This is a genomic window from Geomonas sp. (assembly GCF_056994735.1).
Genome location: NZ_JBXKJL010000428.1, coordinates 1 through 93109 on the forward strand (window position 1 = coordinate 1; position 93109 = coordinate 93109).

At 61.6% G+C, this 93109-nt stretch carries 80 protein-coding genes and 2 tRNA genes; 26 read left to right on the top strand and 56 right to left on the bottom strand.

Annotated features, from left to right (window positions below):
• Positions 1-891: 891 nt before the first annotated feature.
• A complete protein-coding gene (locus tag AC11W3_RS18305) occupies positions 892-1569 on the bottom strand; it encodes a hypothetical protein (RefSeq protein ID WP_484093511.1) in 678 nt (225 codons plus the stop codon).
• Positions 1570-2652: 1083 nt separating this feature from the next.
• Between AC11W3_RS18305 and AC11W3_RS18310 the strand changes: the two genes are divergently transcribed.
• Complete coding sequence (locus AC11W3_RS18310) at positions 2653-2979, top strand: hypothetical protein (RefSeq protein ID WP_484093512.1); 327 nt, start codon at positions 2653-2655, stop codon at positions 2977-2979.
• 73 nt (positions 2980-3052) lie between these two features.
• A complete protein-coding gene (locus AC11W3_RS18315; protein ID WP_484093513.1) occupies positions 3053-3982 on the top strand; it encodes a calcium/sodium antiporter in 930 nt (309 codons plus the stop codon).
• A gap of 181 nt (positions 3983-4163) precedes the next feature.
• Here AC11W3_RS18315 and AC11W3_RS18320 read toward each other — a convergent pair.
• The 9 genes from AC11W3_RS18320 to AC11W3_RS18360 form a co-directional block, all read right to left on the bottom strand.
• Positions 4164-4241, bottom strand: a tRNA-Glu gene (locus tag AC11W3_RS18320).
• 2 nt (positions 4242-4243) lie between these two features.
• A tRNA-Lys gene (locus tag AC11W3_RS18325) sits at positions 4244-4319 on the bottom strand.
• A 208-nt stretch (positions 4320-4527) separates the two neighbouring features.
• Positions 4528-5826, bottom strand: coding sequence for an adenylosuccinate synthase (locus AC11W3_RS18330; protein ID WP_484091284.1), 1299 nt, complete (start codon positions 5824-5826; stop codon positions 4528-4530).
• Positions 5819-7141 carry an ATP phosphoribosyltransferase regulatory subunit gene (locus AC11W3_RS18335; protein WP_484093514.1) on the bottom strand — a complete coding sequence of 441 codons (1323 nt, stop codon included), beginning with the start codon at positions 7139-7141 and terminating at the stop codon, positions 5819-5821. Before AC11W3_RS18335 ends, AC11W3_RS18330 begins: the two co-directional genes overlap by 8 nt.
• 105 nt (positions 7142-7246) lie before the next feature.
• Positions 7247-8671 carry a hypothetical protein gene (locus AC11W3_RS18340; protein ID WP_484093515.1) on the bottom strand — a complete coding sequence of 475 codons (1425 nt, stop codon included), beginning with the start codon at positions 8669-8671 and terminating at the stop codon, positions 7247-7249.
• Between the two features lie 341 nt (positions 8672-9012).
• The gene (locus AC11W3_RS18345) at positions 9013-9291 is read right to left on the bottom strand and encodes a hypothetical protein (protein ID WP_484091281.1); all 279 of its coding nucleotides are present in this window, start codon (positions 9289-9291) and stop codon (positions 9013-9015) included.
• 399 nt (positions 9292-9690) lie between these two features.
• Positions 9691-11202 carry a hypothetical protein gene (locus AC11W3_RS18350; RefSeq protein WP_484091280.1) on the bottom strand — a complete coding sequence of 504 codons (1512 nt, stop codon included), beginning with the start codon at positions 11200-11202 and terminating at the stop codon, positions 9691-9693.
• A gap of 369 nt (positions 11203-11571) precedes the next feature.
• Entirely contained in the window at positions 11572-11976 is a 405-nt protein-coding gene (gene mce / locus AC11W3_RS18355) for a methylmalonyl-CoA epimerase (protein ID WP_484091279.1), read from the bottom strand.
• A 347-nt stretch (positions 11977-12323) separates the two neighbouring features.
• A complete protein-coding gene (locus tag AC11W3_RS18360; protein ID WP_484091278.1) occupies positions 12324-13976 on the bottom strand; it encodes an acyl-CoA mutase large subunit family protein in 1653 nt (550 codons plus the stop codon).
• Positions 13977-14427: 451 nt separating this feature from the next.
• Between AC11W3_RS18360 and AC11W3_RS18365 the strand changes: the two genes are divergently transcribed.
• On the top strand, positions 14428-14604 hold the full coding sequence (locus AC11W3_RS18365; protein ID WP_484091277.1) for a hypothetical protein: 177 nt from the start codon (positions 14428-14430) through the stop codon (positions 14602-14604).
• 122 nt (positions 14605-14726) lie between these two features.
• On the opposite strand, the gene AC11W3_RS18370 is transcribed toward AC11W3_RS18365, so the two are convergent.
• The 5 genes from AC11W3_RS18370 to AC11W3_RS18390 all read right to left on the bottom strand — a co-directional run bounded on the left by AC11W3_RS18370 (position 14727) and on the right by AC11W3_RS18390 (position 24299).
• Positions 14727-17621 carry an ATP-binding protein gene (locus AC11W3_RS18370; protein ID WP_484091291.1) on the bottom strand — a complete coding sequence of 965 codons (2895 nt, stop codon included), beginning with the start codon at positions 17619-17621 and terminating at the stop codon, positions 14727-14729.
• Between the two features lie 157 nt (positions 17622-17778).
• Complete coding sequence (locus AC11W3_RS18375) at positions 17779-19503, bottom strand: acyl-CoA carboxylase subunit beta (protein ID WP_484093516.1); 1725 nt, start codon at positions 19501-19503, stop codon at positions 17779-17781.
• 645 nt (positions 19504-20148) lie between these two features.
• A complete protein-coding gene (locus AC11W3_RS18380) occupies positions 20149-21429 on the bottom strand; it encodes a (Fe-S)-binding protein (RefSeq protein ID WP_484090445.1) in 1281 nt (426 codons plus the stop codon).
• A 52-nt stretch (positions 21430-21481) separates the two neighbouring features.
• On the bottom strand, positions 21482-22864 hold the full coding sequence (locus AC11W3_RS18385) for an FAD-binding oxidoreductase (protein WP_484093517.1): 1383 nt from the start codon (positions 22862-22864) through the stop codon (positions 21482-21484).
• Positions 22865-23021: 157 nt separating this feature from the next.
• Positions 23022-24299 carry a lactate racemase domain-containing protein gene (locus AC11W3_RS18390; RefSeq protein ID WP_484090443.1) on the bottom strand — a complete coding sequence of 426 codons (1278 nt, stop codon included), beginning with the start codon at positions 24297-24299 and terminating at the stop codon, positions 23022-23024.
• Positions 24300-24488: 189 nt separating this feature from the next.
• Between AC11W3_RS18390 and AC11W3_RS18395 the strand changes: the two genes are divergently transcribed.
• Entirely contained in the window at positions 24489-26531 is a 2043-nt protein-coding gene (locus AC11W3_RS18395; RefSeq protein ID WP_484090442.1) for a sodium-translocating pyrophosphatase, read from the top strand.
• Between the two features lie 94 nt (positions 26532-26625).
• On the opposite strand, the gene glgA is transcribed toward AC11W3_RS18395, so the two are convergent.
• The 4 genes from glgA to clpB form a co-directional block, all read right to left on the bottom strand.
• Positions 26626-28200 carry a glycogen synthase GlgA gene (glgA, locus tag AC11W3_RS18400; protein WP_484090441.1) on the bottom strand — a complete coding sequence of 525 codons (1575 nt, stop codon included), beginning with the start codon at positions 28198-28200 and terminating at the stop codon, positions 26626-26628.
• A gap of 113 nt (positions 28201-28313) precedes the next feature.
• A complete protein-coding gene (locus tag AC11W3_RS18405) occupies positions 28314-29606 on the bottom strand; it encodes a M48 family metallopeptidase (RefSeq protein ID WP_484093518.1) in 1293 nt (430 codons plus the stop codon).
• A gap of 189 nt (positions 29607-29795) precedes the next feature.
• Positions 29796-30689: an OB-fold nucleic acid binding domain-containing protein gene (locus AC11W3_RS18410; protein ID WP_484090439.1), complete on the bottom strand. Its 894-nt coding sequence runs from the start codon at positions 30687-30689 to the stop codon at positions 29796-29798.
• A 112-nt stretch (positions 30690-30801) separates the two neighbouring features.
• On the bottom strand, positions 30802-33396 hold the full coding sequence (clpB, locus tag AC11W3_RS18415; RefSeq protein ID WP_484093519.1) for an ATP-dependent chaperone ClpB: 2595 nt from the start codon (positions 33394-33396) through the stop codon (positions 30802-30804).
• Positions 33397-34021: 625 nt separating this feature from the next.
• On the opposite strand from clpB, the gene AC11W3_RS18420 reads away from it, so the two are divergent.
• On the top strand, positions 34022-34675 hold the full coding sequence (locus AC11W3_RS18420) for a fibronectin type III domain-containing protein (protein ID WP_484090437.1): 654 nt from the start codon (positions 34022-34024) through the stop codon (positions 34673-34675).
• A 143-nt stretch (positions 34676-34818) separates the two neighbouring features.
• On the opposite strand, the gene AC11W3_RS18425 is transcribed toward AC11W3_RS18420, so the two are convergent.
• On the bottom strand, positions 34819-35145 hold the full coding sequence (locus AC11W3_RS18425) for a hypothetical protein (RefSeq protein WP_484090436.1): 327 nt from the start codon (positions 35143-35145) through the stop codon (positions 34819-34821).
• Positions 35146-35809: 664 nt separating this feature from the next.
• On the opposite strand from AC11W3_RS18425, the gene AC11W3_RS18430 reads away from it, so the two are divergent.
• From AC11W3_RS18430 to AC11W3_RS18455, 6 genes are all read left to right on the top strand, one after another.
• Positions 35810-37351, top strand: a complete 1542-nt coding sequence (locus AC11W3_RS18430; protein WP_484090435.1) for a cytochrome c3 family protein — start codon at positions 35810-35812, stop codon at positions 37349-37351.
• Between the two features lie 113 nt (positions 37352-37464).
• Positions 37465-39156: a DUF3373 domain-containing protein gene (locus AC11W3_RS18435; RefSeq protein WP_484090434.1), complete on the top strand. Its 1692-nt coding sequence runs from the start codon at positions 37465-37467 to the stop codon at positions 39154-39156.
• Positions 39157-39226: 70 nt separating this feature from the next.
• Positions 39227-39553 (top strand): hypothetical protein, encoded by a 327-nt coding sequence (locus AC11W3_RS18440; protein WP_484090433.1) that lies wholly within the window; start codon positions 39227-39229, stop codon positions 39551-39553.
• Between the two features lie 109 nt (positions 39554-39662).
• Positions 39663-41051, top strand: coding sequence for a cytochrome C (locus AC11W3_RS18445; RefSeq protein WP_484090432.1), 1389 nt, complete (start codon positions 39663-39665; stop codon positions 41049-41051).
• Between the two features lie 116 nt (positions 41052-41167).
• A complete protein-coding gene (locus AC11W3_RS18450) occupies positions 41168-41587 on the top strand; it encodes a hypothetical protein (protein ID WP_484090431.1) in 420 nt (139 codons plus the stop codon).
• Between the two features lie 358 nt (positions 41588-41945).
• Entirely contained in the window at positions 41946-43838 is a 1893-nt protein-coding gene (locus AC11W3_RS18455; RefSeq protein ID WP_484093520.1) for an ATP-binding domain-containing protein, read from the top strand.
• Positions 43839-43876: 38 nt separating this feature from the next.
• Here AC11W3_RS18455 and AC11W3_RS18460 read toward each other — a convergent pair whose 3' ends face one another.
• Positions 43877-44035 (bottom strand): hypothetical protein, encoded by a 159-nt coding sequence (locus AC11W3_RS18460; RefSeq protein ID WP_484090429.1) that lies wholly within the window; start codon positions 44033-44035, stop codon positions 43877-43879.
• A gap of 222 nt (positions 44036-44257) precedes the next feature.
• The gene (locus tag AC11W3_RS18465; RefSeq protein ID WP_484090428.1) at positions 44258-45331 is read right to left on the bottom strand and encodes a branched-chain amino acid aminotransferase; all 1074 of its coding nucleotides are present in this window, start codon (positions 45329-45331) and stop codon (positions 44258-44260) included.
• A 234-nt stretch (positions 45332-45565) separates the two neighbouring features.
• Here AC11W3_RS18465 and rpoH point away from each other — a divergent pair, with 234 nt between their 5' ends.
• The gene (gene rpoH, locus AC11W3_RS18470; RefSeq protein ID WP_484090427.1) at positions 45566-46420 is read left to right on the top strand and encodes an RNA polymerase sigma factor RpoH; all 855 of its coding nucleotides are present in this window, start codon (positions 45566-45568) and stop codon (positions 46418-46420) included.
• Between the two features lie 96 nt (positions 46421-46516).
• On the opposite strand, the gene plsY is transcribed toward rpoH, so the two are convergent.
• The 5 genes from plsY to AC11W3_RS18495 all read right to left on the bottom strand — a co-directional run bounded on the left by plsY (position 46517) and on the right by AC11W3_RS18495 (position 49879).
• Positions 46517-47104, bottom strand: a complete 588-nt coding sequence (gene plsY, locus AC11W3_RS18475; RefSeq protein ID WP_484090454.1) for a glycerol-3-phosphate 1-O-acyltransferase PlsY — start codon at positions 47102-47104, stop codon at positions 46517-46519.
• Between the two features lie 78 nt (positions 47105-47182).
• On the bottom strand, positions 47183-47629 hold the full coding sequence (locus tag AC11W3_RS18480; RefSeq protein ID WP_484090426.1) for a MauE/DoxX family redox-associated membrane protein: 447 nt from the start codon (positions 47627-47629) through the stop codon (positions 47183-47185).
• Positions 47626-48135 carry a rhodanese-like domain-containing protein gene (locus tag AC11W3_RS18485; protein WP_484093521.1) on the bottom strand — a complete coding sequence of 170 codons (510 nt, stop codon included), beginning with the start codon at positions 48133-48135 and terminating at the stop codon, positions 47626-47628. The genes AC11W3_RS18480 and AC11W3_RS18485 overlap by 4 nt, the downstream gene beginning before the upstream one ends.
• 131 nt (positions 48136-48266) lie before the next feature.
• Positions 48267-49319, bottom strand: a complete 1053-nt coding sequence (locus AC11W3_RS18490) for an AI-2E family transporter (RefSeq protein ID WP_484090424.1) — start codon at positions 49317-49319, stop codon at positions 48267-48269.
• 113 nt (positions 49320-49432) lie between these two features.
• Positions 49433-49879: a UPF0158 family protein gene (locus tag AC11W3_RS18495; protein WP_484090423.1), complete on the bottom strand. Its 447-nt coding sequence runs from the start codon at positions 49877-49879 to the stop codon at positions 49433-49435.
• A gap of 112 nt (positions 49880-49991) precedes the next feature.
• On the opposite strand from AC11W3_RS18495, the gene AC11W3_RS18500 reads away from it, so the two are divergent.
• Positions 49992-50705, top strand: coding sequence for a UDP-2,3-diacylglucosamine diphosphatase (locus tag AC11W3_RS18500; RefSeq protein WP_484090422.1), 714 nt, complete (start codon positions 49992-49994; stop codon positions 50703-50705).
• On the opposite strand, the gene AC11W3_RS18505 is transcribed toward AC11W3_RS18500, so the two are convergent.
• The 21 genes from AC11W3_RS18505 to gspC form a co-directional block, all read right to left on the bottom strand.
• Positions 50702-50935, bottom strand: a complete 234-nt coding sequence (locus AC11W3_RS18505; RefSeq protein ID WP_484090421.1) for a CxxCxxCC domain-containing protein — start codon at positions 50933-50935, stop codon at positions 50702-50704. The genes AC11W3_RS18500 and AC11W3_RS18505 overlap by 4 nt on opposite strands.
• Positions 50936-50943: 8 nt before the next feature.
• On the bottom strand, positions 50944-52281 hold the full coding sequence (locus tag AC11W3_RS18510) for a penicillin-binding transpeptidase domain-containing protein (RefSeq protein WP_484090420.1): 1338 nt from the start codon (positions 52279-52281) through the stop codon (positions 50944-50946).
• A 48-nt stretch (positions 52282-52329) separates the two neighbouring features.
• Positions 52330-53652 carry a YhjD/YihY/BrkB family envelope integrity protein gene (locus AC11W3_RS18515; protein WP_484090419.1) on the bottom strand — a complete coding sequence of 441 codons (1323 nt, stop codon included), beginning with the start codon at positions 53650-53652 and terminating at the stop codon, positions 52330-52332.
• Positions 53653-53757: 105 nt separating this feature from the next.
• Complete coding sequence (locus AC11W3_RS18520) at positions 53758-54072, bottom strand: YtxH domain-containing protein (protein WP_484090418.1); 315 nt, start codon at positions 54070-54072, stop codon at positions 53758-53760.
• Between the two features lie 5 nt (positions 54073-54077).
• Positions 54078-54470: a DUF948 domain-containing protein gene (locus tag AC11W3_RS18525; protein ID WP_484090417.1), complete on the bottom strand. Its 393-nt coding sequence runs from the start codon at positions 54468-54470 to the stop codon at positions 54078-54080.
• A 112-nt stretch (positions 54471-54582) separates the two neighbouring features.
• The gene (locus AC11W3_RS18530; RefSeq protein WP_484090416.1) at positions 54583-55473 is read right to left on the bottom strand and encodes a cytochrome c3 family protein; all 891 of its coding nucleotides are present in this window, start codon (positions 55471-55473) and stop codon (positions 54583-54585) included.
• 317 nt (positions 55474-55790) lie between these two features.
• A complete protein-coding gene (locus AC11W3_RS18535) occupies positions 55791-56021 on the bottom strand; it encodes a hypothetical protein (RefSeq protein WP_484090415.1) in 231 nt (76 codons plus the stop codon).
• Between the two features lie 59 nt (positions 56022-56080).
• Positions 56081-56899 carry an ABC transporter substrate-binding protein gene (locus AC11W3_RS18540; protein ID WP_484090414.1) on the bottom strand — a complete coding sequence of 273 codons (819 nt, stop codon included), beginning with the start codon at positions 56897-56899 and terminating at the stop codon, positions 56081-56083.
• A gap of 234 nt (positions 56900-57133) precedes the next feature.
• On the bottom strand, positions 57134-57868 hold the full coding sequence (locus tag AC11W3_RS18545; RefSeq protein WP_484093522.1) for an amino acid ABC transporter ATP-binding protein: 735 nt from the start codon (positions 57866-57868) through the stop codon (positions 57134-57136).
• A gap of 403 nt (positions 57869-58271) precedes the next feature.
• The gene (gene gspN, locus AC11W3_RS18550; RefSeq protein WP_484090412.1) at positions 58272-59111 is read right to left on the bottom strand and encodes a type II secretion system protein GspN; all 840 of its coding nucleotides are present in this window, start codon (positions 59109-59111) and stop codon (positions 58272-58274) included.
• Entirely contained in the window at positions 59108-59653 is a 546-nt protein-coding gene (locus AC11W3_RS18555) for a hypothetical protein (protein ID WP_484090411.1), read from the bottom strand. Before AC11W3_RS18555 ends, gspN begins: the two co-directional genes overlap by 4 nt.
• Positions 59650-60939, bottom strand: a complete 1290-nt coding sequence (gspL, locus tag AC11W3_RS18560; protein ID WP_484090410.1) for a type II secretion system protein GspL — start codon at positions 60937-60939, stop codon at positions 59650-59652. Before gspL ends, AC11W3_RS18555 begins: the two co-directional genes overlap by 4 nt.
• Entirely contained in the window at positions 60939-61877 is a 939-nt protein-coding gene (gene gspK / locus AC11W3_RS18565; RefSeq protein WP_484090409.1) for a type II secretion system minor pseudopilin GspK, read from the bottom strand. Before gspK ends, gspL begins: the two co-directional genes overlap by 1 nt.
• A complete protein-coding gene (locus tag AC11W3_RS18570; RefSeq protein ID WP_484090408.1) occupies positions 61874-62494 on the bottom strand; it encodes a type II secretion system protein GspJ in 621 nt (206 codons plus the stop codon). Before AC11W3_RS18570 ends, gspK begins: the two co-directional genes overlap by 4 nt.
• Positions 62484-62831: a type IV pilus modification PilV family protein gene (locus tag AC11W3_RS18575; RefSeq protein WP_484090407.1), complete on the bottom strand. Its 348-nt coding sequence runs from the start codon at positions 62829-62831 to the stop codon at positions 62484-62486. Before AC11W3_RS18575 ends, AC11W3_RS18570 begins: the two co-directional genes overlap by 11 nt.
• The gene (locus tag AC11W3_RS18580) at positions 62828-63379 is read right to left on the bottom strand and encodes a prepilin-type N-terminal cleavage/methylation domain-containing protein (protein WP_484090453.1); all 552 of its coding nucleotides are present in this window, start codon (positions 63377-63379) and stop codon (positions 62828-62830) included. Before AC11W3_RS18580 ends, AC11W3_RS18575 begins: the two co-directional genes overlap by 4 nt.
• 34 nt (positions 63380-63413) lie before the next feature.
• The gene (gspG, locus tag AC11W3_RS18585; protein ID WP_484090406.1) at positions 63414-63857 is read right to left on the bottom strand and encodes a type II secretion system major pseudopilin GspG; all 444 of its coding nucleotides are present in this window, start codon (positions 63855-63857) and stop codon (positions 63414-63416) included.
• Positions 63858-63961: 104 nt separating this feature from the next.
• Entirely contained in the window at positions 63962-65164 is a 1203-nt protein-coding gene (gene gspF / locus AC11W3_RS18590; protein ID WP_484090405.1) for a type II secretion system inner membrane protein GspF, read from the bottom strand.
• On the bottom strand, positions 65145-66707 hold the full coding sequence (gene gspE, locus AC11W3_RS18595) for a type II secretion system ATPase GspE (RefSeq protein WP_484090404.1): 1563 nt from the start codon (positions 66705-66707) through the stop codon (positions 65145-65147). The genes gspF and gspE overlap by 20 nt, the downstream gene beginning before the upstream one ends.
• A gap of 16 nt (positions 66708-66723) precedes the next feature.
• Entirely contained in the window at positions 66724-68628 is a 1905-nt protein-coding gene (gene gspD, locus AC11W3_RS18600) for a type II secretion system secretin GspD (RefSeq protein WP_484090403.1), read from the bottom strand.
• 38 nt (positions 68629-68666) lie between these two features.
• On the bottom strand, positions 68667-69566 hold the full coding sequence (gene gspC / locus AC11W3_RS18605) for a type II secretion system protein GspC (protein WP_484090402.1): 900 nt from the start codon (positions 69564-69566) through the stop codon (positions 68667-68669).
• 554 nt (positions 69567-70120) lie between these two features.
• On the opposite strand from gspC, the gene mqnB reads away from it, so the two are divergent.
• The 4 genes from mqnB (at position 70121) to AC11W3_RS18625 (ending at position 74859) form a co-directional block, all read left to right on the top strand.
• Positions 70121-70837, top strand: a complete 717-nt coding sequence (mqnB, locus tag AC11W3_RS18610; RefSeq protein WP_484093523.1) for a futalosine hydrolase — start codon at positions 70121-70123, stop codon at positions 70835-70837.
• Between the two features lie 311 nt (positions 70838-71148).
• Positions 71149-72000, top strand: a complete 852-nt coding sequence (locus tag AC11W3_RS18615; RefSeq protein ID WP_484090400.1) for a 1,4-dihydroxy-6-naphtoate synthase — start codon at positions 71149-71151, stop codon at positions 71998-72000.
• Between the two features lie 107 nt (positions 72001-72107).
• Positions 72108-74300 (top strand): PAS domain-containing protein, encoded by a 2193-nt coding sequence (locus tag AC11W3_RS18620; RefSeq protein WP_484093524.1) that lies wholly within the window; start codon positions 72108-72110, stop codon positions 74298-74300.
• Positions 74301-74403: 103 nt separating this feature from the next.
• Complete coding sequence (locus AC11W3_RS18625) at positions 74404-74859, top strand: septal ring lytic transglycosylase RlpA family protein (RefSeq protein ID WP_484090398.1); 456 nt, start codon at positions 74404-74406, stop codon at positions 74857-74859.
• Positions 74860-74945: 86 nt separating this feature from the next.
• On the opposite strand, the gene AC11W3_RS18630 is transcribed toward AC11W3_RS18625, so the two are convergent.
• Together AC11W3_RS18630 and AC11W3_RS18635 are read right to left on the bottom strand one after the other, a co-directional pair.
• Positions 74946-75380 (bottom strand): protease inhibitor I42 family protein, encoded by a 435-nt coding sequence (locus AC11W3_RS18630; RefSeq protein WP_484090397.1) that lies wholly within the window; start codon positions 75378-75380, stop codon positions 74946-74948.
• Positions 75377-75787, bottom strand: a complete 411-nt coding sequence (locus AC11W3_RS18635; RefSeq protein WP_484090396.1) for a hypothetical protein — start codon at positions 75785-75787, stop codon at positions 75377-75379. Before AC11W3_RS18635 ends, AC11W3_RS18630 begins: the two co-directional genes overlap by 4 nt.
• Before the next feature lie 256 nt (positions 75788-76043).
• Between AC11W3_RS18635 and AC11W3_RS18640 the strand changes: the two genes are divergently transcribed.
• Entirely contained in the window at positions 76044-76673 is a 630-nt protein-coding gene (locus AC11W3_RS18640) for a phage holin family protein (RefSeq protein ID WP_484090395.1), read from the top strand.
• 158 nt (positions 76674-76831) lie between these two features.
• On the opposite strand, the gene AC11W3_RS18645 is transcribed toward AC11W3_RS18640, so the two are convergent.
• From AC11W3_RS18645 to AC11W3_RS18655, 3 genes are all read right to left on the bottom strand, one after another.
• A complete protein-coding gene (locus AC11W3_RS18645) occupies positions 76832-77485 on the bottom strand; it encodes an MXAN_2562 family outer membrane beta-barrel protein (RefSeq protein WP_484090394.1) in 654 nt (217 codons plus the stop codon).
• Positions 77482-79350: a right-handed parallel beta-helix repeat-containing protein gene (locus AC11W3_RS18650; protein WP_484090393.1), complete on the bottom strand. Its 1869-nt coding sequence runs from the start codon at positions 79348-79350 to the stop codon at positions 77482-77484. Before AC11W3_RS18650 ends, AC11W3_RS18645 begins: the two co-directional genes overlap by 4 nt.
• 189 nt (positions 79351-79539) lie before the next feature.
• A complete protein-coding gene (locus AC11W3_RS18655) occupies positions 79540-81492 on the bottom strand; it encodes a tetratricopeptide repeat protein (protein WP_484090392.1) in 1953 nt (650 codons plus the stop codon).
• Between the two features lie 288 nt (positions 81493-81780).
• Here AC11W3_RS18655 and AC11W3_RS18660 point away from each other — a divergent pair, with 288 nt between their 5' ends.
• From AC11W3_RS18660 to thiL, 3 genes are read left to right on the top strand one after another with little or no spacing between them, the layout of a single operon-like run.
• On the top strand, positions 81781-82338 hold the full coding sequence (locus AC11W3_RS18660; protein ID WP_484090452.1) for an Hsp20/alpha crystallin family protein: 558 nt from the start codon (positions 81781-81783) through the stop codon (positions 82336-82338).
• Positions 82339-82350: 12 nt separating this feature from the next.
• The gene (gene lon, locus AC11W3_RS18665; RefSeq protein WP_484093525.1) at positions 82351-84816 is read left to right on the top strand and encodes an endopeptidase La; all 2466 of its coding nucleotides are present in this window, start codon (positions 82351-82353) and stop codon (positions 84814-84816) included.
• Positions 84813-85787, top strand: coding sequence for a thiamine-phosphate kinase (gene thiL, locus AC11W3_RS18670; protein ID WP_484090390.1), 975 nt, complete (start codon positions 84813-84815; stop codon positions 85785-85787). Before lon ends, thiL begins: the two co-directional genes overlap by 4 nt.
• 10 nt (positions 85788-85797) lie before the next feature.
• Here thiL and AC11W3_RS18675 read toward each other — a convergent pair whose 3' ends face one another.
• Entirely contained in the window at positions 85798-86196 is a 399-nt protein-coding gene (locus tag AC11W3_RS18675; RefSeq protein WP_484090389.1) for a secondary thiamine-phosphate synthase enzyme YjbQ, read from the bottom strand.
• 110 nt (positions 86197-86306) lie between these two features.
• Positions 86307-86777: a tetratricopeptide repeat protein gene (locus tag AC11W3_RS18680; RefSeq protein WP_484090388.1), complete on the bottom strand. Its 471-nt coding sequence runs from the start codon at positions 86775-86777 to the stop codon at positions 86307-86309.
• Positions 86778-86984: 207 nt separating this feature from the next.
• On the opposite strand from AC11W3_RS18680, the gene folK reads away from it, so the two are divergent.
• Genes folK through fsa form a run of 3 tightly spaced genes read left to right on the top strand, consistent with a single transcriptional unit; the run spans position 86985 to position 88343 of the window.
• On the top strand, positions 86985-87437 hold the full coding sequence (gene folK / locus AC11W3_RS18685) for a 2-amino-4-hydroxy-6-hydroxymethyldihydropteridine diphosphokinase (RefSeq protein ID WP_484090387.1): 453 nt from the start codon (positions 86985-86987) through the stop codon (positions 87435-87437).
• Position 87438: 1 nt separating this feature from the next.
• Positions 87439-87675 carry a YHS domain-containing protein gene (locus AC11W3_RS18690; protein WP_484090386.1) on the top strand — a complete coding sequence of 79 codons (237 nt, stop codon included), beginning with the start codon at positions 87439-87441 and terminating at the stop codon, positions 87673-87675.
• 23 nt (positions 87676-87698) lie between these two features.
• Positions 87699-88343 (top strand): fructose-6-phosphate aldolase, encoded by a 645-nt coding sequence (fsa, locus tag AC11W3_RS18695; RefSeq protein WP_484090385.1) that lies wholly within the window; start codon positions 87699-87701, stop codon positions 88341-88343.
• A 239-nt stretch (positions 88344-88582) separates the two neighbouring features.
• On the opposite strand, the gene AC11W3_RS18700 is transcribed toward fsa, so the two are convergent.
• Positions 88583-89185, bottom strand: a complete 603-nt coding sequence (locus AC11W3_RS18700; RefSeq protein ID WP_484093526.1) for a DedA family protein — start codon at positions 89183-89185, stop codon at positions 88583-88585.
• Positions 89186-89320: 135 nt separating this feature from the next.
• Here AC11W3_RS18700 and AC11W3_RS18705 point away from each other — a divergent pair, with 135 nt between their 5' ends.
• Both AC11W3_RS18705 and AC11W3_RS18710 read left to right on the top strand, forming a co-directional pair.
• Positions 89321-90961 (top strand): putative manganese-dependent inorganic diphosphatase, encoded by a 1641-nt coding sequence (locus tag AC11W3_RS18705; RefSeq protein WP_484090383.1) that lies wholly within the window; start codon positions 89321-89323, stop codon positions 90959-90961.
• On the top strand, positions 90961-92787 hold the full coding sequence (locus AC11W3_RS18710; RefSeq protein WP_484093527.1) for a bifunctional homocysteine S-methyltransferase/methylenetetrahydrofolate reductase: 1827 nt from the start codon (positions 90961-90963) through the stop codon (positions 92785-92787). The genes AC11W3_RS18705 and AC11W3_RS18710 overlap by 1 nt, the downstream gene beginning before the upstream one ends.
• Positions 92788-93109 lie beyond the last annotated feature (322 nt).

Here is a 93109-nt window from a genome sequence, read left to right on the forward strand (position 1 = left end):
GAAATTGCGTTGACCTGTGCCTCTGCCACCGAAATGCTCGCACCGACGACAACCGCCGCCACTGCCAGGAAGAGCACAATCTTGATCGCACGCGTGCTCATCGCTCGACTCCTTTCAAGATTTGTCCCCAAGATCCGCTGCATCGAGGAACTCCCCGGTCCGATCTTCATCACGCCTCCTTCCGCTGAAGAGAAACAACCCCTCGAGCAACTCAGGAAGCGATCAATCCCCTGTTGGCGGGGGATGAAACAATCTTTAGAAATAAGATAATGCTGGAAGTTCGTCCCAGACTGTTTGCGAAAGAAAGAACTTGTCAATGGCCATCAAGCTGCTTCCGACCGAATGGGCAGGACCAGCCGCCGAGAAACTCTTTCCCCGAGGCTATATGGACGGGATTTTAAAGAAGCGTCCGTCGGGATCGGCCAGGATGGAATTGAGCCCTCGCACCTCAAGCTAACGAAGGCGCCGTCAGAGAAGTCCTCACGCACCCCAGTATCGGCTTCCGGGACGGTTCGTATGGGAGAAAATAAGATGGAGCTGCCAGGTCTGCACTAGGGGCAGCACGGGAGGGGAGGCCGGGCAGCGCCGAGCCGAGACAAGGAACGCGACGAGCGAATGCCGAGGCCTGCCTGGCGGCCGTCGCAGGCAGGCGCGAGGAGCGTGACGCAGAAATGCGAAGTCCTGGCGCCGCGAGTGAATGGCGTCCCTCCGCTCTGAGGGATGGAAACAGATTCAGCCTTGGGTGGAGGCTATGCGGGAATTGCAGGCTTCTCTTGAAGGACCGGCCTTCGAAGGCTCTTGATGGAAATGAGTCGTGCCTAGCAGTAGCCGCGCCGCAAGATGGAACACGAGCACCGCAAGCGCCTGCAGATCGCGCCGGGAAGAGGATTTCTAGAGGCGCAGGTCCGCTGACAGGCGGTCGACCACCCGCTGCAGCATGGACCGGGCAGTGTCGTCGGGTCCCTTGCGGGCGGCGAACGGACTCTCCGCGCTGGTCTCCTTGACGTGGGCACGCCAGAGGCGCCGGACGACGGTGAAGCTATCGAGCGCGGCGTAGGACCTCTCGCGCGCGTCGAGGAGGTCAAACGACGCCGCAACCACGGTGACGGTCGCCTTGTCGACCTTCTCCTCGTCGTAGGCCTCGAGGCGGGCCACGAGGATGCACTCGGCGCCGGTGAACTGACCGAGTGTGGTCGCGACGAGCGCGCCGTCGATCGGGTTCTTCGGTTTTGTCTTGAGGCGGAGCGCCTCGCCGGCGCGGGTCATGAAATCGTTCGCCTGGGTCTCCTCCAGGATCACCACACGGTCGAAGCCGCCGCGCATGTGGAGCAGGTCGGCGAGCACGCCGGTCATGGTCGTCTCGACGCCCTTGGACTTGCCGCCGGCCGCTATGTTCTCGAGCGGCCACACGAGCACGCTCTTGATCCGCGGGATCGACTTCGAAGGATCGCCGCCGACGTTCGCGTCTTCAAGGGCGTATGCGTTCAGCACAGGCTTGCTCGCGCCGCAGCCCGCGAGGGGGAGCAAGGCCGCGAACAACGCTGCCATCAGTGTGAGACGTTGTGCCATCGATTTCCTCCCCGAGTCCAGGGCGACTCACTTCCTCTTCACGAGAACAGACCCTGCAGCTGCCCCGGTGGCCGCAGAGTCGGTCGGTTCGACAAGAGAATTTTCGCCACACCGGGGCCGAAGTCAAGGATCGTCTGCCGAGCAGCTTTGCGACCCTCTCCTGCAGCTACTCGCGGCCGCAGTCCGAGGACCGATGGGGCATGCCGGATTTGCCGGTGCCAATCTTTGTAGCGCCGGCCGCCGGAAGACTTCCACCAAGGAGCCGCGCCGGCACAAGGCGGGCGAACACGGGAAACGGGGGGGATAGCGGCCGAAGGCCGCGCGTTCTGAAAGGGGGAGGCAGCGGGAAGGCAGCGCCGGAGGGGGCCTGACCCCCTCTGGAAGCGCCCGCCGAAGGTGTCGCAGTCAACACGAAGCGTCAAGCGGGCGCTGGCGTCCCTCCAGGTTGAGGATTGGAATCGGATTGAACCCTGGCTTCAGAACATGCGTGTATTGCAGGATGCGCTGAGTTACAGGTATAGCAGAACTGTTTCCATATCAACGTGCTGCACAGTTTAAAGCTCCCACCTCAAGTTGGAACACGGAGATCCACAAGCGCTTGCATAACTCGGGGGGAGGGACAGCAGGTGACGGGGTGCAAGTATCCATAGGTTCCATGCTGCTGGGGTTCTCTGAGGACTCTCAAGCAGGTGATGTTCGGGAGCAAGGTCCGGAGGACCGTAGTTGTACGCAGGTTGTTGGCAGTGTGGTTTAACCGGCAACAAAGGGTGGAGCTAGTAAAGATAGGGAGTCACGAAATGTCACAGAACACCACACGCAGGCAAAATGGAGGGGTGCTAGCGCCCAATCGGATAATCGCAATCGAGCGGTTGTTAGCAGGCGACACCATCACGGCGACAGCCCAAGTCGCAGGGGTTCCCAGGGAGACCGTTCACCATATCTGCAACCAGTTGCAGATATCTGTCGGTTATTCTGGCTCTCTGGTATGATCCTACGCAAGGGTGCAGCGCGCATCAGCCGCTGCAGGAGCTTGGGGTAGTCGGGCCGCTATCCAGTGAATGCAATGTTCGCTGGAGGTGTGCCATGGCAGACGGCAGGACTACTGATTCGGTTCTCGGTCTCTTTCTTCGGCTTTACTGGATAATGCTGGGCAACGGAGTGGTGGTGATCGCTGCCGTTTTCCCCCTGGCTTATCCGCAGATGCCCGCAGCGTTACCACTCGCGGGCTTTGGCTTTGGTGTTGCTAGCTTGATCGTCGCCAGGTTCGTTGATATCCGCTACTGTGGCGGGCAGACTGCCGACGGGACCCCGGCTAGTCTCGATGACTGGAAACGATACGTCAGGATTCTTGTCCCGTCGGCGTTGTTGCTGCTCGGCGTTGTTTGGGGGGCGCGGGCCGTTCTGAACTGAAAAGGCTGATGATGCACGCGTTGTGACGCCCGGAGACTGGGCAAGACTCCCCACTGGTGGAAGAGAGCACGAAGTGAACAACTATGCATTCTTGATCTTGGGAGTTGTGGCGGCTGGGGTTGGAGGCGAGCTGTTTGTTCGGGGATCGGTCGGCCTGGATCGCTGGGCGAGGATTTCACCAGGCATAGTCGGCGCGACTGTCGCCGCGTTCGCGACATCGAGCCCGGAACTGTCTGTGTCCATCAATGCAGCGACCGCCGGGACGCCGCAGATTTCACTCGGCGACGTGCTCGGGAGCAACGTGGTGAATGTTGCCTTGATTCTTGGCCTCGCACTGTCGATTTCCGGAATCAAGAGCCCCCGGGGCAGCGTTAGCAGAGATTTCCCGGTCGCGTTATTGGTTCCTGTCGTCACCGGCGTGCTGATGCTGGACGGCGTCGTGTCTCGCATTGACGGCTTCTTGCTCCTCGGCATATTTCTCCTCTGGCTGGGTGCGACAGTGATCGAGGTCAGGAAACAGCGAAGTGCAGCAGAAGAAGTTCTCGGAGAGCACAGGATAGTCCTTGCGGTTCTTTCCTGTGTTGTCGGGCTAACCTTTCTCTTTGTCTCCGGTTACGCCATTGTCCGGGGCGCGAAGGGTGTTGCAGTCGCATACGGCATCGACGCGTTCGTTGTCGGTGCGACAGTAGTTGCGATAGGGACCTCGGTGCCCGAACTGGCGACAACCCTGGTCTCGAAGCTGCGTGGACACGACGAGGTTGGCTTGGGAACGATACTTGGGAGCAATATCTTCAACGGCCTTCTCGTTGTCGCGGTGGCGGCCATCATCTGTCCCATAATCATCAGGTGGCAGGAAGTCGCTATTGCTGTGGTCTGTGGCGTGCTTTCGGTCCTAGCGACCTTTCCCTCCTCGAAAGGACTCATCGAAAGGAAACGCGGCTTTCTTCTCCTCGCCTTGTACGCCGCGTATCTCGTGGCGATCGCACAGACCCGGACGCCCTGAGATAGCCGGGACCGGCATCCCGGCACCGAAGTGGGCGGCGTCAGGACGAAGCAGAGCGGGGTGCGACATCGAACTGCTCGGAGGAGTAACGGCGGGCGAGGGCAGCACCTGAGAGAGGGAACGCCCCCCCATGGAAGAGGAGGCCGATGGGATTGGCCATGCAGCGCCCGTTGTCCGGAGCTGGCGTCCCCAGGGGGATTCGAACCCCCGTTCCCGCCGTGAAAGGGCGGTGTCCTGGGCCGGGCTAGACGATGGGGACAATGGTGAGCCGCGTTGGGATCGAACCAACGACCACCTGATTAAAAGTCAGGTGCTCTACCAACTGAGCTAGCGGCTCATGCTGCTCCGTGAAACAAGAACAACCTTATAGCAAATGCCTTTTCCTGCGTCAATGCTTTTTTAAAATATCAAAGAATTATAACTTTTCTCGTGCTGCTGCGGAGGCTATCTGCAAGGCGCCTATCCCCCTCCAGGTGGTCCCGAAGTGCCCTGGATTCCCGCTTTCGCGGGAATGACGATAGCCGGCTTGGTCTCCGCCCCTGGTTCTATGCCTTCTCGAACGGGTTCCTGAGGATGATGGTCTCGTCGCGGCGCGGACCTACCGAGACCAGCACCACGGGAGCGCCGGAGAGCTCCTCGACCCGCTTGATGTAGAGTTGAGCGTTCTTCGGAAGCTCGCCGAGGCTCTTCGCCTTGGTGATGTCGTCATTCCAGCCGGGGAGCTCTTCGAAGATCGGAGTGCACTGCTCCATGATCTCGAGGCTGGCGGGGATCTCGTCCAGCACGGTTGCCTGGTACTTGTAGCCGATGCAGACCCTGATGGTCTCGAGGCCGGAAAGGACGTCGAGTTTTGTGAGGGCGATGCCGGAGAGGCCGTTGACCCTTACCGCGTAGCGCGCCACGAGAGCGTCATACCACCCGGTGCGGCGCGGCCGCCCGGTGGTGGAGCCGAATTCATTGCCTGCCTGGCGAAGGGCCTCGCCGGTTTCATCCAAAAGCTCGGTCGGGAAGGGACCGCTGCCGACCCTGGTGGCGTAGGCCTTGGAGATGCCGATCACCTCGTGGATCTCCCTGGGACTCACCCCGCTTCCGGTGCAGGCGCCGCCCGCGCAGGTGGAGGAGGAGGTCACGTACGGGTAGGTCCCGTGGTCGACGTCGAGCAGGGTTCCCTGGGCGCCTTCGAAGAGGAGGCTCTTGCCGGCCTTGATGTCCTGGTGCAGGACCAGGGAGGTGTCGGCGGTGTACTTCCTGAGCGTCTCGGCGTAAGGCATGTACTCGTCGTAGATCTCCTCGAAGGTGAAGGGCTTTTCGCCCAGGAACTGCTGCAGGATCAGGTTCTTCTCCTCCAGCACCTCTTTCACCTTGCGGGTGAAGGCCTTCGGGTCCAAAAGGTCCATCAGGCGGATGCCGCGGCGTCCGATCTTGTCCTCGTAGGCCGGTCCGATGCCGCGACCGGTGGTCCCGATCTTCTTCGAGCCGCTCTTGGCTTCGCGGGCGATATCGATCCTCTTGTGATACGGCATGATGATGTGCAGCGCCTCGGAGAGGAGGAGCGCCTTGTCGTCCTGGAGATGGCCGCCCGCCTTGAGCTTGGTGATCTCCCTGATGAAGACCTCCGGATCGAGCACCACGCCGTTTCCGATCACGCATCTCTTGCCGGCGTGGAGAATGCCGGACGGGATCAGGTGCAGGATCACCTTTTCGTCCCCGACCACGAGTGTGTGGCCGGCGTTGTTACCGCCCTGGTAGCGCACCACGTCGTCCGCGAACTCCGTGTAGATGTCGACTACCTTTCCTTTACCCTCGTCACCCCATTGGGCACCGATTACAACGACGTTAGCCATGATTCTCCCCTTGCCGATCGAATTTCAATTCCAATCCTTTATCGAACAACTCGTCCCTGGTAACCACCACGCCCTTTTTGTCGGCGGTCCGTACCAGGTACACTTCGTTTTCGGAGCAATTCTCGGCACCGATAACCAGCAGCATTCTGATGTCCATCTTTCTGGCGTAGCTAAGCGAGCTTTCGAAGTCGCGCTTGATGATGTCCCGGGCGCAGGTGTATCCCAACCCCCTCAGCCGCTGCGCCATCTCCAGTGCCTCGCGGCGCTCGTCCTTCTGGTTGAAGATGAGGAAGTCGCGGCTGCGGCTGGCTTCCACGTCCGGCCGCTTCGAGAGGCTGGAGAGGAGCGCCATGATGTTGAAGGCGAAGCCGGTAGCGGGCGCCGGGAAGCCGTATTTGGCGGTCAGGTCGTCATAGCGCCCGCCGCTGCAGACCGCCTCGCCTACGCCGGGAACGAAGCCTTCGAAGGTGATCCCGGTGTGGTAGTCGAGCCCGCGTATCTCGCCAAGGTCGATGGTGAGGTGGTCGGAAACGCCATGGATGTCGAGGATCTCGAGGGCCTGGGCGAGGTTGTCCAGCGCCTTCTTGGAGCGGTCGTTGCCGGCGATGCGGCTCGCCTCGTCCAGCACCTCGCGTCCCCCGTAGAGCCTGGGGAGGAGCGAGATCTCTTCCTTCGCCCGGTCGGAGATCTTCTCGCTATCGAGCAGGGCCCGTACCGCGGAGACGTCCTTCTTGGCAATGGCATCCTGCAGCGGGCGCTGCCCGGCTGCCGAAATTCCTGCCGCATCCATGATGCCGCGGTAGAAGGCGACCTGCCCGAGGTCGATCTTGAAGCCGGTGAAGCCCAGGTCCTTCAGCACCTCGACCGCCATGGCCACCATCTCGGCGTCGGCCTCAGGGGAGTCAAGCCCGATGAGTTCCACGCCGGACTGGAAGATCTCGCGGCTGCGGCCGGACTGCATGGCGGCCTGGCGCAGCACCCGACCGTTGTAATAGATCCGGAAGGGTAGTGGCAGCCCGTGCATCCTGGTGGCCACGATGCGCGCCACCTGCGGGGTGATGTCGGGGGGGATGGCCAGGAGCCTTCCGGTCTGGCGGTCGTCGAAGCGGAAGGTCTTGCCGCGCAGTTCCTCCCCCATCCCCAGCGCCAGCACGTCCTCGAACTCCAAGAGGGGCGTGATCATCCGCCTGAATCCCCAGAGGTCGAAGACGCGGTGGATGCGCCCGGCTATGAAGGAGATCTTGTCGGCGGTCTCCGGTAGAAAATCGCTCACCCCTTTGGGGAGCGGAGCTTCAATGCATGAGGGGTTTGTCACGGTAGGTCCTGAGAAAGATTTGCAGCCCCTAAAGCGGGGCTCAAAAAAGCAAAACGTAACAGCTGAGCCGCGGGAAGTCAACGATTAATTCCCCCCGCGATCGGGTCATTGGGCGCGTACCACCTGGACGGTGCTTCCCCCCTTGGAGAAGAAGCCTTCCTTCTGCACCACCTCCAGCAGCACCAGCTCGCCCGTCTCCGGCCGGTAGAGGTAATCGGCCAGGTAGTTAGGGTTCTCCTTGGTCTTCCAGAGCTCCTCCAGCGACGATCCATTCCACTGCAGTGCGGTGAAGGAGTGCTTGTCATAGGAGCGGTGGTTCCCCACCACGAAGAGGCCCATGTTCTGGGGGAGGATGATCTCCTTCTTGGCGGTCACCACGATACGCTGGTTGAGGAAGATCCACCTGAACTTCTCGTCGGTTTCCCGAACGGCCTTCTGCGATTCGCGCTGGAAGTAGGTTTCGCTGCCGCCGAACTTGTCCGGGCTCCTCCAGAGCTCCTCTCCCTCAGGCGAGTAAACCAGCAGGTAGCCGTCGTTGCTGAAAGTCAGGAAGTACCTTTTCCCGTCCGAGTCGCTGAAGGCGTTGAAGTTGAAGATGTTGGCGTAGCGCGGCAGCTTGATCGGGTTCTTCGCTTCCACCTTGCCGCCGTTCTGGGAGATCTCGAAGACGTCGCCGTAGAAGTCGTCTTCGCGCCCCATCTGCTGGCCGAAGAGCTTTACCGGGCCCCCGTCGAGTGCCACCGCGCGGAAGAGGTAAGGGAGCTTCTCGGCCACCAGCTTCAACTGGCCCTGCTCGAAGGAGTAGATGCGCGACGCGGGCGCTTCGTTTTCAATGATGGTGACGTAAGCCCGCAGGGATCCGTCCGTTCCCGGTAGCGAATCGACGGCCAGGACCTTGCCGTTTCCCTTGATCTCAGCTTCGGCCACCTTGGTCAGGTTCTTGTCCTGACGGTACAAGGTCAGTTTCTGCGCCTCGGCCACGAAATAGGCCTTGGCTCCCGAAATGTCGGCCGCTGCGATGGAGGTCTGGGCGCCGGCGATCCGCTGGCTTCTCCAGACCGTGCTTCCCGGCGGTGTAGCCGGCGAGGCAGGAGCTGCCTGGGCCGCCGGGACAGCCGGGGCCTGGGAGGCTGTTGTCGCGACGTTCTTCACCGTTTCGGCTTTGATCTTGGCCGAGACCTTTCCCAGCGCGGGGATCACCTGGTCCTGGTCGTCTCCCTGCTCGAAAGCCGTGGCGACGGTCTGGCCCGAGGGGAGCTTGGCGACGGCGTCGAGACTGAAAGTTTTGCCGATCTGGGTGTAGCTTCCGGAGATCACTACTTCGGCCTCGGCCGGCGAGCTGACGGTGGTGATCCCGTCACCGGAGATGCGCGAGGTCAGGAGCCGCTGCAGGGTATCCCTGAGGCCCGAGGCCTCCTGGGGGGTCACCGCGAAGGGCGCTACGAATGCCTTAAGTTGTGCTGCTGACACAGTGAGGGGGGTGAGGAGTGCTCCTGCAACTACGATCGAGGCAAAGACTCTTTTCTTCATGGCGGCTCCTGGTTCAGGTGACGATTGCGTCGCGGATTATCGCAGAGGAGCCTGTTTTAGTCAAAGAGTTTGTAGGGATCTCAAGCCCTCCTGACGGTGCTGATTTCCACTGTAACAGCACTGTCACCGAAAGGTTCATTGGTTGACACTTCATAGTATCGGCAAAGCGCGATGAGCATCTTCAGGGTATGCTGAAACAATCTCATAGCGATCTGTCCATGTCAGCCGTCTGGGCCTCCGTGCCATCTTTCGGGCGCAAAAAAGGCGGACCATGGGGCCCGCCCTTTTTCTGAATATCGATCATTCGGAGCGTTCAGTGGCAGGGTGCACTTCGCGTCTGGTTACTGGCCCTTCCTGGAGGTCATCTCGTCGAGGAGCTCCTGGGTTTCGGTCAGCTTGTCCTGGAGCCTCTTCAGTTCCGCCGGAGTGTAGACCCTGGTGCCCTTTCTGATCTCTCTGTCCAGTTTGTGGATCCTTTTGTAGATGTCATCGACCTGGTTGGCGCAGTTCTTCGAGGCCAGGAGGCACTCGTTCTTCTCGTCAGGAGACATCTGAGAAAAAGCCGGTACTGCAGACAGCATGAAAACAGCTGCAGACAACATCAATGCCATTCTTTTCATGTTGCGCTCCTTTAATGAAGGTAATATTTCGTTATTAGAATTAAATCATGCTATTTTCTCTTGTCAACCGGCTCCCCTAATTCTCTGGCAGAGGTCGAGGCTGTCTCTTGTTCAGGAAAGGATAACGGGGTTCGACATGCTATCAGAGTGACATGAAGGATGGGTAAGGCCTGATCTTTGAAGTAGGAGGAGGGCGCTGTGACTATTCCTGAGTGGCAAAGCTCTTCCCTTTGACATAACAGCCTAGTCTTTACTTCGATGGAGACATTTGGGGGGGCGGGCACTCGGTGGTTCAGTCTAAGATTTGATGCCGGAAAGACAAAAAGGCGAACCAGACGGTTCGCCTTTTTAAGGTGATGCCGATCCGGCCGGCAGGGAGACCCCGCCGGCCGGAAGTTCTCAGAATGCGTAGCTGAGGACCAGACGGGTGGTGTAGGGGTTCATCGGATCCTTGGAGGAAGTGCTGGTGCTGTTGGAAGCGGTTCCCTTGTAGTAGTCGCCGAGGAAGACGTAGGCCGCCTGGACGCTGGCGGTCAGGTTGTCATAGAGTTTGTAGCCGGTCTCGACGTTGATCTCGGTACCGAGGAACTGGCTGCCGTTCCGTCTTTTGGTGGTTGCGGTGCTAGTGGCGTTGTTGATCGGGCCGGAGGCGTTGTTGTAGGAGGTCAGCGCGAAACCGACGTTGCCGCTGGCGTACCATTTCGGGTTGATGTTGGCGTCATAGCCGACGAAGAAAGCGGTCAGACCCTGGTTCTTGTTGTTGGTGGTGGCGTCGATGTTGCGATCGGTGGAGGTTCCTTCGGATGCGGCGTTCCTGTTGAGGAGCATCATGCCGGACTCGTTGTAGGTGTTGAGCGAACCGGCGCCGGCCATGCCATTGTTGTTAAGCCCGGCGCCGCTCTTGACGCCGTTGACATCCTGCTGGAGGCTCTGCCAGGCGTTGTTGTTCGCGCCGGTACCGTTTCTCTTGTCGCCGGAGGTGTAGAGGAAGGCAGCCTTGACGGTGCCGGGGCCTGCCTTGACCTTGGCTGCCACGTTGGCGGCATAACCGTGCAGGTCCTGGGAGACGTGGGTCTGCTTGTTGTCGAGGGTGCCGAGCTGGGCGGCAAGGAAGCCGCTGAGGGCAACCGGGCCCACTTTGCCGTCGGCGTTGGCGGCCAGGGTGTGGTCGATCATGGTGGCGGTGGAATCGCGGTAATCATACAGGCCGTAGTAAGCGCCGCCGACCGCCAGGTCCTTGCTCACGTTGTACTTTGCCTCGAGGATGGCGATGTCTAGGTTGTTGACGCCGCGTTTGGCGCCGCCGGTGTCGCCGGTGATCCCTTCGTAGCCGCGGAAGTAGCCGACGTTCAGCTGGGTGTTGCCGAACTTGCTGCCGGTGTAGATACCGCCTGCGTCGCAGTCGAAGAGGATACCCTTGATGGAGTCCTTGATGGCCTGGGTACCGACCTTCACGTTGGTCGGGGTGTTCGGGATGTCGAAGTCGAGGTGGACCCACTTGGTCTCGAGGTTGACCGCGTCGGTGTCGAGTGCGCCGCCGGAGTTCCTGAAGGCGGTAGTGGTGTTGCCAGAGGTGCCAACGCCGACCTGTGTGGAACCGGCCAGGGTGCCCTGGGACCTGTCACCGAAGACGGAGTCGATCTCGAAGCCGAGCACCAGTTTCAGGTGGTCGTTGGCCTTCGCGTTGTAGATGAGACGCGCGCGCTGCTCGAAGTAGTTCATGGCGGAAACTTTTTCTGCGGTCTTATTCGCGTCGAACGCGCCGGCGCCGCCGTTGTCGAGGTTCGACACAAAGTACTTCATCTTGTAAATGCCGTGGAATTCATTCTCCAGCGCCATTGCCGGTACAGCGGTTGCCGCGCTCAGCGCGCTGACCGCTGCAAATGCGAGGACCTTCTTTTTAAAGCTCATCGTCTACCTCCTGGTTTTGGTGATACACCGTGATTGAATAACAATGGGGACCCGAACTGCTAAACCTGTATGTTTTACCTACCATTACTCACAACGTTGATACCCGTATACGAAAAAAGGCTCTCCTCCTGTCACAGCGAGGAGCGGCGACGGGATCAGAGAGCCCAGAAAAGTCGATATTTTTCATCAACTTGGGTCAGCATTTTTGACTCCCGTCATAGAAGACGCGCTTGGAAGCTACGTTGCCCCACAAAAAGCAAACCGTGTTATATAAAACTGAGGTCAATATATAATTATTCAAACAAATGTCAACAGAAAAATCAGTCTCTCATGAAATTGTGACTGAGCAGCTGACTCCCTATGACAGTGTCAGTGCGCGCTTTGACAGAGCTCGGTTAGCACACCCCCGCTGCTCTTGGGATGGACGAAGGCGATCAGCGCCCCGTGAGCGCCGTGACGCGGCGCCTGGTCGATCATCCTCGTTCCCCCTGCGACAAGTTTGGCAATGGCGGCCGTGATGTCTTCGACTCCATAGGCCACGTGGTGCACCCCCGGGCCGTTCTTTTCCAGGAACTTCGCCACCGGACTCTCGGCGGAGGTGGGCTCGAGCAGTTCTATCTTCGACTCTCCTACCGACAGGAAGGCGACCTTCACCTGCTGGCTCGGGACCTCTTCAGTTCCCTGCAGGGTCATTCCCATGGTGTCACGGTAGAAGGGAACGGCTTCCTCGATTGAGTGGACGGCGACTCCGATATGATTGATTTTGGTAAGCATACAAATTCCTTTGTGATATGGCTGTACCAGCCGAGTGTGAAGGATATCTTAAAATGGAAACTGGTGCAAGCTGATTAAGAGTAAATTTATTAAGTTAGGTGGCTTTTTGGTTCTTGAAACGCGGACGGTGATGCTTCCAGGGAAGGAGCTTCTTGTTTCGGGGCTTGGTTCATGACTGGCTATGTCGGTGCAGGTGGATCTTGTGTCATAGCCTCAGCCTCCGGTATGTGAGGCAACCGTCCACCTGCATGGCGTATGAGAGAGAGACCTCCGACAGATCCAGTGTGATTGTTTTCTGAAGCTTCAGTGTGTCACGCTGGTTCTGCCGGAGGTTTCGTCCTGTCAGTCTAGAGGACCACGGTTTCCCTGTGGGTGCCGAAGACGCCCCGGAAGACGTTGGCTATCTCGCCCAGTGTGGCGTAGCTCTTGACTGCCTCGAGGATGAAGGGCATGAGGTTTTCGCTCCCCCTGGCGGCGATCTCCAGGGCCTTCAGGGTGGACTCCACCCGTGCAGCGTCGCGCTGTGACTTCATCCTGGTCAGTGCGGCCTTCTGGTTGACCTCGACCTCGTCGGTCACCCTCAGGAGGTTTTCCGGCGCGCCCTCCTCGACGGTGAACTTGTTGACGCCGACGATGATGGTTTCATCTTTTTCGATCGAGCGCTGGTAGGCGTAGGCCGAATCCTGGATCTCCTTCTGCTGGAAACCGCGGGAGATGGCCTCGACCGCGCCGCCCAGGGCGTCGATGCGGTCGATGTAGGCCTGGGCCTGCTGCTCGATCTGGTCGGTGAGCGACTCGACCAGGAAGGAACCGGCCAGGGGGTCGACCGAGTCGGCCACGCCTGACTCGTAGGCGATGACCTGCTGGGTGCGCAGCGCGATGCGGACCGAGTCCTCGGTCGGAAGGGCCAGGGCCTCGTCGCGGGAGTTAGTGTGCAGCGACTGGGTCCCCCCCAGCACGGCCGCCAGGGCCTGCAGGGTGACGCGCATGATGTTGTTGTCGGGCTGCTGCGCGGTGAGGGTGCAGCCGGCGGTCTGGGTGTGGAAGCGCAGCATCTGGGAGCGCGGGTCCTTCGCACCGAAGCGCTCCTTCATGATCCTGGCCCACATGCGGCGGGCGGCGCGGAACTTGGCCACCTCCTCAAGGAGGTTGTTGTGGGCGTTGAAGAAGAATGCCAGCCGCGGGGCGAACTCGTCCACGTCGAGGCCGGCCTTGATGGCTGCGTCGACGTAGGCGATGCCGTCGGCCAGGGTGAAGGCGACCTCCTGGACCGCGGAGGCGCCCGCCTCACGGATGTGGTAGCCGGAGATGGAGATGGTGTTCCACTTGGGGACGCTGTCCTTGCAGTAGGCGAAGATGTCGGTGATGATCCTCATCGACTCCTTCGGAGGATAGATATAGGTGCCGCGCGCCATGTACTCCTTGAGGATGTCGTTCTGGATGGTCCCGGAGATCTGGGCGCTGGAAACCCCCTGCTTCTCCGCCACGGCGATGTACATGGCCAGCAGGATGGAGGCTGTCGAGTTGATGGTCATCGAGGTGGAGACCTTGTCGAGCGGGATGCCGTCGAAGAGGATCTCCATGTCGGCCAGCGAGTCGATGGCGACCCCGACCTTGCCGACTTCTCCGCGGCTCATGGCGGCGTCGGAGTCGTAGCCCATCTGGGTCGGCAGGTCGAAGGCGATCGAGAGCCCGGTCTGCCCGGCCCCCAGCAGGTACTTGTAGCGCTCGTTGGACTCCTTGGCGTTGCCGAAGCCTGCGTACTGGCGCATGGTCCAGAACCTGCCGCGGTACATGGTGGGCTGGACGCCGCGGGTGTAGGGGAACTGCCCCGGGAAGCCCAACCGGTCCTCGTAGCCCGGGTACTCGAACTCGGGGGCGTAGCAGCGGTCAAGCTCGAGGTCGGAGCTGTTGCGGAAGGAGCTCCTGCGCTCGGGGGACTTGGCGATGCTCTTCTCTGCCAATTTCTGCCATGCCTGCTTTTTGTCGGAAATGCTCATAGTGCTCTCCTGGCCGTGAAATGAAGTGGCGAAGCTAACGTAAAGGACAAAGACAAGGTATTAAGCCTTCTCTTCAGATGTGACAAGACAAATTTTTTTTCCGGGTCCGGTTTTCGAGTTTGGCCGAAGTGGCGGCCGAAACTGTTCTATTTTTAAAATGACGGTCTAAAGCTGAAAAGACCGCAAAAACAGTATGTTACCTGCGAGCCTTGCCGCTGTCGGTTCCGGGGCTGTTTTATTTTCGCGTATCCGCTGAAATGTCGATTTGGCCAGCAAAACCGTAAAATTCCGTAACATGCTGTTTTGCTGGTTCTTTTGCGAATTTTTTGATTGAAAAAAATATTCAGGCTGCCTATAGTTTTAAAAACTTCAGAGGACGTTCTAGCCCAGAGGCTTGAAAAGGAGAGTCGGCATGCAATGCCCCGTATGTAAAAATCATGAGCACGTAGCGATGGATTTACGCTCCGGCAGCTTTACCGAGGACCTGGTCGAGTGCCATATCTGCGGGACCATGTGGTCCGTCAGTCACGGCGTGATGGCCATCGTCAAGGATCCCATGGCCGATTCGTTCATGGAAGCACTCTCCGCATCGGTCGAGGGTGACAACTTCTGCTTCGCGGCAGCCTGAAAAATCCCCGAAAATAGACCGACCCCAGCTGGTGGCAGTGGGGTCGGTCGGTGAGCCGAGGGCTCCGGATCAACGATCCGGAGCCCTCTTTGCGTCCTGGCGTGGGAACCACGGCAAGGCGACTACAGCACCGCCTTGAGGTATTCCCCGGTTACCCCGCGCTTTTCCTTCTCGACCGCGGTGGCGTCGACCTCGACGAATTTCTCGTCCGGGGAGACCTTGAAGAGCGGCTGCCCCTTGGAGACGATGGTGCCGTCGGCCGAGGTCATCAGGATCTTGTCGATGGTCCCGGAGAAGGGGGCGTAGACCTTGTTGAACATCTTCATGACTTCGATGATGTACAGCGGCTGTCCCTTTTCGAAGTGCATCCCCTCGGTCACGAAGGGTGGCATGCCGGGCGCTTCCTGGCCGTAGTACATGCCGCCGCAGACCGCCACGATCTCGTCCGCCTTGGTGGCGGGGGGCGGGACCAGGATCTTCTTCATGCGGCCCTGCAGTTCGGGATCGTTCAGGTACTCGGGGATCACGATCTCCAGGTCGTCCTCCACGCGCAGATCCCAGAACTTGGTCTGCTCGCCGATCAGGAAGAGCATGCCCAGGAGCTCGAGCCCGGCCTCGTAGCCGAAGTGGGCGGAGCGGACCTGCTGCCAGGTTTCGGCGTCGAAGTCCCCCTGCGGCTCCTCGTTCTTGAGGATGCCGGTGAGGGTGAAGTACTCATCGCGGGCCAGGCCGAACTTCTCGCGCAGCGTCCTGGAGAATCTAAGCGCCTGCTGCAGCAGCTCGTTGTCGTGGCCCCAGATGATCTCAGCCGCCGGCTTGTGCGGACGGTAGTTCATGTGCAGGTATTCGTAGGTCTCGTTCAGCACCCCTACCGGGTTCCTGAGCCAGACCACCTTCCCGTTGTCGATGCGGAAGTTCTTGGTGTTGAGGCTCAGCCAGCCGGAGAGGAGGTGCGGGTCGCCCAGCAGGCGCTCGATCGGGCGGATGATCAGGGTCCCCTTCCTGTCCAGCAGGGTCGATATGTTCTTCGCTTCCTTGGCGGCCACCTCCGGCTGGGCGGCGAACATGTCGGAGATCACCTTCTGGTAGTGCTTCTTCATCTGCAGGAAGGCGTAGACCGGGTCGATCTTGTTGGAGACTTCCTTCAGGGTCCCGACCAGGGTCAGGTAGGGGACCACGAAGCGGGTGGTCGGCTTGGCCATTACGTTCCTGCCCAGGAACCAGTTCACCAGGCCGTAGTGGAACTCGAGGTTGGTGGCCAGGTCGGTGCCGCGCAGGGTGGTGGAGCGAAGGACCTCGGACATCCTCTCGTAGCTGTCCAGGCGGTCGTTGCCCTTGGTGAGGAGGAGCGCGATGTTGGAGTCGTAGGCGCCGGCAACCTTGTACTTCATGAAGAGGCCGGTGTCCGGGTTGACCATGCTGATCCCCTGGTCGTCGCGGATCTCGCCTTCGATCGGCTTGGACCAGTAGCGGATCATCCCGCCTGCGTGCGGGGAGAGGGAGGCGTCGGTGGCGTTCAAGCGGGCCTCGACCGCGGCGTTGCAGCGCACGATCCGCTCCGGCTTGGGGAGCCGCTTCTTGTGACGGGCCAGAAGTGCCATGGCCTCGACCAGGCTCTCGACCACGAAACAGTCGCTGGCGTCATCCGGGTTCACGAACTTCAGGGAGTAGCAGAGCTCGGTTACCCTGTGCTCCACCTGGATCCTGGTGTTGACCTCCATGAAGTAGTGGCGGTCGCGGTCCACGATGCACTCGAAGGTGGAGGCGGAATCGAGGCCCACGGCCAGGCCGAAACGCTCGGATTCCTCTTCCATTCTCCTGAGCACCTTGAGATCGCTCTCCAGCGCCTTCACCTCTGCGTCGCGTCCGGCGGTGCGGGCGCTCTCGATGGCAGCCAGGAGCCCCTCCTGGGTGACGGAAACCTCGAGGAGCTTCTGCTCGTGCATCTGCAGCGAGCAGTCGCGGCCCCCCAGGGCCAGGCACCACTCGCCGTTGCCGATCAGCTGGATCTCGTTGTGGCGGGTCTGTTCGATGTTGAGCTCGACCAGGACGTTCTTGTTGTCCCCGATGCCGTTGGCCTTGACCTCGTTGAGGATCTCGCGGACCAGGGCCGGTGCCTCGGCTGCTTCGCGGGCGATCAGCTCGTCGGTGGGGTTCTTCTCGTTCAAAAGGGCGGCGCCCAGAAGACGCTGTCCCTTGCCGCCGCCGCCGCCGATGGCCTTCAGGCGCACCCGGCTCTGCGGGAACTTCTTCAGCATCCCGGTCACTTCCTCCTGGACCTGGGCGCAGAGCTCCTCGATGGAGAAGAGGTCGATCCCCTTGCTGTAGGAGGCGTAAAGGATGTGGTCGGCCAGGTCTTCCAGCGAGAGCTTGGTGTTGCCGAGCACCTCGGCGTCGCACTCGAGGCCGTCGGAGGTGACCAGGGCCAGGAGCTGCTCGCGGCTCGGGTGCTTTTTCACCAGGGTCTTGGCGGTGACGTTGTCGATACCGGGGGTTACGGAGACGTTGACCGAGAGGGCGGTCCTTTTGGCCTCGTCCTTCTTGCCGGCGCCGGTCTGGGTGGCGGCGCAGGGGCCGATGAACTTGAGGCCGGCCTGCTCGATGGCGCCGACGAACTCGTCGTCCTCCGCCATGAAGCCGTAGCCCGCGAAGATGGAGTCATAGCCGTTGTCCAGCGCGATCTTGATGATCTGGTGGATACGCTCGACGCGCTCCTCCTTGCTGGCCCCGGTGTAGTCGGGCACCCTGTGGACCCTGGTCGAGTCGGTCAGCTTCCTCAGCTCCGGGGCCAAGGCGTTGGCGTAGACTATGGAGTCCTTTTCGGAAAGGAGGATGCCGTAGTGGCTGATCCCCATCTCCTGGTAGACGTCCATCGCCTCCATCCTGATCGGGCCGCGGCAGACGATCAGGGGTTTTAGGTCCTCGCAGGAGAAGGAACGGACCCACGGCGAGGAGGCCCTGCTGAGCCGCCGGTCGCGGTGCACCAGCGGGTTGTGTGCGTAATTGTCGAGTGACATCTGTTTCGTCTCCAGTCCAGTTAATAGACGCAGCGGACGGTCCTGCTGGCACGCCGATCCCCTCTGCTGGTCCCCGCGCTCACCGATCGCCCCGGTGACGTTGTATCCGATACCCTGGCCGCTGCCAGTCCCCAGTCCCAAATTTATAGTGGTCATGTCAGTGGAACTCCCTCTGGACGCCCTGCATCGGGCCCGGTTTGTAGTGGCGCAGGAAGAAGTTCAGGTTCTCTCCCAGCACCTGCCTGAGATCGGTCGGCATGACCAGCGAGGAGATGGAGCCGAGGCTCAGCGCCTCTTTCGGGTTCATCAGCTCTTTCTCGTAGCGGGTGTTGAGCACGGCCTCCTCGGCCCTCAACCACTCCGCAGCCTCTTTCTCGGCGTCGGCCTTGGCCGCTTCCGGCTTGACCCCTGCCTCGATGCGCTCCTGGGTGCCGCGCTTGACCTTCTCGACCACTTCGCTCCTGATCTTCCTGAGCTCGTTCTTGTAGACGAATTCCTTCCCGGCGGGGCCCATGACGGCGAGCCTGGTGGTCGGCAGCGCCAGGACGAGATCGGCGCCGGTCGGGTAGTTGTTGTAGGAGGCGTAGGCGCCGCCGTAGGCGTTCCTGAGGATCAGCAGGATGCGCGGGGTCCTGATGTCGACGATGGAGTCGAGCATGGCGCGCCCTGCGTGAACGATGCCGCGGGCTTCCTGCTCGCGGCCGGGGAGGAAGCCGGTGGTGTCCTCCATGAAGATGATCGGGATGTTGTAGATGTTGCAGAAACGGTTGAAGCGGGCGATCTTGAAGGCCGCGTCGCAGTCGATCTGGCCGGAGTCGACCGCGGAGTTGTTGGCCACGAACCCGACCACGTTGCCGCCCAGGCGGCCGAAGGCGGTCACCACGTTGCGGGCGCGGGTCGGCTGCATCTCGAAGTAGTCGCCGTGGTCGCAGATCTGCTGGATGATGATGGAGACGTCGAACGGGGTGTTGAAGCCGGTCGGCGAGTTGAAGGCCTTCTTCAGCAGGGTGTTGATCTCCCAGGTCTTCCGGTCCAGCGGGTCGCTGGTCGGCTGGTAGGGGGCCATCACCGAGTTGTTGTCCGGCAGGTAGTTGAGGAGCTGGATGGCGACCCTCAGTGCTCCCACCTCGTCCTCCGCGGTGAGGTCGGCTACGCCGGTCTGGCTGTGGACGTTCGGTCCGCCGAGCTCCTCGGGGGTTACGTCCTCGCCCAAGACGCTCTTGACGACGCCCGGGCCGGTGAGGCCGAAGAAGGTGTCCTTCGGCTGGATCACGAAGCTCCCCTGGCGCGGCAGGTAGGAGCCGCCGCCGGCGTTGAAGCCGAACATGCACATGATGCTGGGGACCACCCCGCTGATCTTCCTGAGGGCGGTGAAGACCTCGGCGTAGCCGTCAAGGCCGCCGACCCCCGCGGGGACGAAGGCGCCGGCGGAGTCGTTCATGCCGATGACCGGGATCCCCTTCTCGCCGGCCATGTACATGAGGCGGGCCAGTTTGTTGCCGTTGGTGGCGTCCATGGAGCCGGCGCGCACGGTGAAGTCATGCCCGTAGATGGCTACGTCGCGGCCGTGGATGTTCAGGATGCCGGTGACCAGGGAAGCGCCGTCCAGGTTCTTGCCCCAGTTCTGGAACAGGATGTTGGGCTCCTCCTCGGTGAGGACCCTGATCCTCTCCCAGACCGTCATCCTCTTTTTGAAATGCTGTTTCTCGATCTGGTCGATGCTTACCGACTTGATCGGGCGCTGGATCAGGTCGTGACCTTCCCGCATCGCCTCCTCGTAGCCGCCCGTGGCGCGGGATATTTCGCCCGGGATGTTGAAATCGACCGTTTCCGCCTTGTCGAAGGGGTTCTTCAGTGAGGGTCTGATTTGTGTATTAGACATTGGGGGCATCCTTCCGGTAGCTGGGATTTTTGAACCTTGTCATGTTGCCATCCTCCCGTTTTAGTGATTAAAACAAAAAAGTGTTGCACTTGGGCGTCATATCGGGATGTATCGAGGGTGGGGGGGCGCCAGCGTGTTGGATGGCGGTCAGGTTCCCCGTTGTTTTTGTAGCACTTCTCGATGCTTATGCGGCGGTGCCTCCGCAAGTCGCCGGCGGCTCCCTTCTGTTCTATTTTGGGACACCGTTTCATCTCGCGGTAGACGCTAACGCTGCTGCTGCGGTAATGAGTGCTGCGCGAAGCCAGGAAGAGGTTGCGTTTGCGGAGAGGCATGCTGCGCTGAAGCTGCGAGATGAGGCGTTTAACCCGATTTTTCAGAGATGTAATGCCTAAAATGCCAAAGAAAAACGCATAGTTCAAGTCAGTAGCACGCGCCGGAGCCCGTCATTGCGTCCGTGGAGACGCAAAAAATAGAACAGCAGACTAAATTTTAACGGAGTGAACGTAAAAGTAAATAAGGTTTTGCTTGGCAAAAGTCAATAAGAAAAACGGTGTTTACAAAGTAAATTTCGGCGAACCAGGTACTTAGGCAGGGAGGAAAGTTTGAGGTCGGGGGGAGGGGAGGGGGCTGACAGGGAAGACCCTGTCAGCTCAAGATCTTACGGGCCAGAAGCTCCACGGTGTGCAGTACCTTCGTTTTATCACCGGCCTGTTTCAGGCCGTCGGAGAGCTGCATGATGCAGCCGGGGCAGCCGGTGACCACGCAGTCGGCCCCCGTGGCCTGGATGGCGGCGGTCTTGCCGGAGTTGATGTCGAGTGAGCTCTGGTAGTGGTAGACGTTGAAGGTGCCTCCCAGGCCGCAGCAGCGGTCTGCGCCCTCCATCTCCACCAGGTCGATCCCGGGAGTTTTCTTCAGCAGGCCGCGCGGCTCCTTGGTGATGCCGGCGGTCCTCAGGTGGCAGGGGTCGTGGTAGGTGATGCGGATGTCGTCCCCGCCGCCTGTCTCCAGCGGGTCGAGCCCCAGTTTCTGCAGGAGGGCGGAGGCATCCACCGTCTTGTCCGCCAGCGCCTGGAGGCGCTCTTTCAGCTCCGGATTCCTCTTCCCGATCACCAGCGGGTAGAGCTTGTGCAAGGCACCGCCACAGGTGGCGCAGGCGGTCATCACGTAGTCGGGACGATGGGCCTCGAGCGCGGCGAGGTTCTTTTCCGCGAGCTCCCGCACCGTCTCCAGGTCGCCTCCCGACATCCCCGGGAGACCGCAGCACTGCTGGTCCTTCGGTATGATCACGGTGCAGCCGAGGTGCCTGAAGAGGGCGAGGGTCGATTCCCCTATCCCGGTATAGACGAAGTTGGTCATGCAGCCGACGAAGAAGACGATGCGCGGTTTCCCAGGCTCCCCTTCGATGACCTCCGGGTGGCGGGTCAGGAAAGGCTTCTTGGCGATCTGCGGGATGTGGCGGGTCCCGCCCAGGAAGGGGATGGGGAAGCGGAGCCTCAGGCCGGAGGTGGCCGGGACCTTGCGGAAGAAGAGTGGGCCGAGGATGGAGGCGGCGAAAGCTCCCATCTTCATCAGCTTGCGCCTCTTGATCACCTGGCCGACCGCCTTGTGGAAGGTGGTAAGACCGCGGTTTTGGGCCAGCGCCTCGCGCGCCGCGATCACGATCTCGTCGGTCGGGACCTGGTTCGGGCACTTGTCCACGCAGCTGCCGCACAAAAGACACTTGGACATGGCGGCGTAGGTCCCGTCGTCAAGGGTGATGTCCCCCTTCATGACGTGCTGGGCCAGGGCCACCTTCCCCCGTGCCGTGGCCGGCTCCCTCTGGAATGTGCCGAAGGCGGGGCAGTGGGCGCGGCAGGCGCCGCACTTCACGCACTTCTTCATATCGTTTTGCACCCGCTCGAGCGGGCTCGTCTTCTTCTTGGTCACGTTGCTTTCCTTTAGTGCTGTCCGACCTGCCAGACTTGTCGAACGGGTCAAACTATTCCAGCGGCAGCATTTTCCCGGGGTTCAGGATGTTGTTCGGGTCGAGCGCCTTCTTGATGGAGCGCATGGCGGCAATCTGGTCAGAGGATAGCTCCAGGGGGATGAAGGGCTGCTTCGACAGGCCTACGCCATGCTCGCCGGACATGGTCCCGCCGAGGTCGAGGGCGGCCTGGAAGACTTCCTTGATCGCCCGGTGCGCCTTATCCTCCTGCCCGGGCTGTGACTTGTCGATCATGATGTTGACGTGAATGTTGCCGTCGCCGGCATGGCCGAAGTTCACGATCGGGATGTCGTAGCGGTTCTGGATCTGCTCGATGCGTCTGATCACGTCCGGTACCTTGCTGCGGGGGACGACGATGTCCTCGTTGAACTTGTCCGGGTTCACGTCCCTGAGCGAGGGCGACACCAGACGACGCACCCGCCAGAGCTCCTCGCTTTCCGCCGCGTCCTTGGCGACCCTGAACTGCACCAGGCCGAGCGGCTCGATCAGCTTGTGGATCTCTCCCGCCTGCTTCTCGATCAGGTCCCGGTCGCCGTCGACCTCGATGAGGAGCACAGCCCTTCCGCTCTCCGGGATGCCGAGGTTGAAGCGGCGCTCGACGCAGTTGAGGGTGGCGTGGTCCATGAACTCGAGGGTGGTCGGGATGATCTTCCCCTTGATGATGGTGGACACCGCACGGGCCGCGCCGTCGATGGAATCGAAGATGGCGAGCATGGTCTTCTTGGCCGCCGGGTAGGGGAGGAGCCTGAAGATGATCTTGGTGATGACCCCCAGCGTCCCTTCGGAGCCGCAGAGCAGCTTGGTCAGGTCGTAACCGACGACCCCCTTGACCGTCTCGCCGCCGGTCCTGATGACCTGGCCGGTCGGCAGCACCACCTCCAGCCCCATCACGAAGTCCTTGGTCACCCCGTACTTGACGGCGCGCGGTCCTCCGGCGCATTCCGCGACGTTCCCGCCGAGGGTGGAGAATTTCAGGGAGGCCGGGTCGGGAGGATAGAAGAGACCGAGCTTCTCGACCGCGAGCTGGAAGGTTTCCGTCACCACACCCGGCTCGACCTCGGCGACCAGGTTGTCGGTGTCGATCCGGAGAATCCTGTTCATCCTGGTCGTGACCAGGACAACGCCCCCCCCCTTGGGGAGGGCGCCGCCGGTGAAGCCGCTCCCTGCCCCCCTCGGGAAAACGGGGAAGCCCTCGGCGTTGGCCAGTTGGAGGATCCGGGAGACCTGATCGCTTCCGTCCGGATGGACCACGGCGTCGGGGAGGAATTCCATCTGGGTGGCATCATAGCCGTAGCAGACCAGCTCCTGCGCCCCGGTGGCCACGTTCTCGGCACCTACGATCTGTTTCAGCTTCTCTAGAGTGCGTGCTTCGAGCATCAATACTTCCTTTCATTTAAAAACAATGTGCCACGGAGACACGGAGGAGATCGGAGAAAACTTTCAAAACGGGAAGGCCGGGACAACTGGGCCGTTCGTTTCTTCTCGTCCCGGTTGTCCAGCCTTGCCCTTCTCCGTGAGCTCCGTGTCTCCGTGGCTAATGGTTTTGTGGGACCGGCAGCACTACCCCGCCCTCGGGGATTAGGTAGGCGGTGAAATTTTCGGGAAGGAGCGGGAGCGCCAGGGCCAGGGCCTGCTGGGGCGTTTCCGCCGGGATCATCCCCATGGTGGAGACCTCTTCCGGCGGAAGTTGCGAAACGAGGTAGGTCCGGAAGCGCTCCGCTTTCTCCTTCACCGACCAGGCCGTCTGGCCGTTGATCTCGTAACGCTTCCTGAGGGCTGACTCCAACTCCGGGCAGGTGCGGTAGCCGAACCAGTTGAAGAAGGTGGCGTGGCCGTAGCCGTCGCGGCATTCGGCCAGGAGGATCATGACGCCCCCCGGCTTGAGCGCGCGGCTCGCATACTCCATCGACTTGTGTGCCTGGATCAGGTTTATATCTTTAGGGAACCCGCCGCAGGAAACCACGACCAGGTCCGCCTTTTGAGGGATCGGATAGGAGAAGGCCTCGGCGTAGAAGCGGCAACCGTCAGCATGGGCGGTGCGCCAGTCGCCGGCAAAGGCGGCGAGGATGCGCTTGTCCGGAGTGAGGACCGTGTTGAGGATGAAATCGGGCGGCCGCATGGCGCAGGCCTCCGTCATCGCCTCGTGCACCGGGTTCCCCTCAAGGCTCGCCGTCACGGCCTTAGGGTGCCTCCCCGCTCCCTCCCCCTCGTTCAACAGGGAGAAGTGGCTGGCCATGCAGCTTCTGCGGCTGGAGACGCCGGGGAGGATGCTCTTCCTGCCGCCGCCGAAACCGGCGAAGTAGTGGAAGGTGACCGAGCCGGTGAGGATCAGGCGCTCGGCCTCGGCCACGCGGCGGTTCAGCTCCACCGGGACACCGCGGGAGGTCTCGCCGAGATAGACCAGGGCGCCGGGATCGTCGCAGTCATGGTCGACCACGCGGATCCGGCCGTAGAGCTCCCCCGCTATCCTTCTGTGCTCGGCCTCGGTCTGTTTCCGGTGAATGCCGAGGGCGATGACGATCTCGATGTCGCGGTCGGTTATCCCCGCCGCATTGAGCTTTGAAACCAGGAGCGGGAGGTAGACCTCGCTCCCGGTCGGCCGGGTCACATCGGAGGTGACGATCACCACCTTCTCGCCCGGGCGGAAGTTCGCCAGCGCCGGTTCACAATCCCGAAGCGCCCGTTCGACCAGCTCCGCGGGAGGGGCGGCCGGCTCCCCGCAGCGCGGGCGCAAGACGGCAAGGACCCGTTCCGGCTCGATCTGCATGGGGAAACACCTGTCGCCGCATTTGAGATCAATCATGCTGGTCATATTACATTTTCAGCTCTAGATGCGCAACCCTTTAGAGGGTATAGGTGCCTTCCGGGGCAAAATAGGTTGACAAAGAGGGGCGTTTTCGATAACAATCACCCGTTTCTGTGATAGTCTTTGAGCCTTTGCGGCCAGTTGCTTCAGAAGTCACGCCTTTTTCAGGCATATCTAAATAGGAGGATTCAGTTAATGGAACAGTATGCAGTAGTGTTCGCCCTGGCCTGCGCCGTGGCGGCAGTGGTCTACGGCCTCGTGTCGGCCAAGTGGATTCTGAGCCTGCCCTCGGGCAACGAGCGGATGCGCCAGATCGCCGCAGCGATTCAGGAAGGAGCCGGGGCGTACATGAAACGCCAGTACACGATCATCGCCGCCGTCGGCGTGGTCATGTTCATCGCCCTTTTCGCCTCACTCGGCTGGGAAACCGCCGTCGGCTTCGCAGTCGGCGCCATCTTCTCCGGCCTCACCGGCTTCATCGGCATGTTCGTCTCGGTCAGGGCCAACGTCAGGACCACCGAGGCCGCCAAGTCCGGCATCCACAAGGCCCTCAACGTGGCCTTCAAGGGCGGCGCCATCACCGGCATGCTGGTCGTTGGCCTGGGCCTCCTCGGCGTTGCCGGCTACTACAAAGTACTGCAGATCGTCATGCCGGGCGCACCGGTCAAGGACCTGGTCAGTCACCTGGTCGGCCTTGGCTTCGGCGGTTCGCTGATCTCCATCTTCGCCCGTCTGGGCGGCGGTATCTTCACCAAGGGCGCTGACGTCGGCGCCGACCTCGTCGGCAAGGTCGAGGCCGGTATCCCCGAGGACGACCCGCGTAACCCCGCAGTTATCGCCGACAACGTCGGTGACAACGTCGGCGACTGCGCCGGCATGGCCGCCGACCTCTTCGAGACCTACGCCGTGACCCTGATCGCCGCCATGCTCCTCGGCGCCATCAGCTTCTCCAACCCGGCTGCCGCGAGCTACCCGCTGATCCTGGGCGGTCTCTCCATTATCGCTTCCATCATCGCCACCTTCTTCGTGAAGCTCGGCTCCAGCGGCAAGATCATGGGCGCCCTCTACAAGGGCCTGATCGTCTCCGCCGTGCTGGCCTGCATCGGCTTCTACTTCGTCACCGTGAACATGTTCCCGCAGGGTCTGGCTTCCGCCACCGGCGTGGTTTACTCCGCTACCAACATCTTCCTCTCCGCCATCGTTGGTCTGGTGGTCACCGGCTTCATCTTCTGGATCACCGAATACTACACCTCGACCGAGTACGCCCCGGTCAAGCACATCGCCGAGGCCTCCAAGACCGGCCACGCCACCAACATCATCGCCGGTCTCGGTATCTCCATGAAGTCCACCGCTGCCCCGGTGATCGTGATCTCCGCCGGCATCATCGCGGCCTTCACCTGCGCGGGCGTGTACGGCATCGCCATCGCCGCCGTCTCGATGCTCTCCCTGACCGGCATCGTCGTGGCCATGGACGCCTACGGCCCGATCACCGACAACGCCGGCGGCATCGCCGAGATGGCTGAGCTCGACGAGTCCGTCCGCGCCGTCACCGATCCGCTCGACGCAGTCGGCAACACCACCAAGGCAGTAACCAAGGGTTACGCCATCGGCTCCGCCGGCCTCGCAGCCATCATCCTCTTCACCTCCTATGTCCAGGAGCTGACCATCGCCGACAAGACCTTCTCCCTCTCCGACCCCTACGTCATCGTCGGCCTCTTCATCGGCGGCCTGCTCCCCTTCTACTTCGCCGCTCTCTGCATGGAAGCTGTCGGCAAGGCCGGCGGCGCCGTCGTTGACGAAGTACGTCGCCAGTTCCGCACCATCAAGGGCATCATGGAAGGCACCGGCAAGCCGGACTACGCCGCCTGCGTAGACATCGTCACCAAGACCGCCCTCAAGGAAATGGTCATCCCCGGCCTGATCCCGATCCTGGCACCGCTGGTCGTCGGCTTCACCCTCGGGCCCAAGGCTCTGGGCGGCGTGATCGTCGGCTCCATCGTCACCGGTATCTTCGTCGCCATCTCCATGACCACCGGCGGCGGCGCCTGGGACAACGCCAAGAAGTACATCGAGGACGGCTTCCACGGCGGCAAAGGGAGCGATGCCCACAAGGCAGCCGTTACCGGCGACACCGTCGGCGACCCGTACAAGGACACCGCCGGCCCGGCGGTCAACCCGATGATCAAGATCATCAACATCGTCTCCCTGCTCATCGTTCCGCTGCTGAACAAGATGTAATTGCAGACGATGCAGCATCGCAAAAAAAGGCGCTCCGGAATCCGGGGCGCCTTTTTTATGCCGCTTTCTGACGTCTCCAGGGACCGTCCGGCCATCAGGCGCCGGGGATCCCTACCTCGGAACTCTCCCTCTCCTCCACCTGCCGCGACCTCTCCGCGGCCGGCGCCCTCTCCGCCTCAATGCGGTTGAACCTCTCCGCACCTATCCTCATTCGCATCGCTTCAACATAGAGGCGCTCGTATTTTGCCGCGGCGTCGTCCCAGGTGAACCTCCGGGCCATGCCGTTGAGTCTCAAGGTAAGGATGGCGGCGGGGTCGTGGTACCAGGTGTGGACCGCCCAGCCCACGGTGTCGAAGAGGGCGCCGGCGGTGAGATGCCAGAACTTGAAGCCGTTTCCGGTCCGCCTGACCTCATCGAAGTTCTCCACCGAATCGTCAAGCCCGCCGGTCGCGCGCACGATCGGGATCGTCCCATAGCGCATGCTGTACATCTGGTTGAGGCCACAAGGCTCGAAGGCCGAGGGCATCAGGAAGAAGTCGCACCCCCCCTCAATCTGGTGGGCCAGCGCGTTGTCGTATCCGATCCGGCAGGCGAAGCGGTCGGGACGCCGGGCGGCCATGTCGCCGAAGTAGAAATGCGACCACGGCTCTCCCGCCCCCAGCAGCACGATCTGGACGTCCAACTCCAGCAGGCGGGGGAGGGACTCGGCGAGGACATCGATCCCTTTCTGCTTCACCAGCCGGCTGACCATGCCGATGAGCGGCACGCCTTCACGCTCCGGAAAGCCAAGCGCTCTCTGCAACTCCCGCTTGCATCGAGCCTTGCCGGTGAGGTCGGAAGCGCTGAAATTGGCGGGAAGGTCGGGGTCGCTTTCCGGGTTCCACTCGTCGTAGTCGACCCCGTTCAATACGCCGTGCAGTGCCCCCGCGCGCTCCCTGACCACCCCCTCCAGCCCCCACCCAAACGCCGGAGTCTGGATCTCCCTCGCGTACCCCTCGCTCACCGTGTTCAGCAGCGTGGCATGGTACATTCCGCCCTTCAACAGGTTGACCTGGTCATTCATCTCCAGCCCGAGGTAGGTGAAGTGCTCCCAGCCGATACCGAGGACCTCCATGGCCCCCTCGTAGAAGGTCCCCTGGTGTTGCATGTTGTGGATGGTGAGGAGCGAGGCCGACTCTTTCAGGTGGTGGTCGTGGCGGTAAGCCGTGTTCATCAGCACGGGGACCACCGCGGTATGCCAGTCATGCGCGTGGACCACGTCGGGCGCGAAGTCGAGCATCTTGCAGAGCTCGAGGCTCGCCTTGGAGAGGAAGATGAAGCGGTTGTCGTTGTCGAGGTAGCCCTTGTTGTCCTTGTCGTAAAGGGGGTCGCGGCCGAAGAAGTCCTCGTGCTCGAGGAAATAAACCGGGACCTCGCTGCCGGGCATCCTCCCTTCCAGGACGCCGCAGTACATCGTGCCGATGATCCCCATCGGCACCACGAGGGCTCCGGGGAGTTGGCGCAGCCGGTAGCGCTCCCGGTCGACCTTGTAGTAACGGGGCATGACCACCCGGACGTCATGGCCGCGGGACTTGAGAAATTTGGGGAGGGCTCCAACTACGTCTGCGAGCCCTCCCTCCTTGGCGAAGGGGACAGCTTCGGAAGCGGTCATCAGGATCTTCAGTTGCATGGTTCAGCTCTCCTGTCGTGGTCGGTCTTAGACTGGAAAAAGTACCACGCAAAAGTGAATCAGGCAATGGGGTATATGTAATTTCTAATGATCAAGGCTGTCGCACTTCATCATTAAGGAAATGCGGCACCACTCACCCCGTTCCCTCTCCCGGGGGGGGGAGGGGGTGGCGACGCAGGGCTCAGGAGCTTGGCCACCCGTGCCACGACCGGGGGGTGGCTGTAATAGAAGGAGGCGTAGAGGGGGTGGGGATGCAGGTTGGAGAGATTCTCGCGGGAAAGCTTGATGAGGGCGCGGGCCAAGGCGTCGGGCCTGCCGCCCAGGTCCGTGGAGAACTTGTCGGCCTCCCATTCATTGCGGCGGGAAAGCCAGGAGGTGAGCGGGGTGAAGAGGAAGGAGGCTATGGAAACGACGAAGCCGACCATGATGAGCTGCGCCACGAAAGAGGCCTGCTGCAGCCCGAAGAGCCCGGGGAGCCCCCCCCATTCCACCAGGCGAAAGACCAGGTAGATCAGCACCAGCGCAGTCAGCTCGGTCAGGACCATCATCTTCCAGATATGCCCCTTTTTCCAGTGGCCGGCTTCGTGCGCCAGAATAGCCAGCAACTCCGGGTGATCCATCTGCTTCATCAGGGTGTCATAAAGCACGATCCGCTTCACCCGGCCGATACCGGTGAAGTAGGCATTTGAATGGAGGCTGCGGCGCGAGGCATCCATCTGCATGACCGACTTCACGTGGATGCCGCCCTTCTCCAGCATTGCGCGTATTTCCTCTTCCAGGGCAGGGTCCCCGAGCGGTTCGAACTTGGAGAAGAGCGGCTCGATGAGGTACGGAGAGAGATAGATCATCGTGATGCTGAAAAGAGCGAAAAAGCACCAGACCCAAAGCCACCAGAGGTTGGGGGAAGATTTCACCAGGAGGAGCCCCGCGGCGGAGAGGATGACGATGAAGAGGATGGAGAGGGCAGTCGACTTCAGTAGGTCGGTGATCCATAGGCCGAAAGTGGTGGTATTGAAGCCGTAGCGCCTCTCCAGACGGAAGGTGCTGTAGAGGGAGAAGGGAATGTCCAGCACGCTGCCGACGATGGTGAGGACCAGCACGAACAGGATCCCCCTGACGATGAAGGAGCATGGCAGGGAGGCGATCCAGCCGTCATACCAGGGAAAGAGCGGGGTGAAGAGAAAGAGGAGGAGCAGCGCGCTGTCGTAGATGGAGTGCGCCAGCCCGACCCTGCTCTGTTCCACGGTATAGCTGGCGGTCTTGGCCATGGCCCCGGCGTCGACCACGCCGTCGAATCCCTGGGGGATTTCGCTGCCGTGACGCTCAAGGTGGCGCAGGTTCAAATAGCGCAGCAGATAAGCTGCGGCAAAGCGGGCGAGATAAGCGGCGATCAGAATCGATTTCATGAATGCACCAGGGACTGTACCTCGGATGTTGAACTTCGAGCGACTACGCGTTCCTCAGTGCCCGGAGAATATGCAGAAGCTCTGCAATACCATTCCTACCTGCCATAGGATACCCCTTGAGCCGGAAGATGCAAAAAAGGCCCCTCGCGATGAACGAGGGGCCTTTTTTAGGCTATCGGGGAAACCGGGCTATTTCTTGACGCTGCCGTTTTCGATGATCACGTTGTACTTGTAGCCGCCACCGAAGTCCTTGTCCTTGGTGACCTTGCCGGAGACGGTTACCACGTCGCCGACTTCCGCAGTGTCCTGGGTGGTGACGACCAGGTCATGGGTCTTCTTCTTTTCGTCGCCGGTCCCGTCCTGCAGGTGGATCCAGTTCTTGTTCATGATTCCGGTGGAGATCTTCACCACCCGGCCCCTTACCACCACCTGCTTCCCGTTGAGGGAGGAGCGCTTGGCGAAGATCTCGGTGACGGTGTGGGCGTTCGGTCCGGTGGCCTTTTCCACCTTGACCTTCTGCCCGGCGCTGACGGCCCCCTCGCTACCGGGAGACTTCTTGGCCTCCATCGGGTTGGTGGTCTTGGTCGCGGGCTTCACTTCGGGAGCGCCGCAGAACATGATGCTGTCGAACTTGCGGTTGAGGGTCTTGCTCTGGAAATTCGGCATCTCCATGCAGCCGCTGAAAGAGAGGGTCTCGCCGACGCGGGTCTCCAGGGTCGGGAAGGCAACCCAGGTCTTCTTGCCGTCCTTCTCCAGGTTGGCGTAGGTGTAGCCGCCCCCTTCCATGGTCTCGATCACCTTGCCGGATGGGTTGGCATTGGTGGTGCCTTCGGCGCCGCCGCCCATCATCGCGCCGTGCCCGGTCTTGGACATGGTGTCTTTGATGGCCTGGACCTTGGCATCTTCAGCCTTGGTGGCCTCGGCGCCTTTCTCAGGAGCTTTCTTGGCCGCCTCAGCGATCTTTTCAGGGGCTTTAGCAGCCTCTGCGGTTTTTTCGGGCGCTTTGGGTGCGTCGGCACAGGTTCCTGCCACCGGCAGCGCAAGTGTGAGCAGAACAGACATGATGGTCGAATAACGCTTCATTTACAATACTCCCCACTTTTTGATGCCGCCGTGGCGGCGCAATCTACCCAGCTTTGCGGGGCGTAATATACCAGCTTCGCCATGGGAATACAATAGGTTAATACGGCCGAACTCAGCTCCCTTTCTTCTTGATCACCAGGGAGTCTCCGGACATGGCCGCGTCGACCTGGACGATGTCGCCGGGGACGAATTTCCCTTCCAGCAGCATCAGCGCCAGCGGGTCCTGGATCTTGCGCTGCAGTCCCCGTTTCAAAGGCCTTGCGCCGTAAGCCGGGTCGTACCCTTCACGGGCCAGGAGCTCACCTGCCTTGTCGGTGACCTCAAGGCCTATCCCCCTATCAGCAAGCCGGGCCGTAAGCGACTTCAGCTGGATCAGCACGATCTCCTTGATCCTTTCCAGCGGCAGCGCGTGGTAGATCACGATCTCGTCCACCCTGTTGAGGAACTCGGGCTTGAAGCTCGACCGCAGCGTCTCCATCACCTCCGCCTGCATCCGGTTGTAGTCGGTGGCGCCGTACTGCTGGATCCACTGCGACCCGAGGTTGCTGGTCATGATGATCACGGCGTTCTTGAAGTCCACCGTCCGCCCCTGTCCGTCGGTGAGCCTGCCGTCGTCCAGGACCTGCAGGAAGACGTTGAAGACCTCCGGGTGCGCCTTCTCTATCTCGTCGAAGAGTACGATGCAGTAGGGCCTGCGCCTGACCGCCTCGGTCAGCTGGCCCCCCTCCTCGTATCCGACGTAGCCCGGAGGGGCGCCGATCAGACGGGCCACGGTGTGCTTCTCCTGGTACTCGCTCATGTCGATCCTGACGATGGCCTGGTCGTCGTCGAAGAGGAAAGCCGCCAGTGCCCGCGCGGTCTCGGTCTTTCCGACACCGGTCGGGCCGAGGAAGAGGAACGACCCGATGGGCCGGTTCGGATCGGAGAGCCCGCTCCTCGACCTCCTGATGGCGTTGGCCACCAGGGTCAGGGCCTCGTCCTGTCCCACCACGCGGCTTTTCAGGCGCTCCTCCATCCTGACGAGCTTGTCGGTTTCGCTCTCCAGCATCCTGTTGACCGGGATGCCGGTCCACTTGGCCACTACCTCTGCCACCATCTCGTCATCGACCTCCTCGGGAAGCATCTTCCCTTCCCTCTGGAGCTCCTCCAGTGTCTGCCTTTTCTCTTGCATCTCCCTCTCGAGGGCGGGGATCTCTCCGTAGATGATTTCCGCGGCCCGGCTCAGCTTCCCCTCGCGCTCGGATTGTTTCGCTTCCTCCTTTTTCTGCTCCAGTCTCTCCTTTAATTGGCTGAGGCCGTTGATGATCGACCTCTCGCGCTGCCAGTGCTCCTGGAGCTCGGCCGACTGTTTCTTAAGAGAACCGAGCTCGTCGCGCAGCTTTTGCAGCCTGGCATGCGCTTGAGGGTCCGTTTCCCGCAACAGCGCTTGCTCCTCGATCTCGAGCTGCCTGATACGCCTCTCCACTTCATCGATCTCGGTAGGTCTGGAGTCGACTTCTATTCTGAGCCGCGAGGCCGCCTCGTCGATCAGGTCGATCGCCTTGTCGGGGAGGAAGCGGTCGGTGATGTAACGGTCCGAAAGTGTCGCCGCGGCGATTATCGCACTATCCTTGATGCGGATGCGGTGGTAGACCTCGTAGCGCTCCTTGAGGCCGCGCAGGATGGAGATGGTCTCCTCCACGCTCGGCTCACCTGCGTAGACCTGCTGGAAGCGCCGCTCCAGGGCCGCGTCCTTCTCGATGTACTTCCGGTATTCGTTGAGAGTAGTCGCGCCGATGCAGTGGAGTTCCCCGCGGGCCAGCGCCGGCTTCAGCATGTTGGAGGCGTCCATCGCCCCTTCCGCGGCTCCGGCTCCGACCAGCGTGTGCAACTCGTCGATGAAGAGGATCACCTTTCCCTCGGAACGCGACACCTCCTTGATGACAGCCTTCAGCCGGTCCTCGAACTCGCCGCGGTACTTGGCCCCTGCGATGAGCGCCCCCATGTCCAGCGCCAGGACGAGCTTGTCCTTGAGGGTCTCGGGGACGTCCCCCGACACGATCCGCTGCGCCAGTCCCTCCACGATGGCCGTCTTGCCCACGCCCGGCTCGCCGATGAGCACCGGATTGTTCTTGGTCCTGCGGGAGAGGACCTGCAGCACCCGCCTGATCTCGTCATCACGCCCGACCACCGGGTCAAGCTTGTTCTGCCGGGCCAGCTGCGTCAGGTCACGGCAGTACTTGGCGAGCGCCTGGTACTTCTGCTCGGGGTCCTGGTCGGTCACCGCCTCTCCGCCGCGCAGCTCTTTCAGGGCCGAGAGGAGAGCTTCGCGGGTGACGCCATGCTGGTTCAGCAACCTTGCGCTCGGGAGTTCCTTCGCCCCAACCAAGGCCAGCAGCAGGTGCTCGGTGGAGACGAAGGCGTCCTTCATGGCGTCCGCCTCTTTCTGCGCCAGGTCGATGATGCGGTTGAGCGCCGAGGAGAGGGAAAGCTGCCCCCCGCTTACCTGCGGAAGCCTCTTCAGGCCGGCCTCCAGACCCTCCCGCAGTTGGGGAAGGGGCGCGCCGATCTTCTTCAGCAGGTCAGGTACGAACCCCCCTTCCTGGTCGATCAGGGCGAGGAGGAGGTGTTCGGGCTCAATGGTCCCAGCTGAAATCGATGCCGCCTTTTCTTGCGCCGCAGCAAGCGCCTCCTGCGTCTTGACTGTCATTTTTTCCGGTCTAATCATTGCCATCCTCCATACCGGAATGATAGGTATCGCCCCGTGCTGTGTCAAGGCGGGGAGCCTGAACTCAACGTTTCCATTCCTTAACATATTATTCCTATTCTTAACCCGCTCTTTCGCTTCCCTAGGTCGGTAATTGTTCTTCTCAACGCTCTCTGCCTCTTTGTTAGTCGGCCTTTATGTTCCTCGGGTTTATATTTCTCATGCCTGAACATTTAAATCTCGTAGAGAAACATATAATTCCTCTCCCGGGTCATATATTTCCGGGATCGGGACATATGTTTCGTTGAACGGGAAAAAAACATCAAATCCGCATACTTGGACGAGAGGAGCGGGGAGGCGGCATTGTTTTAAAAAAAGAAAGGTGACTCTGCTTTTTCATCCCGACCTACCGAATTGGTCCCAGTGAAGGTCTTTCCAGGAAATGAGGGTTTCCTCCCCTGTGCAGCGCGCCTAATGTTCCTGGGCTCCTCTTGTGAATTGGCATCATGCGCCTCAAAAAACAGTCTGGAGGAGGCAAGATAACCGAAGTGGAAGAGTATGATGAAAAAAATGAACTCACGTTTGCATTGCGGAAACTTTCTTTTATTCTTCTGAGGAACCGAACAAATAAGCTGAGGAGGTTATCATGACGCCACCAGCACTATTGATCGCGAACTTCGACTCCTTGGGCCCGGTCGATACTATTGCGAAGGCGAGAACGGTTAGGGCCATGCTTGCAAACCACCCTCACCCCCATCTCGCCGAGCCGTATCCTCCGTTTGTGCCATCTCTGCAGCAACTGGATGAAGCAATCCAGTTCCTGCAGAGAGCCTATGACGAGGCGCTGAATCACGATACGGAAAAGATCGCGGCGCGGAACGACGCCCACATATCAGTCAAGAGCAAATTGACCAAGCTTGCCCAATTTGTGGAACTGGCAGCAGAGGGGGATGTGAACGTGCTCAAGACAACGGGCTTTGACTTCCGACGCAAACCGGGGAAGACAACTTCCTCGCCTCCCCTGGCTGCACCGGAGTTGGCAATGAAGCACGGGAAGGTATCAGGCACCATGACCGCCAGGGCTAAAAAGGTGCCTGGCGCTGCAAGCTACGAGTTGCAATTCACAGATGCCGATCGGACAGGTGAGGCTGACTGGAATGAGGCAGGTATCCATGCCTCTGCTGTAAATATGGAAATCAATGGCTTGGAGCCAGGCAGGAACTACTCCTTCAGGATAAGGGCGATCGGCACTAGTGGCCGTGGCCCCTGGTCCACGCCGTGCACCTTGAGGTCGCTCTAGAGTCTGGTCGTAGTAAGCCAATGGTAAAGAGAAAGCCCCCGCTCCGCAAGGAACGGGGGCTTTCACATATGTACAGGGGATTGCTGACGGGGCTATCGCAGCAGTGTGGTGACGCTTTCTAACATCGAGGCTCGATTCGACAATCAGCAACCTGCCGTTTTCCGGAACAGTCTGGCCACGTTTTTGTCGCCTACCACCTCGTACTTGCAGCGGATCTCGTCCCCCTCGACGATCCGATGGTCCTTGAACTTGTCCAGTGTGAGGTCGTCGTTCACGGTAATGGTGATCAGCTTTTCAGCCTTGTTGTCCTTGAGTGTCGCGGTTGCCGCATTTGCGTCCTTGCCAGCGATCTGGATCTTGGTGATCACCCCGACCACTTTGATCTCATCCGCATTGGCGTTAGTGCCGAAGTTGAGAATGCCCATTGCCACGATTGCTACCAGTGCCATTACCGAAACTGCTTTTTTCATGCTTATTCTCCTTCTGTGGTGAGGGGTAGCAGGTGCCCCTCCCGTGCCGATCAGCTTCCTTTTGACTGTCTGGTGCATTGTCATTCCTTCCAATGATGCTGCCTTACCACGTGTTTGGTATCGTCATCGTTGCAGGGAACTTGAGCATGTTTACGACTCCCACAAAAATTCTCGTTGGTGTGGCTCCAAGACGATCCTGGGGGCCTTGGATGGCGTAGAGGTGAACGGCTTGAGGCAGGACCAGCGAGAGGCTGGAGGCCGGATTGATCAATAAAAAAAGCTTCTTATCGGCGCGCTTTGGTAGACATACGAGCGTTCGATAGTATTCTTTTCAGCATTGCGCAAATTCGGCATACATTTTCGACCACTTGAGCCGTTTTCACCGGTGCATCGATGGTGACGCCTCTGCTCCCCTGATGATCGGCTCATTCCCGGAATAGCAAGGAGAACAACCGGCATGATGCCGATCATCCTTCTGACAGCTCTAATTACAGGCACCGCATTCACGTCAGCGGCAGCTTCAGACAGCTGCATCGAGTGTCATGGCGACAGGCAGAAAATGGAGTCCTTGGGATACGGAGGGTTCGCTGTCACCTATGAGGAAACAGAGGCGCAGACTCACATGCCGGCCCGATGTGACCAGTGCCATATGGGCAGTCCTGATATGATAGACAGGAGTGCCGCCCACAAAGGGATGGCGCGGTTGCTCGTCGTTTCAAAGAAAGGATTGACGGCGATGACCTCGGTGCGACGATACCCTCTTGAATATGGTACGAATGCCGTGAACCGGCTTTATATCGTCGGCGAGAGGGATGGAAAACTGGTCAAAGACCCATCGGTGGCAGCCATTTCCTGGCACGACAAAAAGCCGGAAACCCTGAGCCAGGATTTCGCAGTCATGAAAAAGACCTGCGGGGCATGCCATCAGCAGGAGTTTGCTGAATTTTCCAAGAGCACCATGGCGGTCAACGGCAAACAGAGCCAGTACAAGGGATGGCTTAATAAAGATCGCGGCCCCCACAACTGCGGTCCCTGGTTCGACGACAACTTCAAATCGATGCAGGCAAACACCATGATCCCCGTGTCGCTGGAGAGCACTCTCATCACCCAGAGGTCGTGCAACACCTGTCATGTCGGCTGTCTTGACTGCCATTTCTATCCGCAGAAGAAAAATCGTGCGGATCCATCCCTTGGAGCCCACTCCTTTGTTAAAACACCCACTCCAGAAAACTGCTACGGCAGCGGCAGGGCCTCCATCTGTCATGCGGGACCCGAGGACCGGCGCCGCGGAGCCGGCTATTTCGGCGGCTCGTTCTCGTTTCCCGAAGGGAACGAAGGCGATGTCCATCTCAAGGCGAAGGTCGGCTGTCTCGACTGCCACGAAAGCACCAAAAGAAACCGAGCCATCGGGCACGGCATGGTCAAGAGGCAGGCACAGGATTCCTGCAAGCGCTGTCATCCCGAAGCGGTCAAGAGCCACGCGACCTCTTGGCACAGGAACCTTTCATGCGAAGCTTGCCACATCGGGCAGGTCGCCGGTTATCAGGGTACGTACTGGGGACCGGGCAATATGGCCGGATCGGCAACCCCTTTTTTCAAGTTCAAGGCCTATTACGGCTACATGCCGGAACCGGTCCTGATCAAAGACCAGACCGGGCGCTGGATTCCGGTCAAACCCTTCCCCATGGCGGTTATGAACCAGAAAACATCCCCCTTCAAACCGGGCCTGCACTGGCGCTACCCGCTCGAACTTCCGGTGCTGAAGAGGACCGACGATGCCTGGGGCTATGTGGGGCTCTTCGGCGGATTGCCGGACAACAACAAGGCGCTCCTCTGGATACAGATGGACAAGATGTCGCACAAACTGGGCAAAAGCCGTTCGTGCGATTCGTGCCACGCCTCCCGGGACGGTTCCCAGGTGCAAAAGGTCAATTGGGAATACAGCGACCCGGGCGCACTTCCCTTCAACGGCAGTCACGAGGTGATCGCAAATCGTAATGGCCTGTTCATCAGCAAGATGCGATCGGAGAAGATCGAGTTGGAACCGGGATATTCCCTGTCGGCCTTTGCACCGTGGGTATACCTAAAGGACGCTTGGCAGATCCAGGGGGACTTCTCCCTCCCTGCCGTGAGGGATCTGAAACGATTTGAGGTGCTTAGGGACAGTCCTGCCTCGGCAAGAAAAGAGGGGACCATACATCGTTGAACCTCGAACGATGCCAGCTGGCGACAAGTTTGACCAGCTGATTCCATGCGATGAGACGAGGCTAAATGTCCTCAAGACGGTCCGTTCAACGCAGGAAAAATAAAGGAGGGAACATGAAAAAAAATCTGAAAAAGCTTTTGTCTGGCACCCTGCTTTTCGCGCTTGCCACCCCAGTCGCAGCACTGGCGGACGAGCAGGCAATACAGCAAAAGATCGACGAGTTGAACAGGAAGGTAGACAAGCTCGAGGAGAAATCGCTCAGCAGATGGCTGACCTTCGGCGGCGATTACCGCTTCAGGCTCGATTCCCTCAGGGGGGAGACGAAGGCGTACACGGACGTCAACAGCACGTTCAACAACGCAGCGAGCACCCTGCAGAGCAATTTTTTCGCCGATCCCACCGGACCGACTTCAGCTCCCGGCAGTAACGCGGCGATGCTGAGCGGCCTGATGAAGTTCAAGAGCGAGATGTCCGGTGTCAAGACCTACCAGGGGGCGAAGGCCTTTCTCGGGCAGAATTCGCAGCTGGTAGGGACTTCGACCCAGCCGGGACTGCTGGCAAACTACGCCAAGCAGGTCTCAGCCTACAAGCCGAACAACGACACCCTTTATACCAACCGCTTCGGCCTCAACATGCACGCCAAAGCGACCAAGGATATCACCGTCAACGTGCGCCTGCTCGCCTACAAGACCTTCGGCTCCCAGGACGACTCCGCGGTGACCAACAACGGCTCCTCTCCCTTCTTCGCCGACAGGGTCGGCGTATTCGACGGCACCCTCGGCCATGTCCCGTCCTCAAGCCTTTTGAACGTCGACCAGGCCTACGCTACCTGGTCCAACATCGCCGGTGAGCCGATCTGGTTCTCGGTCGGCCGCAGGCCCTCCACCGGGGGCGCACCTTCCAACCTGCGCGAGAACAGGGAGCGCCCGGGTAACGGGGGAACCCCGGCCCTGCTGGTTGACTACGCCTTCGACGGCATGACAGTCGGCTGGGCCCCCGACATCGAGGCACTCCCCGGCTCCTACGCCAAGGTCTGCTACGGCCGCGGCTTCGAAAGCGGGCTGGAGAACCCCGGCAACAGCGTCGACGACACCGACATGCTCGGCGTCGCCATCGTGCCGGTCGACACCGACCCGCTGAGGGTCTGGCTGCAGTGGAACCGCGGCTTCAACATCTTCGACTTCCCCACCATGAAAGATACCGCCTTTGGCAATACCGCTCCTGCGGTGAACCTGGGCGACATCGACTGGTACGGAATCGGCGCCATGAGCACCGTCAAGAAAATCGGCCCCGGCAAGCTCAACTTCTTCGGTGACATCGGCATGAGCGTCACCCACCCGAACGACAACGTCTCGGCCAACGCAGGCTTCGAAGGGCTCATGACCGGCTCCTTCTTCAACCCTGAAGCGCCTACCAGCAAGACCGGCTGGGCAGCCTACGTCGGCGCCCGCTACGACTACGAACCTACCAAGACCAAGCTTGGCTTTGAGTACAACCATGGCTCCAAGAACTGGATCACCTTCGCCCCGGCTGCGGACGACATCTGGACCTCCAAGCTCGGGACCCGCGGCAACGTGTATGAAGGCTACCTGATCCAGGAACTGAACCTGAAGCCGATCTCCTCCTACCTCTCCAAGGCCTTCTTCAGGATCGGTTACCAGTACTACGACTTCGAGTACACGGGAAGCAACAACTGGGTAGGTGCTCCGGCCAAGATGTCCGAGGTCAAATCGACCGACATGATGCTGCTGACCCCGCTGGCAAGCGCCCACGACGTCTACGCAACCTTCGAGGTGAAGTTCTAGTGCCAACTGGGGTGCGGTGCCCCTCTGCCGCTGCTTCGTACCGGGCAATGGGGGGCAAAGGAGAGAGAACATGAAAAAAGCGGCTTCGCTACTGGTACTGGTAGCAATGGTAACGATAGGCATTCTCGGCTTGGCCACAACCGCACGGGCAGACGAGGTCAAATTCATCGGGGTGATCACCAGGATTGAGATCGCCGGCAAGGACGCAAAGACTGCGACCGTAACGCTCAAGGACAACGAGTCCGGGAAACTGATTGCCATTACGGTGAACGACGATCTCACCCTGGACAAGTTCAAGGACCACAGGATCGTCGAGGGGGACGAGATCCGCTGCAAGTACGAGGTGGTCGACGGCAAAAACGTCGCCAAGTACTTCCGAAAGACGGCAGGTTGCTAGGCTATTCCTCCGGTGGCGAATTTACCGCGACGCGTTCCGGCGAGCGGTTTCTTCGCAAAGCCACGTACCTGGTTCCGAGGTGTACCAGGGATCACGAGAGGGGCACCCCATGAGAAAAACAAACGTATTGACGGCATTTTTTTTCCTCGCCCTGGCGGCGACCGCAGCGGCGGCAAAAGAGCATCCCGGCAAGGAGTCCATCGAGAAGAGCGGCTACCGGGGGCCGGAAACCTGCGACGAGTGCCACCCCGGGACGGCCACGTCCTTCCTCGGCACGGTGCACTGGAAGCACGCCTCGAAGGTCAGTAACGTGGAGGGACTCGATCCGAAGAAAGAGTACGGAATGAAGAACCGCATCTACGTCATGTGCAACGGCAACGACATCGTGAACAACCTGAAGGAGATCCCGAAGAGCCCTGAAACCGGGAAGACCAAATTTTCCGGCTGCAACACCTGCCACCCGGGCAATCACCTGAGCGACGTCGGAAGCACGGGTGCCGAGGCGGAAAAGGCGATCGATTGCCTGGTATGCCATTCGACCGACTATGACTTCCGGCAGAGGAAGCCGTTCAAGGACGACCAGGGGCGCATCGTCATGGGGCAGGACCGCAGCACCAAGGCGGCGCTTGCCATCGGCAAGCCGACTGTCAAAAACTGCATGGTCTGCCACGAGGCGGCAGGGGGCGGGGTCATCATCAAGCGCGGCTTTGCCTTCACCAAGGAGACCGACGTGCATGCGGCAAAGGGTATGGTCTGCGTCGACTGCCACCAGGCGAAGAATCACAAGATCCCGACCGGTTTCGACCCGAACAACTGGGCCAACGACGGCATGCGGCTCTCCTGCTCCGACGCCTCCTGCCATGGCCTGAAGCCGCACAAGGATGCGGACCTGAACCGCCACACGGCACAGGTTGCCTGCCAGACCTGCCACATCCCCCGCACGGGCGGCGCCTTTGCAAAGGACTTCACCGTATGGACGCAGGGGGCGGACAAGTTCTACGAGCCGACCACCCTGAAGAAAGAGGCGAACGAGACCACCCCGGTCTACGCCTGGTACAACGGAACGGTGAGGAACACCCAGCATTTCATCGGTCCCAAGGGGAACAGAAAGGACGGCAAGAGCAAGATCACCCCGTTCAAGATCTTCCAGGGGAAGGCCTACTTCAACGGCAAGAGTGGGGAACTCCTCTCCATGGATTTCGCCCCTCCGATGGCAACCGGGAACACCCGGGCTGGGGTTGAATCAGCAGCCAGGACCCTCGGCATGAAGAACCCCGCCGAGGTCGCCAAAAACGCCATTCCCGGGTGGCAGACCATCTACTTCGGGTCGAACCACCTGGTGACAAAGACGAAGGCCCTCTACTGCGCAAACTGCCACGCACCCAACGGCGTACTGAACCTGAAGGAACTGGGCTATACGGAGAAGGAGATCCTGAAGCTGACCAGTCCGGAAATTTACATGAAGAAACTCGTGGAGAAGCAAAAGGAAGAATGGTAGGGCAAATCGGCCAGTTGAAGGGCAGTCGCGGCCAAGTCCGGTGATAGGACCAACTGCTCTGCAATATGCAGGATCGTCGGTGCCATGTATAAAAAAATTACAACAGGAGGCTTTTCATGTTAAAGAAGATCATACCTGCCATGATTATCATGCTGCTCTTTTCAGCCTGTACCATCCAGCACGCCAAGCTAGACAGCAACCCGGCCTTCACACCCCATCAGTACAGCAGTCACGATCTTAATGTCCTCTGGAAATCGGAAAAAACCGATACTGGTATTCGCATCGCAGGAACGGTCACCAATGCACGTAGCGACCTGCCCTACAACTCATTGCAGTTGACGGCCAAACTGCTCGACCAACAGGGGAATGTCTTGGCTAAGGGAAGCCACGTTTTTCTTGATCGTTTCACCGGTACAGAACCATTCAAAATCGATATTCCTCTAGAAAAGAAAGAGAGCGTCAAGTACATCAACTTTTCTTACTCGTACGGCACAGCTGAAGATCATTTTGTAGATACCTTCAAGTCCGAGCCGTAGTGATTCCACCGAAGTTGTCCATATCCCGTTTGGGACGGCTGGAAGGGCAAAGCTCAATAAAGCTCTTTCAGCCGTTCCGATCCTTGAAGAAAAAGCCCAGGTGGTGAGCCCATCCTATGGATTGCGAATTTCAGAGCCGTGCCCTACGATCTTTACTGGTGTGTTGAGATCGATTTGATGTTAGAATCGAACGCTTGTCGTCGCAGACCCTCGCTCCCTGTTTCAGCGCCATGATAGCAGCTCCGCAGTCAGGCTCACCTGATACGATCCCTCCGAAACGTCCTGCACACAATAAAACCCACCTCAGTTCACAAGAAATTTCATCCGGTTTTGCCGGAGCATTTGTTTTGGAGTCTCCTTGGAAATCATCGATCTTGAAGAAAAAAGGCTTTCCTCTGTCTACGACACTATCGAGCGCGCGGCTGAAGAGCGCGGCAAATCGGTAGCACGGCATGACGCACGCAGGAAGGAGCTGGAGACGCAGCGTCTGGACGCGCTGGGATGGAAGGAGAAGAACGGCATCACCGAAAAGCTCGTCGAGCACGGTCACCACGATCCCCGCAAGTATCTCATCGAGTTCGAGCAGAAGAACTCTCCCTACTTCGGGGTGATCGGAATCGAGGACTCCGACAGGCGGATCGGCGAAAAGACCTACCTGATCGGCAAGCAGATGCTGATGAACGGCAACCGCGTGGTGATCGTCGACTGGCGGCGGGCCGAGATCTCCCAGCTCTTCTACGATTTCGAGGAGGGTGAGGAGTACGAGGCCACCATCCGGGGAGTCGACCGGGAAGGGGTGATCGCGCTCAAGACCAAGATCGGCATCGACCGCAGGGTCCTGCATCGCATCGAGACGCCTTCGGAGATCTATGACCTCAGGGACGGGGAGTGGCGCCGGAACGGCAGCTCTTCCGCGTCATCTTCGGAAACCAAATCCCGGGAGTCCGATCATCGCCTGGTGGACATCGTTTCTCTCATCTCGGCGTCGCAGTTCGGGATGATCACCAGGGAGTCGGCCGGCTGCACCTACCTCACCGGATCGGCCGGAACAGGCAAGACCACGGTGGCCCTGCATCGGCTCTCCTTTCTCCAGTTCGCGCAGCCGGAACTCTTCCGCCCGGAGCGCTGCCTGGTGCTGATGTTCAACAGGACCCTGCGGGACTACGTCAAGAAGACCTCCAATGAGCTCCTCGGCGCCACCCGCGTCGATACCTTCAGTGCCTGGTCCCTCACCGCGCTGAGCGCCCTGGGGGTGACGGTGAAGACCTCCTTCGACGATCCGTTCGGCGGCGAGAAGAAGAACAGCCAAATCTCCCGCCTCTTGTCGCGCTATGTGGGTGAGAGCCGGAGGATGGACCCGGTGGTCGACCTCTGGCGCTTCTACACCCAGCCGTATCTCGCGGAGGCGCTTTTCCCAGGGACGCGGGAGCGTGAGGCTTTCCTTGCCGGGGTACGGAAGAAGATCGACACCAAGGACCGCATCATGTCCTTCTCGGACGTGAGCATCCTCCTTCGTCTCTGCCAGCTGCGCCGTCAACCGGAGTCGACGGTGGCGGGGGCGTTCAATTTCTATGATCACATCGTCATCGACGAGGCGCAGGACTTCGGCCAGCTCGAACTGGAGGCGATCCTTGCCGCCACTTCGGTACGGAAGAGCCTCACGGTCTGCGCCGATGAAAAGCAGAAGATACTCAGTTTCGTCGACGCCGACGGCTTCGCCAACTTCAGGGGCGCTCTGAACTCGCTCGGCCTGGACAAGGAAACCCTGTCACTGTCCTACCGCTCCGCCCGCGAGATCATGGCACTTGCCGCCAGGGTCAGCGGCCGGGAGGTAGATACTTCCAAGGCGCATCCCGGGGTGGCCGAATTTCACGAGGTCCCGGACTTCCCCGCGGCAGCGGCGAAACTGCGGCACCTCGTCGCGGAACTGGCGGAGGCCGATCCCCGTGCGCTTACCGCGGTCATCTGCAAGAAGAAGGCGGATATCAAGAGGATCCATGACGCGCTCGCCGGTGTGGCTGGCCTCCACGGCGAGGGGGTGATCAGCTTCGAGCCGGGGGTCCTGGTGGTCAACACGCACCAGGTGAAGGGGCTGGAGTTCACCAATGTCGTGCTATGGGATCCGAGCGAGACGGACTACCGGCAAACGGAGTTGGATCGGAATCTCCTCTACGTGGCCATAACCAGGGCCTGCAAGCGGATCGACGTCATCCATTGGAAACCGCTGGCGAAGGCCCTGAAGGGTCAGTAGGTTGCGGGTTGAGGTTGCGGCGTTAAGGGGGGGCTTGATTACTCTAGAGGGAGATCGGGCTGCTTCCACTGGACCCGTTTGATCTTCGGGCCCTGGTAGTATCGCGGACAGGCGGCGATGAGGACGGTGGTGGCCTGCTTGCAACTGCGGCGGCAGGAAAGGCAGAGGGTATTTGTCTCGATAGCGGGCTGCTTCATAGTGTGCCTGAAATAGCCTGGCGGTGGGCAATGTGTTGTTCGAGCTGCATGATGGGTAGGAGCGGCTTCCTGCCGCGAAGATCGCGTCAGCCATGACGCCTCTGCCTGAAAACAGTTCGCGCCGAGGACGGCGCTCCTGCAGGGTGTCCGGAGGGTGGCCAAGGCTAAGGGCTGAATTTCTCCACCCCTTAGCCTTCAGCCCTTAGCCCTTAGCCTGGTTCGTTATTCCACCTTCTTGACCCACCCGAAGGTGTCGGCGATCTTGCCGGTCTGGATGCCGGTAAGGGTGTCGTAGAGGGTCTGGGTGGTCTTGCCGACGCCGCCGTCGCTGACCTGCACGGTCTCCCCTGCGTAGGAGAGGACGCCGACCGGGGTGATCACGGCGGCGGTGCCGCTGCCGAAGGCTTCGGTGACCTTGCCGCTGCGGATGTCGTTCATCAACTCGTGGACCTCGATTTTGCGCTCCTCGATCTTCATGTTCAGCGACTTGGCCAGGGTCAGCACCGAATCCCTGGTGATGCCGCGGAGGATGCTCCCCTCCAGCGGTGCGGTGACGATGGTGTCACCGTAAGCGAAGAACATGTTCATCGAGCCGACTTCCTCGATGTAGCGCTTGTGCACGCCGTCCAGCCAGAGCACCTGGTCGAAGCCCTTCTCATGGGCCTCGAGGCCGGCCTTGAGGGAACTCGCGTAGTTGCCGCCGGTCTTGGCCTCGCCGGTCCCGCCGGGGGTGGCGCGGACGTACTTGTCCTCCACCATGATCTTGACGGGCTTGAAGCCGCTCGCGTAGTAGGCGCCGACCGGGGAGAGGATGACGTAGAAGTAGTAGTGATCGGAAGGCTTCACCCCGACATGTGGCTCGACGCCGATCATGGCGGGCCTGATGTAGAGCGAGGTGCCTTCCGCGCTGGGGATCCAGTCACGCTCCAGGGAGACAAGTTGCTCGATGCCCTTGACGAAAAGCTCCTCCGGAACCTCCGGCATGCAGAGCCTCTCGGCGGAGTGGTTGAAGCGCCGGGCGTTCATCTCGGGGCGGAAGAGGGCGATGGAACCGTCCTTCCACTTGTAGGCCTTGAGCCCCTCGAATATCTCCTGTGCGTAGTGGAGCACCATGGCCGCCGGATCAAGGGAGAACGGCTCGTACTTCTTGATGCGGGCATCGACCCACCCCTCTCCGAGCTTCCACTCCACCAGCAACATGCGATCGGTGAAGATCCTGCCGAACCCAAGCTTCGATTCGTCGGTAAACTTGGGTTTCTTCTCCCCTTCGCTCAAAGGTAGTACGCGTATCTCCATTTGGCTGAACCTCTCTTTCTCGGCGCCAGGCGTCGCTTTTGTTCGAACTTTTCGTTTACCACATTAAGAGGAGGGGGGCAAGAAATTTAACCTGAACGTAAGCGAGGTTTTAGCTGCGGAGCAGATATCTCCGCGCCCCTTGATTTTTCCCGGGGGGCTTGTTATATTGTTAGCACTCAAAGGTGTAGAGTGCCAACGAGGTTGGCGAAGAATGACGGATAGGGAGAAGCTGCCGTGACAACTACCATGCCGGTACCCATAGACAATCTTACCCTCTACCTCTCGGAGATTAACCGTTTCTCGCTGCTGAGCGCAGAGGAGGAGACGGCCCTGGCCTACAGGTTCCGCGACGAAGGGGACCTCGAGGCGGCCCACAGGCTGATCACCGCCAACCTGCGCTTTGTGGTCAAGGTCGCCGGCGAGTACAGAAACTATGGCATGAAGATGCTCGACCTGATCCAGGAGGGGAACATCGGGCTGATGATGGCGGTGCGCAAGTTCGACCCTGCCAAGGGTGTCCGCCTCATCTCCTACGCGGTCTGGTGGATCCGGGCCTACATACAGAACCACATCATCTCCGCCTGGAGCCTCCTGAAGATCGGGACCACCCAGGCGCAGCGCAAACTCTTCTTCAAACTGAACCAGGCCAAGCAGGCCATCATCAACATGACCGGCGAGGGAGACCTCCACGCCACCGCGCTCTCGCTGGACGTTAAGGACGGCGAGGCCCAGGAGATGGAGCAGCGCCTCAGGGGAGAGCTTTCCCTCGACGTCGAGATGCTCGAAGGGGAGGGAGGGACCTTCCTGGAGACCCTGCCGGACCTGCGGCAGAACCAGGAGGAGATGCTGGCCGACCGTCAGGAGACGGTGCTGCTCGAGCAGGGCATAGCCAGCGCGCTGCAGAACCTCAACGACAAGGAGCGCTTCGTGATCGAGCGCAGGGTCTCCTCCGACGACCCGCTGACCCTGCAGGAGATCGCCGACCACTTCTCCATCTCCCGCGAAAGGGTGCGCCAGATCGAGGAAGGGGCGCTGAAGAAGCTGAAGCGCTTCCTGACCCCGCTGGTCATCGCACGCGAGGCGGCTTGAGAAGCTGATCGATCGATAAACGGAACAAGAAAGGGGCGGCTCCCGCGGGAGTCAGCCCCTTTTTTTATTTCCGTTGTCTTGGCGATCGCCCCGCGATCAGGCTTTGAACTTGTTTTCGGTTCCGGCCCTGAGCCTGGAGATATTCTCGCGGTGCCGGAAGATCACGATCGCGGCGATGATCGCCGCCATCACAGTCACCTCCGGCCGCCCCTCGATCAGCACGACCAGGGGGGGAATGACCGCGGCCGCCGTTATCGAGGCCAGGGAGACGTATCTCCACCGGTAGAGGACGGCGATGAAAACGATCAGCGCCAGCAGGACGGACCACGGTGAAGCGGCCAGGAAGACGCCGAGGGCGGTGGCCACACCTTTGCCGCCCTTGAAGCCGAGGAAAATGGTGTAGACGTGGCCGAGGAAGGCGGCGAGGCCCACGGCGGCGACCCAGACATCGGGGAGTCCCAGCCACTTCGCGGCCAGGACAGGGATCAGTCCCTTCAGGCAATCGCCCACCAGGGTCAGCAGGCCAATTTTTCTTCCCATGGTGCGGTAAACGTTGGTGGCGCCGATGTTGCCGCTCCCGGTTTCCCGGATGTTGACGCCCAGAGCCCGGGCCAGCAACAGACCGGTCGGGATCGAGCCGAGCAGGTAGGCTGCGACCAGAAGTGCTATCTCGTTCAAAAAGATCTCCGTCGGTGGTTAATGAGGACGACGCGGCATCCTACAGTATTTTCAGCCAAACCGCAAGGTGCCGGGCATCTGTTGCTAGGCGAGGGATCGGGGCGGGGAGAGATGCCTCTTGCTCTCCGATTTCAGCACGAAGGCGGTCATGGCCAGGAATACCAGGTCCCTGCCCAGGGCCAGCCATGGTGAGGTCTTGGCCCCACCTTCCCTGAAGCAGCCGCAGTCGATGTCGAGGCCGCGGGCGATGGCGGAGGCCAGGGCGGCGATGAAGACCAGGTTGAGCATGCCGATGATGAGCGCACCCCCCTTGACACGATAGCCGAGGATGAGGAACACCCCGCATACCAGTTCCAGGAAGGGGAGGACCGCCGCGGTGAGGTAGCTGGCGAAATAGGGGACGATCTGGTAGGCCGCGATGCTCCCGGCAAATCCGACCGGGTTTGCGATCTTGACCACCGCCGCGTATACGAAGATCGCGCCGAGTGCCATCCGGACCGCCGCCGGTATGTGTCGCTGGTATCGGCTCATATCGCCCCCGCCGCCACGGCGTATCCTGCGTCGCGCCATTCGGGGAATCCGCCTTCGAAGACATAAACCGAGGCGTAGCCTGCCCGCATGAGGATTCTGCCGAGTTCCATGCTGTCATGGCAGGAGAAGCCGTTGCAGTAGGCGATGATGGTGGCATCCTTGGCGACCTTGCCTTTGAGCGCTGCCTGAGGATTCTTGCGGGCCACGTCCAGCGGGAGCGAAAGCGATCCGGCAATGTGCCCCTGCGAGAAGTTGGCGGCGCTGCGGGCGTCAACTACCACCGCCTGCTTCGCGTCAAGGAGCTCCTTCACCTGGGCCAAGGCTATCGGCATGGGGAGCACTTCGGCAGCCGAAGGGGCGGCCGACTGCGCACGGGCGGGCTGTTGGGCGACTTCGCCGCGCCAGGCACTGGCCAGCAGGGTCCGGTTCCAGGCTATGCCGGCGGTGGCCGAGACTACCACGATAAGGGCGATTTCCGCCGCTGTTGCAATCCACTTGTTCTTCAACGATCCGCGACCTCGACGCTTGATCCGTTAATCCCTACCCGTTATCAAAGCTGCGCGCGTTCACAGCGTCATTACCGTGATTATTCTACGTATCCGCTGCCGATAGGTCAACCCCCGCCTCGATCCCGTGGTCAGCTCCCCTCGGGGTCCCGGAAATCCCCCCGTTCTATGGAGACCGCGAAGATCTTGGCGGTGGCGGCGATGGGAATGGCCAGGAGGATCCCCCAGAAACCGATCAGCTCCCCCATGGCCATCACCATGATGATGGTGAGGAGGGGGTTCAGGTCCATGGAGCGCTTGAAGACCAGCGGCTTGACCAGGTACCCCTCCAGGAAGTAGATCACGGCAAAGGCCGCCACCACCTTGAAGATGGCGAGGCCGGTCTGGAACTTGACGTAGGCGAAGAAGAGCGGCGGGACGGTGGCGAGGATGACCCCGATGAAGGGGAGGATGGAGGCCAGCCCGGCGAAGACGCCGTTGAAGAAGGGATAATCGACATCCAGGATCATCAGCGCGAGGGTGGAGAGAACGGCCACGATGAAGGAGACTATGAGCTGCCCCTTCAGATAGCCGCCGATGCTCTCGTGGACCTCGTCGCCGATCTCCAGGAGCACGGCCTTGCGCCTGTTCGGCAGCCACCCCGCCACGGTGTGCTTGATCTCGCTTTTATAGATGAGCATGAAGAAGACCAGGATCGGGGCCAGGACCAGGTTGAAGAGGTTGAAGACCATGCTGGCGGCCGCGGAGTAGACCCCGGCGCCCAGGCCGGCGATGATCTTGTTTACCCCCTCCACCGCGTTGTCGAAGGCCCAGCTCCACTCCTCACCGCCGCTGAAGGGCTGGAATCTCCCCTGCAGCTCCAGCCCGATCGCCTTGGCCTTCTGCAGGTAGAGCGGGATGTTGGGGATCAGCGCCTGCCAGCGCAGGATCAGGAAAGGTACCAGGTAGGAGAATGCGAATACCGAGAAGAGCGCGAGCGCTATGTAGACGGCCACGATGCCCTTCATCCGGCAGAGCTTTTTCCGCTCCAGGAACACCACCATGGGGTCCATCAGGTAGGCGATGACGAAGGAGAGGAGGAAGCACGATACCGTGTGGCGCAGTGCGTGCCCCGCTGCGAAAAGCGCGGCTGCCACGACAAGGATCAGGATGGCTCGGTTGGTGGCGCTTGGTTGAGATAGCATGGGCTTCCTCATGAACTTCCGGAGATTTACCTGGGTGGGCAAAACGACTGCTAGTGAGGCTTAACGGGCGCAAGGCCGCCCCTTCTCTGCTGTGTGATCGGAATCGGGCGGAACTAGGACATCGCCCGCTCGGGAGGGAAGATGTCATGCTCCTCCAGCCAGTGGCCTGCGCGCCCGGTCAGCATCTCCTCCCGCACCGCCAGGAAGCGCTCCTGCTCCTCAGGGTAGAAGGAGAGGATCTCGCTCAGCCTGCCGTGGACCTGCTTGCCCACGAAAGCGCGCACCAGCATCTCCTTCAGCGCGGGATTGGCTACGCCTTGGATGAAGCCGTGCACCAGCTGGCGCTCCTGGCTGTAGTCGAAGGGCGGGATCTCCAGGTAGCGCCGCCCGTTGGTGTCCACCTCGATCCAGAAGGCGTCGTCGTCGTAGTCGGTCGGCACAGAAAAGATCTCGCCTGTCTCCCGGTCAAGGAAGTAGATCAGTTCAGGATCGGGGTTCTCGAAGGCCTCCATCAGGTCTTCCCAAACGATCTCGAGATTGCGCATAGCGTGGGTCTGCATCAACACCCCTTACAGAGATTATTGCCTCGGAGCATGGGCGGGCGGCGGAGGTTAAACGCCGACGCCGCCTTTTCTCATTGGCCATTGTCCTATTTTTGTATATATTGCCGAAATGCGCAAGATATTCATCGCGGATGCCCACCTGAGAAGGCCGGACGATCCCAACTACCGTACCCTGATCCGTTTTCTGGAGACCCTTCCCGCCGACACCGATACCCTGTACCTGCTGGGGGATGTGTTCGAATTCTGGGTCGGGAACCCCGATCCGGTCTACAGCCACTACGTCCGGATCATTGAAGCTCTGGAGGGTGTCCGGGAGCGTGGGGTCCGGATCGTCTACTTCGAGGGGAACCATGACTTCCACCTCGACGGCTTCTTCGAGGAGCATTTTCAGGCGGAGGTCTACAAGGCGGGGGCGGTGCTGGAGATCGGTGGACAGAAAGTCTATCTTTGCCATGGCGACCAGATCAACCGCGAAGACTACCGCTATCGCGCCTTCCGCTTCGTGCTCCACAGCCCGGTGGTCAAGGCGCTGATCCCGCTCTTCTCCCGGCGGCTCACCGCCCATGCCGCGTCCACCCTCTCGCAGCGCAGCAGCAAGCAGCGCGCGGTCAGGCGGGCGCGCTGGGACTACCGTGTAATTCTCGACGACTTCGCCCGCGGCCGTTTCGCCGCCGGGTGCGACGCCGTCATCACCGGCCACTACCACCTCCCCATGATCAAGGAGGAGGATGGCCGTCTCTTCATCGCTCTCGGTGACTGGATCACCCAGTTCTCCTACGCCCAGTGGCTGGACGGGAAATTCACCCTCGAGCGCTTCGTCTAGACCTTCATCCCGAAAAGTTCGAGATAGGATGCCACCCTACGCTCAAGGGTAGGCGCCTCGATGGCGGCGCAGAGATCGTCGGGACGGTAGCCGCGGCAGACAGCGGGGCGGTCCTGATAGATGCCGCAGGCGAAGCTTTCCGACAGGTGCCGGCACCTCTCTCCCACACCCTTTCCCAGCGTGCTGATGTCAGGGGCGACGCAACAGGTCCCGCATCTCCGGCACTCCATATCCCCCCCTACTTGAAGAAGGCCTCCAGGGCCTGCTCCCCGACCGAGGTCGCCTTGATGCGCCACTTGTTCTGGTTGATCACCAGGGCCGCCAGGGCGATCTGGGGATCCTCCATCGGCGCATAGGCCGCGAACCAGCTGTAATGGCCGGCGGGGTCCTTGCCGTCGATGGAACCGGTCTTGGCCGCCACCTTGAGCGAGGCCAGCATCGGCCGGCCCCTGCGGTCATGGAAGGCCTTGCGGGAGGTGCCGCTGACCACGGTGGTGGAGAGCATCCGCGCCAGCGACGAGGCTGTCTCCGGCGTGGTCACCGTCCTCAGCTGCTGGGGCTTCTGGGTGTAGACCGTGGTCCCCTTGGCGTCGATGATCTCCCTGGCCAGGGAGGGTGCCATCATCACGCCGTTATTGGCCACGGTGGCCATGATGGCCGCGGCGTGGAAGGGCGATACCCTCACCTCGCGGTTAAGCCCGGCGCCCATCAGCATCAGCTGGTCGACCGTCCCCGGAGGGGGAGCGGTGCTCGGGGTCACCGGCGAGCCGGGGAAGATGTTCTGGTTGAAGCCGTAGCGCCCGGCGTAGAGCAGGAGCGGGTCGCGACCTACCACTTCTCCGGCCAGCCTGCCGAAGACCGGGTTGACCGACTTGCCCATGGCCAGGGAGAGCGGCATCTGCTGGTTGCCGCGTCCCGGCCTGACCCGCCAGTACTTCGGGCTTTCCGAGGTGAGGCGGCCGTTGAAGGCGAAGGGGGTGTCGGCGGAGACCTTCTTCTCTTCCAGCGCCGCGGTCGCGGTCACGATCTTGAAGAGGGAGGCCATCGGGTAGAGGTTGTAGAAGGCGCCCTTCTCCCACCCCGGCTGGGCCGAGGAATGGGCTACGATGGCGAGCACCCGCCCGGTCTTGGGCTCGATGGCGACGAACATCCCGTAGGGGACCTTGTAGTCGTTCATCACCTTTTCGACCCGGCGCTGCATGGCCTCGTTGATGGCGTAGACCACCTTGCCCCCCTGCGGCAGAGGCGCACTGATGGCGCCGTTGTCGAGGTGGGCGTTGGGATAGACGTCGGCGGCCACCTTGAAGGCCCCCCAATTGTCCAGGTTGGTCAGGGGGGTCGGGGCCGGGGTCTTCCGGGAAACCGGATGGTCGGGCTTCGCCTTGGTGGAGCCGAAGAGGGAGATGATGGGATAGCTGGCAAGGAGCAGGGCCACGACGGGGAGGATGATCTTCAGCTTCCTCTTCTGGGGCGCAGTTTCCTCCAACTTCTTGAAGAAGTTGCCTTCCAGTCCCTTGGCCTTACCCGCCTTCCTGCCCTGCCGCGTCTGCTTGTCGATGTCTTTAAAGTCTTGCATAACCCGCTTTTACGTCACGTTGTAATCGGGTCACTATATGTCAACTGGTCACCCTTTGTCAACGTCGGGGGGGACCTTTTCGCCACCGGCGAACTCCTTCAGGGTCAGCCCTGCCAGCGCGTCGGCGACCGCCCTGTCAACCGTCCGCAGGAGCTCCACGGACTCCTCCTCGTCCTTCATCTGGCGGGCGTCGCCGTGCCCCCTGAGGGAGAGGATCACCTCGTCGAGCGCGATCTGGTCGAGCTCGCGGGCGGGATAAAAGGCGCCGCGGCTTCCTCCTGCCTGGATTATGAATCCTCCCTCGTGGAGCTGGTGCAGCGTGTCGCGCATGATCCGAAGGGGCATGCGGAGCTTCATGGCCAGGTGCTCGTCGGTCCATCCCGGCTCGCCCCGGTGAAAGGCCCCGGCAATGTGCTTCAGGGCTGCCAGGGACACCACCTCCCGCAGCGCCTGGCTGATCTCGCCGCCGCGGATTTCCCTGCGGAAGGTCCTCCTGTTCTGGTGGGCCGCCACCACCTCCATTCCGAAAAGGACGATGATCCAGCTGGTATAGATCCAGATCATCAGGATCGGCAGGGCCGAGAGGGTTCCGTAGATGGCGTTGTAGTTCCCGGCACCGACCTGGAAATTGATGTAGATCCACTGGGCCACTTCCCAGAGGGTCCCGGCCAGGACCGCTCCGATCAGGGCCGAGTCGAAGCGGACCCGGGTGTTCGGGATGAAGAGATAGAGGAGAAAGAAGGCGATCCAGACGGTGAGATAGGGGGTGAGGCTCAGAAGGAAGAGGAAGAGGTCGCCGAAGTAGGTGTACTCCATCAGCCAGCCGATCAGCCGCTTGCTGTGGAGGGTGGTAGTGATGCTGGTGGCGGCCAAAAGGAGAATGGGGGCGCTGACCAGGACGCTCACGTAGTCGCTGAACTTGCGGTAGAAGGAGCGGGTCTCCGTCACCCCCCAGACGGCGTTGAAGGCCTCCTCGACGTTGGCCAGCATGGTGATGGAGGTATAGAGGAGGGCGGCCAGGCCGATGGCGCCGACCGAGCCCATGTTGGTGTTGCCGATGTAGGTGGTGATGCGGTTGACCACCACCTCGGATCCCGCCGACATCTGCTTGATGATGATGGGGGCGAGGCGATTCTGGGCGCCGAGTCCCTTGAGCACCGAGAATGCCAGGGCCAGCAGGGGGACGAGCGAGAGGAGGCTGGTGAAGGAGAGGGCGGTGGCGCGCAAGAGCGATTTGTTGGCGTTGAAGTTGGAACCGGCGAAGGTGAAGAACTGCAGGAGTCGGATGCCTATCCCCTTCAATCCGCCGGTCGTCGGGTCGAGCTCCCAGAGCCGGTCAATCATGCTGCCTTTCGTTCCCCGTCTTGCCACCAATAACTCCTTGTGAAAGATGCCGCTTTCGGCAATTTGTCCCCGCCCGTAACCCCCCTCCAACTAAAAAAGCCCACCGAAGTGGGCTTTTGGGGATCGGGCTCCTTAGAGCGCCGCCTGCTGTTTTTCCTTTTCCTTCTCCATCGCCTGCTTCCCGGCCTCTATGGCCGAGGTGATGATGTTCTTCTTCTCAAGGACCACCTCTTTGCCGTCTTCATAGCTGGCCCGGATCTTCTCCTGGGCCTCGGTGGCGTACTCCTTGATCTTATCGACAGCGTCGTCGGCCAGATCCTTGATCTTGCCGCGCATCTCCTCGCCGGTCTTGGGCGCCAGAAGGAGCGCCGCTCCGACCCCAACGGCCGCACCTGCGAGGAAGGAAAGCAGCATGGTACCAGTCCCGATATCGTTGTCCTTTGCCATGGTGATTACCCCCTTTTTTTTCTCAATAGTCTATCAGCAAAAACTTTCCCTGCAACCCTCGCACCGGTTATCCAGGCCGACGACGCGGCCGCGACTTCCGATGCGATTCCAATAACTTTGTTGATCATGCGGATGTTGTGCCCGGCATGCCCGAGTTCCTCCATGAGGAGGTTCAGGCCATCGGCGTTGGCAGCGGTCGCGCTGGTGACGACCTGGATGTCGGCCACTGTGTCGCGCAGTTCCTTGATCAGCGGCCTGAGATCGGCCTGCAAGCTCTCCGAGATGGTGCGCAGGGAGATGGCGGTCTTCTTCATTTCCAGGAGGACGGGGATTAGGTAGCAGGCGAGGACCACCAGAGTCACTGCCGTCACTGCCGAGGTTATCTCTAGTAGAAGCATGTGATCCTCACTGAGGCGCTAACGGTCCATGGGCCGGATGGCGGACCGGAAGGGGGCAAATGAAGCGGGGAGGCTGGCAAGGTGCCGGCCTCCCCGTTTGATGCAGGAGTTGCTACTTCCGCGGGGCTTTCTGGGCCGGAGCGGTTTTTACCGGAGCGGCCTTCTGTGCCGGAACCGGTGCGCCGGCGCCAGGCTTGGCTCCGGGAGCCTCGCTCCAGTGGTTGAGGTCGTGAGCTATGTTGTGGCACTCACCGCATTTCGGGAACTTCGCCATGATGGCGGCCGGGTGCGGCTTGACGTGGCACTGGGTGCACTGCGGTACGGTCTTGTGTTTGGCCTGGTGGCAGTAGACGCAGGCGAGCTTGCTGTGCTTGGCCGGGCTGGATGCCAGCAGGGTAGCGGCGCGCTTGTGGCAGGCTGCACAGAACTTGTTCGGGGTATCGGACTTGTAGGTCACGACCTTCGGCATGTGGGCCTTGTGGCAAGCAGCGCAGTCCTTGGCGGCGATGTCGGCGGAGTGGGACTTGTGGCACTCGGTGCAGGCCGGCTTCCTGCCGTGAACGTTGTGGCAGAAGGAGCAGGCGAGGGCGCTGTGTTTGCTCTTGTTGGCGCGCAGCTGGTCGATCTGCTGGGTGTGGCAGGTGAGGCACGGATCGGTGACGTTATTGCCGAACTTTATGACCTTAGGAGTATGGGGGTTGGTGTGGCAGCCCAGGCAGCCCTGGAGTTTGAAGTGCGGCTTGCCTTCGTGGCACTGGCTGCACTGCGGGATCGGCTTCTTCACTTTCGGCGGATGGCCGACGTGGCAGTCCTGGCAGGAGACCTCGGTCTTGTGTTTGCCGCCGTTGGCGGCGATAGCCTGAACCGGTCCCTCGTGGCACTTAACGCAATCGGCGACAGTCAGCTTCGCTGCAGGCTGTGCAGGCTCAGCGGCCACTGCCGTCCCGATAAAGACGGTCAGTAAAAACGCCGAAAAAAGGTTTATAACTCTTGCTACTCTCATTGCCCCCTCCTTGGTATTAAATCGTGGTTAATTTAATCAGGGATTTATATAACGTCTTGAGGTGAATTGTCAACTGTTGCCTGCAAAAACTGTTCTAAATTTTTGAGTAATTACAGCTTTGCCGCGAGAATTTCATCGAAGCGTTACCAGGGACAGCATCATGCCAGATAGCAGACGAAGTCGTCCCTGATAGTGCCAAAACGATGCCGCTGCATCAATCCTCGATTCTTGAAAAGGATGATTTCTGTCAACGGGCCGCGCCGTTGTGACATGAACAGCCAGGAGACTGAGAGTGCTAATGGCGCTACATCCAATACTTACATGATCCTGTTCCAGGCGAGTTTCCTCTCCAGCGCCCTCGACAATGAGGTGAAGGCGTAGCAGATCACGAAGTAGACGGCCGCGATGAAGATGAAGATCTCGGTGGGATAGGCCTGGTGCGGTTGTTGATCTGGGGCCAGACGTGGGTCAGTTCGTAGACGCCGACTATGAAGTGGGTGAAGCCGCCACCTCACCCCCTCCCGCAGGGGGAGGGGGGACTCAGGCAAGGAGTGCCCCTAAGGCCTCCTCCCCTTCAAGGGGAGGGGCGGGGTGGGGATGGACGCTGCTATTTACCAGCCGTGATCTTGAAGGTGCGCTTGAGCGGCGTGGCGGTATTGGGGCCGAACCACCTCTCGAAGATCTTCCTGGCCTCGCCGTTCTTCTCCATTTCGAGCAGCGTCTTGTCCACGAATTTGACGAAGTTGGTGTCGCCCTTGCGCATGCCGAGACCGTAAGGTTCCTCGGAGATCTGGAGGTTCGGGATCTCGTATTTGTGCTTGTTGGGAGCCTTGCCGAGGATGCCGGCGAGGATCGATTCGTCGGTGGTGACGGCGGCGACCTTACCCTGCTGCAGAGCCAGGAATGCCTGCGGGTAATCGTCGAAGGAGATTACGGTTGCCGAAGGAATGGCCTTCTTCACGTTCTGCTCGGAGGTGGAACCCTTGGCGGTGCCGATCTTCTTCCCTTCCAGGTCCTTCAGGCTCCTCACCTTCCCTTTCGGGGTGATGAACTTCTGGCCGGTCAGGAAGTAGGAGTAGCTGAAATCGATCTGCTTGGCGCGCTCCGGGTTCTTGGTCATGGTGGCAGCGATCATGTCGATGTTGCCTTCCATGAGCTGGGGCATCCTGCTGGCAGAGGTGACCGGTTTCAGTTCCACCTTCACCCCCAGTTTCTTCGCAATGTACTTAACGAAGTCGATGTCGTACCCAACGATTTCACGGGTCTTTTCATCGATGTAGCCGAAGGGGGGGAGGGAGTCCTTGACCCCTGCCACCAGCACACCTTTCTTCTTCACCTCCGCCAGGGTGTCCCCGGCGGCGAGCGCGGCGTGCGCCAGAGTCGCGACCATAAACACTGCAGCAAGAAGCGTCATCAGTTTTTTCATCGTCTTCCTCCTTGTGGTGGTAGTGAAACATTGAAAGGCTTCGATGTAGCTGCTGAATATAACCGCTGAATCTGTAGCTGCTCAATCTGTAGCTGCTAAGTCCCGACAGCAGAGTTCCCTCCCCCCTTGAGGGGGAGGGTTAGGGTGGGGGGGAGGTGCCGGCTTTGACCATGGTGGCAGCTTCCCCCACCCCCTGCCCCCCTCCCTCCTGGGGAGGGGGATCCGTTAAGGCGTTTAATGCATGGGCGAGAGAAGCTGTTTCAGGAACTGCCGGGCCCGCTCGTGCTGCGGATTGATGAAGAACTCCTCCGGCTTCGCCTCTTCCAGGAGGGTCCCATGGTCCATGAAGACCACCCGGTTCGCCACTTCCCGGGCGAATCCCATCTCGTGCGTGACCACAACCATGGTCATCCCGTTCCCCGCCAGTTTCTGCATGACGTCCAGCACCTCGCCGATCATCTCGGGATCGAGGGCGGAGGTAGGCTCGTCGAAGAGCATGATGCGGGGCTTCATGGCGAGCGCACGGGCGATAGCCACCCGCTGCTGCTGCCCTCCCGAGAGCTGGGTCGGATAGGCATCGCGCTTCTCGGCAAGGCCCACCCGCTCCAGTAGGGCCATGGCCTGCTCTTCGGCGTCCTTCTTCGGTGTCTTGCGGATCTTGATGGGGGCCAGGGTGATGTTGGAATGGACGGTGAGGTGGGGATAAAGGTTGAACTGCTGAAAGACGAAGCCTATTTCGGCGCGGAGCCTGTTGATGTCGGTCTTCTTGTCGCAGAGGTCCATGCCGTCGACGACCAGCCGCCCCTGGTCGATCGGCTCCAGCTGGTTGATGGTCCGGATCAGGGTCGACTTGCCGCTTCCGGAAGGGCCGCAGACGACCACTACCTCCCCCGGCTCGACCCGGAGGTTGATATCGTTCAGCACATGGAGTTTCTTAAACCATTTGTGTACGCCTTCGAACTTGATCATTACCGCTGCTCCTTGTTCGGAGTCGCGCTCCTCTTGTGGGAGGGGCAGGGCGATGGGCTTGGCGAAGAGCTAACCTGATTAGTACCAATCTTCCGCCAGCTTCTAAAACTGTCATTCCCGAAGCGATTCTGATCGGGAATCCAGCTCCTAAACGATGTGAAATCTGGATCCCCGATAAGGGCATTCGGGGATGACAATCTCATAGCGGAAGATAGCGCTAATCAGTATAGCTAATGAGCGCCCGGGATGGGCCACCTCCCTCGTCCTGAGCATCTTCCCGAGGGAGAGGGCGCGCTTGCGGAGCAGGGGAGGTGGAATGGGCGTTTAATTAAGGGACTTGAGGGATATTTTAATGGAAGAACGTTATCAAAGCAACAGCTTTTGCCGGATGAAACCTGGTCGCCTAGATCGTGGGATGGGCGAGGGTGCCGTGGATCGGAATGCTGAAGGCACCGGGAGAGGTCTGGTACCTGGTGAGGAGGAGGAAGACGAACTTCTGGCGCTCGAGGAAGGCCGGCTTCGGCATCATCTCCATGGTCAGCTCCAGGGGAGAGTTGGCCAGCGGCGCCGCGAGAGGGGTCCCTCCCTTAAGGCGGACGTAGATCCCGTCTCCATCGAGGGTGAAGCTCTTCAGTTCGGCGCGCCCCTTTTCGACGCGCAGCGCGCCGCGTACCTGCCGATAGGCGGCATCGGGGAGCGGCATGACGCCGAGCTTCACTCCGGAGAGTTCCGCACCGCGCACCTCGAGCTGCATTTCGCCTTCAGGGATCCCTTTCCTGGTGATCATGCTGCCGGTCAGCCGCAGGTCCCCCCTGACCCGGGCGCCCGCCACCGTGCTGAAGAAGGGTATATCCTCAAGGCGCACCCTGCGGCACTGCAGGCTCCAGGCGGGGGCTTTCCCGAGAGTGGCGTCGCCTTCGATCTCTCCGGCGGCCCCGATCATCCCGCTGCAGGCAATTTGCACTTTGCCCATGAGCAGCGGCAGCAGCTTGAGGCGGACCCGCGTGTCGCGAAGCTTGATCACCGTCCCCTTATCGGTGGCGACTTCCAGGGCTCGGGCCCTGAGAGCCAAGGGGAAGCCTTTGCCGAATCCGGTCGCGGTGACGGTGAAGCCTGCGTTGTCGGCGACCCGCACCAGCAACCCTTTGATGGCGTCGTTGGGGGTGAAGAGCAGCGTCAGCAGGAGGAAGAGCAACAAGCCCACGGGCAGGCCGCAGGCTATGTAGAGGGCACGTCCCCTCATCGGCTCCCCGCCGGGGCGGGCTTGATCAGGGCGATGGTCAGCGCCACGTCGAGCCTGGACGGATCATCGAAGCGCTGCTTGATCGAAGCTTTCTTCACCGTCACCGGACGCGTCCCCTTCTCCAGCCTGTAGATGAGGTTGGTGGCCTCGTTCGCCGTAAGCCCCTCGATCTTCACGTCCGCCGCGTCCTCGACATAGCCGGGGATGTCGTCGCCCTTGACCGGTTTCACCTGGCTGCTGCGTCCCTTGATGCCGATCTCTTCGACGATCTTGGCCGGAGAGTCGTCGGCTTTGGTCGCCATCAGCCTGTTGGCCAGACGCTGGGCGCCGGCGTTGGCGGCCAGGTAGCGGACCTTGAGCCGCATCATCTCGGCAATGTCCGCTTCACGGGCGGCTCTCTTTCTCTCCAGCGCGGAGGTCCGGCTGTTGATCGCGGAAAGGGCGATGATGATCAGCAGGATGGCCGCCAGCAGCATCCCGATGTGCTGCCTGGTCCGGCGGTCCAGCCCCTGCACCATGTCCATGAGCTCCTGCCTGGTCATCGCGACACCCCCTTCGCTTTCCCGGTGAAGGTGAAGCTGACGCTCCCGTCCGGCTTTGACTTGACCTCGCTCACCTCGGCCCCCTCGAAGAGCCCGGCCGCGCGTCCCTTGAAATCGTTGGCAGCCTGGAAGCTCCTGGCATCCCCTTTCAGGCGCACGTCGGAGCCGTCGACTTCAGTCTCGTAGATGCCGGGGATCTCCTCACCCTTGATCTCGGCCACATCCTTGATCAGCTTCAGCACGTTGCTGGTGGTCTTGGCCCCCTCCAACCGCTTGATCTCGGATCGCAGTTCCGAGACCTCGTCCACCGCCTTGGTGCGGGTCGGGAAGACCTCCTTGTACATGGTCTTCATGGTGGCGTCGAGCGAGGCCAGGTCCCGCTTGACCAGGTAGTAGCGCACCCCGCTCTCGCCGAAGAGTAGCAGCACCAGGGCCGCCGCCAGTATGGTCGTCACCCGCAGCTTCTTGTAGAGCCTTTCGTTCCCCGCGGTATAGGCCAGCGGACCCCGGCGGAGGTTCACCGCACTGCCGTCGACCACCGCAGCGGCCACCGCGTAGGCGCCGGAGAGGTCGTGGGCGGCATGGGCGTCGTCCCCGAAAGCCTCGGTGAGCCCAGGCGTAGCCTGCGCGAGGGTGTCGCTCTCCCTGGCGCTGCGGGCGTGGGAGATGACCTGGTCAACCCCCGCTTCCCGGGCCATTTCCAGCGCCGCGAGCGTCCTCGGGACCTCCGCTTCCCATGAGTCGGGTGGCAGGGCCCTGAAGTAGATGGGCGTGCCGTCGGCGTAGGCTGCCAGCGCCTCTCCGTCGGTGACCGCCACCGTCCCGGTCGCCGGCGCCAGCTTGTTCCAGTGGAAAAGGGATGCCGTCACCATCTCCGGTTCCAGCCCAGCCCCCTTCAGGAGCTCGATCTTCTCGATCAGCTCCTTGGTCCGCCCCCAGACCGCCAGGTATTTCCCCGAGGTCAGCGGCAGGGCGTCGAAGACCAGCGCCTCGGTATCGAGAGCGGTCTCCCCTTTCAACTCCAGCGGCAGCAACTCCCTGACCTTGTTCCGGTCCGCAATGGGGAGCTCCAGCTCCCTCATGAAGAGCATGGTCGGCGGCAGGGCCAGGATGACCCTGTGCTCCCCCCCGTTTCCAGCGGCCTCGGAGGCGATGCGGGCGATCTGCTCGTCGCCCCCTTCCAGGGGGTGGCGCTCGGCGGAGAGGAAGGTGACCCCGCCCCTTTTGGGCCGGAAGCGGGCCAGGATCAGCTCGCTCCTTTTAAGCTGTATGATCAGGATGTCCATCAATACTCTCTCCAGTAAAGGTACTTCTTCACCACTGCTCCATCCATGCGCACCACCGCCTCCGCCACACTGACGCTTTCTCCCACCCGCCCCTCGGCGTGGATCCGGTACACGGAGCCGGCGAAGGTGATCCTGGTGGAGAACTTGGCCGAGATGGCGTCGATCCCGGGGATGCTGTTGAAGTCGGCGATCGATTTGATCGGCTTGGTCTTCCGGGCGTCCAGGATCCTGTTGACCAGATCCTCTGTCAGGCTCTCGTCCAGGGCCATGAGCACCTCTTTCGGCGCCGTGTTGATGTTGATCGGGGTCGCCGGTTCGTTGTCGCCAAGGCGACCGTAGACGGTGAGGTACGGTTTCAGCTTGGCCACCGACGCGGAGGTGAAGCCTTTGATCAGCGCCAACTCCTCTACCGTCTCCAGCTTCTGGTTCTTCGCCTGGTACGGGAGCTTCAGGGTGCCGTAGTAGCTCGTCTCCGCCCCGCCGGGGCGCGGCGTGTCGTCCTTGTCCACCCAGTCGAGGAGAGCGTCGGCCAGGTCGTCACCCTGAAGCCCCGCCTTCTTGAAGAGTCGGATCGCCATCGGGGTGTATTCGGTGACGGTTCCATTGTCCGAAGTCGCCGTGTTGAGGTTGAGCTTGCCGCTCTCCTCCTCGATGCCGATGGTGACCGTCCCTTCCTCGCCATCATGCTTCTGCGGCTTGGCCCATATCTCCAGTAGCGAGCTGTAGGTCCCCTCCCTCGTGAGCGCCGAGCCCTGGATCAGCTTGATCCCCGCGGTTATGCCGGACTCCGCCAGGATCGAGGCCTGCTGGGAGGCGACGAAGTTGTGGCTGTGCGAGGTGTCGACGTAGACCTCGTTGACGAACTCCACCAGGAGCCCCACCAGGAGCGCGGTCACGATCAGGGTTATCACCAGGGCGAACCCCTTCTCCCCCCTCACTGGATCAACCCTATGTTGGGGGTGGCAATGGTGGTGAAGATCTCGCCCCCCTTCATGGTTATGGTGATCCGCACCGCGCTGGGAAGGCGGCCGTTCAGAGTGGGAGCGCTGTCCCAGCTCTTGACCCACTTCCCGCCGTCGTAGCACTCGACCAGGAAGCCCTCTATCACCTCGATCACCGGGTAGGGGAAGCTCCTCACCTTGGTGTCCAGGTAAGGGTCCCGCGACTCCCGCACCAGCGTGAGCACCCCGTCGTGCTCCTTAACGAAGTAGTTCACCAGGGTGAGGTCGGAGGCCGGAGTGGTGTCGATCCTCGGCGGCGCGATGGCGGTGAAGGCCAAGAGCGAAGCGGGCTTGCCGAAGCTGTCCCGGTCTTCCACCTTGAAAAGGAGACGGTTGTTGGTGATGTTGTTGGTGTTGAAAAATGCGGAGGCGATTTCGCCGTGGAGCTTGCCCAGGGTCGAGGAAATCTCCCGGCGCTCCTCCATGCGGACGCCCCCCCTCTCCCTGGCGGCGGCAACGGAGAAGTAGGTGCCGTAGAGGGCGCCGCTGAGGATGACCAGCAGTGCCAGCGCGATCAGCAGCTCTATCAGCGTGAAGCCTCTGTTATTGACCATATTGAGCCGCATAGCGGACCAGCGACAGGGCCTTCCTGTCGTCGTTCCATTTCACCGTCAGGCTGATGCGACTGACGCCGGGATACGGAGTGTCGGGGGTAATGATCCTCTCCCATTTGAGGGCGGGGTGATCGGGTGCGAAGGTACCCTTGTTGTTCTTCTCGTTCTTGAAGTCCGGGTCGTCCAGCTTGGCCCGTCCCACCAGGGCCGCCGTGGTTTCCTCGGTATCCTGTCCCACGATGGAGAGGTGGTGGTTGAGCGAGGAGATGACGGTAAGGAGGACGCCGGCGGCAATCGCCAGGGCGATCATGACCTCCAGGAGGGTGAAGCCTCTCACGACGTCGCCTCCTTCTCCCCGTCCAGCATCTGGTAACCTTCCAGCACCTTGACCTTCCCGCCCGAGGGGTAGGCGATCACGGTGAAATGGTTGTCACCCCCCTTGAGGTGGATGGTGATGCAGTCGGCGTAGCCGCCGGGACCGAAAGAAAGCGTCACCTCGCCCTCGGAGACCTTTCCCAGTTGGGGGACCATCACGTCTTCGATGACGATGTCCTCCTCGACCAGCCGGCGATTCATGAACTGGTCGTCCGGCGGCTGCTCCTCTCCGCCAGCGGAGAGCTTCACGATCTTCGTGGTGCCCTCGCCGACGTTCAGTTGCAGCCGGTAGTTCCCCTTGGTGATGATGGCCTGGTCGTTGAGGAACCTGATCCCGGAGGCGAGGTTGCGGGCGGAGGTTTTCAGCTTCATCCCTGACGGCGCCGGCAGGCGCGGGACCACGATCGCCGCGGCCAGCGCGAGGATGACGATGACCACCATCAGCTCCATCAGGGTGAAGCCGGCCTCAGTCGGATTTCCCCTCTTCGCTTTTCCGTCCGGCCTTGGCAGTTGATCTTCTCCTGTGGTTATTGAAGGGGACCTGCTACTTCAGGTTCCAGCTCTGGATATCCTGGTTGTTGCCATCGCCGCCGCGGGTGCCGTCGGCGCCGAAGGAGTAGAGGTCGTAGTCGCCGTGCTCGCCGGGGGAGACGTAGACGTAGTCATTGCCCCAGGGATCCTTGGGCACGTTCTTGTTCTCCAGGTAGCCCTCGGCCTTGTAGTTGTTGGGGATCTTGCCGGAGGTCGGCTTGGCGACCAGCGCCTGCAGCCCCTGCTCGGTGCCGGGGAAGGAGCCCGTGTCGAGCTTGTACAGCTTGAGCGCCGTTTCCATGTTCCTGATCTGGACCTTGGCGTCGGCGATCTTGGCGTCGTCGCTGCGGCCGATGATCTTGGGCGCGACCACGGCGGCCAGGATGCCCAGGATGACGATGACGACCATGAGTTCGATGAGGGTGAAGCCGCGGTTTCCCTTCAGTGTCGTGAACATGTTGACCTCTCTATGATTTTAGTTTTTCTCTTCGATCGGCTGCCGGCCGGACGGGGGCAGGCTTCCTCCCGAACTCCGGCCGGGAAGGTCGGCAGGCGCTGCGGCTACTTCACCAACTGGTTCATCTCCATGATCGGGAGGAGGACGGCGATAACCATGAAGCCGATGGCCACCCCCATCCCCAGGATGAGCAGCGGCTCGAGGAGCGCCATGGAACGGGTCACCGAGGCGTTGAACTCGTTCTGGAAGGCATCCCCGGCCTTGATCAGCATCCGGTCGAGCTCGCCGCTCTTCTCGCCGACCGCGGTCATGTGGGTCAAAAGCGGCGGAAAGAGCGGACTCGCCTTGAGCGCCGCGGAGAGGCTTCCCCCCTGCATCAGCGTTTCCCTGGCCTCGGCCAGAAACGATTTGTACTCGCGATTGACCACGGCCTCGCCGGTGATCTCCATGGCCTTGATGATCGGCACGCCGCTTTGCAGGAGGAGCCCCAGAACCTTGGTGAAACGGGAGAGGACCAGCCTTTGCCAGAGCTCCCCCGCCATGGGGACTTTCAGCAGCAACCGGTCCCGCTTCTTGATGAGTTCCTCGTTCCTGGAAAATCTCTTTCCGGCTGCAACCAGTCCCACCCCGGCAAGAGGGAGGAGCCACCACCCTTTCCTGAGCAGGGTGCTGGCCTTGATCAGCACCAGCGTTATGAAGGGGAGGGTGGCCTTGTTCTGCTCGAACACCGCCACGATCTTGGGGACCACGAAGGCGAGGAGAACCAGCATCACGCCCCCCCCGACGACCACCATGATGGCGGGGTAGATCAGGGCGGTAATGACCCGGCTTCTGACCTCTTCCTGGTCCTCCTGGAACTCGGCCAGCCGCTCGAGGACCACCTCCAGGGCGCCGCTGGCCTCGCCCGCCGCCACCATGCCGATGTAGCTCTCGGAGAAGACCGCCGGCTCGGCGGAGAGTGCCTGGGCAAGGCCCTGCCCCTCGGCCAACCGGTCGCGCACCCGCCCGAGGACGCGCTTCAGCTCGCCCGGCGCCTCCTGTTCCCACAAGGTCGATACCGCCTCGTACACGGGGACCGCGCTGCCGAGGAGGGTCGCGAGCCTTCTGGTGGCCAGGGAGAGCTCGGGGATGCTGACCCGTGACTTCAAGAGCCCCTTCTTTCCGTGCTGGTCGGCGGGGGCTATCTCCTTGGCGTAGAGCCCCTTTTGCTTGAGCTGGACCCGTGCCTCGTTGACGGTCGCGGCATCGATGACTCCGGAGACGTCGCCGCCCGAAGAGTTGAAGGCGCTATAGCGAAAGGTCGGCATAGTCCTCCTGAGTAACCCTCAGGACCTCCTCGATGGTGGTGATGCCCTGGGCGGCCTTGGCCAGCCCGTCTTCCCGCAGGGTGCGCATCCCCTTGGAGACGGCGTATTCCTTGAGGGCGCCGGCCGAAGCCTGCCTGATGATCATGGAACAGAGTTCGGCGTCGATGGGAAGGAGCTCGTAGATGCCGATCCTGCCGATAGAACCGAGGTTGAAGCATTTCTCGCACCCGCGCCCGCGGTAGAGGAGCGGCGGGAGCTCGACGCCGGGGTAGCTTTGGTCGGGGACGTACGACTCCTTGCAGTGCGGGCAGATCACCCGGACCAGCCGCTGGGCCAGCACCGCGGAGAGGGACGAGGCCACCATGAAGGGCTCGATGCCCATGTCTATGAGACGGGTAACGGCTGTGGCGGCATCGTTGGTGTGCAGGGTGGAGAGGACCAGGTGGCCGGTGAGGGAGGCCTGCATGGCGATCTCGGCGGTCTCGACGTCGCGGATCTCACCGATCATGACGATGTCGGGGTCCTGCCTGAGGATGGAGCGCAGCCCGTTGGCGAAGGTCAGCTCGATCTTGGGATTGACCTGGATCTGTCCGACCCCCTTCAACTGGTACTCGATCGGGTCCTCGATGGTGATGATGTTCTTTTCCGGGGAGTTGATCTGGCTGAGCGCGGCGTACAGGGTGGTGGTCTTGCCGCTGCCGGTCGGGCCGGTGACCAGGATGATGCCGCTCGTCCTCGACAGGAGCCGCTCCATGTAGAGGTCGTTTCTGCCGGTAAGGCCGATCTCCTTCAGCGACAGGATGCCGCGCTGCTTGTCCAGAAGCCTCAGCACCACGCGCTCCCCGAAGAAGGTGGGGATGAGCGAGACGCGGATGTCGACGTCCCGGCCGGCGACCTTGACCCGGATGCGGCCGTCCTGCGGCAGGCGCTTCTCGGCGATGTTCAGGCCGGACATGATCTTGACCCTGGAGGTCAGCGCCTCCTGGATGACTTTGGGGGGCGAGAGCATCTTGTACAGGAGTCCGTCGATGCGGAAGCGGACTTCCAGGTCGCGCTCGAATGGCTCGATGTGGATGTCGCTGGCGCGCTCCTTGACGGCCTGGAAGAGGATCGAGTTCAGAAGCCGGATCACCGGCGCCTCGTCGGTCAGCTCCATCAGGTCGCGCGGCTCGTTGAAGGAGGTCGCGAGCGTGGAGAGCTCCTCTCCCTCCAGTTCCTCGACCACTTCCTGGGCGGAACCCGAGAGCCTGGAGTAGAGCCGGTTCACCGCGTCGAGCAGCACCGGGCGCGGGACCGCCACCAGGGAAACGGGCTGCCCGAAGAGGCCGGACATCTCGTCCACCGCGTGCAGGTTGGCGGGGTCGGCGCTGGCCGCCACGATGGCCGAGCCCTCCTCGTGGAGGGGGAGCAGCAGGTGGTTGCGGGCGAAGTTGAGCGGTACGCGGTTGACCAGCGCCCCGTCGACCCTGCTGTCGTCGATCTCCGCCTGGAAGGGGAGGCCGAGCCTGGTCGCGATCTCTTCTATGTCGAAGGTTTCTGCCATTTGGGTTCCTGAAAAGCTACTGCGCCTTTATCGAGTGCTCTACGTTCATGGGGACGTTGCTTTTTATGGCGTCGCTGAAGACGTTCTTCTGGTTCACCGAGGCCTCGGCCATGTCCCTGGCGTCCTTGATGATCCGCGGGGTCAGAAGGATCAGCAGGTTGGTCTTCTCGCGGGTCGTGCTCCTGGTCTTGAACAGCCAGCCGAGGAAGGGGATGTCGCCGAGGAGGGGGATCTTGCTCTCGGTCTCCTGGTCCCTGTCCTGGATCAGTCCCCCGATGACCACGGTGTCGGTGTTCTTGACCACCACCGAGGTCTTGGCCGAGCGCTTGGTGCTTCCCAGGTTCGGGCTGGTGGCGGTCCCGAAATCCTTGACCGCCGAGATCTCCTGGTAGATGTCGAGCTTGATGTACTCCCCCTCGCTGATCTGCGGCTTGATCTTGAGGATGATGCCGGTGTCCTTCCTCTCGATCGACTGCTGGGAGAGCCCGGTCGAGGTCAGGTTGGTGCCCGAGACGAAGGGGACATTCTCGCCCACGAAGATCTCCGCTTCCTTGTTGTCGCTGGTCATGATGTTCGGGGTGGAAAGGACGTTCAGCGCACCGTTGGTCTGGAGCGCCTGCAGTACTTCCACGAAGTTGGCAGCCCCCCAGGTGAGGTTGCTGGTGGTGAAGCCGAGCGTGCTCAGGGTCGAGACGGTGTTGGCGACGCTGTTGAAGGTCCCGAAGGGGTCGAAGACCGCCGCGGTCGCTACGCTCTTGTTGGAATTGGCGCCCACCCCGGCCAGTCCCCACTGTACGCCGAGCGACTTGGCCTTGTTCAGGGAGACCTCGGCGATCATGGCCTGCACGAAGACCTGGCGGCTGCGGCGGTCCAGCTTCTGGATCACCTGTACCAGGTTCTGGTAATCGGTCGGGGAGGCCACGATCACCAGCGAGTTGGTGGCCTTGTCCGGCGTGATGCTGATCTTTCCCCCCTCGAAGATGGCCTGCTGGGGGGCCGCCGCTGCACCCCCCGGCGCCGCCGGGGCGCTCGTCCCGGAGCCCTTCACCAGACCGTCTAGGACCTTGGCGACTTCAGCCGCCTCGGCGTTCTCCAGGTAAAAGACGTTGACCTTGCTGCTGGTGGTCGGAGGCACCACGTCGATCAGGGAGACCAGCTTCTTCACGTCGCTCTTGTCCTTGTCGCTGCCGAAGACGATCAGGGCGTTCAGCCTGTTGTCGGCCACGACCGAGGGGGCGGCCCCCGCCGCTGCGGGCTGTCCGGCTCCGGCCTTGCCGGACCTCCCGGCGAGCCAGTCCTTGACCAGGGTGGCCACGCTCTCGGCCGAGGCGTTCTTGAGAAAGATCAGCTCCGGACGCTCACGGACCTGGTCGATATCGATGTACTTGAGGATGGCGAGGATCTTCGGCATGTTCAGCGCCGAGTCGATCACCAGTATCATGTTGGCGGCGCCGAAGGCCGCGATCTGCCCGTCCTTCGAGACCAGGGGCTGCAGGACCGTCATGGCGTCCTGGGGGGAGATGTGCTGCAGCGGGATGACCCTCGCCTGGTAGGTATCGTTGACCACCGTCTTTTCACCGTCGACCACCACCTTCATCCCGGACTGCTTGGCCGAGGCGATCGGTACGATCTTCATCACCTTCCCTGCCGGCACCACCGTGAATCCCTTCAGCTCCAGCACCGAGGTGAAGACGTTGTAGGCCTCTTCATTGGAGAGCTTGGTGGGGGAGAAGATGGAGATCTTCCCCTTGACCCGGTCGTCCATGACGAAGTTCTTGCCGGTCAGGTCGCTGATGAACTTCACCATGGTGGAGATATCCACGTCCGTAAAATTCAGCACCACCCCCTTGGCCAGAACGAGGTTCGGGACGGCGAGCAGGAAGACCAGCAGGGCGATGGTACGTGCGAATCGGCTTTTCAAAACAACCCTCCCCATTAGGAGCAGATAGAGATCAAAAATCAGCGAATGTCATAGTTGAAAGTGGCGGGCTGCCCGTCGCGGATCAGGTCCAGCTTGATCCGGCTCTGCCCCTTGAGGGAGGCGAAGGACTGGATCGCCTTCTCCGGCGAGTCGATGGGAAAGTCGTTCATCCTCAGCAGGACGTCGCCGTTTCTGATGCCGATGGTGCCGAAGATCCCCTGCGGCTTGACCTCCGAAGCCCGGAACCCCTCGACCTTGCCGTCTTTCATGCTGGGGAGGAGGCGGGCGTCGGTCATGGCCTGCCCTATGTTGTCCAGCGCCGCGTTCAGCGCACGCTGGTCCACCACGTAGTTGCCGGAACTGGTCTGGGCCGCCAGCCCTCCCTGGGGAGTTCCGGCCGCCGTGGCGGCCGGCATCTGCGGAGCGGCCGCTGCGGCCGCCGCGGCAGTCGGGGTCAGGATCTTGACCCGCCGCCCCCCAACCAGGATTTCGGCCACGTCCTTCTTGACCGAGACCAGCGGACCCGCGGAAAATACCGTCTCCCCGAGCCTGAAGACCCGCTCCTCGTGGCTGGATCCCTGCAGGACCAGGGCGAAGGTCTCGCGGAACGAGCCGACCGCGGTCCCCAGCAGGATCAGGTCACCCACCGCCGGCGCCGGCGCCGCGGTCGTCGCCGGCCCCTGGGCCTGGGGCGTCTGCACGATCGGCGTCAGCTTTCCCTGGGTCGCCTTTCCGAACACCCCCTTTTCCAGGATGGGAGCGAAGCTCTGCAGGTCCTCCGCGGCCGCGGCCGGTGCCGGCTGTTCCGCTGCCCTACGGGCGGTCCTGGGGTACAGTGCCGAAATTTTGAAGCTGAGGAGGTCGGCGGTGATCAGTGCCGTTACCGCGATCAGCAGAAGGGTTAGCAATATGTTCAGGGGGAGAATCCACCGCGGCATGAAAGGCCCTTTATTTGTTGGCGTTAGAACCGGTTGAATATATTAGATGGTCAGGCGTTATGCAACAAAAAAGGGGGGCGCGGAGCTCTGCCCGCCCCCTTGCCGGGGAGGGGCGATGGCGTCTTCACCGCCGGCAAATGCGCCTCTCTTTCCCTCTACGGGAGCGGTCGCCGGGCTCGCGAGAGCGGCTATAATGAGTGCTCCCGCTTTTTGCCTCTTATGAGCCGCCACTGCTCGAAGCAAGAGCCGTGCCCCGCCCCATTTTATGGCGGCACAGGGGAGGTAATTGTAGCAAACAGCGGTGGCTTTTCAACAGCGTATCCAATGAAAAGGCGGGAGGGCCTCCTCTCATGACCAAAGTGGGTGCTCTGCCAGCCATGCGGGGCCGGGGCCGAGGCGGAGGCCTGGCGACGGCCGCCCGCTGGTTTCCGGCCTCCCCCACAAGCATTTTTTTGACGCATGGCATCTATTTGACAGCCGGAAAGCTCTTTTATTGAACTTGCCTTCACTGCCGTGCTAGACTCGGCGGGCCAGCGATGGCAATTGGAGCGGCCATGGACCCTGTCGTCATAACAGCATCGACCATGCTGGAAATCTCTCTGCTGGTTTCCGGGACCTCGGCGGTTCCGCTCGGGGGGCTCTCCCACCTGCGCGCTTTCCGCGGAGGGATCGGCGGTAGAGAGGTCATCCTGGCCTTGACCGGGATCGGTAAGGTCAATGCCGCGACCGCCGCCACCGTCTTGCTGGAGCGCTTCGCCCCCGGTCTGGTCATCAACACCGGCTGCGGGGGCGCCTATGCCGGAGGAGGGCTCTCGGTCGGCGACCTCGCCGTCGCCTCAGCCGAGACCTTCGCGGACGAAGGGGTGCAGACCCCGGAGGGGTGGAGGGGCCTTGACCTGATCGGCATACCCGTTTGGAAAGCCGCCGGGCAATCCCTCTACAATTCCATACCGCTGCCGGACGACCTGGCCGGCTCCGCCCTTGAGTGCGCGGCCCGCCACGGCTTCCCGGCTAAGCTTGGGGCTTTCCTGACCGTTTCCACCTGCAGCGGCACGACGAGCCATGGGGAGGAGCTGCTGCGGAGGTTTCCCGGCATCTGCGAGAACATGGAAGGCGCGGCGGTGGCCCAGGTGGCATTGATGTACGGGGTCCCTTTCCTCGAGGTGCGCGGCATCAGCAACATGGTCGAAGACCGCGACCTCTCCCGCTGGGATCTGAAGGCTGCCGTGGCCAACGTGCAGAACTTCCTGCTCAAGTACCTGAACGACTAGCCATCCCGGCCCCGCGCCGTATCCCTCCTCCTTCCCCCGGATGAACTGTGTCGCAAGCTCCAATCACCCACTTTGCCTGTTGAGCAAAAATTGGTGTTCATCCTTTGCTATTCATGATAACATTAGCTCTCTCTTTTAATTGGAGGTGCGGGGCATGCCGTGAGCTGCCCGGTGCCCTTTTCGGGGGGCAGGTGTCGGCCCCCGATCAGCCGCTTCATTAACGGCCGGGGTGATGGCGGGCGCCGCTTGCGGCAGCAGCCCGCGGCACCGTGGATTTTGAGAGACCAAGCGCGAACGAAGAGGCGGAAATAATGGTTTCAGAAGCACCACGCAATAAACTCTCTCTGGGATTCTCTCCCTGTCCCAATGACACTTTCATCTTCGACGCCCTGGTGCACGGGCGGGTGGAGTGCCGGGGACTGGCGTTTTCGGAGAGGCTGGAGGACGTTGAGACTCTCAACCGGCTGGCGCTTTCGGCGGTGCTGGACGTGTCCAAAATCTCCTACCACCTGCTGGGCCACATTCTGGACGAGTACCTGCTCTTGAGAAGCGGCGGTGCGCTCGGGCGGGGCTGCGGCCCCCTGCTGGTCTCGCGCGAGCCGCTGGACACCGCCCGCCTTGCCGGCAAGAAGATCGCCCTCCCCGGCCGCTACACCACGGCCGCGCTCCTTTTGAGGCTCTTCGACCCGGCGCTGAGCGACTTCGTCTACCTCCCCTTCGAGAAGATCATGCCCGCGGTGGCTGACGGCTCGGTGGCTGCGGGGGTGATCATCCACGAGTCGCGCTTCACCTTCGCTTCCCACGGGCTGGTCAAGCTCCTGGACCTGGGGCAGTGGTGGGAGGAAGAGACGGGGCATCCCATCCCGCTGGGGGGGATCGCGGCCCGGCGCACGCTCGGAAGGGAGACGTTGCTGGCCCTGGAAGAGGGGCTTACCCGCAGCGTCGATCATGCTTTCGCCAACCCCGCAAAGGCCCGTCCCTACATCCGGGCTCATTCGCAGGAGATGAGCGACGAGGTCTGCGACGCCCACATCGGGCTGTACGTGAACGGTTTCACCCGGGCCCTCGGCGACGAGGGGGAGGCGGCGGTGCGGCTACTTCTGCAGCGGGCTGACGCCGCCGGGATCATCCCCGCCTCATCCCGACCGCTGTTCATAGCCTGACCGGGCCCGGGGGCTTCAATCGGCCCTCAAGCCGAAAATTGTTTCAAGTTATCTTCTGGCAAGCCGAAGCGCCAACTGGTGGCTCTTATCATTAGCGGAGGATTCCGATGTCGAAGCGGTTCCCATGGAAGCGTCCCGTCGCGTTAGCGACCACCTGCTTCGTGATCTTCTGGATCACCGATGCAGGCATCGACGCCCTGACCTTCAGGGAAGGGTCGTTTCTCCGGGAGCTCCTCTCAGCCGATGGCCGCGAGCTGTACATGCGGACCTTCATGGCCTCCCTGTTGTCCCTCTTCTTCATGGCGGTCCACATCCTTGCCGAGCGCCGGCGGGAGGTGGAAACCGCGCTGCGGCAATCCGACCAACTCTCCAGTATCTTCTTCCGCTACTCCAGCGATGCCATCTGCATAATCGACCCCGGGACCATGAAGATCAGCGAGGCCAACGCGATCTTCATGCAGAGGTACGCGCTCTCCGAAAGGGATGTCGCGGCGAGGACGCTCACGGAGCTGGTAACGGCGGGGCGTCTCCCCGGGGAGGTGCTCTTCCAGTTGCAGGAGACCCGCGCCGGCGGCACCGCCATCACCGGGGAAATAACCTGCCGGGGCAGCAACGGCCAGGAATACCACGAGATCTCCACCTATCCGATCGGCGAGCCGCAGCAAGCTGTCGACAAGATACTTCAAGTCTCCCGCGACATCACCATGCGCAGGAACGCCGAGGCCCTGCTGAGGGAATCGGAGGCGCGCTACCGGGCCATTTTCGAAAACACCGGCACGGCCATGGCCATCGTCCTTGGCGACGGCACCCTCCACATGGTAAACCGCGGTTTCGAAGAGGTCACCGGGTTCAGCCGCAAGGAACTCGAGGGGAAGAAATACTGGACCGAGTTCGTCAACGGCAGCCCCTTCAGGGACGAGCGCCATCCCGAGGGAGCGGAGTTCAGCACCGAGCCCCGATCCTTCGAACTGCAGACGGTGGATCGCTTCGGCTCCACCAAGACCATGGCCGGCAACTGGGCGGTGATAGCGGGCGCCGGGCAGGCCGTCCTTTCCCTGGTCGACATCACCACCCAGAAGAAGGTCGAGCAGGCCCTGAGGGAAAGCCAGTCCACCCTGGCCCTCGCCCAGCGCATTGCCAGGCTCGGCAACTGGGAATGGGATCTCGGCACCAACACCATCTCCTGGTCCGAAGAGATGTACCGCATGTTCGAGGTCGACCCCGCCACCTTCTCCCCCAGCTACGAGTTCTTCCTGCAGTCCGTCCATCCAGAGGACCGCGAGATGGTGATCCGGTCGGTCAACGACGCCCTCTACAACAGGAAGCCGTACCGCGTCGAGTACCGGCTGGTGCTGGCAGGCGGGGTGGTGCGAACCCACACCGGCCGGGCGGAGGTTACCTACGACAGCGAGGGGAACCCCCTGCGCATGATCGGCACCAACCAGGACACCACCTGGCGGACCGAGGCAGAGCAGGCCTTGAGGATCTCGGAGGAAAAATTCTCCAAGGCCTTCCGTGCCAGCCCCGATTCCATCGTCATCACCCGCGCCGAAGACGGCCGCTACATAGACGTCAACCAGGCCTTCCAGGATATCACCGGTTACGCCCGCGACGAGGTGATCGGAAAGACCTCGAACGAGCTCAAGCTATGGAGCGATCCCGATGCCCGCATGGCCATGCTGCGCATCCTCAACCAGTTCGGCCACGTGCGTAACCTCGATGTCAGGTTCAGGGTGAAATCGGGAGAGATCAGGGAGTTGCTCTGGTCGGCCGAGGTGATCGAGTACTGCGGCGAAGCCTGCCTCATCGCCATCTCCCGCGACGTCACCGACCAGCGGCATCTGGAGAGGGAGCTCCTGGCCAGCGACGCCAGGCTCTATATGAAGCACGAGGAGTTGAAGAACCTCTTCCACCAGATGGAGGGGATCAGGCGCGAGTGGGAGGAGACCATGGACTGCATCAGCGACATGTTCATCCTCGTCGACCAGTGGGGGAAGGTCCGCAGGTTCAACAGGGCGGTGGAGACCTTCACCGGCCGGGCCCATCGCGACATCGTCGGCAGGGACTGGCTTCCCCTGCTCGAGGAGTACGGCCTGAAACCCCACCTCGACTCCCCGGGGGTGGAGCTTCCCCATGAAAAGAGCGGCAAGCGCTACGTCCTCAACCGCTACGCTTTCCCGACCACCGAGATCGACGGCTCCACCCGCGAGGTCATCATAATCAACGACACCACCGCCATCAGGTTGCGGGCGGTCGCCACCCCTCTGCGGCTGGCGGGGAAGGGGCGGGAGCCCAGCTAAACAAACGCAAAATTAACACGTTGGGCGGATGCGGTCTCATTGGATCTTGACTTTGGATCGGTCTCATGATATAGAAACAACTCGCCCAACAAAGGAGGTGCGCATGGCATCACCCGAGCGGAGCGGCAGGCTGGTCCTGATATTGGCCCTTTGTCTGATGCTCCTCCCGATCCACACGCTTCCCCTGCTGGCTGCAGAAAAGGTAGTAGAAACACCGGAAGTAACAAAGGTTGAACCGCAGAAAAAATCGTTGGTAAACAGGCTGGTGGGGATCGCGACCTACTATGCCAAGAAGTTCCAGGGAAGAAGGACCACTTCGGGCGAACGTTATCATCCCGAAAAGATGACAGCCGCCCATCAGAGTCTTCCCCTGGGTACCAGGGTCCGGGTCAAGAACCTGGACAACGATAGGGAAGTCACGGTTGTAGTCAACGACCGTTGCCGCAAGAGAGGATTCGCATTTATCGATCTTTCACGTGCTGCGGCAAAGAAGCTGGGATTCTTCGGAGCGGGTAAGGCCAACGTGGCCATCATCCCGTTGAAGGAAGAAGGATCCTGAAGATAAAAACATATATTTGGGCGAAGTAGTAGAAAAGGCCGGGGGCAACCCCGGCCTTTTTGCGTCCCTCTCCTCGACACCGCTCCTCACTCCGCCACCACCACGATCACCTCGAACCTCTCCGCCGGTGGAACTCCGGCCTCGAAAGATCTCCTGTAGGCGAATTTGAGGGTACCCGTGCCGGTTGTCCGGGCGGTGAAGATGAAGTGGTAGACCCCGCCGGCGCCGAGCGCGCTGCCGGAGGGGGTGTAACCGGGCTCCCCCTGCAGAGCCAGCACCGCCCCGGCGCCGGGGAGTACCTCCCACCGGTATCCGGTGGTGGGGTTGCCGGGGAGGGAAACGGTCAGCGTCTGGCCCCGGTGCAGCGAAACCGTCGAGCCGGCGGCTTCCTTGCCGAGGGCTATCCCGGCCGGCCTCCCCGGCCATGAGCCGGGCGAGGCGCAGGAAATTCCCGTCATGGCGGCGGCCACCGACAGCAGTACCCTGCCCAATACCTTTCTTCTGCGCCCGGTGTATCTCATGAGCTTGCTCCTTTTGAGCCCCGGCCGGGAACTTCCCCTCCCTTGCCCTGCCGCGGGCCTCTCTCGGCCAGGTCCATTCTCCTTCCAAGAAAAAAGGCGTCGACCACGCCCGCCACCCAGCAACAACCCAGAAAGACCAGTGCCCATGTCGCCTGGTATTCGCCGGGCGCTAGGGAGGCACGGGTGGCCTGGTCGGCAATCCGCACCAGGTCCACCGGATGCCCCTCGCTTTCCATCTGCTGCAGCATGACCACTGCTCGTCCGGCGGCTCTGACCACCACGACCCCCAGCGCTGCGGTAACCGTAACGATCAAAGCTGCACCGCGGAGATAATGCTTGAGCCAGAGCTGTCCAAGTCCAGGGAAAACGAGCCCCGAGAGGACGGCTCCCTTCCATGATCTCTTCATGACCCCTCCCTTTTGCCCGGGTTTCCCGGGCTTCCCGGGTGTGGCGAAGGCGACAGCTTCAGTTTAGATGATTTTCGCGGAGCTGCTGCCAAAAACAGAGCTGCCGCGGTGCGGGAAAGGACCTCGGCGGGGAGTAGCCCGACGACGATGACAACAGCGGAAGATTTAGGCGGAATCAGGTAAGATAAGGACAGGTAGGGGATGGGACCTGTTTTCGTGGCATAGCATATCATGCCGGGGGCATCGGAGGTATCACATGCAAGGAGAACTAAAGAGAAGACAGTCAATGATCAGGCTGGTGCTTGAACTGGTGGAGCAGTCGATCGTGCTGGTGTTCCTGGAACTGAAACTGGCCGCCCTCGAATTGAAACGTAACGTCGATTCGGCCAAGACGGGGGCGGCATTCCTGGCGGTGGGGGGCTTTCTGCTCCTCTTCGCCCTGCTCGGTGCCATGGCCACCGCCATAGCGGCGCTGGCCATGGTGCTGCCGGTATGGCTCTCGGCGCTGATAGTGACAGCAGTGCTGGTTTTCGGCGGCGCAGCCCTCCTCTTAACCGGGCTCAGCAAGGTAAAACACTTCTCGCTGCTACCCAAGGACACGGTCGAGCGGGTAGAGACCATCGCCAGGAAGCTCAGGAAGCATGCGGAGCTGCACGGGCATGAGGCGAGGGCAGAACGAGAGGCGGTACACAGGGAGGCGGGTGAGCCGGCCGAGGCTGCCGTCGCCCGGGTAAGAGAGGCCGAGCACAGGGAGGCCGTCCATAAGGAAGCAGCCCACGTGAAAGAGTCGGTGCACAAAGAGGCTGCGCGGGCGAGGGCCCTCACCTACGCGAAAGAGCGGGCCTTGGCCAAGGAAACCAGGGAGGCTCGCCGCAGGAGAGGCTGAGCAGGAGGCAGGAGAAGCTGAGGCTTGGTCTGAGAGTGCAGCGGAACAGGGCAGGGGTGGTATCCCGCCCGGGCGTGCTTTCGGGGTGCGGCCACCTATTTCGGGTGCGGCCACCCCGCCCGCGGAGGGCCAAGCCGCCAGGGCGGTCCTGTTGCTGACTAGAATTCGAAGAGGAAGCCCCCGAGGCAACTGGTGCCACCCACATTGACGGAGCCACCCGAGGTGGCATCCGCCAAGGCGCGGAGGTACCTTCCTTCGATGAAGAAATAGGTGTGGTGCAGGCCGAAGTCCCGGTAGACGTTGGCAGCGGCCTCAGGTTCCAATCTATCCAGCAGGAACTGCAGCCCGCCCCTGGCGTGGAAGCCGTCGGCAGCCCCATCCTTTTTGCCCTGGCCTTCGACCCCGCTGCGATAGAAGACCCTGGTGTAGCCCCCCCCCAGATAGGGGACCAGCCACTGGTCCTCACTCAAGACGCCGCGCCCCAGCATGAAGAGGCTCAGCGGCACGCGCTCGAAGGTGACCTCTCCCGCCGCAGCCACGTCGGAATGCCCCAGCTGCTGTCCCTTCCCCTTGGCGCGGGAGTAGCTTCCCTCGATCCCTATCTCGAGCTGCCGCATCACCTTGTAGGACAAAGCTCCCCCGTACTCCCCGCTATAGCTGCTGCCGTAGAAGGACGACCACCTGGCGACGTCGGGAAAGAAGACTCCGCCCTTCAGCTCCAGTGACCAGTGGGGGCGGTCGGGGCGTGCCTCGGTGGCGGCAGAAATGGAGGGTATAAGGAGGAGCGCTATGGCCAAAATCACTTTCTTCACCGCTCCCCTCCCGTCTGTACCAGCATATTCCCCTCTCTCCTCCTTTTCAGTCGAACCCGGGCATATCTCCATGAAGCGAGCAAAACGATGGATGCGGCGATCTTTGCCAGAGGTGGCGTGTGAACCAGGAAAAAAGAGGTCCCCACCATGGGGAGCAAGGCGAGCCGGACCGGAGCCTTCAGCCACTGGTGGCGGTTGAGGTAACGGGCGCCGCTCGGCCCGTGGCGGTAATACCAGGCGACGAAGGCCCGGCCGGGGGCATTGGTCAACAGGTAACGGTCCCTGAACTCGCGCAGGGCCTGGACCTGTGGGGCGGAGTAGAAGCCGTAGGCCGCGGTGGCGATGAAGCATCCCCCTTTGAGGTTCGGGAACGCCGTGACCGTTTCGGGGAAGTCGCTTTGCACGTTCGAGGGCGGGCCCGAAACGGTCGTTCCGATCGGCTGGCTGGTCTCGGTCGAAAGGGGGCTTTCGTTGGGGGTTCCGGGAGCGGAGGCCACGTTGCTGTCAATGACCGCGGTGACCGCCGCCAGTACCTGGGTGCCTGCCAGGGCCGATACTCTCACGAAGTAGGTGGTGTCGTTGCTCAGGCCGGTGAGGAGGGCCGAGGTGGTGGTGCCGCCGGCGACGTCCTGGAAGGTGCCGGGGAGGTGGGAGGCGTCGAAGCTGGCGGTGTTGAAATAGATGCGGTACCCGGTGGCGCCGCTTACTGCGGTCCAGCTGAGCAGCAGGGCCCGGTCCTGCGGGACGGGCGCCGCGAGTGTCGGCGCGGTCGTCGGTGCCGTAAGCGCCGGCGGCAGTCTGTTGAAGGTCAGGGGCGCGCTGGTGGTTCCCCGGCCAGACACGGTAAAGCCGGAAGCCCCTTCCGCGGCCTCTATTGTGGTGGCGGGGGAGGTCCGATAGTAGACCCGGTAGGCGGTGACCGCCGTATTGCTGCCTTGGTCCCAGCTGAGCCCCATCACGGCGGGCGGGGTATCGGATGAGCTTATGGAGGAAACCAGGCCGGTGACGGTGGCGGGGGTGGTGGTTGGAGGGTCGCTGTTCGGGCCGCCGAAGGCGCCGATGTCGGAGGTGCTGTCGAAGGAGTTACGGTAAGCCGCGTCACCCGTTCCCTTGCACGGGGAATCTGCCTGCAGGTGGAAGTCCTTTCCCGCCGGGTCAACGAAACGCGGGTCGAGTCCGGGGTGCTCGATGTTCGGAAGCGTGAAGGGGTCGGTGATAAGCACCCCTTTCTCCATGTTGTTGTAGAAGGCGTTGTGGGAGAAGAGGGTCAGGCTTCCTTGGGGGAGAATGGCGATGTTGTTGCTGGCGAAGAGGTCGTTGATGATGGTGATGTCGGAACCGGTCCTGATGCCTATATTGTTGCCGTAGAAGGTGTTGTTGATGATCGAGGTGCTGGGGGAGTTGAATACGTCGATGGCGGTCGCAGTCAGGTTGAGGTTGAAGATGCTGTTGGTGACGCTGATCAGGGAACTGTTGCTTACCGAGATGGCCAGCGAGGCGTTCCGGAAGGTGAAGTTCCTGATGACGACGTTGCTCACGCCGTTCAGTGTCACCGCCGTGCCGCTGCTGTTTATGATGGTGTCCGAGGTGCTGCTGCCGATGATGGGGACGTTGCTGATCGGGGTGAAAGCCCCGCTGTAGGTGCCGGGCTGCACCTTGATCTGAAAGGACCTGCTGCCGGCGGGACTCCCCTTTATTACCGCGTCGGCGAAGTCGATGGCGGCCTGGATAGTGGAATAATGGCCGGAATTGGCGGGTGGTGACATCTCGACGATGAGATCGTCGGCCTCCGCCAAGCCCGCTGAACAGAGTAGCAGCAGGAAAACTGTGGTGGCGAAGATTGCGGCCAGGAGTCTCTCTTTCATGGGCGGCCTGTCCTTCCGGTGCGGGAAGATATTGTGACTTTGGTGGGTGTAGTCGTCCAAGCTGGCGGGATGTTATCATGATTAGAAAAAGTTTCAAAAAGAATTGTTGTGCGAGGTGGCCGGAATGAAGAAGGCAGCCCCCGATGGAGGCTGCCTTCTTGTTGCTGTTTTAGCCGGTCGAGTCCGGGACTACTCCTCGCTCGACTTCTTCTTGGACTTCTTCGATTTCTTGTGCGACTTCTTCGAGCCGGAAGACTTCTCGCCGTTGCCTTTCTTGCCGGCTTTGGCTGACCTTTCCTTCTTCCCTTTCCTGCCGCTCTTGGTGACTTTCTCGTGGCGGGAGCCTTTATGCCTGCGGTAGCTCCGCGGCTCGGGGGTGAGCTCGTCCTTGATGTTGCTGAGGAGGACCGTGGGCTCCTCGAGTTCCGGGTCGGCCTTCCTGGCCGCCTCCAGCGAGGCCTTGGCCTCGGCAATCCGGCCGTTCTTCATCTGCACCCGCCCCATGGCGTTGAGCGCCTTGGCGTGGTCGGGCTTCAGGTTGACGGACTCCTGGTACTGCTCGATCGCCTTGTCGTAATCCTTCTTGAACTCGTAGACCAGCCCCAGCTTGTAGTGGGCGTTGGGATCGTTGGGGGCAAGTTCCACCCCTTCCTTCAGCAGGGCCGCGAGATCATCGTAGCTCTTGTTCTTGACGTAGATCGCGGTCAGCGCGCTGCGCGCCTCGGCGTCGTCCTTTTTGAGCTTCAGGACCTCCTGGTACTCCTTGGCCGCCTCGTCCGTCAGGTTCCTCTTCTTCTGCAGGTTGGCCAGTTCGCGGTGAGCCTCCAGCGCGTTCCTGTCCAGCCTGATGGCTGCGGCGTAAGCCTCGGCCGCGGCGGGGAGATCCTTGGCATTGACGTAGGCGCGAGCCAGCTTCAGCTGCACCACCGGATCATCGGGCTTGGCCTTGACCAGCTCCTTGTACTGCTCGAGGGCCTGAGGAAAGCTGCCGCGCAGGGTGTAGATGTCCGCCAGCCGCTGCCGGGCATCAAGGTAGTCGGGGGTGCTGGCCAGCACCTGGCGGTACTCGACCACCGCCTCGTCCAGGAGGGCCTTGCGCTCGTAGATCGAGGCGAGGTTGTAGTGGAGCTGCGGGTTGTCGGCCTTGTTGCGCTCGGCCTCGCGGTAGTAGGCCATGGCGTCTTCGTCGCGACCTGCGGCCAGAAGGGAGTCCCCCAGGCGCTGCATGGCCACCGCATCGCCCGGCTCTTCGGCCAGCCGCAACCGGTACTCGCTGATCGCCATGTCGTAGTCCTTGGCCGTCCGGTAGCCGTCGGCCAGGGCCATGTGATCGATCTTCGGCCTCGCCTCCGCCTTGGGAGCGATCCCGGCCAGCACACGCTCGTAGTCGGCGCTCTTCTGGTCACCCTTTTTGGCATAACCCTCGGCCAGCAAACGGTGGACCTCCTTGTTCCCGGGCTCGGAGATGGCCGCCTGTTTCAACTCGCTGACCGCCTTGTCCGTTTCTCCCCGTGCCAGCAGCAGGGCCCCCAGACCGAGCCTCGCCCCTGCATGGCCGGGCTGGATCGAGAGCGCCTTGCGGTATTCGTCTTCCGCCTTCTGGATCATCCCCACCGCGTCGTAGGCCGAGGCCAGCTCCGCGTGGAGCGAAGCGTCGTCGGGGAGGCCGGCGAGCGCCTCGTTATAGTGGAAGATGGCCAGCTGGTAGAGCCTCTTTTGGGCCATGATGCGGGCCAGGCCGGCGTTGTAGCGCGGGTCCCCGGCCTTGAGGCCGGCAGAGAGCTCCACGGCCGCCTCCTCGCTGGCCCCTTTCTTCTGGTGCAGCAGGCCCAGGTTTCCGCTGGCCGGATAGAAGTCGGGATCGATGGAGAGGGTCTCGCGGTACTCCTTGATGGCTGCGTCGCTGTTGCCGCTGCGCTCGAACTGAAGCCCTTTCAGGAAGTGTCCGGCTGCTCCGGTGGGGCACAGTTCCATCACCCGTTTCTCGGTGTCGGTCCTTTTCGACTCGGTGATCTGAGCCGGCATCTCGAGGATCAGCCTCTTGGCGTCACGGCAGCTGTTCGCCGAGGGAAACGGCCAGTTGAAGCCGGTCGCGAACAGGGTCACCGCCAGAAGCGATGACAGTGCGGCGTATCTTTTCATGTGGGGCCCTTTTGTTTTGAAGGTGTCGTCTGGCGTCGCTCGATCCCGGGGGACGGAGCGGGTTCCTGCCCCTGCTCGATGCAGCCGATGGACCGGCTTTAAAGCCGGTTGTGGGATGCCCTGCGGGGTGGCTCGGTAAGCTGGGCGGAGTCGGGGATGGCGGATTATACACATCCGCGCCGGTAAATTCAATTGTAAACCCGAAAAAATTAATGATAACCGCCGCTTTCGCGGGGCGCATCTGTATACAGGGCGGCTGGAAGGTTAGGGTGGATTACCTTGACTTTCATGATAAAGATGGTTAAATCAAGTGAACCGGCCACCGTGGCTGCACGATGGGCCGGTCTTTTTTCTCGTGCCGAGCCCTGGCCGCGGAAAGCTGGGCTGGTGCAGACAGAGGGCGACATGCCGGTGATCCCCAAGGAACCGTTGGAGTGGCTGGACCTCTTTCGCCAGCAGATGGATGAGATCTTCCGCTACCTCTCCACATTGGAAGGGCGTGAGGGGTTCGGCGAGAAGGAGATCTCGCCGCTGGTCGATATCTACGAGACCGCGGAGTCCCTGGTGGTGGAGGTAGAACTCCCCGGTTGCCGGCACCAGGACATCACCCTGAGCACCTGCTGCTCGACGCTGGTGGTCGAGGCGGCGCCGCCGCGGGAGGAGCCGTCGGGAGGACGTTTCATCTGCCTGGAGCGCTCCAGCGGCCGCTTCTGCAGGGCCATCGAGATCCCACCCGCCGCGGACCTGGAGCGGGCCAACGCCCGCTACAGTCGGGGGCTTTTGACCGTGGTTTTTCCCTGGTCCAGGGAAGGCAAGGCGCATATCCGGGAGATCCCGATAGAGTAAGGAGAGGTAAAGATGGAAAACAGGCAGGAGACCGAAGAACTCAACATACCGGATGTTCTGCCGCTGCTCCCGGTGCGGGACGTGGTTGTCTACCCGTACATGATACTGCCGCTCTTCGTGGGACGGGAGATCTCCATAAACGCCGTGGATCACGCCCTTTCCAAGGACAGGATGATCTTTTTGGCCACCCAGAAGGATGTGGGAGACGAGGAGCCGGCCCAGGAAGGTATCTACCAGGTCGGCACCGTGGCCATGATCATGCGCATGCTGAAGCTCCCCGACGGCAGGGTCAAGATCCTGGTGCAGGGGCTGACCAAGGCGCGGGTGACCGAGTACCTGGCGGAGAAGCCCTTCTATTCCGTCCGCATCGAGCGCATGGTGGAGCCGGCGGCCCAGGAGAATACCCTCGAGGCCGAGGCGCTGATGCGCACCGTCAAGGAGGAGCTGGGCAAGATCGTGGCCATGGGAAAGGCCGTTTCCCCCGAGGTCATGGTGATCGTCGAGAACATGCAGGAGCCGGGAAGCCTGGCCGACCTGGTGGCGAGCAACATCGGCCTCAAGGTCGAGGAGGCGCAGGGGCTTCTGGAGGTCAACGATCCCCTGGAGCGCCTGAGGAAGGTCAACGACTTCCTCAACAAGGAGAGCGAGCTCCTCAACATGCAGGCCCGCATCCAGTCCGCCGCCAAGGAGGAGATGGGGAAGAGCCAGCGCGAGTATTACCTGAGGGAGCAGCTGCGGGCCATCCAGCAGGAGCTGGGTGAGACCGATGCCAGGAGCGAGGAGATCGCCGAGCTCAGGAAGTCCGTCGAGAGCGCCAAGATGCCCTCCAACGTGGAGAAGGAGGCCCTGAAGCAGCTGGGCCGCCTGGAGCAGATGCATCCCGATGCCGCCGAAGCCGGCATGCTCCGCACCTACCTCGACTGGCTGGTGGAGATCCCCTGGGGGAAATCGACCAAGGACGCCCTGGAGATCAACCGGGCCTCGCAGATCCTGAACGAGGACCACTACTTCCTGGAGAAGGTCAAGGAGCGCATCCTGGAGTTCCTGGCCGTCAGGAAGCTCAAGAAGAAGATGAAGGGCCCGATCCTCTGCTTCGTCGGCCCTCCGGGCGTCGGCAAGACCAGCCTCGGCAAATCGATCGCCCGCGCCATGGGGAGAAAGTTCGTGCGCATCTCGCTCGGCGGCGTGCGGGACGAGGCCGAGATCCGCGGGCATCGCCGCACCTACGTGGGCGCCCTGCCGGGCAGGATCATCCAGGGGCTCAAGCAGGCGGGCTCCAACAACCCGGTCTTCATGCTGGACGAGCTCGACAAGCTGGGATCCGACTTCCGCGGCGACCCATCCTCGGCCCTGCTCGAGGTGCTCGACCCGGAGCAGAACAACAGCTTCTCCGACCACTACATCAATCTCCCCTTCAACCTCTCCAACGTGATGTTCATCGCCACGGCCAACCAGATGGACACCATTCCCGGGCCCCTGCGGGACAGGATGGAGGTCATCACCCTGGCGGGCTACACCGAGGAGGAGAAGCTCGGCATCGCCAAGCGCTACCTGGTGCCGCGCCAGCTGAAGGAAAACGGCATCACCGACCAGATCGCCAACTTCTCCGAGGAGGCCCTGAGAACCGTCATCTCCAAGTACACCAGGGAGGCGGGACTCAGGAACCTGGAGCGCGAGATCGGCAGCGTCTGCCGCAAGGTGGCGCGCAAGGTCGCCGAAGGGGGAGAGAAGCAGTTCAACATCACCGCCGGAACGGTGGCGAAGTACCTCGGGCCTCCCAAGTTCCTCCGGGAGGAGGAGATGGAGAGGAACGAGGTCGGGGTGGTCACCGGTCTCGCCTGGACTCCGGTCGGGGGCGAGGTCCTCTTCGTCGAGGCCACCGTGATGAAGGGGAAGGGGGCGCTGACCCTGACCGGCCAGCTGGGCGACGTGATGAAGGAGTCGGTTCAGGCAGCCCTTTCCTATGCCCGCTCCAAGGCGGTCGAGCTCCAGCTCCAGGAGGATTTCCTCGCCAACATGGACATCCACGTCCATGTCCCTGCCGGCGCCATACCCAAGGACGGTCCCTCGGCCGGGGTGACCATGGCCACCGCCCTGGTCTCCGCCCTGACCAAGATTCCGGTCAGGAAGGAAGTCGCCATGACCGGCGAAATAACCCTGCGCGGCAAGGTCCTCCCCATCGGGGGGCTCAAGGAGAAGATCCTGGCCGCGGCGAGACTCGGTGTCACCACCGTAGTCATACCGGTGCAAAACGCCAAGGACCTCGAGGACGTCCCCAAGACCATCCTGAAGAAGCTCAAGATCGTCACCGCCTCCACCATAGACGACGTGCTGTCGGTGGCCCTGGAGAAGTACCCTCCCACCGCCCCGGCGCCCAAGGCCAAGCCCCCCAAGACCGAGCCGTCGAAGGCCAAGATCGGGCGCAGCCGCATCGTCGCACCTCCGGGTAAGGGCGTTTCCGTCGGAGGGAAGATTTGAAACTTGCCGAGCTCGGGGAATTCGGCCTCATAGACAGGATATCCCACCACGTCGCCGCATCGCCGTCCGTCCCCCTGGGGATCGGCGACGATGCGGCGGCCCTCTTGCCCACACCCGGACACCTCACCCTGATCACCTCGGACATGCTTCTGGAAGGGGTCCACTTCGACCTCTCCTTCTGCGACCCGCAAAGCCTGGGGAGGAAATCGCTGTCGGTGAACCTTTCCGATCTCGCCGCCATGGGGGCGCGTCCGCGGCAGTTCCTGCTGGGGATCGCTCTTCCCGCCGATATCCCGCTGGAGTTCATGGACGGTTTCATGGCCGGCATGCTGGGGCAGGCCGAGCGCTTCGGGGTCACGCTGGTGGGGGGAGATACCTGCGCCTCCAAGGGGGGAGTGGTCATCTCCATCACCGCCCTGGGGGAGCAGCGTGCGGAGCGGGTGGTTAAGAGAAGCGGCGCCTCTCCCGGCGAGCTTGTCTTCGTGTCGGGGACGGTCGGCGACGCTGCCGCCGGACTCAAGAAGCTGAGAGAAGGGGTGAGGGAAGGGTTCCTGGTGAGCCGGCAGCTTGACCCGGAGCCGCGGGTGTCGGCCGGAGTGGCCCTCGCCGAGGCCGGGCTTGCCAGCGCCATGATCGACGTAAGCGACGGGGTGCTGGCCGACCTGGGGCACATCTGCGAACTCTCTGCGGTCGGGGCCCGGCTGGAGCTGGAGAGGTTGCCCCTTTCGGATGAGTACCGCTCCCTGACCCTGCCGGACCGTTACAGCCTGGCCCTTTCCGGGGGGGAGGACTACGAGCTCCTCTTCACCGTTGCCAGGGAGAAGGTGGACGAGGTGGAGTCGCTCTTTCAGCGGGAAGGGGTGCGGGTCTCCCTGATTGGCGAGATCGCCGGGGGGAGCGGCATCGAGCTCGTTGCCGCCGACGGGACGCCCTATACCCCGTCCGGTCGGGGGTTCGACCACTTCGGCTAGCGCACCCGCCCTAATCCCCGCAGATGCGTACCGCGACCTTCCGCTCCCTCGGGCCGTCGAACTCGCAGAAGTACAAGGCCTGCCAGCTCCCCAGCACCAGCTTTCCCCGGTCTATCAGCAGCCTCTCCGACGGTCCGATCATGCTGGACTTCACGTGGGCCGCCGAGTTTCCTTCGGCGTGGGTGAAGTAGTGCGCGTTGGGGACCAGCCGGTCGAGGCAGTGCGCGATGTCGCGTTTGACCGCAGGATCGGCTCCCTCGTTGACCGTGACCGCGGAGGTGGTGTGCATGGTGAAGACGTCGCAGCACCCCGTGATCACCCGCGAGGAGGAGATGAGATCCTCGACCCGCGCGGTGATGTCGATCAGCTCGGTTCTTTCCCTGCTCTTAAGCGTGAGATACTGGATCATGTCCCCCTCCTGTCGGCTCATGAGATGGTCAGCACATTAAATAGCAATTCGCTCCCCGGTCTTCCCGGTGCCGCCGCGCGGCCGGGGTGAGCCGGTTCCCTTCCCTCCCGCTACTTCGCTCCCCTCAGGTTGGTCCTGATCTTGCCCAGGTACTTGTTCAGCGGGTTGCTCCGGCGCAGGAACGGGAGGACCGGCCTTCTCCTCTGCCCCAGGATCTGCAGCAGGTTGCTGATGCCGGAGTGCCTTCCCGCCCTCAGCCCCAGCTGCAGGATCCTGATGGTGTCCTTCTTCCGTCCCGCGATGAGATAGACCACGGCCAGTCTCCGGTAGTGCTCGGGATTACTCGGGTCTTTTTTCAGGGCCCGGTGGCAAAGGGCGATGGCGCCCTGGGTGTTTCCCGTATAGTGCGCCATGGCAAGCCCGAACTGGGACAGGTGATTGGCGGAAGGGTCCCTTTCGGCAGCAGCCTCCAGGAAGTGGTAGGCCCTGGGAAAGTTCCTGACCTCGAGGGCTTCCGTCCCCAGCCTGAAAAGGTCGACTACCAGCAGACCGGCAAGATCGTCGTGATTCGCTGTGGCCATCACCTCCTCCTGCAGACGCTCCAATGAATGCCCGGGGGGCGCCTCGCTCAGATTCTATACTATAGCAGCTAATTGGAAAAATAGTATTTGCCCGGCGGAGGTTTAACGGACGGTAACGAGCGGTGCCGTGCTTGAAAAAAAAGAAGAACTGTGCTCTAATCGCACGCTGTGGAAGAGTGCACCGCTTACATAGGTCTGGGTACCAACATGGGGGACCGCGAGCTGAAGCTACTGATGGCGGTCGCCGAGTTGGGGAAGCTGCCGGGTACCAAGGTGACCGCGCTTTCCCCCTTCTACGAGACCGAGCCGGTAGGCGGGGTGCCGCAGGAAGATTTCTATAACGCCGCGGTCCGGATCACCACCACACTTTCGCCGCTGGAGTTGCTGGACGAGTTGAAACGGATAGAGGTCAAGGTGTTCCATCGCGTCCCGTCCGGCCATTGGGGCCCGCGCAGCATGGACCTGGACATCCTTCTTTACGGGGAGCTGGTCCTGGCCCATGAGCGGCTGGCCGTACCGCACCCCCGTCTTGCCGAGCGGCGCTTCGTCCTGCAGCCGCTCGCCGATATCGACCCTTCACTCAGGGACCCCTCCTCAGGCAAAACGATCGCCGAACTTCTCGCCTCACTGACCACCACCGAACGCGTGGTAAGGATTTAGGATGCGAATTCTCATCTGGGTTCTCCTGATCTATTTGGCCTACCGGATGATCCGGGGGAAGAAGGCCCCCGCGGTGCGCAAAGAAGAGCCTGGTGCGACGGAGACCTTCAGGGATCCGGTCTGCGGCGTTTATGTTTCCGAGGCCGACGCGGTGGTCGGCAGCATGGAGGGGAAGCGCTATTACTTCTGCTCCCTCGGTTGTTTGCAGGAGTTTGAGAAGAATCAGCAGCAGAGGTAACAAAAAATCAAGCGGAGGAATGGATGAAGTTTTTTATCGACACAGCGGACGTGAAGGAAATTCGCGAGGCAAACGAGCTCGGGCTTGTGGACGGGGTGACCACCAATCCCTCGCTGATCGCCAAGAGCGGCCGGCGCTTTGAGGAAGTCATCAAGGAAATCACCGGGATCGTGGACGGTCCCATCTCGGCCGAGGTGATCTCGCTCGAGCATGACGGCATGATCGCCGAGGCCACCGAGCTGGTGAAGATCCACCCGAACATCGTCATCAAGCTCCCGATGACCCCGGAAGGGCTCAAGGCCACCAAGACCCTGCACTCCAGGGGAATCAAGACCAACGTGACCCTGATCTTCACCCCGATGCAGGCCCTGCTGGCCGCCAAGGCTGGCGCCACCTACGTCTCTCCCTTCGTCGGCAGGCTCGACGACATCTCCCAGGACGGCATGGGGATCATCGGCGAGATCAGGACCATTTTCGACAACTACGGCTTCGACGCCGAGATCATCGTGGCCAGCATCAGGAACCCGATCCACGTGCTCGATTCCGCGCTGATCGGCGCCGATATCTGCACCATCCCCTATTCGGTCATGCTGCAGCTGGCCAAGCACCCGCTGACCGATGCCGGGATCAAGAAGTTCCTGGAAGACTGGGAGAAGGTGCCGAAGTAACCGGCGGATCGTACACCCACCCTGACCTTCCCGCTTAAAAGGAGGGTCGGGTACCTCCCCCCCTTGTCAAAGGGTGGGAGGGGGGGATTCGCCTCCGGCTGACGTCGGCGCACAGGTCGAGCCCGGGGAAGTGGAAATCCTGAGCTTGGGAGTGACGCCCTGGCGTGGGGGGAAGTTGCAAAGAAGGCGGGTCCTGGACCCGCCTTTACCTTATCATGAGGAAGGGGATGCCGGGAGGGTTACTGGGTGCCGTTTCTGCGCTGCAGCTTCACGTAGACCAGCACGATCAGGGAACTCGCCAGCAGCACGACCATGAGAGCGTGGTGGGAATACTTCATGATGAGCTCCTGGTTGCTGCCGATGAAGTAGCCTATACAGGTCAGCACCGTCACCCAGATTCCGGCGCCGAGCAGGGTGTAAAGGGAAAACCTCAGGTGGTTCATCCCGGAAAGCCCAGCCGGCAGCGAGATCAGGTGCCGCACCACGGGGATGAGCCGGCCGATGAAGGTCGAGATCTCGCCGTGCCTTAGGAAGAAGCTCTCCACCTTGGTGAACTTCTCCTCGGTGATGAAGACATATTTGCCGTACTTGAGAATCAGCGGCCGCCCCAGGTAGCGCGCTGCGAAGTAGTTGGCGTAGGCGCCGACCAGGCTCCCCGCGGTGCCGCAGAGGATGGCGAAGGGCGCACTCATCTGCCCCTGCTGGGCCAGGTAGCCCGCCGGCGGCATGACCAGTTCACTTGGTATGGGTATGATGGAGCTTTCCAGGGCCATCAGTATGAAGATGCCGGGATACCCCATCACCCCTATGGTTTGAAGTAACCAGTCAATCGCTGCGTGCATGCGGATCTCCTTTTCCTTTCGTTGCGGCGGTCATTTTATCATCTTGAGAAAAAAATACGACAATAATCGTTAACCTGAAGCGGAGAGGCCGTGGCCGGCAGGGGCGATGACATTGCGAGGGAAGCGACAGCATTGATGAAGAAACAGATATATGTGATAGGCCACCGAAACCCCGATACCGATTCCGTTGCCTCTGCCGTAGCCTATGCCCATCTGAAGCGGGCAGTAGGCGTTGAGGAGGTTACCGCCGCCATGGCCGGTGCCCTGAACCCGCAGACCACGTGGCTCCTCGCGCGGCTTGGGATGGAAGCGCCGCTCTACCTCGCCGACGTGCACCCCAAGGTGCGCGATGTCATCCACCGGACCCCAGTCACGGTCCAGGCCTCGGCCCCCCTCCTGGCCGCCCTGGAACTCTTCCACCACAACGGGGTCAGGATGCTCCCCGTGCTCGATGAGGGGGGCGTCCCCGCGGGGGTGATCCCGCTGCTGAAGATTGCCGAGCGTTCCCTCTTGACCGGCCCTGACTCGCTCAGGGAGGTGACAGCCTCCCTCGCCTCCCTCGCCGCCTGTCTGGAGGGTAAGTTCCTGGCAGGCGAGCCCGAGGGAGCCCTGGAGAGCCTGCACATTTTTGTAGGGGCCATGGCGGAGGGCTCCTTCACCTCCAAGCTCTCCGCTTTCGATCCGAAGAGCCTGGTGGTGGTGACCGGGGACCGCCGCAACATACAGCTGGCAGCCATCAGCCGCGGCGTGCGCCTCCTTATCGTTACCGGGGGGCTCGCTGTCGATGACGAGATCGTCGCACTGGCCGCTGAAAAAGGTGTCGCTCTGCTGAGCATCCCGCTCGATACGGCGGCTGCCGTCTCCCGGGCCAGGCTCTCGACCCCGGCGGGACATGTGGCCGAGCCGCTTTTCGAGAGTGTCGGCGTCAATGAGCCTCTTGGGCGCCTCAGGGAGAAGCTCCTCCATGCTACCGCTGTTCTGGTCCTTGAGGACGACGGCACCCTTGCCGGTGTGGCTACCAAATCGTCGCTTCTGGCCCCGCTTCCCTACGCCCTCATCCTGGTCGATCACAACGAGCTTTCCCAGTCGGTCCCGGGTGCCGAGGATGTGGAAATCCTGGAGGTCATCGATCACCACAAGCTGGGGAATCCTCCCAGCAGCTCTCCGATCCCCTTCGTGACCGCTCCGGTGGGAAGCACCTGCACGCTGGTGGCCTCCCTGTACGCCGAGCATGGTGTGATCCCTCCGGCGGAGATCGCCTCGCTCCTGCTGGCCGGCATCCTCTCCGACACCGTGATACTGAAGTCCCCGACCACCACGCAGCGGGACCGGAACGCGGTGCAGACCCTGGCCGCCCAGGCCGGTCTGGACTGGGAGAGCTTCGGGGCCGAGCTCTTCGCGGCCTCCGGTGCCTTGTCCGGCTACGGCAGCCCGGAACGCGTTGTCGGCTCGGATTTCAAACTCTTCAACCAGGGGGAACTCCGCTTCGGGGTCGGCCAGGTGGAGGTCTTCGGCTTCGGTGAATTCAACTCCATGAAGCGTGAACTCAAAGCCGCTCTCGCCTCCCTGCGGGTCACGGAAAAGCTCGACCTGGCAGGTCTGATGGTGACCGATATCTCCACGGAAAGCACCATGTTCCTCATGGAAGGGGGGCAGGCGTACGGCCGCTTCATGGGGTACCCGCAGCCGGAGCCGCAGGTCTTCGAGATGAAGGGCGTCATGTCCCGGAAAAAGCAGCTTGTGCCGCACCTGATCAAGGTGTTGGGAGGACGCTGATGTCGCGCTCTTTTCTCGCAACGACGGCTGAAGAGGTACTGGTCGGCGATGGAGCCATCGGAACCATGCTCTATGCAAGGGGGGTCGCACTCGATGCGAACTTCGAGCACCTGAACCTGGTTCGGCCTCAGCTTGTGCTGGCTCTCCATGAGGAATATATCTCATGCGGCGCTCGAGTCATCGAGACCAACACCTTCGGCGCCAATGCCGTGAAGCTTTCCGCTATCGGTCTGGGCGCCAAGGTGGCCGAGATAAACCGGCAGGGAGCGCTCCTCGCCCGGCGCGCGGCTCAGGGGCACGAGGTCTTCGTTGCCGGTTCCATGGGCCCGCTGGGGCGCGGGAAGGGGGAGCTGACGCAGGATGAGGTGCGGGCAACCTTCCGCGCGCAGGCTGCGGCCCTGGCAGAAGGGGGAGCCGATCTCCTGATGCTGGAGACCTTCGCGGAGCTCGGGGAGCTGGAACTGGCCGTAGCGGCCGCCAAGGAAACCGGGCTCCCCGTGGTCGCCAGTCTCGCCTTCGGGGAAGGTTCCAGGCTTACCGGCGGGATCGAGGCCGAGGCTGCGGCTCTGCGCCTGGTCGCGGCCGGGGCCGACGTCATCGGCGCCAATTGCGGAGCCGGACCCCTCGAGCTCCTGGCGACCCTGAAGCGCATGGCTGCTGTGACGGATCTGCCGATCTCCGCCTATCCCAACAGCGGGTTTCCTGAATATCACGAGGGGCGCTACATCTATCGCACCACCCCGGACTACTTTGCCGCGATGGCGGAGGAAATGGTCCTGGCCGGAGCTTCCCTGGTGGGGGGGTGCTGCGGCACCACGCCGGAGCACATCAGGAACATGGCCCGGCGTCTGCGTGGACTGCGGCCGGTTTCCCGCGCGGTCAGGAGTGCCGGCACCATTTCCCCGGGGGGTGAACCCGCAGGGGCCGCCGCGGCAGGATTCCTGGCGGGGTGGGGGGCAAGGAAGGTGGTCACGGTCGAGCTTGATCCACCCAAGGGTCTTGACTGCTCGAAAATCCTGGAGGGAAGCCGCGCTCTCAAGGAAGCGGGAGCCGACGCCATCAACCTGGCGGAGAATCCCCTGGCGCGGGTGAGGATGGGGAATATCGCCCTGGCCTCGCTGATCCGGCGGGAGGTGGGAATCGAGGTCATTGCCCACGTCACCTGCCGCGACCGGAACCTGATCGGGCTTCAGTCCGACCTGATGGGGGCGAGCCTCCTCGGTGTCACCTCCATCCTGGCGGTCACCGGCGATCCGGCCAGCGTCGGCGGTGAGGCGGGTGCCTCCTCTGTCTTCGACCTGAATTCCTTCACCCTGATCAAGTTGCTGGGCGATCTGAACCGCGGGGTCAACGCCATGGGGAGTCCCATCGGTGCCGGGACCGGGTTCACCATCGGCGCGGCCTTCAATCCCAATACCCAGAAGATGGAAGGGCAGGTGGCAAGGCTTGCCAGGAAGGTCGAGAATGGCGCCTCGTTCGCACAGACCCAGCCGATGTACGACCTGAAGGTCCTCGACCGGATGCTGGAGCTCACCCGCGACCTCGGGATCCCGATCCTCCCCGGCGTGCTGCCGCTGGTGAGCGGGAGAAACGCCGAGTTCCTGCACAACGAGGTTCCCGGTATCGTGATTCCCGACGAAATAAGGGCCCGGATGGCCGGAAAAGCGGGGGAAGACGGGGTTAGGGAAGGGCTCGCCATTGCCCGGGAGTTCATCGAGGGGGCCTTCGAGAAGGTCGGCGGCTTCTATCTGATTCCGCCTTTCGGGAAGTACGAGATCGCCTTGGAGCTGGTGAAGATGATCAAGGGCAAGGAAGGAAAACAATAAATGCGTGCTTCGACAGGCTCAGCACGAACGGTCTCGATACCGACAATGGGAGCTTTGGACAGGCTCGGCACGAACGGTCTCAATACCGACAAGGGGAGCTTGGACAGGCTCGGCACGAACGGGTTCCATTACCGACAGGAGGAGCTTGGACAGGCTCGGCACGAACGAGTGGATGTTGACCGGCTTCGGCAGGGTCACCTTGAAATCCAACGACTACCGCCGTTCACCCTGAGCCTGTCGAAGGGTGTGCTCTAGTTCTAGTAATTTGACCTGCATCAATCAAATAACCATCAAAGGAGGACATTATGAAGAAGGACATCGT

What these genes read in the sequence shown, in the direction of transcription:
- AC11W3_RS18305 (WP_484093511.1), bottom strand. Translation starts at nt 1,569, where the DNA reads ATGGCACAACGTCTCACACTGATGGCAGCGTTGTTCGCGGCCTTGCTC.
- AC11W3_RS18310 (WP_484093512.1), top strand. Translation starts at nt 2,653, where the DNA reads ATGGCAGACGGCAGGACTACTGATTCGGTTCTCGGTCTCTTTCTTCGG.
- AC11W3_RS18330 (WP_484091284.1), bottom strand. Translation starts at nt 5,826, where the DNA reads ATGGCTAACGTCGTTGTAATCGGTGCCCAATGGGGTGACGAGGGTAAA.
- AC11W3_RS18340 (WP_484093515.1), bottom strand. Translation starts at nt 8,671, where the DNA reads ATGAAGAAAAGAGTCTTTGCCTCGATCGTAGTTGCAGGAGCACTCCTC.
- AC11W3_RS18345 (WP_484091281.1), bottom strand. Translation starts at nt 9,291, where the DNA reads ATGAAAAGAATGGCATTGATGTTGTCTGCAGCTGTTTTCATGCTGTCT.
- AC11W3_RS18350 (WP_484091280.1), bottom strand. Translation starts at nt 11,202, where the DNA reads ATGAGCTTTAAAAAGAAGGTCCTCGCATTTGCAGCGGTCAGCGCGCTG.
- mce (WP_484091279.1), bottom strand. Translation starts at nt 11,976, where the DNA reads ATGCTTACCAAAATCAATCATATCGGAGTCGCCGTCCACTCAATCGAG.
- AC11W3_RS18360 (WP_484091278.1), bottom strand. Translation starts at nt 13,976, where the DNA reads ATGAGCATTTCCGACAAAAAGCAGGCATGGCAGAAATTGGCAGAGAAG.
- AC11W3_RS18365 (WP_484091277.1), top strand. Translation starts at nt 14,428, where the DNA reads ATGGATTTACGCTCCGGCAGCTTTACCGAGGACCTGGTCGAGTGCCAT.
- AC11W3_RS18370 (WP_484091291.1), bottom strand. Translation starts at nt 17,621, where the DNA reads ATGTCACTCGACAATTACGCACACAACCCGCTGGTGCACCGCGACCGG.
- AC11W3_RS18375 (WP_484093516.1), bottom strand. Translation starts at nt 19,503, where the DNA reads ATGTCTAATACACAAATCAGACCCTCACTGAAGAACCCCTTCGACAAG.
- AC11W3_RS18385 (WP_484093517.1), bottom strand. Translation starts at nt 22,864, where the DNA reads ATGCTCGAAGCACGCACTCTAGAGAAGCTGAAACAGATCGTAGGTGCC.
- AC11W3_RS18390 (WP_484090443.1), bottom strand. Translation starts at nt 24,299, where the DNA reads ATGACCAGCATGATTGATCTCAAATGCGGCGACAGGTGTTTCCCCATG.
- AC11W3_RS18395 (WP_484090442.1), top strand. Translation starts at nt 24,489, where the DNA reads ATGGAACAGTATGCAGTAGTGTTCGCCCTGGCCTGCGCCGTGGCGGCA.
- glgA (WP_484090441.1), bottom strand. Translation starts at nt 28,200, where the DNA reads ATGCAACTGAAGATCCTGATGACCGCTTCCGAAGCTGTCCCCTTCGCC.
- AC11W3_RS18405 (WP_484093518.1), bottom strand. Translation starts at nt 29,606, where the DNA reads ATGAAATCGATTCTGATCGCCGCTTATCTCGCCCGCTTTGCCGCAGCT.
- AC11W3_RS18410 (WP_484090439.1), bottom strand. Translation starts at nt 30,689, where the DNA reads ATGAAGCGTTATTCGACCATCATGTCTGTTCTGCTCACACTTGCGCTG.
- clpB (WP_484093519.1), bottom strand. Translation starts at nt 33,396, where the DNA reads ATGATTAGACCGGAAAAAATGACAGTCAAGACGCAGGAGGCGCTTGCT.
- AC11W3_RS18420 (WP_484090437.1), top strand. Translation starts at nt 34,022, where the DNA reads ATGACGCCACCAGCACTATTGATCGCGAACTTCGACTCCTTGGGCCCG.
- AC11W3_RS18425 (WP_484090436.1), bottom strand. Translation starts at nt 35,145, where the DNA reads ATGAAAAAAGCAGTTTCGGTAATGGCACTGGTAGCAATCGTGGCAATG.
- AC11W3_RS18430 (WP_484090435.1), top strand. Translation starts at nt 35,810, where the DNA reads ATGATAGACAGGAGTGCCGCCCACAAAGGGATGGCGCGGTTGCTCGTC.
- AC11W3_RS18435 (WP_484090434.1), top strand. Translation starts at nt 37,465, where the DNA reads ATGAAAAAAAATCTGAAAAAGCTTTTGTCTGGCACCCTGCTTTTCGCG.
- AC11W3_RS18440 (WP_484090433.1), top strand. Translation starts at nt 39,227, where the DNA reads ATGAAAAAAGCGGCTTCGCTACTGGTACTGGTAGCAATGGTAACGATA.
- AC11W3_RS18445 (WP_484090432.1), top strand. Translation starts at nt 39,663, where the DNA reads ATGAGAAAAACAAACGTATTGACGGCATTTTTTTTCCTCGCCCTGGCG.
- AC11W3_RS18450 (WP_484090431.1), top strand. Translation starts at nt 41,168, where the DNA reads ATGTTAAAGAAGATCATACCTGCCATGATTATCATGCTGCTCTTTTCA.
- AC11W3_RS18460 (WP_484090429.1), bottom strand. Translation starts at nt 44,035, where the DNA reads ATGAAGCAGCCCGCTATCGAGACAAATACCCTCTGCCTTTCCTGCCGC.
- AC11W3_RS18465 (WP_484090428.1), bottom strand. Translation starts at nt 45,331, where the DNA reads ATGGAGATACGCGTACTACCTTTGAGCGAAGGGGAGAAGAAACCCAAG.
- AC11W3_RS18480 (WP_484090426.1), bottom strand. Translation starts at nt 47,629, where the DNA reads ATGAGCCGATACCAGCGACACATACCGGCGGCGGTCCGGATGGCACTC.
- AC11W3_RS18490 (WP_484090424.1), bottom strand. Translation starts at nt 49,319, where the DNA reads ATGCTATCTCAACCAAGCGCCACCAACCGAGCCATCCTGATCCTTGTC.
- AC11W3_RS18495 (WP_484090423.1), bottom strand. Translation starts at nt 49,879, where the DNA reads ATGCAGACCCACGCTATGCGCAATCTCGAGATCGTTTGGGAAGACCTG.
- AC11W3_RS18500 (WP_484090422.1), top strand. Translation starts at nt 49,992, where the DNA reads ATGCGCAAGATATTCATCGCGGATGCCCACCTGAGAAGGCCGGACGAT.
- AC11W3_RS18505 (WP_484090421.1), bottom strand. Translation starts at nt 50,935, where the DNA reads ATGGAGTGCCGGAGATGCGGGACCTGTTGCGTCGCCCCTGACATCAGC.
- AC11W3_RS18510 (WP_484090420.1), bottom strand. Translation starts at nt 52,281, where the DNA reads ATGCAAGACTTTAAAGACATCGACAAGCAGACGCGGCAGGGCAGGAAG.
- AC11W3_RS18520 (WP_484090418.1), bottom strand. Translation starts at nt 54,072, where the DNA reads ATGGCAAAGGACAACGATATCGGGACTGGTACCATGCTGCTTTCCTTC.
- AC11W3_RS18525 (WP_484090417.1), bottom strand. Translation starts at nt 54,470, where the DNA reads ATGCTTCTACTAGAGATAACCTCGGCAGTGACGGCAGTGACTCTGGTG.
- AC11W3_RS18530 (WP_484090416.1), bottom strand. Translation starts at nt 55,473, where the DNA reads ATGAGAGTAGCAAGAGTTATAAACCTTTTTTCGGCGTTTTTACTGACC.
- AC11W3_RS18540 (WP_484090414.1), bottom strand. Translation starts at nt 56,899, where the DNA reads ATGAAAAAACTGATGACGCTTCTTGCTGCAGTGTTTATGGTCGCGACT.
- AC11W3_RS18545 (WP_484093522.1), bottom strand. Translation starts at nt 57,868, where the DNA reads ATGATCAAGTTCGAAGGCGTACACAAATGGTTTAAGAAACTCCATGTG.
- gspN (WP_484090412.1), bottom strand. Translation starts at nt 59,111, where the DNA reads ATGAGGGGACGTGCCCTCTACATAGCCTGCGGCCTGCCCGTGGGCTTG.
- AC11W3_RS18555 (WP_484090411.1), bottom strand. Translation starts at nt 59,653, where the DNA reads ATGACCAGGCAGGAGCTCATGGACATGGTGCAGGGGCTGGACCGCCGG.
- gspL (WP_484090410.1), bottom strand. Translation starts at nt 60,939, where the DNA reads ATGGACATCCTGATCATACAGCTTAAAAGGAGCGAGCTGATCCTGGCC.
- AC11W3_RS18570 (WP_484090408.1), bottom strand. Translation starts at nt 62,494, where the DNA reads ATGGTCAATAACAGAGGCTTCACGCTGATAGAGCTGCTGATCGCGCTG.
- gspG (WP_484090406.1), bottom strand. Translation starts at nt 63,857, where the DNA reads ATGTTCACGACACTGAAGGGAAACCGCGGCTTCACCCTCATCGAACTC.
- gspF (WP_484090405.1), bottom strand. Translation starts at nt 65,164, where the DNA reads ATGCCGACCTTTCGCTATAGCGCCTTCAACTCTTCGGGCGGCGACGTC.
- gspE (WP_484090404.1), bottom strand. Translation starts at nt 66,707, where the DNA reads ATGGCAGAAACCTTCGACATAGAAGAGATCGCGACCAGGCTCGGCCTC.
- gspC (WP_484090402.1), bottom strand. Translation starts at nt 69,566, where the DNA reads ATGCCGCGGTGGATTCTCCCCCTGAACATATTGCTAACCCTTCTGCTG.
- mqnB (WP_484093523.1), top strand. Translation starts at nt 70,121, where the DNA reads ATGGACCCTGTCGTCATAACAGCATCGACCATGCTGGAAATCTCTCTG.
- AC11W3_RS18615 (WP_484090400.1), top strand. Translation starts at nt 71,149, where the DNA reads ATGGTTTCAGAAGCACCACGCAATAAACTCTCTCTGGGATTCTCTCCC.
- AC11W3_RS18620 (WP_484093524.1), top strand. Translation starts at nt 72,108, where the DNA reads ATGTCGAAGCGGTTCCCATGGAAGCGTCCCGTCGCGTTAGCGACCACC.
- AC11W3_RS18625 (WP_484090398.1), top strand. Translation starts at nt 74,404, where the DNA reads ATGGCATCACCCGAGCGGAGCGGCAGGCTGGTCCTGATATTGGCCCTT.
- AC11W3_RS18630 (WP_484090397.1), bottom strand. Translation starts at nt 75,380, where the DNA reads ATGAGATACACCGGGCGCAGAAGAAAGGTATTGGGCAGGGTACTGCTG.
- AC11W3_RS18635 (WP_484090396.1), bottom strand. Translation starts at nt 75,787, where the DNA reads ATGAAGAGATCATGGAAGGGAGCCGTCCTCTCGGGGCTCGTTTTCCCT.
- AC11W3_RS18640 (WP_484090395.1), top strand. Translation starts at nt 76,044, where the DNA reads ATGCAAGGAGAACTAAAGAGAAGACAGTCAATGATCAGGCTGGTGCTT.
- AC11W3_RS18650 (WP_484090393.1), bottom strand. Translation starts at nt 79,350, where the DNA reads ATGAAAGAGAGACTCCTGGCCGCAATCTTCGCCACCACAGTTTTCCTG.
- AC11W3_RS18655 (WP_484090392.1), bottom strand. Translation starts at nt 81,492, where the DNA reads ATGAAAAGATACGCCGCACTGTCATCGCTTCTGGCGGTGACCCTGTTC.
- AC11W3_RS18660 (WP_484090452.1), top strand. Translation starts at nt 81,781, where the DNA reads ATGATAAAGATGGTTAAATCAAGTGAACCGGCCACCGTGGCTGCACGA.
- lon (WP_484093525.1), top strand. Translation starts at nt 82,351, where the DNA reads ATGGAAAACAGGCAGGAGACCGAAGAACTCAACATACCGGATGTTCTG.
- AC11W3_RS18675 (WP_484090389.1), bottom strand. Translation starts at nt 86,196, where the DNA reads ATGATCCAGTATCTCACGCTTAAGAGCAGGGAAAGAACCGAGCTGATC.
- AC11W3_RS18680 (WP_484090388.1), bottom strand. Translation starts at nt 86,777, where the DNA reads ATGGCCACAGCGAATCACGACGATCTTGCCGGTCTGCTGGTAGTCGAC.
- folK (WP_484090387.1), top strand. Translation starts at nt 86,985, where the DNA reads ATGGGGGACCGCGAGCTGAAGCTACTGATGGCGGTCGCCGAGTTGGGG.
- AC11W3_RS18690 (WP_484090386.1), top strand. Translation starts at nt 87,439, where the DNA reads ATGCGAATTCTCATCTGGGTTCTCCTGATCTATTTGGCCTACCGGATG.
- fsa (WP_484090385.1), top strand. Translation starts at nt 87,699, where the DNA reads ATGAAGTTTTTTATCGACACAGCGGACGTGAAGGAAATTCGCGAGGCA.
- AC11W3_RS18700 (WP_484093526.1), bottom strand. Translation starts at nt 89,185, where the DNA reads ATGCACGCAGCGATTGACTGGTTACTTCAAACCATAGGGGTGATGGGG.
- AC11W3_RS18705 (WP_484090383.1), top strand. Translation starts at nt 89,321, where the DNA reads ATGAAGAAACAGATATATGTGATAGGCCACCGAAACCCCGATACCGAT.
- AC11W3_RS18710 (WP_484093527.1), top strand. Translation starts at nt 90,961, where the DNA reads ATGTCGCGCTCTTTTCTCGCAACGACGGCTGAAGAGGTACTGGTCGGC.